At 58.6% G+C, this 88043-nt stretch carries 111 protein-coding genes and 3 tRNA genes; 29 read left to right on the forward strand and 85 right to left on the reverse strand.

Annotated features, from left to right (window positions below):
* Nucleotides 1-83 precede the first annotated feature (83 nt).
* Nucleotides 84-1001 carry a reverse transcriptase domain-containing protein gene (locus Pla100_RS24980; RefSeq protein WP_231603566.1) on the reverse strand — a complete coding sequence of 306 codons (918 nt, stop codon included), beginning with the start codon at nt 999-1001 and terminating at the stop codon, nt 84-86.
* A complete protein-coding gene (locus tag Pla100_RS31925) occupies nt 958-1467 on the reverse strand; it encodes a reverse transcriptase family protein (protein WP_231603568.1) in 510 nt (169 codons plus the stop codon). The genes Pla100_RS24980 and Pla100_RS31925 overlap by 44 nt, the downstream gene beginning before the upstream one ends.
* Nucleotides 1468-2401: 934 nt before the next feature.
* Between Pla100_RS31925 and Pla100_RS24985 the strand changes: the two genes are divergently transcribed.
* Complete coding sequence (locus Pla100_RS24985; RefSeq protein ID WP_197168215.1) at nt 2402-5329, forward strand: PAS domain-containing protein; 2928 nt, start codon at nt 2402-2404, stop codon at nt 5327-5329.
* Here the strand turns inward: Pla100_RS24985 and Pla100_RS24990 are convergent.
* Nucleotides 5323-10647, reverse strand: coding sequence for a DUF1549 domain-containing protein (locus tag Pla100_RS24990; RefSeq protein WP_231603571.1), 5325 nt, complete (start codon nt 10645-10647; stop codon nt 5323-5325). The genes Pla100_RS24985 and Pla100_RS24990 overlap by 7 nt on opposite strands.
* 203 nt (nt 10648-10850) lie before the next feature.
* On the opposite strand from Pla100_RS24990, the gene Pla100_RS24995 reads away from it, so the two are divergent.
* Complete coding sequence (locus Pla100_RS24995) at nt 10851-12281, forward strand: RecQ family ATP-dependent DNA helicase (protein ID WP_146581270.1); 1431 nt, start codon at nt 10851-10853, stop codon at nt 12279-12281.
* Between the two features lie 97 nt (nt 12282-12378).
* Here Pla100_RS24995 and Pla100_RS25000 read toward each other — a convergent pair.
* Nucleotides 12379-12462, reverse strand: a tRNA-Asp gene (locus tag Pla100_RS25000).
* Between the two features lie 15 nt (nt 12463-12477).
* Here Pla100_RS25000 and Pla100_RS25005 point away from each other — a divergent pair.
* Both Pla100_RS25005 and Pla100_RS25010 read left to right on the forward strand, forming a co-directional pair.
* Complete coding sequence (locus Pla100_RS25005) at nt 12478-12744, forward strand: hypothetical protein (RefSeq protein ID WP_146581272.1); 267 nt, start codon at nt 12478-12480, stop codon at nt 12742-12744.
* Entirely contained in the window at nt 12741-12989 is a 249-nt protein-coding gene (locus tag Pla100_RS25010) for a MoaD/ThiS family protein (RefSeq protein WP_146581273.1), read from the forward strand. The genes Pla100_RS25005 and Pla100_RS25010 overlap by 4 nt, the downstream gene beginning before the upstream one ends.
* A gap of 288 nt (nt 12990-13277) precedes the next feature.
* Here the strand turns inward: Pla100_RS25010 and Pla100_RS25015 are convergent, their stop codons facing one another.
* The 24 genes from Pla100_RS25015 to Pla100_RS25130 form a co-directional block, all read right to left on the reverse strand.
* Nucleotides 13278-13652 carry a hypothetical protein gene (locus tag Pla100_RS25015; RefSeq protein WP_146581275.1) on the reverse strand — a complete coding sequence of 125 codons (375 nt, stop codon included), beginning with the start codon at nt 13650-13652 and terminating at the stop codon, nt 13278-13280.
* Nucleotide 13653: 1 nt separating this feature from the next.
* Nucleotides 13654-14568, reverse strand: coding sequence for a hypothetical protein (locus Pla100_RS25020; protein ID WP_146581278.1), 915 nt, complete (start codon nt 14566-14568; stop codon nt 13654-13656).
* A 3-nt stretch (nt 14569-14571) separates the two neighbouring features.
* A complete protein-coding gene (locus tag Pla100_RS25025; RefSeq protein ID WP_146581280.1) occupies nt 14572-17448 on the reverse strand; it encodes a hypothetical protein in 2877 nt (958 codons plus the stop codon).
* 6 nt (nt 17449-17454) lie between these two features.
* Nucleotides 17455-17760 (reverse strand): phage tail assembly protein T, encoded by a 306-nt coding sequence (locus Pla100_RS25030; RefSeq protein ID WP_146581282.1) that lies wholly within the window; start codon nt 17758-17760, stop codon nt 17455-17457.
* A gap of 32 nt (nt 17761-17792) precedes the next feature.
* A complete protein-coding gene (locus Pla100_RS25035) occupies nt 17793-18179 on the reverse strand; it encodes a hypothetical protein (RefSeq protein WP_146581284.1) in 387 nt (128 codons plus the stop codon).
* A 59-nt stretch (nt 18180-18238) separates the two neighbouring features.
* Complete coding sequence (locus Pla100_RS25040; protein WP_146581286.1) at nt 18239-18658, reverse strand: hypothetical protein; 420 nt, start codon at nt 18656-18658, stop codon at nt 18239-18241.
* Nucleotides 18659-18709: 51 nt separating this feature from the next.
* Nucleotides 18710-19162, reverse strand: coding sequence for a hypothetical protein (locus tag Pla100_RS25045; protein WP_146581288.1), 453 nt, complete (start codon nt 19160-19162; stop codon nt 18710-18712).
* A 15-nt stretch (nt 19163-19177) separates the two neighbouring features.
* Complete coding sequence (gp17, locus tag Pla100_RS25050; RefSeq protein ID WP_146581290.1) at nt 19178-19630, reverse strand: tail completion protein gp17; 453 nt, start codon at nt 19628-19630, stop codon at nt 19178-19180.
* Nucleotides 19627-20058 carry an HK97 gp10 family phage protein gene (locus tag Pla100_RS25055; protein ID WP_146581292.1) on the reverse strand — a complete coding sequence of 144 codons (432 nt, stop codon included), beginning with the start codon at nt 20056-20058 and terminating at the stop codon, nt 19627-19629. Before Pla100_RS25055 ends, gp17 (Pla100_RS25050) begins: the two co-directional genes overlap by 4 nt.
* Nucleotides 20055-20435 carry a phage head closure protein gene (locus Pla100_RS25060; RefSeq protein ID WP_146581294.1) on the reverse strand — a complete coding sequence of 127 codons (381 nt, stop codon included), beginning with the start codon at nt 20433-20435 and terminating at the stop codon, nt 20055-20057. Before Pla100_RS25060 ends, Pla100_RS25055 begins: the two co-directional genes overlap by 4 nt.
* On the reverse strand, nt 20435-20617 hold the full coding sequence (locus tag Pla100_RS25065) for a hypothetical protein (RefSeq protein ID WP_146581295.1): 183 nt from the start codon (nt 20615-20617) through the stop codon (nt 20435-20437). The genes Pla100_RS25060 and Pla100_RS25065 overlap by 1 nt, the downstream gene beginning before the upstream one ends.
* Complete coding sequence (locus Pla100_RS25070; RefSeq protein WP_146581297.1) at nt 20614-20823, reverse strand: hypothetical protein; 210 nt, start codon at nt 20821-20823, stop codon at nt 20614-20616. The genes Pla100_RS25065 and Pla100_RS25070 overlap by 4 nt, the downstream gene beginning before the upstream one ends.
* Entirely contained in the window at nt 20823-21395 is a 573-nt protein-coding gene (locus tag Pla100_RS25075; RefSeq protein WP_146581299.1) for a head-tail connector protein, read from the reverse strand. The genes Pla100_RS25070 and Pla100_RS25075 overlap by 1 nt, the downstream gene beginning before the upstream one ends.
* Nucleotides 21396-21397: 2 nt before the next feature.
* Entirely contained in the window at nt 21398-21784 is a 387-nt protein-coding gene (locus tag Pla100_RS25080) for a hypothetical protein (protein ID WP_146581301.1), read from the reverse strand.
* Between the two features lie 48 nt (nt 21785-21832).
* Entirely contained in the window at nt 21833-22132 is a 300-nt protein-coding gene (locus Pla100_RS25085; RefSeq protein ID WP_146581303.1) for a hypothetical protein, read from the reverse strand.
* A 189-nt stretch (nt 22133-22321) separates the two neighbouring features.
* A complete protein-coding gene (locus Pla100_RS25090) occupies nt 22322-23827 on the reverse strand; it encodes a phage major capsid protein (RefSeq protein ID WP_197168216.1) in 1506 nt (501 codons plus the stop codon).
* A gap of 81 nt (nt 23828-23908) precedes the next feature.
* Nucleotides 23909-24709, reverse strand: coding sequence for a hypothetical protein (locus Pla100_RS25095; RefSeq protein WP_146581307.1), 801 nt, complete (start codon nt 24707-24709; stop codon nt 23909-23911).
* Complete coding sequence (locus tag Pla100_RS25100) at nt 24706-25806, reverse strand: SGNH/GDSL hydrolase family protein (RefSeq protein ID WP_146581309.1); 1101 nt, start codon at nt 25804-25806, stop codon at nt 24706-24708. The genes Pla100_RS25095 and Pla100_RS25100 overlap by 4 nt, the downstream gene beginning before the upstream one ends.
* Nucleotides 25807-26037: 231 nt before the next feature.
* Nucleotides 26038-26553, reverse strand: a complete 516-nt coding sequence (locus Pla100_RS25105) for a C40 family peptidase (protein ID WP_146581311.1) — start codon at nt 26551-26553, stop codon at nt 26038-26040.
* A 3-nt stretch (nt 26554-26556) separates the two neighbouring features.
* Nucleotides 26557-27252, reverse strand: coding sequence for an HK97 family phage prohead protease (locus Pla100_RS25110; RefSeq protein WP_146581313.1), 696 nt, complete (start codon nt 27250-27252; stop codon nt 26557-26559).
* On the reverse strand, nt 27245-28468 hold the full coding sequence (locus Pla100_RS25115) for a phage portal protein (RefSeq protein ID WP_146581315.1): 1224 nt from the start codon (nt 28466-28468) through the stop codon (nt 27245-27247). Before Pla100_RS25115 ends, Pla100_RS25110 begins: the two co-directional genes overlap by 8 nt.
* Nucleotides 28465-28746, reverse strand: coding sequence for a hypothetical protein (locus Pla100_RS25120; RefSeq protein ID WP_146581317.1), 282 nt, complete (start codon nt 28744-28746; stop codon nt 28465-28467). The genes Pla100_RS25115 and Pla100_RS25120 overlap by 4 nt, the downstream gene beginning before the upstream one ends.
* On the reverse strand, nt 28746-30407 hold the full coding sequence (locus Pla100_RS25125) for a terminase large subunit (RefSeq protein WP_146581319.1): 1662 nt from the start codon (nt 30405-30407) through the stop codon (nt 28746-28748). Before Pla100_RS25125 ends, Pla100_RS25120 begins: the two co-directional genes overlap by 1 nt.
* A 3-nt stretch (nt 30408-30410) precedes the next feature.
* Nucleotides 30411-31070 carry a phage terminase small subunit P27 family gene (locus tag Pla100_RS25130; RefSeq protein WP_146581321.1) on the reverse strand — a complete coding sequence of 220 codons (660 nt, stop codon included), beginning with the start codon at nt 31068-31070 and terminating at the stop codon, nt 30411-30413.
* Between the two features lie 198 nt (nt 31071-31268).
* On the opposite strand from Pla100_RS25130, the gene Pla100_RS25135 reads away from it, so the two are divergent.
* The 9 genes from Pla100_RS25135 to Pla100_RS25175 are packed head-to-tail and all read left to right on the forward strand — an operon-like array spanning nt 31269 to nt 36932.
* The gene (locus Pla100_RS25135; protein ID WP_146581323.1) at nt 31269-31679 is read left to right on the forward strand and encodes a helix-turn-helix domain-containing protein; all 411 of its coding nucleotides are present in this window, start codon (nt 31269-31271) and stop codon (nt 31677-31679) included.
* Complete coding sequence (locus Pla100_RS25140) at nt 31625-32653, forward strand: hypothetical protein (protein WP_146581325.1); 1029 nt, start codon at nt 31625-31627, stop codon at nt 32651-32653. Before Pla100_RS25135 ends, Pla100_RS25140 begins: the two co-directional genes overlap by 55 nt.
* Nucleotides 32650-32850 carry a hypothetical protein gene (locus Pla100_RS25145; RefSeq protein ID WP_146581326.1) on the forward strand — a complete coding sequence of 67 codons (201 nt, stop codon included), beginning with the start codon at nt 32650-32652 and terminating at the stop codon, nt 32848-32850. The genes Pla100_RS25140 and Pla100_RS25145 overlap by 4 nt, the downstream gene beginning before the upstream one ends.
* Complete coding sequence (locus Pla100_RS25150) at nt 32847-33620, forward strand: hypothetical protein (RefSeq protein WP_146581328.1); 774 nt, start codon at nt 32847-32849, stop codon at nt 33618-33620. The genes Pla100_RS25145 and Pla100_RS25150 overlap by 4 nt, the downstream gene beginning before the upstream one ends.
* A complete protein-coding gene (locus Pla100_RS25155; protein WP_146581330.1) occupies nt 33617-33940 on the forward strand; it encodes a hypothetical protein in 324 nt (107 codons plus the stop codon). Before Pla100_RS25150 ends, Pla100_RS25155 begins: the two co-directional genes overlap by 4 nt.
* 9 nt (nt 33941-33949) lie before the next feature.
* On the forward strand, nt 33950-34297 hold the full coding sequence (locus tag Pla100_RS32510; RefSeq protein WP_146581332.1) for an HNH endonuclease: 348 nt from the start codon (nt 33950-33952) through the stop codon (nt 34295-34297).
* A 3-nt stretch (nt 34298-34300) separates the two neighbouring features.
* Nucleotides 34301-35074, forward strand: a complete 774-nt coding sequence (locus Pla100_RS25165; RefSeq protein ID WP_146581334.1) for a hypothetical protein — start codon at nt 34301-34303, stop codon at nt 35072-35074.
* Entirely contained in the window at nt 35071-36708 is a 1638-nt protein-coding gene (locus Pla100_RS25170) for a hypothetical protein (RefSeq protein WP_146581336.1), read from the forward strand. Before Pla100_RS25165 ends, Pla100_RS25170 begins: the two co-directional genes overlap by 4 nt.
* The gene (locus Pla100_RS25175; RefSeq protein WP_146581338.1) at nt 36705-36932 is read left to right on the forward strand and encodes a hypothetical protein; all 228 of its coding nucleotides are present in this window, start codon (nt 36705-36707) and stop codon (nt 36930-36932) included. Before Pla100_RS25170 ends, Pla100_RS25175 begins: the two co-directional genes overlap by 4 nt.
* Here Pla100_RS25175 and Pla100_RS25180 read toward each other — a convergent pair.
* The 15 genes from Pla100_RS25180 to Pla100_RS25250 all read right to left on the reverse strand — a co-directional run bounded on the left by Pla100_RS25180 (nt 36929) and on the right by Pla100_RS25250 (nt 45056).
* A complete protein-coding gene (locus tag Pla100_RS25180) occupies nt 36929-37210 on the reverse strand; it encodes a hypothetical protein (protein WP_146581340.1) in 282 nt (93 codons plus the stop codon). The genes Pla100_RS25175 and Pla100_RS25180 overlap by 4 nt on opposite strands.
* Nucleotides 37207-37656: a hypothetical protein gene (locus Pla100_RS25185; RefSeq protein WP_146581342.1), complete on the reverse strand. Its 450-nt coding sequence runs from the start codon at nt 37654-37656 to the stop codon at nt 37207-37209. The genes Pla100_RS25180 and Pla100_RS25185 overlap by 4 nt, the downstream gene beginning before the upstream one ends.
* The gene (locus Pla100_RS25190; RefSeq protein WP_146581343.1) at nt 37653-37904 is read right to left on the reverse strand and encodes a hypothetical protein; all 252 of its coding nucleotides are present in this window, start codon (nt 37902-37904) and stop codon (nt 37653-37655) included. The genes Pla100_RS25185 and Pla100_RS25190 overlap by 4 nt, the downstream gene beginning before the upstream one ends.
* A gap of 81 nt (nt 37905-37985) precedes the next feature.
* The gene (locus tag Pla100_RS25195) at nt 37986-39086 is read right to left on the reverse strand and encodes a hypothetical protein (protein ID WP_146581345.1); all 1101 of its coding nucleotides are present in this window, start codon (nt 39084-39086) and stop codon (nt 37986-37988) included.
* On the reverse strand, nt 39083-39427 hold the full coding sequence (locus Pla100_RS25200) for a hypothetical protein (RefSeq protein WP_146581348.1): 345 nt from the start codon (nt 39425-39427) through the stop codon (nt 39083-39085). The genes Pla100_RS25195 and Pla100_RS25200 overlap by 4 nt, the downstream gene beginning before the upstream one ends.
* Nucleotides 39424-39885, reverse strand: coding sequence for a hypothetical protein (locus Pla100_RS25205; protein WP_146581350.1), 462 nt, complete (start codon nt 39883-39885; stop codon nt 39424-39426). Before Pla100_RS25205 ends, Pla100_RS25200 begins: the two co-directional genes overlap by 4 nt.
* On the reverse strand, nt 39882-40700 hold the full coding sequence (locus Pla100_RS25210; protein WP_146581352.1) for a 5'-3' exonuclease: 819 nt from the start codon (nt 40698-40700) through the stop codon (nt 39882-39884). Before Pla100_RS25210 ends, Pla100_RS25205 begins: the two co-directional genes overlap by 4 nt.
* Entirely contained in the window at nt 40693-40980 is a 288-nt protein-coding gene (locus Pla100_RS25215; protein WP_146581354.1) for a hypothetical protein, read from the reverse strand. Before Pla100_RS25215 ends, Pla100_RS25210 begins: the two co-directional genes overlap by 8 nt.
* A complete protein-coding gene (locus Pla100_RS31180) occupies nt 40977-41480 on the reverse strand; it encodes a carbon storage regulator (protein WP_197168218.1) in 504 nt (167 codons plus the stop codon). Before Pla100_RS31180 ends, Pla100_RS25215 begins: the two co-directional genes overlap by 4 nt.
* Nucleotides 41477-41740 carry a hypothetical protein gene (locus Pla100_RS25225; protein WP_231603573.1) on the reverse strand — a complete coding sequence of 88 codons (264 nt, stop codon included), beginning with the start codon at nt 41738-41740 and terminating at the stop codon, nt 41477-41479. Before Pla100_RS25225 ends, Pla100_RS31180 begins: the two co-directional genes overlap by 4 nt.
* Nucleotides 41727-42020: a hypothetical protein gene (locus Pla100_RS25230; RefSeq protein ID WP_146581358.1), complete on the reverse strand. Its 294-nt coding sequence runs from the start codon at nt 42018-42020 to the stop codon at nt 41727-41729. The genes Pla100_RS25225 and Pla100_RS25230 overlap by 14 nt, the downstream gene beginning before the upstream one ends.
* A 110-nt stretch (nt 42021-42130) precedes the next feature.
* Nucleotides 42131-43318 carry a hypothetical protein gene (locus Pla100_RS25235; protein ID WP_146581360.1) on the reverse strand — a complete coding sequence of 396 codons (1188 nt, stop codon included), beginning with the start codon at nt 43316-43318 and terminating at the stop codon, nt 42131-42133.
* Between the two features lie 391 nt (nt 43319-43709).
* Nucleotides 43710-44228: a hypothetical protein gene (locus Pla100_RS25240; RefSeq protein WP_146581362.1), complete on the reverse strand. Its 519-nt coding sequence runs from the start codon at nt 44226-44228 to the stop codon at nt 43710-43712.
* Between the two features lie 396 nt (nt 44229-44624).
* Entirely contained in the window at nt 44625-44885 is a 261-nt protein-coding gene (locus tag Pla100_RS25245) for a hypothetical protein (protein ID WP_146581364.1), read from the reverse strand.
* A gap of 87 nt (nt 44886-44972) precedes the next feature.
* Nucleotides 44973-45056 (reverse strand) — tRNA-Asp (locus Pla100_RS25250).
* 15 nt (nt 45057-45071) lie between these two features.
* On the opposite strand from Pla100_RS25250, the gene Pla100_RS25255 reads away from it, so the two are divergent.
* Together Pla100_RS25255 and Pla100_RS25260 are read left to right on the forward strand one after the other, a co-directional pair.
* Complete coding sequence (locus Pla100_RS25255; RefSeq protein WP_146581272.1) at nt 45072-45338, forward strand: hypothetical protein; 267 nt, start codon at nt 45072-45074, stop codon at nt 45336-45338.
* Complete coding sequence (locus Pla100_RS25260) at nt 45335-45583, forward strand: MoaD/ThiS family protein (protein ID WP_146581273.1); 249 nt, start codon at nt 45335-45337, stop codon at nt 45581-45583. The genes Pla100_RS25255 and Pla100_RS25260 overlap by 4 nt, the downstream gene beginning before the upstream one ends.
* 288 nt (nt 45584-45871) lie before the next feature.
* Here the strand turns inward: Pla100_RS25260 and Pla100_RS25265 are convergent, their stop codons facing one another.
* From Pla100_RS25265 to Pla100_RS25380, 24 genes are all read right to left on the reverse strand, one after another.
* Nucleotides 45872-46246 carry a hypothetical protein gene (locus Pla100_RS25265; protein WP_146581275.1) on the reverse strand — a complete coding sequence of 125 codons (375 nt, stop codon included), beginning with the start codon at nt 46244-46246 and terminating at the stop codon, nt 45872-45874.
* A gap of 1 nt (nt 46247) precedes the next feature.
* A complete protein-coding gene (locus Pla100_RS25270; protein WP_146581278.1) occupies nt 46248-47162 on the reverse strand; it encodes a hypothetical protein in 915 nt (304 codons plus the stop codon).
* A gap of 3 nt (nt 47163-47165) precedes the next feature.
* The gene (locus Pla100_RS25275) at nt 47166-50042 is read right to left on the reverse strand and encodes a hypothetical protein (protein WP_146581280.1); all 2877 of its coding nucleotides are present in this window, start codon (nt 50040-50042) and stop codon (nt 47166-47168) included.
* Nucleotides 50043-50048: 6 nt separating this feature from the next.
* Nucleotides 50049-50354 (reverse strand): phage tail assembly protein T, encoded by a 306-nt coding sequence (locus Pla100_RS25280; RefSeq protein ID WP_146581282.1) that lies wholly within the window; start codon nt 50352-50354, stop codon nt 50049-50051.
* Between the two features lie 32 nt (nt 50355-50386).
* The gene (locus tag Pla100_RS25285; RefSeq protein WP_146581284.1) at nt 50387-50773 is read right to left on the reverse strand and encodes a hypothetical protein; all 387 of its coding nucleotides are present in this window, start codon (nt 50771-50773) and stop codon (nt 50387-50389) included.
* 59 nt (nt 50774-50832) lie between these two features.
* On the reverse strand, nt 50833-51252 hold the full coding sequence (locus Pla100_RS25290; RefSeq protein ID WP_146581286.1) for a hypothetical protein: 420 nt from the start codon (nt 51250-51252) through the stop codon (nt 50833-50835).
* A 51-nt stretch (nt 51253-51303) separates the two neighbouring features.
* Entirely contained in the window at nt 51304-51756 is a 453-nt protein-coding gene (locus tag Pla100_RS25295) for a hypothetical protein (RefSeq protein ID WP_146581288.1), read from the reverse strand.
* Nucleotides 51757-51771: 15 nt separating this feature from the next.
* Entirely contained in the window at nt 51772-52224 is a 453-nt protein-coding gene (gp17, locus tag Pla100_RS25300; RefSeq protein WP_146581290.1) for a tail completion protein gp17, read from the reverse strand.
* The gene (locus Pla100_RS25305) at nt 52221-52652 is read right to left on the reverse strand and encodes an HK97 gp10 family phage protein (protein ID WP_146581292.1); all 432 of its coding nucleotides are present in this window, start codon (nt 52650-52652) and stop codon (nt 52221-52223) included. The genes gp17 (Pla100_RS25300) and Pla100_RS25305 overlap by 4 nt, the downstream gene beginning before the upstream one ends.
* Nucleotides 52649-53029 (reverse strand): phage head closure protein, encoded by a 381-nt coding sequence (locus Pla100_RS25310; RefSeq protein ID WP_146581294.1) that lies wholly within the window; start codon nt 53027-53029, stop codon nt 52649-52651. Before Pla100_RS25310 ends, Pla100_RS25305 begins: the two co-directional genes overlap by 4 nt.
* On the reverse strand, nt 53029-53211 hold the full coding sequence (locus Pla100_RS25315) for a hypothetical protein (RefSeq protein WP_146581295.1): 183 nt from the start codon (nt 53209-53211) through the stop codon (nt 53029-53031). Before Pla100_RS25315 ends, Pla100_RS25310 begins: the two co-directional genes overlap by 1 nt.
* Nucleotides 53208-53417 (reverse strand): hypothetical protein, encoded by a 210-nt coding sequence (locus tag Pla100_RS25320; protein WP_146581297.1) that lies wholly within the window; start codon nt 53415-53417, stop codon nt 53208-53210. The genes Pla100_RS25315 and Pla100_RS25320 overlap by 4 nt, the downstream gene beginning before the upstream one ends.
* Nucleotides 53417-53989, reverse strand: coding sequence for a head-tail connector protein (locus Pla100_RS25325; protein WP_146581299.1), 573 nt, complete (start codon nt 53987-53989; stop codon nt 53417-53419). The genes Pla100_RS25320 and Pla100_RS25325 overlap by 1 nt, the downstream gene beginning before the upstream one ends.
* 2 nt (nt 53990-53991) lie before the next feature.
* Complete coding sequence (locus Pla100_RS25330) at nt 53992-54378, reverse strand: hypothetical protein (RefSeq protein WP_146581301.1); 387 nt, start codon at nt 54376-54378, stop codon at nt 53992-53994.
* 48 nt (nt 54379-54426) lie between these two features.
* Nucleotides 54427-54726, reverse strand: a complete 300-nt coding sequence (locus Pla100_RS25335) for a hypothetical protein (RefSeq protein WP_146581303.1) — start codon at nt 54724-54726, stop codon at nt 54427-54429.
* Nucleotides 54727-54915: 189 nt separating this feature from the next.
* Nucleotides 54916-56421 carry a phage major capsid protein gene (locus Pla100_RS25340; RefSeq protein ID WP_197168216.1) on the reverse strand — a complete coding sequence of 502 codons (1506 nt, stop codon included), beginning with the start codon at nt 56419-56421 and terminating at the stop codon, nt 54916-54918.
* Nucleotides 56422-56502: 81 nt separating this feature from the next.
* The gene (locus Pla100_RS25345; protein WP_146581307.1) at nt 56503-57303 is read right to left on the reverse strand and encodes a hypothetical protein; all 801 of its coding nucleotides are present in this window, start codon (nt 57301-57303) and stop codon (nt 56503-56505) included.
* Nucleotides 57300-58400 (reverse strand): SGNH/GDSL hydrolase family protein, encoded by a 1101-nt coding sequence (locus Pla100_RS25350; protein ID WP_146581309.1) that lies wholly within the window; start codon nt 58398-58400, stop codon nt 57300-57302. Before Pla100_RS25350 ends, Pla100_RS25345 begins: the two co-directional genes overlap by 4 nt.
* A 231-nt stretch (nt 58401-58631) precedes the next feature.
* On the reverse strand, nt 58632-59147 hold the full coding sequence (locus tag Pla100_RS25355) for a C40 family peptidase (RefSeq protein ID WP_146581311.1): 516 nt from the start codon (nt 59145-59147) through the stop codon (nt 58632-58634).
* A 3-nt stretch (nt 59148-59150) separates the two neighbouring features.
* Nucleotides 59151-59846, reverse strand: coding sequence for an HK97 family phage prohead protease (locus Pla100_RS25360; protein ID WP_146581313.1), 696 nt, complete (start codon nt 59844-59846; stop codon nt 59151-59153).
* Nucleotides 59839-61062, reverse strand: a complete 1224-nt coding sequence (locus Pla100_RS25365; RefSeq protein WP_146581315.1) for a phage portal protein — start codon at nt 61060-61062, stop codon at nt 59839-59841. Before Pla100_RS25365 ends, Pla100_RS25360 begins: the two co-directional genes overlap by 8 nt.
* Nucleotides 61059-61340, reverse strand: a complete 282-nt coding sequence (locus Pla100_RS25370; RefSeq protein ID WP_146581317.1) for a hypothetical protein — start codon at nt 61338-61340, stop codon at nt 61059-61061. The genes Pla100_RS25365 and Pla100_RS25370 overlap by 4 nt, the downstream gene beginning before the upstream one ends.
* Entirely contained in the window at nt 61340-63001 is a 1662-nt protein-coding gene (locus Pla100_RS25375) for a terminase large subunit (protein ID WP_146581319.1), read from the reverse strand. Before Pla100_RS25375 ends, Pla100_RS25370 begins: the two co-directional genes overlap by 1 nt.
* Before the next feature lie 3 nt (nt 63002-63004).
* Complete coding sequence (locus Pla100_RS25380) at nt 63005-63664, reverse strand: phage terminase small subunit P27 family (RefSeq protein WP_146581321.1); 660 nt, start codon at nt 63662-63664, stop codon at nt 63005-63007.
* A gap of 198 nt (nt 63665-63862) precedes the next feature.
* Between Pla100_RS25380 and Pla100_RS25385 the strand changes: the two genes are divergently transcribed.
* Genes Pla100_RS25385 through Pla100_RS25425 form a run of 9 tightly spaced genes read left to right on the forward strand, consistent with a single transcriptional unit; the run spans nt 63863 to nt 69526 of the window.
* Nucleotides 63863-64273, forward strand: a complete 411-nt coding sequence (locus Pla100_RS25385; protein ID WP_146581323.1) for a helix-turn-helix domain-containing protein — start codon at nt 63863-63865, stop codon at nt 64271-64273.
* Nucleotides 64219-65247, forward strand: a complete 1029-nt coding sequence (locus tag Pla100_RS25390) for a hypothetical protein (protein WP_146581325.1) — start codon at nt 64219-64221, stop codon at nt 65245-65247. The genes Pla100_RS25385 and Pla100_RS25390 overlap by 55 nt, the downstream gene beginning before the upstream one ends.
* Nucleotides 65244-65444 carry a hypothetical protein gene (locus Pla100_RS25395; protein WP_146581326.1) on the forward strand — a complete coding sequence of 67 codons (201 nt, stop codon included), beginning with the start codon at nt 65244-65246 and terminating at the stop codon, nt 65442-65444. The genes Pla100_RS25390 and Pla100_RS25395 overlap by 4 nt, the downstream gene beginning before the upstream one ends.
* Nucleotides 65441-66214 (forward strand): hypothetical protein, encoded by a 774-nt coding sequence (locus tag Pla100_RS25400; protein ID WP_146581328.1) that lies wholly within the window; start codon nt 65441-65443, stop codon nt 66212-66214. Before Pla100_RS25395 ends, Pla100_RS25400 begins: the two co-directional genes overlap by 4 nt.
* Complete coding sequence (locus tag Pla100_RS25405; protein ID WP_146581330.1) at nt 66211-66534, forward strand: hypothetical protein; 324 nt, start codon at nt 66211-66213, stop codon at nt 66532-66534. Before Pla100_RS25400 ends, Pla100_RS25405 begins: the two co-directional genes overlap by 4 nt.
* Nucleotides 66535-66543: 9 nt before the next feature.
* Nucleotides 66544-66891 (forward strand): HNH endonuclease, encoded by a 348-nt coding sequence (locus tag Pla100_RS32515; RefSeq protein ID WP_146581332.1) that lies wholly within the window; start codon nt 66544-66546, stop codon nt 66889-66891.
* A 3-nt stretch (nt 66892-66894) separates the two neighbouring features.
* Entirely contained in the window at nt 66895-67668 is a 774-nt protein-coding gene (locus Pla100_RS25415; protein WP_146581334.1) for a hypothetical protein, read from the forward strand.
* Nucleotides 67665-69302 (forward strand): hypothetical protein, encoded by a 1638-nt coding sequence (locus Pla100_RS25420; RefSeq protein ID WP_146581336.1) that lies wholly within the window; start codon nt 67665-67667, stop codon nt 69300-69302. Before Pla100_RS25415 ends, Pla100_RS25420 begins: the two co-directional genes overlap by 4 nt.
* On the forward strand, nt 69299-69526 hold the full coding sequence (locus Pla100_RS25425; RefSeq protein WP_146581338.1) for a hypothetical protein: 228 nt from the start codon (nt 69299-69301) through the stop codon (nt 69524-69526). The genes Pla100_RS25420 and Pla100_RS25425 overlap by 4 nt, the downstream gene beginning before the upstream one ends.
* Here the strand turns inward: Pla100_RS25425 and Pla100_RS25430 are convergent.
* The 17 genes from Pla100_RS25430 to Pla100_RS32250 all read right to left on the reverse strand — a co-directional run bounded on the left by Pla100_RS25430 (nt 69523) and on the right by Pla100_RS32250 (nt 80111).
* Entirely contained in the window at nt 69523-69804 is a 282-nt protein-coding gene (locus Pla100_RS25430) for a hypothetical protein (RefSeq protein ID WP_146581340.1), read from the reverse strand. The two genes, Pla100_RS25425 and Pla100_RS25430, sit on opposite strands and share 4 nt — an antisense overlap.
* A complete protein-coding gene (locus Pla100_RS25435; protein WP_146581342.1) occupies nt 69801-70250 on the reverse strand; it encodes a hypothetical protein in 450 nt (149 codons plus the stop codon). The genes Pla100_RS25430 and Pla100_RS25435 overlap by 4 nt, the downstream gene beginning before the upstream one ends.
* Nucleotides 70247-70498: a hypothetical protein gene (locus tag Pla100_RS25440; protein ID WP_146581343.1), complete on the reverse strand. Its 252-nt coding sequence runs from the start codon at nt 70496-70498 to the stop codon at nt 70247-70249. The genes Pla100_RS25435 and Pla100_RS25440 overlap by 4 nt, the downstream gene beginning before the upstream one ends.
* 81 nt (nt 70499-70579) lie before the next feature.
* Nucleotides 70580-71680: a hypothetical protein gene (locus Pla100_RS25445; RefSeq protein ID WP_146581345.1), complete on the reverse strand. Its 1101-nt coding sequence runs from the start codon at nt 71678-71680 to the stop codon at nt 70580-70582.
* On the reverse strand, nt 71677-72021 hold the full coding sequence (locus Pla100_RS25450) for a hypothetical protein (protein WP_146581348.1): 345 nt from the start codon (nt 72019-72021) through the stop codon (nt 71677-71679). The genes Pla100_RS25445 and Pla100_RS25450 overlap by 4 nt, the downstream gene beginning before the upstream one ends.
* Nucleotides 72018-72479, reverse strand: a complete 462-nt coding sequence (locus Pla100_RS25455) for a hypothetical protein (RefSeq protein ID WP_146581350.1) — start codon at nt 72477-72479, stop codon at nt 72018-72020. Before Pla100_RS25455 ends, Pla100_RS25450 begins: the two co-directional genes overlap by 4 nt.
* Nucleotides 72476-73294, reverse strand: coding sequence for a 5'-3' exonuclease (locus tag Pla100_RS25460; protein ID WP_146581352.1), 819 nt, complete (start codon nt 73292-73294; stop codon nt 72476-72478). Before Pla100_RS25460 ends, Pla100_RS25455 begins: the two co-directional genes overlap by 4 nt.
* Nucleotides 73287-73574, reverse strand: coding sequence for a hypothetical protein (locus Pla100_RS25465; protein ID WP_146581354.1), 288 nt, complete (start codon nt 73572-73574; stop codon nt 73287-73289). The genes Pla100_RS25460 and Pla100_RS25465 overlap by 8 nt, the downstream gene beginning before the upstream one ends.
* Nucleotides 73571-74074 (reverse strand): carbon storage regulator, encoded by a 504-nt coding sequence (locus Pla100_RS31190; protein ID WP_197168218.1) that lies wholly within the window; start codon nt 74072-74074, stop codon nt 73571-73573. The genes Pla100_RS25465 and Pla100_RS31190 overlap by 4 nt, the downstream gene beginning before the upstream one ends.
* Nucleotides 74071-74334: a hypothetical protein gene (locus tag Pla100_RS25475; RefSeq protein WP_231603573.1), complete on the reverse strand. Its 264-nt coding sequence runs from the start codon at nt 74332-74334 to the stop codon at nt 74071-74073. Before Pla100_RS25475 ends, Pla100_RS31190 begins: the two co-directional genes overlap by 4 nt.
* Entirely contained in the window at nt 74321-74614 is a 294-nt protein-coding gene (locus Pla100_RS25480) for a hypothetical protein (RefSeq protein WP_146581358.1), read from the reverse strand. The genes Pla100_RS25475 and Pla100_RS25480 overlap by 14 nt, the downstream gene beginning before the upstream one ends.
* A gap of 110 nt (nt 74615-74724) precedes the next feature.
* Complete coding sequence (locus Pla100_RS25485) at nt 74725-75912, reverse strand: hypothetical protein (protein WP_146581360.1); 1188 nt, start codon at nt 75910-75912, stop codon at nt 74725-74727.
* A gap of 391 nt (nt 75913-76303) precedes the next feature.
* Complete coding sequence (locus Pla100_RS25490) at nt 76304-76822, reverse strand: hypothetical protein (RefSeq protein ID WP_146581362.1); 519 nt, start codon at nt 76820-76822, stop codon at nt 76304-76306.
* A gap of 396 nt (nt 76823-77218) precedes the next feature.
* Nucleotides 77219-77479, reverse strand: coding sequence for a hypothetical protein (locus Pla100_RS25495; protein ID WP_146581364.1), 261 nt, complete (start codon nt 77477-77479; stop codon nt 77219-77221).
* Between the two features lie 87 nt (nt 77480-77566).
* Nucleotides 77567-77640: transfer RNA gene (locus Pla100_RS25500), tRNA-Asp, on the reverse strand.
* Between the two features lie 539 nt (nt 77641-78179).
* Nucleotides 78180-78695 (reverse strand): DinB family protein, encoded by a 516-nt coding sequence (locus Pla100_RS25505; RefSeq protein ID WP_146581366.1) that lies wholly within the window; start codon nt 78693-78695, stop codon nt 78180-78182.
* A gap of 219 nt (nt 78696-78914) precedes the next feature.
* Nucleotides 78915-80111, reverse strand: coding sequence for an SHD1 domain-containing protein (locus Pla100_RS32250; RefSeq protein WP_261344827.1), 1197 nt, complete (start codon nt 80109-80111; stop codon nt 78915-78917).
* On the opposite strand from Pla100_RS32250, the gene Pla100_RS31205 reads away from it, so the two are divergent.
* From Pla100_RS31205 to Pla100_RS25520, 3 genes are all read left to right on the forward strand, one after another.
* Nucleotides 80110-80457 carry a hypothetical protein gene (locus tag Pla100_RS31205; protein ID WP_197168226.1) on the forward strand — a complete coding sequence of 116 codons (348 nt, stop codon included), beginning with the start codon at nt 80110-80112 and terminating at the stop codon, nt 80455-80457. The two genes, Pla100_RS32250 and Pla100_RS31205, sit on opposite strands and share 2 nt — an antisense overlap.
* A 275-nt stretch (nt 80458-80732) precedes the next feature.
* Nucleotides 80733-82571, forward strand: a complete 1839-nt coding sequence (locus Pla100_RS25515) for a sensor histidine kinase (protein ID WP_146581396.1) — start codon at nt 80733-80735, stop codon at nt 82569-82571.
* A 311-nt stretch (nt 82572-82882) separates the two neighbouring features.
* Nucleotides 82883-83626: a hypothetical protein gene (locus tag Pla100_RS25520; RefSeq protein ID WP_146581368.1), complete on the forward strand. Its 744-nt coding sequence runs from the start codon at nt 82883-82885 to the stop codon at nt 83624-83626.
* A 35-nt stretch (nt 83627-83661) separates the two neighbouring features.
* Here the strand turns inward: Pla100_RS25520 and Pla100_RS25525 are convergent, their stop codons facing one another.
* Nucleotides 83662-85254: an aldehyde dehydrogenase (NADP(+)) gene (locus tag Pla100_RS25525; protein ID WP_146581370.1), complete on the reverse strand. Its 1593-nt coding sequence runs from the start codon at nt 85252-85254 to the stop codon at nt 83662-83664.
* A gap of 334 nt (nt 85255-85588) precedes the next feature.
* Between Pla100_RS25525 and Pla100_RS25530 the strand changes: the two genes are divergently transcribed.
* Nucleotides 85589-86794, forward strand: a complete 1206-nt coding sequence (locus tag Pla100_RS25530) for a type III PLP-dependent enzyme domain-containing protein (RefSeq protein WP_146581372.1) — start codon at nt 85589-85591, stop codon at nt 86792-86794.
* The gene (locus Pla100_RS25535) at nt 86791-87828 is read left to right on the forward strand and encodes a hypothetical protein (protein WP_146581374.1); all 1038 of its coding nucleotides are present in this window, start codon (nt 86791-86793) and stop codon (nt 87826-87828) included. The genes Pla100_RS25530 and Pla100_RS25535 overlap by 4 nt, the downstream gene beginning before the upstream one ends.
* Nucleotides 87829-88043 lie beyond the last annotated feature (215 nt).

An 88043-nucleotide genomic window follows, 5' to 3' on the forward strand; every position in this document is an offset into this window, starting at 1 on the left:
CGATAGGGGTAGGGAAGTCCGGTTGAGCCGGACTCCCCTCCCTCCGAACCGTGCGTGCGGTTTTCCCGCACACGGCTCTCCAGTTAGTGGTCAATCACGGATTGAACGTAACGAGTGTGGGCCGCCCGCAGACTTCGGAAGCCACGCTCGCTGAAATAGGCATTGGGCCAACGATGCGTACGGCATAATCGCTCTGGATTCGTCCGATGACGTTTCAGAAGCTGCCGACGCAACCGTTTGCGGATCATTCCATCGTACTTGTCAAAAATGTTCCACGTACAGTGCCGAAAGTAAGCGAACCAGCCCACCGTCACCCGATTGATTTCGGCAATCGTCGATTCAAGCGGCTGGCCCGATTTTCGAGGTGTCAACTGTCGGATTCGGTCAGTCATCTTGCGATGACTTTTCGAGCGAGGAAAACGAAGCTTCCCTCGAAAGGAGTAACCCAAAAACTCGAAACTCTTTTCACGACTGTCAACGATGTGAGTCTTCTCAGGGTGCAACGTCAAACCTGCTTCGGCAACGAAGCGTTTGACTTCCTCAAGGGCTAACTCCGCTTGTTCCTGACTACGACACAGGATCACAAAGTCGTCAGCATACCGAACCATCTCGTAGCCAAGGCCGGCCATCCGATGATCCAGTTCATTGAGGTACAGATTCGAAAGTAGCGGGGAAAGTACAGCCCCTTGCGGAACGCCACTCTCAGGCGTCCACTCGCGAAGTTCTTCCAGGACCGATTGATCCAGGAAACGCTTCACCAACTCCAATACCCGACGATCCGAAATCTTCTCGCCGACCAGAGCCAACAAGCGGTCTTTCGGAATCGTGTCGAAGTAACCTTGCAGGTCAGCATCGACGACGAAGACATGATCGGACTCCAATAACTCCTCGACAACTCGCAGTGCATCATGGCAACCACGCCCATGACGAAAGCCGAAACTTCTATCATGAAATTCGTTATCGAAGATCGGCTCGATGACATTGACCAGTGCCGTTTGCACGACTCGGTCTCGAACCGTCGGGAGTCGGGATGCCCAAGGGCCGCGTTTGACTGCTACCTAGCTTGAGAATCTGCACGCGTCGGACCGCTTGTGGGCGATACGTCCCCGACTTCAGTTCATCGCTTAGCCGTCTAAGTTCGGCCCGTTCGTTTTCGCTGAAATCTTCGGTGCTTTGCCGATCCACTCCCGCTGCACCCTTTTTGCCAACGACCTTGCGGGCCGATGCAAACAGGTTCAGCTCACTGTACACCTTATCGATTAAGGCGTGCCATTTACCTCCTCGCACTCCTACGGTGAGTGCGTTCAACATGCGGTTGGTCCATACGCTCGCTTTCGCCCAATCAGAAATCTCAATTGTTGATTTCTCATCAAGTTCTCCAGCACGGCTAGCCTTCGCCGACGGGGATTCCGCCGAAAAGGGCACTGTCACCGGGATGTAGTCTTTCGATTTACGTTTCGATTGCATGGTCTTTCTCGCATCCACTTTCCTACCTCCCTTCGCTCGCATCGGGTTTGGTTCCCGATGGTCGTCACTACTATGGAGGCTCTGACTCCTCGGCTGAGCGTCCTGAAGGTCTGCTGCTCGCCGAGGTATCCCTGCTTATCTCGATTGAACTTCTGAACATTCCGTCTCCAACCACCGCATTACCATTTCGCTTGCCTCAGTTTGGCACGTTACCAGGTTCAGTCACCGTGCAAGCCGTCCCATCGACAGTCCAACAACATTGGACAGACCTTTTAGTCATCTTTGTGCCGATGCTTGGGATCAGAGGTTCACTATTTGCCAGACAGCTCCCCGACAGGTTCGGCCGAATCGAGTTCACGATCGTTACGGACTATTCATTCGCCTTTGGTTGCTCTCCACCCTTTCTGTTGAAAACGCAGTTACCATTGGCTACGGGGCGGTAACGGTTTCCCCGATCAGGACTTTCACCCGATAATTCAATCGCCTTCACAGGCGCACTGCATGGAAGTGGGAACAACTCAAGCCAGGAGTTCACACCGCCAGAAAAGAAGATCTCGGTATTAGCTCCGAGGAACTAAACTTGCGCAATCGCATTGCCGCCGCAACCCCAAACTTTTAGCAGGCCAGGCTAGCGCCCAAACGGCTAATGTTGCGAACCCTAAAGTTAAATCTAGACAAAGCGTTATTGCTTCGTCGAGTTTAAATTTTCGGATAGCGAAACTCGCCAATAGTTTCGGCCAGACGCTACCAATCGCCGAGAACATTGAAAACAAATTTCTGACCAATTGGCGTAAAATCGCCACCCACTTATTTCGAATCATAGCCGATGATTGGGGTAACCAAACACGACAGTTCCGATCGCGACGGTGCCTTCGGGGCAGAGAGTACCGCTCGCATCGGAACTGTCGATTTTTTTAACGGGACCTTCGGGACCATGGTAGATCCTTCGAAACATGTCCCACTTCGCGTGTCAGGGTTCTATCTGCTCTTTGGGGTCGTATGGATTCTGACGTCGGACGTCTTGATGGCTTGGAGCGAGATTGTTGACGTGCGGGCTTCGCTCGTTTCGTCGTGCAAGGGTCTGTTCTTTGTCGGCGTGTCGGCGGCCATCATCTACCTGCTGATGCGACAACAACTAGAGCGACTCAGCTGCGCGAACTCACTCGCCCACGCGGTCATCAATGGGACGACCGACGCGGTGTTTGTAAAAGATCGCAACGGTCGCTACTTGATGTTCAATCGGGCTGCCGCCGCGCAAGTCAATAAACGAGCTGAAGACGTGATCGGCCGGGACGACCACTTCGTTTTCGATGCCCAAAGCGCTGCGGAGCTGAAAGACCGCGATCGACGAATCATGGAATCCGGTGAAGCGGATACCGCCGAAGAGGTTCTGACGATCGAGAATTCGACGACTGTTTTTTTGGCGACAAAGGTTCCGTATCGGGATCAGTTCGGCAATGTGATCGGACTGATCGGGATCTCGAGAGACATCACACAACAAAAGGAAGCGGAAAAGCAACTAAGAATCCAGCGAGATCGACTCGCGTCGATCGTCGAAGCGGTCCCCGTCATCATCTGCTCGTTTCAATCATGGCCTGACGGCTCGTTCAGCATGCCATTCTGTTCGTCACTCATCGAATCCATCTACGATTTGTCGAAGGAAGAGTTGAGACACGATGCTTCATCGATTTTCAAAAGAATTCATCCGGACGATGTGCAGGATGTCCTTGACTCGATTGAAGCATCAACGCGGACAATGACACTCTGGGAACGTGAATATCGCGTTTGCCGCCCTGGGCGAGAGGAAATCTGGGTCGAAGGCCGCTCGGTACCGACACGGCAAGAAGACGGCTCGATTCTTTGGCAAGGCTATGTTGCCGACATCACCACCCGCAAGCGTGACCAAGAAAGATTGCGATCCATTCAGCAAAGACTCGATCACGCGCAGTTAATCGCCAAAATGGGAAGTTGGACCTGGGAACCGGTTTCGAATCGGGTTTGGTGGTCCGATGCGATTTACAATCTGTTTGGTTTCGATCCGAATACGACAGTCCCCTCGTTTCAAAACATCCTCGATCGCCTTGATCCCGCCGACCGCAAGATCGCTATCGATCGGGTCGATGCGTTGATGCAATGCGGAGATGGCTTCTCAAACGAGTTTCTAGCCAATCGGACCGACGGCAGTAAAATCTGGATCCTTAGTGCCGCTCGCGCGGCTCGAGATGAAAACGGCCGTTTGATTCAGGTGGACGGGTTTGACCAAGACATCACCATTCAAAAACAAATCGAAGATGAACTTCGCTTGAGCGAAGAACGCCTTCGACTGGCTCTTCGAAGTGCGGGCGGGGGCGTTTGGGATTGGGACTTGCGAACCGATCAAGCGTGGTGGTCGCCCGAAATGTACTCTCTCTGGGGTATCGACCCGAACGAACCGATGGCACTCGCCAACTCATTGGAATCGATCGTCGACCAAGATCGCGACTACGTGAGAAACACTTCCAAACTGGCCATAGATAACAAGAGTGATTATCACGCTGAATTTCGAATCGATCACCCCGAACGCGGTGAGTGCTGGATTTCTTCGAGCGGCAGAACGATTTCAGATCAAGACGGGGCGATCCGACTGATCGGTATTTCACAGGACATCACCGATCGTCGACGCTTGGAAGATCACCTCCGACAATCGCAAAAGATGGAAGCCGTCGGACGACTGGCGGGGGGCGTTGCCCATGACTTCAATAACCTACTGACTGTCATCAATGGCTATTGTCGCATTTTAGTCGACCAGATCACTGAGCCACCCGACGTTCGAGATTCGCTGTACGCTATCCGAGACGCCGCCGACCGCGCCACGCGTTTGACTCGTCAGTTGCTTTCGTTCAGTCGCAAAGCGATGGTTGAACTGCAGGTTCTTGATCTGAATCAAGTCGTCATGCAATCCGCAGCGCTCTTGAGGAAGCTTGTTGGGCAAGAGATTTCGGTGGAACTGGCACTCGCCCCGACGGCCTGTTTCATCGAAGCCGATCCGATCCAGATCGATCAAGTGATTCTCAACCTAACCGTCAACGCGCGAGACGCGTCCCAGAAAGGGGACATCGTCACCATCGCAACGCGGTCGGTCAACTTCGATTCGCCGCATTCCACAACGACGGGCACCTTAAGTCCAGGAAAGTACATTGAATTGACGGTAACGGATCAAGGGATCGGCATCCTGGAGTCGTTGCAGACCCAAATTTTTGAGCCGTTTTTCTCGACAAAGGAACGCGAGAAAGGAACCGGTCTGGGTCTGTCGGTCGCTCACGGAATCATTGCGCAATCGGGCGGACAAATTGATGTCCAGTCGGCCCCAGGAAAAGGCGCTTCCTTTCGCATCTATCTCAAAGAGGCGTCGCCGCAGACGGCAACCGCTGCGTCTTCTTCGCGTGCAATCGAAGGTGGAAAAGAATTCATCCTACTTGTCGAAGACGAACAAGCGATCCGCGCCCTTTGTGAGCGAACCCTTCGAGCACATGGCTATCAAGTATTCGCTGCGTCCGGCGGAAGTGAAGCCATCGAGTGGTTCTCGAAATCGCCAGAGAAAATCGATATGCTGGTGACCGACTTGATGATGCCCAACATGAGCGGACGAGAATTGGCGGATGCGTTGCGATCGAAGAAGCCGGAACTGTTGATTCTCTACATCAGCGGCTACAGCGATGATCTTTTCATTCAAGAAGTCATCCGCAGTGGCCGCGATACGTTGCTACAAAAACCTTTCCTACCCGGCGAGTTAGCGAGCAAGGTTCGTGAGGTGTTCGATGGAGCCGATCACGAACTCGCCCCGCAAGATGACATCTCAGAACAAGACGTCTCAGATCAATAATTGAACAAGAACGCGGGGGAATTCACCAACGCCCAGACGAGATCTTCAGCCGCCGTGAGCCTGTTGTTTTTCAGTTGCGTTTGACTTCGCCCAACGTTCTCACGCAAGAGCACGAGATCAGCATCAATCGGGGTGACGACTTCGAGTTGCTTTTGACGCGTTTGCAACTGTGTCAGAAGCTCATCCGGTGGAACCGGTTGTTTGCCCGTCGCCACTGTGGCCACGGCGGCCTGGATCGTGGCATCGGTCGACTCGATGTATTCGCTCAGCAACTTGGTTTGCGTTTCGCTTCGGTTTTTGGTCGGCGTCGACGCCGCGATCGATAACGACTCGGTGGCCGAAAGCGGAATGTCGCTTGGGTGCGTCGTCAGACTGATCCGGAAACGACCGAGCAGATGGTTGGCGGCGCTGTGGTTATGCGAAATAACGAACCGCAAGCGGGTCTTTGCGTTACTGTCGCTTTGAATGGGTTTCTCGAACTGGAACGTCGCCCAGTGGTCGCGTGTGATCGCCGGCGAAACCGCCCATGCGTTTTGGTTGCCGGCATTGCCATCGAACACCGGCTCGATCGCAAAACCACTTTGTAAAAAGTCCGCCTTCCCTTTGACGATCTTGGCCAGCGGTAAATCGTTCGGTTTGGCTTGCGGATCGTGTCCGGCATGAACCGCAATTTCGGTCACAACAAAATTGCCAGCCAACCCCGGTCCACCGCGTGGTAAAGCCGGATCAGCAATTGCTTCGACGCGGAATCCGGTGATCCCTTGAAGCGAGGTTTCGAAATCCAGGGTATAGGTCCCCTTCGCCGCCGTTCCCGACGCGAGAATGCTGCGGTCTGGCTGAACCGTCAGTGCCACATCTTTGCTTCCGGCAACAGCGTTTGGAGCGATCGGGAACCATTCGGGATTCGCTTCGCCGTGAAGTTTGGTGACCCAGTCATCGATCATTTTGGGGATGCCTTCGCGGGTCTTGGCTAACTTGGCTTCCGCATCCGCGATCGCGGTCAGACGAGTTTTCTCTAATTCGGCTCGCGCGTCGGCGATCTCGGCTTGGCGATCGGAAATCTGTTTCTTCACTTCAGCGAGCGATGAGTTGCGTTTCGATTCGAGTGCTTCGAATTCCTTCTTCCAATCCGCTTCGGCTTGGTTCAATCGGGTCACCAACTGATCGTGATCGGACTGAAGTTGTCCGCTCATGGTTACGAACGCATCGACTTCGATCGACGTCGGCATCCGCCCCAAGGCCCGCAGGAAGATTTCTTCGGCGACGGCTTGAGCGGTCGAGTTTTCGGCAATGATCTTTTCGAGTTCGTTCTTGGGATCGCTGATCGCTGATCCGATGGTCGGGCCGCTGATCAAGGCCATCACGGGACCGAGTTGCAAGTCCGTCGTCCGCTCGCATTCGCAAGCGGTTTCGCGAACCGGGCGGCCCAAGTTGGCCAAGAACCCGTCCGTCAGCGAAACGCCCGAATCGGTGGCAGCGGCGGCGCGCGTGCCAGCCGGCATCCCGGGGATGTTGCTGATCGCGCCGGTCAGCGCATGCACCGAGTCGTAAATCACTTCGGCGGGCAAACGACGCGGCGTTGCGTGAGAGTAATTCTGATGATCGTCTTCGTTGAGCGGGTTCGACTCGACCGACAATCCGTAGGTCCGCGAATGAGCGATCATACGAACGATGTGCCGCGAATTAAACCCAGAGGCGATGAACTCATCGGTCAGGTAATTCAACAACTCCGGATTGGTCGGCGGGTTGCCAGCTCGAATATCATCGATCGGCTCGATCAAACCGACCCCAGTCAGATAGCCCCAGATTCGGTTGACGTACGAACGAGCGAAGTAGGGGTTGCCTGGATCGGTCATCCAGTCCGCAAGTTGCTCACGCCGGGTGGTGGCTGGATCGGTCGCCGACGTGAGCGTTTCTTGGTTCGGTTGACGCTCGACGGAAGTCACTGATTCGGCTGCGGATTCAGCCGTCGAATGTCCAGTCACATCGCCGGCAGGTTGCACCGACTTGAGTTCGTAAGGGAACGCGGGCATCACGTCTTTGCCCGTGCGAGCATGCAATATCTCGCTCGTGGCCGTATCGTCGATAATCTCGTACAACGGTGTGGCCCCTTCGACGGCCGTGCCGCCGATCTTCTTGCCCTTCGATTCCGGATCCATCTTGCGATCAACTTTGGCAAAGAAAGCAGCCATTTCGTAGTACTGATCTTGGGTCCAGCGTTCAAACGGGTGATCGTGGCACTTGTTGCAATTGAACCGAATGCCCAGGAACAAATGCGTCGTGTTCTCCATCGTGTCTTCGGCCGTTCGCAAAACTTTGTAATACGAGGCTGGCGGGTTGGTGTTGTTCGAGCCCGACGCGGTCAGAATTTGCCTTGCAAATTCATCGTAAGGCACGTTCTCTTGCACGGCGGCACGAATCCAATCGCGGTACTTCTTGCTGCCTTCGACGCCGAGGAACTTGCGGTTGACCTGCAATAGATCCGACCATTTGTTCGTCCAGTACTCGACGTAGGCTTGATTACCGATCAACTGGTCAACGATCGCCGCTCGCTTAACACGCGTCGGCGTGGGATCGGCCAAAAACGCCCGGACGGTGTCACTCGACGGGGGCAATCCGGTCAGGTCCAAATATACTCGGCGAAGGAAAGTCGCTTCATCGGCCAATTCGCTGGGGACGATTTTCATCCGCTTCCATTTCTGGGCGACCAATTCATCGATCCGGTTCCAAGTTTCCGGTTCGGTCTCTTGGTAACCCGTACGATCTCCCATTACCGTCAATGTCGTCGCCGCATAAGCACCTTCGAAACGAGCTAGCACGGGGGCTTCGCCACGGCGAACCGCTTGCAACACGCCGCCGGGCATGGAAGTGGCGACTTCCGTGTTGCCACTCTCGATGAACGCCTCGCGGGTCACGTCTCGCGTGCTCGCATCGGTATACGTCGCCACGACGCGAACTTGTTGGCGATCGGTTACCGAATCGACGACCGGGTTCTCGGGCGAAATCTTGATTGAAGCAACTCGTGGCGTTTCCAGATTCAACTTCGATCCGTCGGCGATCCAACGACGCAGCACCGCATGATAGGGATCTCCCACGCTCATCAGCGTGCCGCCTTCGTGTGGAGTGATCCCCAACGGCTTGCGGAGCATCATCGAGTCCTGCGGTGCCGCCGGGTTGATCCGCCGGGCGGCCAGGTCGTCGGTCAACGCGCGGATGTCAAAGATCGGGTCGTAACCACGCAGCGATAAACGGAAACCGTTCTTACCTTTTTGAGCACCGTGACAAGTTCCTTGGTTGCATCCCAACCGCGACAAAACCGGATTGACGTCGCGGACGAAATCGACGGCAAAGTTAGATTGTCCGCTTATTTCAAACGGGATCGTATGTTTCTGTCCGGCGACCTGAACGGTCCATTGCCCCGATCCGTCGGCGACCGGTCGCACCAAACCGCCCGACTGAACGCGCAGGTTGGGGGACTCATCGAACTGAAGGTGTTGGGTGACATCGATCGTCGAGCCGTCGGCAAGCGTGCCCACGGCAACCAGTTGTACGTAATCGTAGGGCGAGCTCAACGTGATGCGCTCGGGAGTCAACGCGAACGAAACCGGCTTACGCGCGGCAGTGATCTCATCGGATACCGGAGCGGCATTCCCTGTTGAGTGATTCGCCTTATCGACTGAGTTGGCGTCGACCCATTTCGCAGCATCGAAATCTGATGCTGCGACCGAGACGTGTTTGGATTGAGACGATTCTGACGAAGTCTGCAGTGCGTCGAACAAGGAAAACTCGCCGACCAGTTCGCCGGCGGGGCTGAGACGTCGAATCTTTCCGTCGTTGGCGGCGAAAACAACCGCTCCATCGTCAAAAATGTCCAACGCGTAAACCGCAGCATTGGTGACTTCGAAACGCAAAGTTTGGTCGATAGGCGAATTGCCCGATTCGAGCACCAATTTCTTTTCCTCGGCCGAGCGGTCGGCCACCCGTTTTCCCAAGATGCCTTTCATTTTGTCGGAAAGTTCACCCGTGAAGTCGCACCTCCAAACACGAACCTCCGAATGCCCGTCAATGGTGGCTGCCGCGGCAACATGTGATCCGGCGGCGTTGATCGCAACTTGACGAATCCGCCCGTCCATCTTGGGGAAGTTGCGAACAAGGTTCGCGTCGTCCCCGATTTGACGTTTGGTTTGTCGAAAGACCCGATAGACCTTCATCACACCGTCGGCCCCCCCGACGATGATCTCGTCCCGTTGAGGATGAATCGCGACGCTCGACAGACCGCCCGACAAAGCCCCCGGTGTGATCGAAGTCACGTTGTCGATGAAACGTTCCGTGGCGACCTCGGTCAACTTGCACGACATATCACGGGCCACCGAAACGATGTGGCTGCCGTCGTTGGTAAAGACGGTGTCGCGGATCCAATCTTCGTGAGCACCCTGATAGAAGACCTGCTCACCGGACGTTGAATCGAGACCGCGAACCGTTTTGTCGTTCGCGCCGATCGCAACAAGTTTACCATCGGGTGACCAGGAGACGCCGGTTAAGGTGTCGTAGGTCAGGTACTTGGACAACAAAAGCTCCCCCGACTCGGCGTCCCAAATTTGCAGTTCGCCGAGTTCACCCGGAGTTCCGCCCGCAGCGGCCACGCGTTTGCCATCTGGCGAAAAGCGAACCGAATTGATCCGAGGGCTCGAGCCGACCAAGCGGCGGACGATCGATTTGCCGTCGATCGATTTGTCATTGATGTTCAACAACACCAATTCGTGATAGCCGGCCACGGCGACCAAGTTGGCATCGACCGGTGAAACGTCCAGTGAAGGCAGCGTCGGAGGTCCCGCATAATGTGGCGGATCGTCGGCCGAATACCGAGGGCCTTGTGGTTCGGGTGAATCGTTCTTGGCACCTTGATTGATCCAACGGCCGATCAATTCCACTTCGGTCCGATGCAACGGCTTGCGAGGGGGTTTGGGCATCTCGGCGACGCCATCGTGCGACACGATTTGTGTGTATAGATAACTCGCCTCGGCATCGCCGGGAACGATCGCCGCTTGGCCGGTCTCTCCGCCACGGACCAAATCGGCAAATTCCGTCATCCGGTATTCGCCGAGCTGTTTGGCGTTTTGGTGACAACCGAAACAGTGCGTCCGAAAGATCGGCACGATCTCCGTGTGATAGCTGACCGGACGGTCGACCGCGCCGGGGACGGCATTCGAATCGGTGGGCTTCGAATCGGCGGATTCGTCCGCGTTTAGGAACGCTACCGAAGCCAGCAAAAAGAACAACGACAGCAGGCGAACGGTAACGGAATTGCAAGAAATCACGACGAATTTCCTTCCAGGCAGAGTGCGTTGGCTTGAAAAATCATCGCCGATCCGCGATCAGCTCACAGTGCCGATCAACGGTAGCCAAAAGGTGGGAAGGCAGGCGGGAGCGGGGTTTAACGCCCCGCTGACTTCATGCTAGTGGCGGGGTCGATGGATGTCAAGGAATTGATGCCCCCATAACACGATGATACGATCGCCCGATGAACTCAAAATTCAGCCCTTTATCGGTACTCCGTGAGCATTTCCGGTTCGAATCTTTTCGCGGTTGCCAAGCCGACGTGATCGACCGCGTCATCCGGGGTGAGCACGCGATGGTCGTGATGCCGACGGGGGCCGGCAAGTCACTGTGCTATCAGATCCCCGCCTTGATGTTCCGGCCGGATCAAGGTGACTTGACGTTGGTTCTGTCGCCTTTGGTGGCGCTGATGCAAGATCAAGTCGACGCGCTCGTCGCACGCGGTGTCGACGCGACCCTGATTAACTCGTCACTCGATCGGACCACCCGCGAGGCACGGCAAGCGGAATTAAGCGGCGGCAAATATCGGTTGCTCTACGTCACCCCTGAACGGTTTCGCAAACCGGAATTTGTCGAGATGATCGGCCGACGGAACGTTCGACTGCTCGCCGTCGACGAAGCCCACTGCGTCAGCCAATGGGGACACGACTTTCGTCCGGACTATTCTCGCATCGCCGAGATTCGTCATATCCTCGGCAACCCCACCACGATCGCGTTGACCGCGACGGCGACGGCGGAATGTCGCCAAGACATCTACCGGCAATTGGGCATCGCACCCTCGGATATCCGACTGTTCCACGAAGGTATCGACCGACCTAACCTGCACATTGATATCGAACCGGTGATCGACGAGGACGAAAAGTGGCAACATCTACGCGACGCGATGGCCGACCAACCCGGCTCGACGATCGTCTATTTCTCGTTGATCAAAACGTTGATGCGGTTTAGCGACCTATTGACGAAGTCGAATGTCGAACACGCAACTTACCACGGCGATCTGTCACGTGGGCAACGTCGCTCAATGCAAAACGCATTCATGCGTGGCGACATCGCGACCGTTTTGGCAACGCCTGCGTTCGGCATGGGCATCGATAAGGAAGACATCCGATTGATCGTTCACGCCGAAACACCCGGATCGATCGAATCGTACTACCAAGAAATCGGCCGTGCCGGACGCGATGGAAAGCCGAGTCGATGCTTGTGGTTATACGACCAAGCCGACTTGATGACGCAAATGCAGTTCATTCAATGGGCCAACCCCGATGCAAACTTCTATCATTCGTTGATGTACGTGTTGACCGAGCACGCCGATCGATGTCAGGCATACGGACTCGATTGGATCAATCAACACTTGCAACGCGTCAGTCCGCACGACCATCGATTGGAAACCGCGATCGCGATGCTCGACCGCCACGGCGTCGTCGCCGGCCCGCGCCCGCCGGAATGCTTTGATGTGATCTCTGACCTGCCTGATACGCTGCGTGACAACGATAAGCTGAACGAGAAGACTCGCCGCGATCAGCAACGCTTGTACGGCATGGTCGAATTGGCCAAGACGCCCGCGGAAGAGCGCCAAAGCTTCTTGAACTATTACTTCATCGGAAACCAAGGGTAGGTGTTTTGAATCCAATGGATTCACTGCTGTCGCTTGATCTCCCAGCACAGGCACAAAAAAACCCGTCGTAACAAAATGTTACAACGGGCTTCAAAAGCGACGCGGACGGGACTCGAACCCGCAACCTCCGGATCGACAGTCCGGTGTAGACTTAGACGAATCCGGTCCTTCACCCCGCCCCCTTCGGAATCCACTCATGAGCGACGAATCGGAAGATTTCGTTGAGACCAGCAATCCCGATCGACTTCGCGAGATCGCCGAGCTGCTTCGCGGCGTTCCGATCATGTTCGGAACCGACGACGGCGACGTCGACGACCTCGAGGCGATCGCGACCAGAATCGAGAATCTTGAAAACTTTCTCGATTCCGTAGAGGAGATCGTTTCCGCCTGGGGTGCCGGCGACGCGGGTGATTCCGAGATCGTCCGACTTTTGAATCAGGCTCGGAAGCTTCGGAAAGAATGAGCCAAACGAGCGAGTCCGTCGCCGAGCCATCCGACGCCGACAAACTTCGTGAATTGGCCGCAGCTCTCCGCGATGTTCCGGTTATGTTCGGCAGCCTCAAAGAGACGGCGGATCGGCTCGAGCGATTCGAGAAATTCGCGGAAACGGTCGCGAACGTCCTCTACGAGCTTGGTGTTCGCGATGACGGGCATGGCGAGCTGGTTGCGATTCTTAGGAACGCGAGAGAGTTGCGGGATCGACGCTAAAGCGTTCGGAATACGTTAACCATCATCTGCACCGGTGAAGCGTGCAACGCGTTCACGGCGGCAACCACCGCCTGCACCGGAGAGACCCCCACCCGGCGGCGGCGACGCCCCCGTCTTTTCTGGCTGCCATTTTGGCGTAGACCGCACGTAGTAACTCGGAAAAAAAACCCGCAGGTTTTGGGGAGGGGGGGGGTGGTCGCTGAAATTCGGCCGTTTTTTCGACTTGTGCGGCCGCCGCGTGAGAAAACGCGGGTTTTCCGGAACTAATTTAGACCGAGACGGACCCGTTTAGCACGGCGCGTAGTCGATCAGCAAAGCGCCGCCGACGACTCGGCTCGCTCGGATGAACTTTCCGCCGGCGATCGCTTCGGGGGCCATGTTTGCGACGCGAATCATATAGTGCTCGCCGTCGGGATTCTTTACAGGCCGGCGATGAACCACGTCGCCGACTTCGACTAGAGCCCACGCTTCGCATTCGGCCGACGGGATCTCCGTTTCCTTCGTTTCGGTTTCGAGTGCTGGGATTCCGCTCGGCGGCGTGAAGAGAACCCATCCGATCACGTCGTCGAGTTCGTCGTCGTCGATGTCGACCGGTGAACCGACGGCCATCCGCTTTAGCGTTTCGGCCGTTTGTTGGTCGGCGAATCCGTAGACTGCAGGCATGTTAGGCGATCTCGTCGAAGTCTTTTTGCGGTCGTGTTCGAAACGCGTGAAAGAGCATTTCCTCGCTTGGGTGTCCGTCCATGTCGAGCCAAGTCATCGACACGGGCGAGCCGGCTTTCTCGCGACGGAACGGAACGCGATCGCCTTCGGTATCAAGGAACGTGTTCGATCGAGCGGCCCGGACGGCGAGCCATCCGGTTCGGTGTTTCTTTGGTGCGGCTCCTCCCATCGAGACCTTGAACTCGACGGGGTGCGATAGGATCTCGAAAGTTAGCTGCCCGATCGTGTAGGTTCCAAACTCGACCTCTTGGCCTTTTACGCTTCGGATCATCCAAGCGTCTTCAGGTTGGCCTCGCCAGTCGTCATCATTCGTAGCGTTTAGCCAATTGCCGAGCGTGTGCTCGTCATAGGAACTCACGTATCGGTTCACCGTTACGCCTTTCAGCGTGATGGGTGCGCGAACGGGTTCGGCGTACAGGTCGCCGAACACGTCGACGATCTCGTTTCCGTCGTAGTCGTACCACATGACGTGATCGGTCGTTTCAACGAACGGCTCGACCGTCGGGGCGAGCGAGAACGGGTCGGCCGATTGGGGTTGCTCTTTCTGCTCTTTGCTTCCGATCATTTCGAACGTGCAAGCGACTTGCCAATAACGGCGGCTTCCTTGGACTGGGTTCGGCGTTGCGGATCGGCAGATTGTGAACGGGACAACGAAACCCGGACGCGGCGAATAGACCGAATAGCCTGGGATCGGCACGCCGGGGATTCGCAGGACCTCGAATCCGGATATCGGATCAGGGTCGTTTGAATCGAGGTGGACGTCCCAAACGCCGGTGAACTTGCGAGTGCTCTTGCCATCCTTGTCGGACTCGCTCGAAGTGCGATCGCCGTAGCGAGCGTGTTTGACCTTTGCCATTTTTCAGACTCCTATGATTTGCCATTGAGACAAGGCCGAGCTTGCTTGCTCGCTCGCGATCGCGATCCGTTCGAACACGTCGCCGCCGGCGGCTTCGGCCGCCGTTTTGGTTGTCGTCGCTTCGGTCGACCGGTTGGCGATCGCGTCGCCGCCGGCGATGCGTTCGGCCAGGGCGGCTTGTTGTTGCATCTGAGCGGTGACTTCGATCGCTTGGTTAACTCGTTGCTGCTCGATGCCGGCGAGTCGCATCGCGGCGGCCTCGAGGCGATCGGCTTCGGCTTGCTCGATTTCGTTCTTTCGCAACACGTTTTGATCGTCGACCATTGCGGCGTAGACTTGCGAGCCGTCGGTGATGTCGCCGCCGGCGGTTGCCAGGTCGTCGGGGATGTCGACGAATTGCATCGCGGCGTTACGCTTGGCGGCTTCGAACTCGGCCTCGGTCAAGAGGTTCCGCATTCGCATTTCGTGCAAGTCGGTTAGTTCGGTCGCCAGTTGTGCGACCGGTCCGCGCTGCGTCTCGGTGATCTTGGCGGCTTCGGCCGCTAGGCTTTTGAGCCGATCACGTTCAGTGTCCCTTGCTTTATTGCGTTGTTCGATCAGCTCGAGCTCACGACGCATTTCGAACGTTCGTTGCAATTGCTCTGGGGTCGCGCCCTGTTGTTGTAATCCCGCAAGCTCTTCGGAATCGCGATCGGATAGACGCGGATTCATGTTTCTGAGCTGCTCGGCAATCTTCGCCTTTTCGACTTGATCACGCAGCGAGTTCTCTTGGTCTCGCAGTTTTTGAGCGTTCTCGAGCTCTTTGTTCCGCTCTCGGAGTGCCGCAATCTCTTGTTTGATCGGTTCGTCGATCTCGGCGTTTTTGAGTAGATAAGCGTCTGACGCTTCCGCGCCGAGCGTCAGCTCGCGATTGCGTTCCTTCAGTTGCCGAAGTTCTTCGGCGTAGTTGTCGACTTCAGGATTCACAACCTTGGCGGCGTTTTGCTTGGCGGCCACTTGCTCGGCGGCGATTTGTCTCGATGCCTCCGCTTCTTCCTTCCGTTTGGCTGCACCCTCTTCCGCTGCTTTCTTTGCCGCCAGGTAGTTGTTTCGAATGTCATCGCCGACGGTAACGGGCTCGAACGCTTTCGCGATGGCGACGCCCAATCCAATAATGTCTCTAGTGCCCGCCTCGTAAAGCAATCTCGTGAATCGAGTAACGTAGACCGACGTTTCCGCCATGTAGGCAGCGAGCTCGACGGCTGAGTCAGCCGCTTGCGTAATGCCGCCTCCCATCTCGCCCGCCATCGGTGCCATGCCGCTTATCGTCTGGGCGATCGCCGTCACCGCAGGTGCAAACTCAACCGTGACTTGCCTAGCCCATCCGTCCCAGATAGCTTGCAGCTCGCCAACGGAATCGACCGCGTTAGTGAGTCCAAGCGACTGAACGTCATTGACCGTTAGGCCATAGCGATCGGCTGCCCTCTTGGCGTCATCAAGGCCCTTTGCACCGCCAGCCAAAACATCGGCAAGCGCAAGGCCCTCCTCCTCGAACAGCTTCGCCGCGATCCTAGCACGGTCGATCGGATTGGCGACCTCGCTAGCCGCTTGGACAATTTGCCGAAAGGCGATCGCGGGATCTTCTAGGGCCAGTTTAGACGCGTCGAGGCCGAGAGCTTGGATTGAAGCTAACGCGTCGCCGCCGCCGGCAGCCGCCTCGCTGATCTTGGCTGAAAGTTTTGTGACAACCACCATCGTTTGGTCGGCCGACATTCCAGCGTTTTGCGACGCGGCGAATTGAATCGCCGCGTAGTCTTGCACCGAAGTGCCTAGCATTCGGGCTGATCGATCCATTTTCACAACGAGATCGGCTTGCTCGGCTACGCTTTGGCTAAACGCGCTCGCTGCGGACGAGGCTAAGCGATACGCACCGTAGGCAGCGCCGAGCCCAACCGCCAAGCCTGCAATGGCCGGCCCCATGCGAACCAGCGAAGCACCTCGCCCCGCCAGGCCGCCGATCATCGGCATGTTGTCGATCTCGTCGCGTAGCTTTGGCTTGGACGGCGAGTCCGGACGTTGTGGGGCACCGCGTCGGGCGATGTCGGCGACGCCGCGTCGGAATGTTGTTTCGTCGATCGCTCCGGCTTTGCGCAGTCGATCGAGTTCGCGACGTTCCTCTCGCAGCTCCCGCGTCAGGCGTTCCGACGCGGTTGCGTAGCGGTCCGTCAGCGCGGCGCCGCGCCGTTGCAGGTCCGCCCGTCGCTCCTCGGCCGCGACGACGGCCGGTAGCTGCGAACGATACTCGCGTAGGTGCCGAGTCGCTTCGCTTTGCGTCAGGCTTCCACGGTCGACCAGATTTCGGATCCTCCGCACCTCGTCGGCGTAGCGTTCCGAATCGGTCTGCAGGCGACGGCGAACGGCCGACGCTTCCTTTTCGACCGCGACGCGTTCCCGCTCGGCCGCGACCACGCTCGGCAGTTGCGACTTGTATTCCTTCAGGTGTCGCGTCGCCTCCGCTCGCGTCAGGTTGCCCCGGTTGATCATGTCGATCATCCGGAGCTGCTCGGCGCGGTACCGCTCGTCGTCGGTCATCAGCTTGCGACGGATAGCGGCCGCGTCGGTCTCGGCGGCCGTCTGGGCCTTGCGAGCTGCGATCGCCTCGGGTTGCCGAGCGGTGATCCGCTCCATTGCCGTCGCGTAGGTCTTTTGATCCATCGCGCCGACGCGGAAGGCGTCCGTCAAACGCTTCACCGTCGCCGCCGATTGCTCGGCCGGTTCCTGCAGGCGATAGAAGTCACGCCGGAGCTGCGATAGCTCGCGCTTCGTGATGATCCCGCCGGCCTGCAGTTTCGAGACGTCGAGCCCGATCCGGTAATTGAATGCTTCGACGGTTTTTGACATTGCCGGCTACCTCAGTTTGACCATGGACGCGGCCCACGCCGCCATTTGATCCGTGGTCATGCTCGCACGGCCGTCGGACGCGTCGGCGGTTTTCGGCATGAAGTCGGCCACACGCTTCGCGTCGAGCTTCTCGCCGTTGCTTGCGGCGATCCATGACGCGACGCGGTAGACTTCCGCCGCGATCGTCGCCGACTGCAGCCACGGCGACGGGATCGGTTCGAATCGATCGAACTCGAGCCACCGGTCAATTACGGCCGGCTCGACGGAATCAATCCACTCGATCGGGTCGGGGATACCCAGAGCGATCGCCAACCGGAACGCGAAGCGAATCCGGGGCGATCGGATTAGTTTTTTGCCGAGTCCGCCGCCTCGTCGTCGGCCGCCTTGTCGTCAAAACCGAGATGCTTGCGGACGGCCGCCCAAAGAGGCTCGAACACGTCCGGCGGCAAGTTGTCGACGCGTTCCCATTCGTCATCGCGATACAACCGGGCACCCTTGGAATCACACAAGCACGCCGCCAGGATGCGGGCAGGACGCTCACGAAGGCGTCCCTCGACCTGATTCCCTTCGGAATCAAACACGCCGGCGTCGATCGCGTAGAGCACGCTGCGACGCAGCGACATGAACACGATCCGCGCCCCGGTCGGCAACGTGAACGATCCATAACGAGGCTTTGCGAGTTGGTCGAGCTCGGCACGGCCGAGAGTTTGGGTTTCGGTTGCTTCGGACATTGTTTGAAATTGCTAAGGATGAATTGACGGAATTGAAAACAGGCTTCCAGCGTGATCGCTTATCGCTTGTTGGTCAGCTTGTCGATCTCGGCTTGCGACGGCGTGTCGTTCGAATAGAACTCTCGAGGCGACTCTTCGCCCGTGAACTTCCGCACCGCCTCGACGACTTGCGGGATTTCGTCCGGAAGAAACTCGGCCAGAGCGAAGATCGGCCCGCCGGCTGCCATCGTCCACGCGTGCATCTTTCCGTCAACGATCACGTTCAGGTGACCCGTCGGGACTCGCCTCGGTTTGCCCCGCACGTTGCGGAATCCGAAACGCTCGGTGATCTCGATCGAGATTGAATCGTCGACCAAGTCGGTTTCGACGATCACCGGCGGATCAACCGGCGTTTGCGATGCGGCGGCCGTCGGCGTCGCCGCGATCTGCTCGAGCTCGTCGGCCGTCGACACGTCGGCGATGGTTTCGTCTGAAGTCATTGGGAAAGTTCCTAGGATGGAAAGAGAATCGAGTCAGTGAAGGCGAGCTGATTAAGCGACGGTCGCCGGGGTGAACGTGAACTTCGTTCCGCCGTCGGCCGTGGCTTGGCCGTCGAGCTTGAATTTGGTCTTGCCCATCATGATCGTGTTGAGCTGCGCGGACGGAAGCAATCGCAGCGTGAAGAAACCAGACGCGACCCAGCTAGCGGCCGCCGATTGATCCGGAGCCGCCGGCAGAGTCACCGTCAACGTCGCACGAACGCGAGCGTCCGGCGGCAAGGCGGCACCGTTCCAAAAGAACTCCATCTCGATTTCGCCAGGCTCGACGAGATCGCCGGGGATATAACTCTTCTCGTCTTCAGTGGTCAGGTGCGACGTCTCGAGAGCGTCGATCGTGCGCTGCAGCTCGCCGATCTGTTTCATTCGAGCTTGAAACGTTCCGCCGCCGTCGTCGGCGTGAATAGCAAAAACGGCGGTCGCAAGTTGGCCGGTATCAGGAACCATCGACGGGGCTCATCTCTAAAGGGTCGGCGGATTGTTATCGCGATAGAACATCCGAAAGTCCGTTTGTTCGACGGCTAACAGAGTTTCGCCGCCGAGCGGGTCGGGTTCTTCGCGAGAGTTCGAGTCTCTTTCAGTTATCGACGCGACCCATACGTCGTCGGCGTTTCCACGGCCGAACGATTGCACGGCCGACAGGATCGCCGCCGCGATCGCCGCCGCTTCCGATTTGTTCGGCGAGTACGACTCGACTTGAACGATCGCCTCACGCAAAACCGTCGGACCGGTCAGGCCCTCGACAGGCCGGTCGTCGATCTTCCACAGCAGCACGTAGGGGGGTCTGTCATCGATGGCGGTCGAACCAGGCCGCACCGCGAAACCGCCGCCTAATGCCGCCGGCGTCGCGAGTTTCGCCGCCAATGCCGCATTGCCAAGAATGATCGCTCGGATTGCTCGGATCGGTCCGTTCATCGAATCCCCTCGGCCGCTTGTTTAAGTCGTGATTCGATCGCGGCGGCTTGCTGCGATCGCGTCGCCTCGACGGCCGGCCGTAGCCACGGATGCGGCGGGACTCGCATCGTTCCGCCGTTCTGCAGCTTTTGGATATGGCCGTTCTCGACGAGGTGGCCGTGTGCTCCTTCAGGCCAGGCACCGCCGACGAGAGCGATCACAACCGTGCGATACTCACGCACAACGACGTAGATCGAATCGCGAAGCGGTTTCAATCCGGCCTTGTCGCCGCGATAGCCCGGGGCGGTCACTCGAGGTTTCGCATCCGCCGCGACGATCTCGCCGGCGGACTCGGCCGCGTCATTGAGCACGCCGGCACGCAGCGACGCCTCGAGCTTGTCGACGTAAGCGAACGCCGCCTCGTCAATTTCGAATTGCACTTGGATCATGATCCGGAGCCCTCGTCGACGAGATCCATGCGAACGGCCGTGATGATCAAGAACCGACGACGACGATCCGGATCGATCGTTGCCGTGACTCGCCATTGCTGACCGTCGACGAAGAGCCGGCGTTCGAGATCGCCGGTCAAGTCTTGGCGATAGCGAATCGTCACTTCCAAACGCGTCACGCTGACGACTTGCCGACCGCGTTCCGCCTGCAGGGCGCGGACGTGTGCCGGCAGCTTCGACAGGATGACCGACCACGTCGTTTCGATCTCGCCGGTCGAATTGTTTTCGGTTCGCGTCGGCGATAGCACGTCGACGGCGTCACGCAATCGGCCTATCCGAAAGTCGCCGCCTTCGCGTCGCAGTTTGCTTTGGGACATTAGTACGGCGCTCCGGCAGCCGCCGCCGCGAACACGATCGCCATGAACCAATACACCGGCCAAAAGACCAAAACGCTCGCGAGCGTCGATCCGTCGGCTTCACCGAAAACGAGATGAAACGCGGCGGCGGTAAACATGCCGATTGATAGGTAGACCATCAAGACGTTTTCGAGGAACTTCATTTGAGGCGAATCTCTTGGAAACAGTCGTAGTCATAGAGAGCGTCCTCGAATTGCCGTTCGTATCGTTTCAGCAACCGGCGTTGACGCAGTTTCGTGAACGGTCGAAACCAGCTCGTCATTTTGTAGACGAGCTTTTGCTCCTCCCAGAGCTTGCCCTTGATGTCGATCAAAGCGTTTAGCACGCTTCCGATACTCGCGTAGTCCATCACTCGCCCCCCACGACTCGCACGCCATCGGCAAAGGGTTGCAACGACTTGACCAGGTGTTGATAGCCGAGCGGCACCTCGTTCGCGTCGCCGTCGGCCGTGACGGCTTCGGGATGCTCGAACCAGTGAGCGACCAGAGTCGCGATCAAGATCCGGACCGTCGGCGCGGGTGGCTGCGGTCCGAATGTCACAGCGACGCGTATAGCCTTGTGAGCGGATGCGATCGCCGGGATCTCGAGAACGCCCGGCCGTTTGCCGTCGTGAGTCGATCCGGCGATCACGGTTTCGTTGTCGTCGTCGTCGACCGCTTTCACCACGGCCGAAACGAACGGCGACGCCGGCAGCCGGACCGATCGCGTCCCGGCCGGCAGCTCGGCCGCCGCGGTGACGGGATTCACTCGCAAACCCGTATCGCGTTCCACCGTCTCGACGGCAGCCGGGACGAGGAACTCGGTTAAATACGAATCATCGTCGTCGGCGTAGATCCTAGCGTGACGCTTGATCCACGGCAGAGCGATCAGAGCGCTATCGAGAGCGATCGCGGCAAACGTCCATCGAATCGGAGTCGACAAGTTCAGGCCTCACGGACGATCTCGAGGGAAACCGACTTCGGTGCGGACGCGGCCAACTTGTCGGCCGCTTCGCTACCGCATTCGGCAATGAACGCCTTTTGCCAGGCGACGTAGGCTCGGCCGATCTTTTGACCGACGCGAATCCCGAACTTCTTAACGCTCTTCACGCCGCGCTCTTCCAGCCAGGCGAAAGCCACGTCGCGAAGTTGGTCCTCTTCGGTTCGCAGCTTGCGAGTTTCGGACTCGAGGGTACGCCGTTGCATGTTGAGCCATAGCAACCGCTCGAGCATCGCCTTGGATAGCTTCGGGTTCTCGGCGTCGACCTTCACTCGAGGCGGTGCGGCCTCGGGTGCGTCGACGTGTTGCGCGGCGGATTTCTTTTTAGCCATCGTTGGGGACTCGCTCGAGTTGGTTTCACCTTCGCGAATGTTCCGCGATCAGATGACCGGTTTCGCGTCGACGTCACCGCTGACGTTTCCGGCCTGCTTGTTTTCCGCTTTGCCGGTCGCCTTGTCGGTCGTTTCCGCCTTCGTCGCCGCTCTGGGCCCGCTTTTGGTTTTCGACGCGGATTTCTTGGCGGCCAGTTTTGGATTCCGGCGCGTTTTCGGTTCGGTTCCCTCGAGCCATCCCAGTTCGCCGTACTTCGCGGCGGTTGCTTCGTCGAGTTCGATCTCGTCGCCGCGTTTGAAGTTGACGCCATCGCGTCGGACGGAAGTTGTCAAAGTAAACTTAGCCATGATCGCTCCGGTGAATCGGTCGGTAAACAAAAACGGCCGGCCGGTTCCGAAAGGAGTAAAAGAACCGGCCGGCCTTTGCATTCGGGCCGGCGAGTCACAAGGCCGGCCCCTCACAGTTATTAGAACAAGGCGGCCGGCGTGTCCTGGGCAATCCAAGACACGCCGGCCTTCAGGGGTTGAATCGCTAGATCACTCTTCTTCAGGGAAGAGCATCGACTTGATCGGATCGCCGCCGGCGTTCAACACGCCGCCGTCGGCTCCTCGCTTGCCGTCGTAACCGGTTTGGTCGTACTCGGCAAACTTCTCGCGGTAGACTTGAGTCCGGACGTTGCCGACGAGACGGAGCTTGTACTTCATCAAGTCGCCGAAGATGATCCGAGCGCGGTTCGGTTCGCTCGTACCGTGGGCGGCCATATGGTTGTTGATCTCGACCGGGCGATTAAGCAACGTCGGCAAACGGCCGTCGTTCGCTTCCACGTAGAGCGGCCGTCCGTTGTCATCGGTCAGCAACATGATCTCGACGAGGATCTCATCGTTCATCATCCACGATGCGACCGATCGATAGGCACCGTCGACGGAATGCTTCAGCTTCAGCAATCCGGCATGGGCGAACGTCACCGCGTCGGGCATCTCGAAACCGACGACGGCACCGAGTTCGAGACCTCGGAGTGTGGTCGTGCCGGCCCCGCTCGTTGCCTTGCGGTTGATCGCACGGCCGAGACGCTCGCCGATCATCGCGGAAACGGCCGCGACGAACGCCGTCGGACTGTCACGCAAAGTTTGGTTGCCGAGACGAATGAAGTCGCTCGAGAACTCGAACGACGAAACCGAGAACGCCCCGATCGTCGGTTTGGTGCCGTCGGGCGACTGGGCGGTCACCTCGTCGATCTGCTTGCCTTCGTTCGAGGTATCATCGGCGGTCGGCCAGGTCATCTTGTTGCCGGTCGCCGTCACCATCACGTCGGCCGCGTTGACGATGCCGCCGATCGTGATCAACGCCCGTTCCATCGCTACGCTTGCGACCTCCGGAGCCAAGTTCGCCATATCGGCCGCACCGGCCACGGCCGCGACGGCTCGCGATTCGCGGACCAGGCTCGGCAGTAAACGAGACGCTTCGTCGATCCGACGTTCTTTCGCGTATCCACGGACTCGAGTCCGCAGCTCGCGAAGTTGATGCTCGGGAAGGCCGGCGATTTCGAAGTCGACGCCCATTTGCGTGCGGGTTTCGTGGACGGCTTGACGATGCTCGTCGGTGATGCGGTCCGCACAGTTTGCGGACAACGCCCACGCTTGCATGGCGAGCGTTTGCCGGAGCTCTCGGCGAGCGTGCTCACGCAACGTCGAGCGGTCGCTCGTGCCGAGTGCGTCGCCGTAGCTCGCACCATCGCCACCGGGCAACGGATCATCACCGAGAGGATCGAGACGGCCGCCAGGTCCTCGGCGTGAGCGCTGTTCGTGCTCGGCCGTTTGCGTCAGGAAGTCGTCGATATCGACCGCCCCCTCTTCCGCCTTCACCTCCTCGTTGACCGATAAATAATCGGCCTTCATTTTGTCGAACGCGGTGCGCTCTTCGTTGGTCAAGATCGGCCCGGCGTGCTCTTTGTTGTCGCGACGTTCGGCGACGGTTTGTCGGGTCTTCTCGATCTCGGTGCGGATCTTCTCGCGACGTTCGCGAAGTTCTTGGAGCTTGGGCACGGCTCGGCCTTGGGAAAGGTGGAAAGGGGTCAATCGATTGGCGAAAGATTGTGAACGATCGACCCGGCCGTGTCGGCGTTTTTATGCCGGCGGGTCGACGTCGACGGCGTTGGCCGGCGGGTCGACGTCGACGGCGTTGGCCGGCGTGTCAAACGGCGTCACGTTGAGGCGGCCTCGCTTGACCGTGTGATACTTGTTCGCCGCGATCTTGATCCGGTGTCGCAGCTCATAAGTTCCGATCGACCACGATTCGGTTTGCTCGGCCGTCGGCGCGAACAACGCGTATTGCCCGACCTCGTCCTCTTGGATCGTCATCTCGAGCGCGAGTCCCGCGTCGGCGTTGCTGGGCAGCCTTGCGGCCAGGACGTATTTGTACTCCGTCAGGTCCTCGGCCGAGACGATGTCGATTCGAGCCGGACGCGTCGCGTAGTCGTCGCCTTGCTCGACGTCGAGATCCGATCCGGTCGCACCGCTGAACGATGGCGAGTTGATCGTGATCGTGATTCCGGCCAGTCGTGGAATGATCTCGTCGGCCAGTGCGGTCGCTGTCAGTGTCGTGGTGACTCGCCCGTCCGCACTGGTCGCGAGCTTGTTTTCAGGCGTGACGAGGAGTCGCGTCGCGATTTCCTCCGTACTAGGCACATTGCCTAGTTCGACAATTGTGCCGTCGGAAACTAAGTCGCGAATGATGCCTGAGTACCCAAGTCCATCTGTGTACACCCAATCGCCCGCCAATCCGTCAACCGTAATCGTGGCTATGTTGCCAGCGACAAACGTCGGCGTGTACGGATTTGACGCTGATCCAGTTGTCCCGCTCAATGCCGCTAGCGTGATGCCAGTCGAAGACGTGCCAGCCAAAATTTGCACTACTGTCGCGGTCATGTTGCACTCCCGTTGTAGATTTGAGCAGCGATTAGCTCGGCTAGTTTCTGCACTCCATCTGTTGATAGATGGACGTTATCCCCGTTGTCGTAGTCGGGATTTAGGTCATCCGGCTGACCTGTCGAGACTCGATTAACCCCAAATGCCGCGTGGCTCAACACTCGCTCCGCATCATTTGATGCTGCCCATTCGGAGATCGCCGAATTCCACTCGCGAATTTCCGCAGCCGCCGAATCTGTTGAGCCGGTCCACGGCAAGATTTCGCTCAAAATCAACCGTGTTTCCGACGGCACCAAGATCCTGATTGCGTCGAGGTCTGAGATCACTTGCTCAATCGTTCGTCCATTGTCCTGATCGTTAACGCCGCAGTGTATCCATATTGCACTTGCACCACTGGCGACCGCTGCTGGCACCCCAGTTGACCGGCACCACGCAAAATCAGTGCTACCTAGTGCATGATTTTGCTGAGTCAATCCGGTTAAAATTGATCGAATGACACCACCCGGCTCCGCATCTTGGTTGCCGCCAACCGTGTTTCCGGCGTGCAGGTAACTGTGCCAAGGTGTGGCAGTGTTGTGGCCCTCAACGAGAGAATCCCCGGTCACAGACAAATATGGGGCAACCGCGTCCACTGCGATGTGCATGTTGTACGTGGTGTCGGAACCTTCGCTGCCGATGTCGCTTCCGCCGTTTGAAAAATCACCCTGTGAGTAGTAGGTGATTGCATTGGCATCTGCCGTTGCAACAATCGTTGACGACGAATCAGATGTCCTAGTTAAGAAGAGTCCAACATAATCACCAACATTACACGCAAGCGGGCTTGCGAGCACAAAATCATTTTCGGAGTCCGCTGAAAACCCAGATTGCAAATCTGTCGATGCAACTACCGACCATGTCGATCCAGTTAGTCGTAAGATCATTAGTCTTGTCAGCACATCACTAAAAAACGAAGCACTCCTGTAACTGCCCCCGGTGATAAAGCCGGATTGACGAATCTGGTATTTCGGGCCGCCAAGAACCAAAGTGCGACCAACCGCTCCTTGGCCCCCTGTCCACCAATCACCATCGCCGTAGTCGCCCCATTGGGATCGCGGCAATCCGCCGACCTGTATTTCTGACCGGCCAGGGTTTATCCACGGTCTTGATCGCTTGATGGTTCCCGATCCTGGGTCAATCCAAGACTGACCAATAATGTACGGATCAGTCAGAGGCAAAGATCCGAGACCGGATGACGCTGCAACGAGTGACGGTAGAGCTAGAGTTTGGCCTGACATAAAAGTCGGAGTAGGTTGGAATTTTGTCGGAATAGGTTAGTCAGATATCATGGATTAGCGACGCACGCGGCTGCTCAAGCGGTGGTCTCCGCCAACGCGTCGCAGTAGGTTTTGCGGTTCGTGTCGATCATGGTTTGATAGACTTGACCCGCCGGCGGCGAGTATTCGGCCGACGTAGGGGCTACACCAGGTGCCGGCGGACGTCACGCCAGGCCGGAAGTATCCTCGCAAGCGGTAAGGCGTGCCGAGCGTCGCGTTCGCTTGCGATCGCATCGCGGCGAGTCGATCCCGATCGATCGGCGTCGACGGGGCGTAGTAGTCGTTCGTGCTTCCCGGTTTTCCATACGATTGCACCGGAGTTCGCTTCGATCGCGGCCAGTCACTTTCATAGACGTAGCCATCAAACACGATGCCGACGTGTGTGTATCGATCGCCTCCGGTGATCCGTCGAGCGACTCGGCCGACGATCCCTTTCTTGTTGCTGAAAACGAGCGTCCCGTCGGGAACGGATTGAGCGTTGCAAGTCGAGGCGATCGCGAGCGACGCGACCAGTAAGATCATTCGGAACATCGCTTAGTCCAATAGCAGGCAATCGATCTCGATCAGCAACGCGTCATGGCCGGCCGTCTCGGCGGCTTCGAATGCGGCCTTGCGGTCGAGCAACAATTGCCAACCGTCGCACCCTGAACGTTGGTCGGTCCGGATCTCGGCCGTCGTTCCGGAATACGCTTCGCCGACGACCGGGCCGAGATGAAACACTTCCGCCTCGATCACTTCGCGGATCACGGCGTCGGTTTCGGGATCTCGCCGCCACTCTTCAGCGACGGCGGCAAAGTCGATCGACGACCCGGACACATCACCGCGCCTAATTTTCGCGGCGATCGCGGTATGGTCCGGGTCGTCGGGATCGTGCGGGACGCTGTACCGAAGGCCTCGCGTGTCACTCGTGAGATTCATCAACCGCGATCGACGGCCGAGAACGCGTCGCTCGTCGTGATACGGGGCGCAATAGCAATCCCGTTTCGACTCGAGGAACGTATCGAAACAACCGCGACGGAACCGCTCGACAAAATCCGGCATGATCCGGTATTCGGTCGTCGGGTCGGCCGGGTCGTAGTACACCGCGCCGTAGCCGGCGATCACCATCGGCGATTCGCCGTCGACGCGGCTCTCGATCGCGGCGAGCGATCGCGGAAGGATCGCCGTCCGGATCTCGTTTCGTGATGCGGCCGTGTGGGCCGGCCGCGTGTAAGTTTGGGTCTTAGGCATCGGGGTTGACCTCTTGTTGCTTGGGTTGGACGTTAGAACGTTGAGGCTTGTCGAGTCCTTCGACCTCCGGCAAGTTATGCCAGTGCCGGACCTCGTTTTCCGCCAGCCATCCGGCGTGGATGCCTTGGGTCGCGATCGCAGCTCGGGCTGCTGCGTCGGTCCATTGCAAGGCGTCGACGAGATACTCGACGAAGTGCGACGCGGCCTCGCTCGGCCGGATCAGCTTTCGATTGCATTGAGCCATCACCCGACGCATATGAGGGCCGCACGTCGATCGGATATAGCGTTTCTCTTCCTGCTCGAGCGAGTTGTAGGCGACGCTATCCTTCAGGCCGAGACGCGACGGCGGAATGTTGTAGATTTGGGCGACGTGCCGAGTCTCGTTTTCGTCGAGCTCGCCGACCTGGGCGTCTCGAGGCGAGACGCTCGTTTTGATCCATTCAAAGCCATCGCGGAGGATCAAGGTTTTGAACCAGTTCCTCGGATCGGTTTTCTTTCGGACGCCCTCCTCGACGTTGTCGATCGCGTCCGGGCTTGCGCCTTGCGGTGCCTTGAGAATGCCGCCGACGTGAGCGCCGTTCTCAAAGAATGTTGAAGCGAACTTTTGCAATGATGTTCCGACGTTGAACGTGTCTGCATAGCGTCGGATCGGGCTCGTCGGATTCAAGCCATCGAGCCGAACGCCGCTATGATGAATCACGTCGGCGTCGGGGATCACGATCGGCGGCGATCCGTGGTTGACCCAGTAAACGCGGCGGTTCTTTTTGACGGGATACCAGGCGTCCGGATCGAGCCTATGAAGGCCGACGGGTCGGATGCCGACGCGTTCGATCCATAGCAGACCGAGCCCGCGAAGCAACGCGTCGTGATAGAAGTCGAACCAGAGATCAAACGGCGTCGTGTACTCGTTTGGCGATCCGTCGAGATTGACGAGCTTGTGTCCTTCGTGGTCGCTCGCCTTGCTGCGATCGCGTTTCCCGGTCCGCTGGTAAACGCACAACGGCAGCGACGAGATATCACCGGCGATCATGCCGACGGCTTGCGCGACGGGCGGATAGCCGGCGAGTCGATCGACGGTTAAGCCATTGCCGCCGAAGTTGAACCAAGACGGACCGACGGAAGCGTCGGCCGGATAGTAGGACGCGTCGCCGGCGGGTTCGTGTCGGGTTTCGCGTCGGCCGAACCAGTACGCGTATTGACGGGCGAAGAAATTCATTCGGCGGGTCCGTCCGTGTCTTCACTCTCGACGAGCGAAGCGAAGCGAAGCAAACGCGATCGTTTCTCGATCGTGTAAACGATCGCGATCAATCCGAGATCGAACGCGGCGACGAGCGGCCAGTAGGTCACCGCCAAGACGACCAGGTTCACCAGAGCGCAAAGCAGCACGCATTGCGAACCACGTTTGAAGAATGCGACCTCGAAACCTCGCTCGGCCGTTTGACGTCCGACGAGCTCGAGCACTACGGCGGCAAGTTGTAAGATCGTTTTCAACATCAAATAAACTCGACTTTGTGGGTGTCGTAGTGCGTCGGCTTGTCTTCGATCGTGACTTGCATCCGCCGGTTAATCGCGATGATCGCGGCCGTGATCCCGTCAATTCGCCCTTTCGATCGGCCTTTCATCGGGCGAATCTGATCGTTGCTGTCGCGATAGACGATCACGTTTCCGACCATCCAAGAGACCGCAGGGTTGTGATCGTGTCGGACTTTGCCGGCGTCGATTAGCCGTTCGAACTCCGTCGACGGCGGGCTCATGTATCCCATTCGCGGCGGAACTTGCACCGTATTTAGACCGTCCTCACCGCGTAGCATTTGGTTGCAGAGCAGCTCGGCGAGTGCCGGGTCGTAACCGAGTTCCTTCAATGGCGTTTGCTTGTGAGCCTCGACGATCTCACGACGGATTAGCGAAAAGTCGATCGACGCCCCCGGTGTCGCGGTCACGAATCCACGCGACACCCAATCGGCAAGCGGGATCTGATCCGTGTGGCTTTTCTCGACAACCAGGTCGGCCGGAATCCACAACTTGAACAACAACGAAACCGACGCGTCGTCATGCTCGAACAAACGCACGAACGCGGCGAAGTCATGCACGCGAGCCAAGTCGACGCCGGCATAACATCGCATCCCGTCGAGCTCGCTCGGATCGGCCTCGGGTAACGCGTCCCACGTCGGGACGTCGAGCCAGGCGTCACGGGGCTGGGTCCATTGATTGAGTCGATAACGTTTAAGATCGCCGATCCGTTCCGGAGATCCTTTCGCTTGGTTGATCGCCGCCTCGATGTTCCGGACCGGTAGCGTGATCCCGTAACTCGGGTTTGCTCGCTCCCACGTCGCCAGCTTCTTCCAATCGTCATCGGGACCGGCTTCGAAGATCACCGGTAAGTGATCGATCGACATATCTTTGCCGTCTCGAATCCGACACGCTCTTTCGTACTCCTCAAAGCAAATTGACGTTCGCGAGTCGCCGGCCGTCGTGATCATGAATACGAGCGAGTTGATTCGGGCCGTCGTCGCGTAGAGCAGCGATCCGAAAAACGAGCGGTCTTTCCATTCGTGGAGCTCGTCCAGGATCAAACAGTTCGCGTTTTTGCCTTGCGAGCTTCCGCCGCTCGCCGTGATCGCGGCTATGCAAGCGTTGCGCGTCGGGATGATCGCCCGATACGTCGACCGCCGAACATCGAACACCTTTTCGAGCGACGGGGCTCGTTCGATCATCCCGGCCGCCTCGTCGAAACAATCGGCGGCTTGGGACCGAGCGACGGCCGTCATGTAGACGCGTGCCCCGATTTGTTCCATCGCTTCGCGAATCGCGATCCCGGCGGCGAGCTGCGTCTTGCCGTTCTTTTTCGGGATGAACGTGAACGATGATAGAAACCGCCGCGTCGCGTCGGGCATCTTCCACCCGTAGAGCGGCCCGATCAGTCCGTGCCATTGCCAGTCGAGCAGCTTGAACGGTTCGCCCGCGAAAGGGGCCTTGCCGTGCGTCAGGACGCGTTCAAACAGAAAACGCGTCGTCAGAGCCGACTTGATGTCGAAATAGCAACCACGGGCGACGGCGGCCTCGTCCTGGGGCGTTTGAATCCAATCCGCCCAACCTTCCTCGCGTGCTCGAGCGAGCTGTCGCCGCGTCGGCGTGTATTTAGTTATGGCGACCACGGATCACGCCTCGGGCTTTTTATTGGCCTTTTTGGCGGGCTTGGAAGTTTTTTTCGTTGTACTCTTGGTCGCTCGCTTCCCTTTCTTTTGAGGGGCGGCTTTTTTCGCTGACGTTTTCGCTGCCTGCTTTCGCTTCGGCGGCGGGTTGCTGTCCGCCATCGACACGCCGACGCCGGCGAGCAATGCCTCGATCGGATCGACCGGCTTTCCGCCGCCGTCGCGATCGCCGATCCGCAGGCCGACGCGGTACGCCGGACCGAGACCGAGAACTTTGGCGAACTTATTGACGTCTTGCGCGAACTTGCCGAGCAGCGTCGCCGACGGCGTCGCCTGGGCGTATTTGAGATTCCCGTCGTTATCGAAGAACTCTTGCGTGTATCCGTCCCGCAAAACGACGTCGAACATTTCTCGCCAGTTGTGATAACTCACGGAATACAGTTCCAGGATCTGCAGGTCGAGCATGACGAGCATTTCGGCGGCGCAGAGCTCGGCCGCGATCACACGCCAGGCCTGTTTGGCCCGTTCGGGTAGCCAGTCCGGCGGCGACGGGACGTAGTCCAGCGTCCGGGGCTCCGGTTCATCCGTTGGCAACGGCCGGTGGCCGGGGTTGCCCTCGAGTCGCTTTCGCGCTGTCGGTTTCGGTAGCGGTCCACGTTGGCCCATGCGGTCGTTTGCTCGCGTTGCTTGTCGGGTTGCTCAGTCCCGCATCGTCGCGGCGGAGCGGCCCGCGTCGGCGTTTGCGGAATCGCCGACGCCTGGGAATCGTCGCCGGACGATGGACCCGTTAAACTTTGCCGTATGCGTGAGACGCGACACGCGGCGGAGTCGCCAGCGTTTCAGGCTCTCTCATCAAGCGGGCACATGCACGATTACATCTTGAGTCGCGGCGAAGTCGTTGCGGCTGTCTTGGACGGGGCCGCCTACACCGACGCGGCGGCCGCCGCCGGCGTCAGCGTCAGCACGGCTTGGCGGTGGGTTCATCGCGACGCGGTCAATCCACCGCAACGCAAACCAAAGATTCCGGCCGCACGGGTGCGGAAAATCCGAAACATGATCGACGGCGGGGATCTTTCCTTGAGGCGGATCGCGATCGTCGTCGGTGTTCATCACTCGACGGTTTGCAAAATCCGCGACTCGATGACCGTCGGCGGTTATCGATCTCGGCCCGTTCGGTGTCGCGGCTGCGGTGCCATCATCACGACTCAGGATTGCTTGTTATGCTCGACGCGATCGTCCGCTCTCGGTTCCTCCGGCTTTATCTCGTCACACTAACGATCGTTTGCGTCGTCGGTTGCGAGATCGCACCCCCTCGGATCGCGATCACGCCTAAACCCGTCGACGAAATGCCGTCGTCGGTCAACTTGCCGGTTTCACTGCGTCAAACGAATTGGCTTTACGGCGGCGAAGGCTCTTGCGCCGTCGCTTCGCTCGTCTCGGTGCTTCGGTGGCAAAACAACCACGCCGCCGCCGAACGACTTCGAAAGCACTACGGCGGCGGCCAAACGGCGACCTCGATTCAAAACATCTGCAAGAGTGAACGATTGCCATACGTCGCGATCGATCGCCCCGGCGACGCTCGTTTCTTGCAATGGTGCAGCGACCACCGGCTCGGTGCGATCATTTGGTATTTGCCGGCTCACTGCTGCACGTTTTGCGGATTCGCGAAGTCCGGAAACGGCGACACCTACGCGATCGTGCTCGACAACAACCGCGTTCAAACGCCGATCCGCGTCCCGGCCAACGAGTTCATTCGCGCTTGGCAAGGGTACGGCGGCTTTGCCCTTACTGTCCTGGGTACTCCGTTGCCCGCCCCCTTCTACGACCGGTGGAATCCATGCACCCGCCCCGATTCATGTCCCGACTTTTCGCCGCTTCCGCCTTTGCGTTTTTGCTCGTCTGTTGCGGCTCCGGATGCTTGCTCATTGGCGACAAGCCACGCGATCGAGCCGACGACAATTTCGCCCACCCGACCGACGAAACCGATAGCAACGGCTTCGGCGAGTGCAACGGCGATAACTGCCCGATCGATTGCAACGGTTCCGACTGTTCCGACTGCCCCGGCGGGAATTGCCCTAATCGCGGATCTTTCGAAGACGATGACCCGGACGCCAAAGGCAGCACTCAATCGGCCAGCGACGAGCAACCTGATTCGACGGTTAACGCTTGCGAGTCGTGTCCTAGCTGCACGGTTGTTTCTCGAGTCGACCGACTCAACGAGAAGAAAACCGGTGCGTATCCATGCATGAGATGCCAACGGCCGACGGTCGGCGACGGTTGGCATAACCTCACCACTCCCGGCGGTGCGTCGGCGTTGATCTTGTGTCAAGATTGTTGGGACCGCACCACGCCGCGCGAGCGTCTCGGTTTCTTGAACGTCCACCTTCAACGCGTCGGCAAGTCAAACGATCCCGTCGCCGCCAAACTGCGAAACGCGATTCAATGAAGCAGCTCGCTATCAAGTCCGTTCTTGGCGTCGTTTGGGTCGCGTGTCTCGTCTTTATCGACTCCGGCCATGGAACGCCAGGCCCTTTTGATTTCGTCGCCTTCATAGTCGGCAGCGTTTCGGCTTTGTCGTTCTGTTGGGTAGCGAGAAACGATAGCCGTGCGATCGGGATCGACCTTGTCGTGATCACGGTCGTTTCGGTCATTCTCGCGTCGACGGCCGACGCCCAAACGATGCCACCACGGCCGGCGAAGTATCAACTCGTCTTGGTCGACGAGCCGCCCGGCGTTGCCGATTGGTTCCGCGATCACGACGGCTTGCTCGCTCTCGCCAAACGATGCGATTGCTCGAGACTTCAATCTCGCAGCGATCTTTTTCGTTATCGCTATGCGAAGTCGATGCCGTCCGGATCGAGCCCGCCGGCGATCGTTTTCGCTCGTCCGGATTCCGGCGTTCTTTACGTTGCGACTCGCGACACGTTGCCGACGTCGGCCGATGCTCTTTATGCCGAGCTGCAGGCGTCATATCGTTTAGCCGGCGAAGGCCCTCACGCGAGCGAGATCTCGGCTCAGCGCGGCGACCGATGGCGGCCCGGCGATCGCTTGCGCGACACTCGCGATAAACTCGACACAGCCGGCGTCGCGATCGACCAGCTCGGCGAGATCGTCGCGCAGCTTCGCGAATCGACTTGGTTACTTAACGCGATCGCGGCCGGTTTGGCCGTCTTGATCGCAAACGCTCTCACCTCTCCCCGTGCCTCTCGATCATGACTATTACGCTAATCGTTTTCGCCTCGGTCCTTCTCGGTGTTATCGCGATTCGTCGCGGCATTCCGCAACGCATTTTCGGTGCATTGTTTGGTACGCCAGGCGTTCCCGGCCAATCGGCCGCCGCCGTCGCTCCGTCGCTCGTCGACCCGTGGGAAACTCGCATCGTCGCCGACGCCCTCGAGGCCCGTCGACGCGAGAAGAAACTCGACGCCGTGTTCGACGAGCTCGCCGAAGTGATCAACAACCGGCCGAAGGCGAACGTCCCGGCCAGTGTCGCCGCCGAGCCGCCCGCGAAAGCGGATTCATCCTCCGTCGTTTGATCGTTCGCGATGGCGGTTCCTGAAGCTCGCAAGTCGTGCGTGATTTGTCGCCGCTCGCATATCGGCCGTGGTTCACGCTGCGACGCCTGCAGGGGAACCCGCCAAGCAATCACGCCGGCCGTCGAGGCCCGCCCCACCGCCGCCCGTCGCGGCTACGGCCGCAATTGGCGACGAGCCGCGAAAGAGTTCTTAGCCGAACCCGCTAACCACATTTGCAAAGAATGCGGCGAACGGATCGCGAGCCAAGTCGACCACATCGTCCCCCATCGCGGCGACCCAAAACTCTTTTGGTCCCGATCGAATTGGCAAGGCCTTTGCCATTCGTGCCACTCAAGAAAAACCGCTCGAGGAGCGTAGGCGATGGCTGTTAATTGCTTGGCTCCTGGGTCTTGCTGCGGTTGCGTCATCCAAACGCATGAGCTCGCGCGAAAGGTGTCCAAGAAACCGATTCGAATCTATTCGCTTTATCGTCACGAGTGGAGCGAGACCACGCGTTTTCGAATCGGCTACCTCGTTACGCAATACCTCACGCCGGCCGATGATCCGTTCGGATTGCTCGGGCTTTATTCGAGCAATTACCAGTGGGACCCGTGGCAAACGTCGGCGACGTCGAGTCATCTCGAGACCGGAACGCTCGACGACGTCGTCGCGGTTTACGATGGTTCGAATGTTGACACCGGTTTCATCACGATCGAGTTTGGATTCGACTACTCGCGGCCGGTCATCGAAACGCCGGGGCCGCATCCGACCGACCCGACGCTAGGTCTTCTCACTCGATCGCAACCTATGAAGCAATCCGATCGACACGTTAGCCTCGGTTCCTTTCGGTCGGTCGCGGTTCTCGACTTCGATTCCGTTTGGTATTCGTCTCCCGATCCGACAACGGTCTTCATTGAATCGGGCGGAACGGGACTCACGGCCGCCGAACTTATCGAGCCTCGGGACTGGGCCTCGGTGTTCTCCGCGTCGCCTACCATCATCGACCCCGATAAATTTCTCGTTCCAACGCCGGGACAAGACTTTTCAACCGTCGCGGACGCGATCAACGCGGCCGCCGCCGGCGTTGACGTCACGACCCGGCGTTCGATCGACCCAATTAACCTCAATGGACCCCGGAGCGTGATTCTACTTTGACCGCTTTTCGAAACTTCGCTTACGTCGCGGATTATCTTCATTCGCCGACGCTCGAATCGATCGACGTCGACGGCGTTCATAAGTTACAGACTCGATCGGCGTTGCCTTCGATCCCGATTAAGATTGATGCGTCGTCGATGCGTATGATCGAGTTCCTTGATCCAACGTCCGGCGATGTCTTATCGACGATCGAGATCCGGACCGCCGACGATCAAAGCGACCTATACGTCGACAACGTTCTCGTTAGAACGATCAACCTTCAATCCCAAACGTTCGGATCGATCATCTTGCGTTCGGGATCGCTGCAGATTCACGGCGTCAACTTCCGCAGGATCGGCGACGTTGTTTTCGACGACTTCGACGCGGCCGCCGATCCTCACGAGCTCGACGAGTTCGGAGATCCGATCGCGGATCATTACACGGGCTCGCTCGATCTCCCGGTCGACTGGGCGAACCGATCGATCCTCTTGCGAGTGACGCCGTACACGCCGGCCGATCCTTGGAGCGAACTCGAGACTTGGCCGACGATCACCGTTTCGCAGATTCGCGACCCTCGCGTCGATAATCGCCAGGACTGCCCCGACGCGGTGATCTGTCCGTTATTCGCTCCGTTCGGCGTCGCCGGTTGGCGGCTTGAATCGCAGACTATCGATCGGTCCGGATCTCGCGACGAGATCCTTCGCGAGATCTTCCAGAAATTCGATCACTGCGAAACGGCGATCGATCAGCTCGTTAGAACGTCGCCGACGGCGGCCGTCCAATTGCACGCAACCGGAGCGGGTTTCGACGACGGCTCCGGCGTCCAAACGGTCGAGTTCTTCGGGGCGAAGATCGCACCCGACGCGATCGCCAGCGTCGACCTATTCGACGCGTCGACGCAATTGCGATTCGAGGAAACGGCCGGAAAGTTATTCGCGATCGCTGACGTCGTGTTCAGGTATCCCGCCGGCGTCGCCGAGCGATCGCCGGTCGGTGCGTTAGAGACCGACGACTTGAGCGAGATTCGATCGATCACGCCACTTGGGATCGGCCTCGACTTAATGGGCGGCGTTGTTGCTCAAAGTCCCGACGTCGTGTTCTCGAGCCTATCGTCGATGCCGGCCGATGTCACGTATTTGCAAACGCCGGTCGGCTCGATTCAATTCGTCGAGGACAAGGCTTACGATCACAGCGTATCGCTTAACCTTAACTTTCGATCCGCTTCGGCAACCTTTCGTCGCGAGATCTTGGCGACCGATACGTCGATCGAGTTCACGGCCGACGACCTTGACGGCGATATCGTCGACACGGATTCGCTCGAGGTATTGAACCCGGCCGCGTTGCCGTACTTCCGGCCGACCGCTCTCGAGTTTCGCGGCCTTCGTGTCTACGCTCTCGTCGTTAGCGTTTTCGGGTTCGGCAGCTCGGCGCAAGTCGAAGAGCAGGCTTTTAACGCCTACGCGATTGACACGAACGCCTTCGAGTCGGTCACTCTTCCGAACAACGTCTATTTCGCCGAGTTTGGTCCCGGTCAAGAGATCGACGGTTTCGATCGTTATCGACTTGGCGGCGGTTGGCGCGAGTGGCGATTTTTGCCGACGTTCGCGGCCGAGACGCTCGATCTAACTTCGTTGCGAATGCGGTTCGCGAGATGATCGCACGCGGGCCGATCGATCGCGATCACTTCAAGCGATCGCATCCGATATGCCTTTCGAATCAATGCCAACACTTCGGACCTTATAACGACGACGGCGACTCCGGATGTCTTTTGCTTCGCGAGCTTTTCAACGTTTGCCCCTCGCGAATCGGTCAACACTTACTGCACGGCGGCGGATGCGTTAACGACCCGCCGCTCTTCCCGCCGGCGTCGGCCGATTAGCCTTGACCCATTCGGGCCTTCTTCTTTCGCCAATCTTCGACGATTTGGCGGGCTTCGGCGATGCTCATCGTTGCGCCTTCGCCGGAGTCGACCAGGACGTCGTTCTCGAGGATCAACCAATCGCCCGTGCTCCATATCTCGACGACCCAAAAACGACGACCAGGCGGCTTGTAAGCCGACGCGTCATAAGTCGACGGATCGGGCAACGGCAACAGCTCGCCGCTGAACCCGTAGCATTGCTTCCGCCACTCGAGGAACGGCTTTTCGTTCTTTCTCATCCTAGGCAACCTTCGTTCGATTGCGAGTCGAGCTCGATCGCCTTGGCAAGCCACAGCAACGCCTGACGCGTTCGGCGATTGCGACCGCCGCCGATCCCCGTTCGAATCCGAATCGATGGGAACGGGTCCAGGTTCTCGGCGGTCCTCTCCTCGTCATGGTACGCGTGCATTCCCACGTACACATCACCTTGGTTATCGACCATGACGTTCATTTGAGACCCGCAGCGATTCCCGTCGTCGTCGCATAGGATCTCATATCGTTTCATCGCCTCGAGGCCTTCCGGCCAATGAGGTTTGAAAACCTTCGGTTCCTTCATGGCCGCTCGTTTCTCGGCATATTCAAGGCGAATCCCCATTAACGTCACTCGATCGTGAATCATTCCAACGGGTACGTTGTAAGTGTCGAGCACTTTGTGAGCTGACTTCTCGCTAAGACTTCGCGTCATTGCCCCACCCCTAGTTCCTTCAGAGCGTTCGCGATTCCTTCGGTCGTTTGATCGAGATTGTTTTCGTTGTATTCAACGAATCGATCGACCACTCTCGCGAGCTTCTCCGGGATCTTCGTTCCCGGTCTCACTACCGCAATGATCGGCTTATCTAGCAAGACGGCGATTCCAGTCTCGACGGCAAACTTCACATCGAACTTGCTAGGATCGGACGCGATCGAGACGACCACGCGAGAGCGTTCGATCATTGGTATCAGCTCTTTTCGGATTCGAAAAAACCAACGTTGAAAATCCTGATTTGCTTTAGTCACCGGGTTGCTTCCCTTTGGTTAGCGGATCGATACCAGCTCGGCGAACAGTCGCCGCGCTGCGGTTTGGGTGGTTCGTTCGTTGGGTCGGGTCTGCACCGGGGCGGCTTTCACGCTTGCGGCGATCGCGGCGTCGTGATCGCTCTTGACACGCCGCACCGGTGGGACGGCCGGATAGCCGTTTTTCATCCGGACGCGTGAGAGCAGGCGAGCCAGGCCGTCAGAATCGAGCTCTAGGCGTTCGGCCAGCTTGCACCGAAACAGGCCGACGCGAGATCGCTTGCCGAAGTCACGAGCGACCCGGGCGGCCGTCATCGCATCGGCTTCGGCGATCAGGCCGGCGTCGAGGGCGGCGGCGACTCGCCAAACGGTTTGAACATCGCCGGCCGGCCATTCGTTCCGAGACCCGAGAGCGTCGAGGAGTCGGACGCACGTCGGCACGGTCGCGTCGGCCGTGGTCGAAAATTCCAACCTCGAAAATTCATGGTCCTCCGCGCCCTCGGTTTTGCCTTTCGGTTCGCCATCCTCAAGGAAGAGAGGACCGGAATCTTTAGGAAAGGAATATAAAGCAGTTTGATTTTTGATTTGTCCCGGTTCTGTCCGGGTCAGTGTCCCGGTTCTGTCCGGCCCATTGTCCGGGTCAGTGTCCGGGCCGTTGTCCGGGTCAGTGTCCGGCTTTTGCGCTCGCTCCAAGAGCGGCGAATCGCCGACGATCACGGCCCGGTTTAGCTCGATCGTCAGTCGCGATTTGTGGCCGCGCCCGCGTCGGCCGCTTGGGACGACACACTCGAACGTCACCATCCCGTCGGCCTGCAGCTCGGCGAGCGCACGGCGGACGATCCGGCGGCGGGATTCGATGTTGTCGCTCGATGTTGCCAACTCGCGATCGCTCGCGAGTCGATCGAGCTCCCACTCGATCGACTCCCAACCGGTCGCGACCTTGGCGATGATGATCCCGACGGACCAGTAGGACGTTCCCTCGGTGTAGCCGGCTCGCTCGAGGCAATCCTTCATCGCGGCGATTCGTTCGCGACAGAGTCGCTTACGCGTTTCCGCTTCGCGTTGGGCCTCCTCGGCCGCGTCGATCAACGGCCGTTCGCTTCCATTCGTTCCACGCGTCAAAATAAAGCCTCCTGACGCGAGTCGATCGATTCACGTTTCGGCCGCTTCGTTTCACGTTTCGGCCGCTTCGTTTCACGTTTCGGCCGCTTCGCGTCACGCTTGGGCCGTTTCGCGTCTCGGGGCGGCGATTGCATCGCATAGGCCAGCGTCGACCAGAACACGGTACTTCGGCCGTCGGCGAGCAACACGGACACGCCCCAACGCTCTTGATCGTCGCCGCGAAGTTCCGCGTCGGTTAGGAATCGGCCGACCGCTCGGACGATCACGCCCTTTCGATCGGCCCGAATACGCTGCGCGAGCGAGACCGCTTCATCGAAGTCCATTCGATCGGCGTCGTTCATTTGACCCTCGCTTTCCGTTCCGACGGCACGCGAGCGAACAAAGGCGAGATCGGCGGCAATGAATGACCCTTGTCGAAGAACGCTCTCACGTCGGCCAGGCGGCCGTCGATCACGAGCGCCAAGTCGCTATCGAGCTGCTTCATCTCATGGGCGATGTCGTCGTTATCTCGCTGATCGTCTGGGCCGAAACTCCCGCGTCGGTCGGCTCGAAACTCAGAGAATTGCAGCTCGACGATCCCCTGCAGGTCGGCGTACCGCTCGCGAACGGCCGTCGCCGACTTGATTAGCTCCTTGCCGATGTTTTTATCGGCGACCATCGCGGCCAGGATCTCCGCCATTCGTTCGAATCGAATCTTCGCTCTTGATCGCAATTGAATCAGCGAGCGACGTCGGCCGTCTGTCAGAACCGGGAACCCGATGTCGGCACTCGAGCCGACCGGTTTGGTGAATTGAATCACGCCGGTACCTCCATTTCCATCATGGCCGCGCTGATCGGTACGTCGCTACGCAGCGTGACGAGCTCTCGCATCAAGTCGAGTGTTCCGTCCTCTCGAGCGGCTAACACCTTCTTTTCTGGCATAGGGACCTTCGCCAGTTTGACGGCTTGTTGACATAGGTTATCGATCGTCCCGTATCGACTCAGCAGCTCCGCCGCGTGTTCCTCACCTATGCCACGGACGCCCGGCACTTTGTCGCCAGGATCGCCGCGCAATGTTTGGTACTCAATCCACTGTTCAGCGAGCGCACCTAATACCGGTCGGCCGTCATCGTTCAGTTTCGCCATATCACGCTCCGTCAGAAATTCGCCGTTCAGCCGATCGCCCGTTCTCGATAGCTGGGTGCATTGAGTCACGCGGCCGGCCAGCAACAATTGACGCAGGTCCTTATCGCTACTGAACAACACGACGCGACGGTCGACCATCAACGCACCGTTAACGACGGTCGCGAGCACGTCGTCGGCTTCGAACGTCGAGACCGTCACGCAGTCGACGCACTCGTCGTAACAAGCACGCTTCGCCGACTCGATCGCGTGCTCGAGGCCCTCGGGTTTTGGTCCTCGGTTGCTTTTATAGTTCGCGTACAGATCACGCCGGAATGATGTTCCGTCGTCGGGATCGAACGCGACAATGATTCGTTCAGGCATCCACTGACGATTGAGACACTCGAGCCGGCGGCGGAATCGTGAGCCGGTTATGTCGCCCGTGCAAACGTCTTTGAAAACGAGGTTCGTCCCGTCGACGGCGAACCAGCAATCGGCATAGCGGCTATCCATGACGCACCGCCTTTCGGTCGGCTTCGATCAACGCCAGGAGATCCTCGATCTGCGATAGCTTTTCCGAGTTACCCGAATCGGTCGCGGCGAACGTGAAAGCACCATCGACGACGAGCATCCAATCGGCATGATTCTCGATCTTGAGTCGATCGCGGAAGTCGCCGAGCTTACGGCCTTCGGCGATCAACCGGATCGGCGTGTAGGGATTCGTGATCATTCGATCGGGAAGGTTTGCGACCATGTTCTCGATTCGATTGACAGTTTGCTCTTTGGTTATCATTGCGTCACCTCGTTGCTTTGAGCGGGCACAACAGGCAACGCCGGCAACGCGACGCGTTCTCCGGATCTCGGAACGCGAACGACTCGCTTTTGACGCGGTGCGTCGATTCCGATCAGGACTTGATTCGATCGCGTGCGGATGACTTCGATCGTGATATCGTCGCCGATGTCGATTGCTTCGCCTTCGCGACGGTTGATAACGAGCATGTTTTTAACCCTTTCCCGTTTTGGTTCGTTGAGTTTGGTTCGGATGGTTTCCAAGAGCGATTTGACGTCCGATCGCCCGCGTTGCTGTTCGATCGCTTGATCGGCGACCTCGAGCAGATAGTTTTCAGTCCGGCAGCCGCGAACGTTGCACCGTGATCGGTGATCGCGTAGCGCCGCTTCGGCTTGCATGGCGACGATCGCGGCCGAGTCGACCAGGCTCTCGGCTTCGCCGATCGCTCGATCGATGTTCTTCACGTCGTCTTCGGAGATCGCGAGATAGATTTCGCGGTTCATGGCTTTGCTTTCCCCTTCTCGTCGAGGTAGTCGCAGCATTCGCGATAGGCTCCTTCGTAGCCTTCGCCGATTCGTTCGTAGAGTCGCTTCCGCGTCGACGGCGGAATCAGGAAGTAGCACGTTCGGCAAAACGTTTGCCCGCGTGCCTTGGTCGATCCGCATCGGCAGCGATCGCCCCGCAGCTCGGCGACGATCGTTTTTCGATCGACCATCGCGTCGAGTTCGCTCTTCGCTTTTTGGACGGCTTCACTTTGCATCACGAGCCGCCTTTTTGTTCGCGATCGCGATTTGGTTTTTCATGTCGACGAGGATCTTCAAATTCGCTTCCATCGCCTCGCAAGCGATCCGCTTGTTCTTCACTTCCGCTTCGTGCTGAAGCCTACACAGTTCGTCGCTGCACGCCTGGTTATGCTGTTCGACAGTCCGCACGTGCTGCTCGAACAACCGACGGTTGATCTCGCAAGCCCTCGTCGTCGTAGCCACGAGCAACGGAAGGAAACTCTCGGTCTCTTCCGACACCCAAACTTGAATCGACTTCATCCTTACGCCTTTCATCAAAAGAAAAGGCCGCCCGGCCGATGCGCAACACATCGACCGAGCGGCCTTGGGAATGGTCCAACAACGATGTTGGACCGTAACGGTAGTGATCGTTATCCGACGACCCGCAGCCTCATCGGCGACTGCGTATCGGTAGGCAAGATTCCGGTCGGCATCGGCAGCGTCGTGAGCGTGTCGAAAATCGGTCGCTCTTGGCCGTGATAGTGACGCTCGAAAACATCGTTCGAGACGTGCCCCGTGATCCAACGGCCGACGCCCGTGTACCCGATCGTCGATCCGTGCGATTCGGCTCGAGTCCCGGCCGTGCATCGCAGATGCTTTATCAAATACTCGCGTGACGACTCCTCGACGTTCCCGTCCGCATCGAACTCGAGTCTCGGCCGTGGCTTCGCTTCGGCTTCGGCAAGTATCCGCCGCCATTGGCCGTAGACGCCGTCCTTCGACAACGGACACGGAAACAACGCGGCCGATTGATCGTCCGGCGCGAACGACTCGCGCCAACGGCCGAGCCAATGCCCGACGGCCGGCGTGATCGGCAAGCACAACGGAAACGACTTTCGGCCGCGTGTCTTGTTCGGAACCCACGCGAGCCAACCGAGCGGCGACTCGATCGACCCGTTTTCGCTGGGATTGATCCCGGCCGGCCGGATCGACGACCATCGGATCGGCCGCAAGTGCGGTTCGTATCGAATGAGATCCTGGGTTCGCATCCCATACGTCGCGAACATCACCACGGCCGCCCGCCAAAACGAAGGCGGATCGATCGGCTTGCTCCCGGCCGAGTCCGGCCACGTCGCCACGTCGCACGCCTTGAAAATCGCCGCGATCGTCTCGTCGGGAATAACCAGCTTCCCGATCTGACGCGGTTGCGGCACCTTCCGCACGCGGACTAGCCCCCGCGACTCGTCGAGCGTCCCGTCCTCGACGGCGGCGGCGAGAATCTGCTCGATCGCCTGTAGCGTCTTGTTCAGCGATCGCGGCGAGACCTTCCGCGACTTTCCATCTCGCCCCGGAATTTCCTGCCCGATCACGCTCCGGCGGAACTCGGAAAGTGCTTGCGGCGTCACGTCGCCAAGCCCCGGACTCACTGTCCGGTCCTTTTCCCCGGTCAACGATTCGCGGCCCTTTTCGGTCCACCATTTCCAACGAAAGACGGCTTGTTTCAGCTCGCCGATCCGATCGTTCGAGAGCCCCCGGTCGATCGCTTCGGGAAGGAACTCGAGCCGAAAATAATCGTCGAGCGAGTGAAGGGTTTGGTGGGGTTGGATCGGTCGAATCATCAGGTTGCCTCGTCAATGGTTGATTGCAGGCGAGATCGATCCTAACCTCCGCACACGTCGCCAGCGTCCAAGAAAATCCTAAACAGATAGCGGCCCACGCCAACGAGCGAGCGTATTTCGAGGGTCCACAAGAGATGCGCAAACAATGCGCAAGTGATCGCGCGAAATTCATTATTCGCATGGTTCGGCACCATCACCCAACGATCAGCGCAGCGTCAAAAACGCATTGCTTTGGTTGGGTCAAAAGGGTTTCGTGTTACCCTTGGTCCGCGTCGAAGAAGTCCAGCCCTGTAAGGCTGAGAGGCTCTGTAAAGCCACTGCGACGCGTGCCGCAGGTGTTTAGTACACCCGCGAAAATAGCGAATCCCGTCCGCGTGTCAACAGAGGTTCGCTACTTTTGAGAAAGCTCGTCGTAGGCTTGCTGGTCTTGAACGCGAAGATTGTCGTCGATCTTAACAGCGATCTGCCGAAACTCTTTAGACCCTTTGTTGAACTTCACTTGCATCTCGTAAACGTGCGTGAACTCACCAAGAGGGTTCGTCGTTTTGAAAGTGCCGTTGACTATCCCGAACTCTTCAACAAGCAGCTCAGAACGGCTCTTTAGGTCCATTTGAATTGTGGGAAACTTTGGCTTCAGCATGTATTCGACCACAGAGTGAACCGAATATAGTTCCGCTACGCGATCCTCTTTCAACCGTTCTTCGGGTGTCATCGCAGCTCGCCGCGCCGCCTCTTCCTTGCGTTTCGCCGCTTGCTCGATACCAAACTGCTTGTTCGATTCGGCGATCGTGTCCGAAACCTTGTGCGTGATCAGTAAGCAACCACCGCACACGAACCAACTCAGGATCATGACGGCTGTGCAAGCGATGCAAAAAACCTGAAAGCAGGACAAGCCACGTTCGTTCGTCATGCGGGTGCCTTCGGACGATTTGAAAAAAAGCCGGCCTCCGTTGTACTAAACACCCAAAGAGATGTCGGAGGCCGGCTACGGCTTTCGCCGCCCACGAATCTTAGCGGCCGGGTGTTACAGCACCAGACCAGATTCGAATGGTTTGTTATGATTCAGTCGTTCAGTTCGTTCCCGTTTTTCAAAAGGTCATGACGATGGAAGTCTGTATCCCCGTTCGCGAATTGCGAGACGCATTCGAAGCGAGACGAGCCAATTTCGAAAGAAAGGTCATCTCCCGCGCTCGCGACGGAAGTTTGTTTTCGACGGGCACGCGGTACGCAGACCAAAGCGAGTCGCTATCACTGCGAGCAATCGAAGGATTTCTTGTCGAAGTTGGGGTCATCGAAAACAGCCCTGTTAATTCTGAGTCGCCACCTGAGCATTGAGCGTCCGAAGCTCACTAACAGCGTCGACCAGTTCCGAATGGATACCGTCTAAGTCTTGGACCGTGCCCTTCGAGCGAACTTCGCGATGAAGAGCGACAACCGAATCGTTTAGCGTCGCGATCGACTCGGCGACAACCTGCAAGGCCACGACGATCGCCCTATCGCCGGAGAACTCTCCATCGTCGAGATTGGCCTTAATACTTTTGAAGTCTTCGTGAATGCGAGACTGCATCGACTACACTCCGTCAGGTGACTCGTAGCATCCATGCTGTCGAAACCGGGTAAATCTTATTCCCGGCAAAAAACAAAATTTCAAAAGCGACGCGGACGGGACTCGAACCCGCAACCTCCGGATCGACAGTCCGGTGTAGACTTAGACGAATCCGGTCCTTCACCCCGCCCCCTTCGGAATCCACTCATGAGCGACGAATCGGAAGATTTCGTTGAGACCAGCAATCCCGATCGACTTCGCGAGATCGCCGAGCTGCTTCGCGGCGTTCCGATCATGTTCGGAACCGACGACGGCGACGTCGACGACCTCGAGGCGATCGCGACCAGAATCGAGAATCTTGAAAACTTTCTCGATTCCGTAGAGGAGATCGTTTCCGCCTGGGGTGCCGGCGACGCGGGTGATTCCGAGATCGTCCGACTTTTGAATCAGGCTCGGAAGCTTCGGAAAGAATGAGCCAAACGAGCGAGTCCGTCGCCGAGCCATCCGACGCCGACAAACTTCGTGAATTGGCCGCAGCTCTCCGCGATGTTCCGGTTATGTTCGGCAGCCTCAAAGAGACGGCGGATCGGCTCGAGCGATTCGAGAAATTCGCGGAAACGGTCGCGAACGTCCTCTACGAGCTTGGTGTTCGCGATGACGGGCATGGCGAGCTGGTTGCGATTCTTAGGAACGCGAGAGAGTTGCGGGATCGACGCTAAAGCGTTCGGAATACGTTAACCATCATCTGCACCGGTGAAGCGTGCAACGCGTTCACGGCGGCAACCACCGCCTGCACCGGAGAGACCCCCACCCGGCGGCGGCGACGCCCCCGTCTTTTCTGGCTGCCATTTTGGCGTAGACCGCACGTAGTAACTCGGAAAAAAAACCCGCAGGTTTTGGGGAGGGGGGGGGTGGTCGCTGAAATTCGGCCGTTTTTTCGACTTGTGCGGCCGCCGCGTGAGAAAACGCGGGTTTTCCGGAACTAATTTAGACCGAGACGGACCCGTTTAGCACGGCGCGTAGTCGATCAGCAAAGCGCCGCCGACGACTCGGCTCGCTCGGATGAACTTTCCGCCGGCGATCGCTTCGGGGGCCATGTTTGCGACGCGAATCATATAGTGCTCGCCGTCGGGATTCTTTACAGGCCGGCGATGAACCACGTCGCCGACTTCGACTAGAGCCCACGCTTCGCATTCGGCCGACGGGATCTCCGTTTCCTTCGTTTCGGTTTCGAGTGCTGGGATTCCGCTCGGCGGCGTGAAGAGAACCCATCCGATCACGTCGTCGAGTTCGTCGTCGTCGATGTCGACCGGTGAACCGACGGCCATCCGCTTTAGCGTTTCGGCCGTTTGTTGGTCGGCGAATCCGTAGACTGCAGGCATGTTAGGCGATCTCGTCGAAGTCTTTTTGCGGTCGTGTTCGAAACGCGTGAAAGAGCATTTCCTCGCTTGGGTGTCCGTCCATGTCGAGCCAAGTCATCGACACGGGCGAGCCGGCTTTCTCGCGACGGAACGGAACGCGATCGCCTTCGGTATCAAGGAACGTGTTCGATCGAGCGGCCCGGACGGCGAGCCATCCGGTTCGGTGTTTCTTTGGTGCGGCTCCTCCCATCGAGACCTTGAACTCGACGGGGTGCGATAGGATCTCGAAAGTTAGCTGCCCGATCGTGTAGGTTCCAAACTCGACCTCTTGGCCTTTTACGCTTCGGATCATCCAAGCGTCTTCAGGTTGGCCTCGCCAGTCGTCATCATTCGTAGCGTTTAGCCAATTGCCGAGCGTGTGCTCGTCATAGGAACTCACGTATCGGTTCACCGTTACGCCTTTCAGCGTGATGGGTGCGCGAACGGGTTCGGCGTACAGGTCGCCGAACACGTCGACGATCTCGTTTCCGTCGTAGTCGTACCACATGACGTGATCGGTCGTTTCAACGAACGGCTCGACCGTCGGGGCGAGCGAGAACGGGTCGGCCGATTGGGGTTGCTCTTTCTGCTCTTTGCTTCCGATCATTTCGAACGTGCAAGCGACTTGCCAATAACGGCGGCTTCCTTGGACTGGGTTCGGCGTTGCGGATCGGCAGATTGTGAACGGGACAACGAAACCCGGACGCGGCGAATAGACCGAATAGCCTGGGATCGGCACGCCGGGGATTCGCAGGACCTCGAATCCGGATATCGGATCAGGGTCGTTTGAATCGAGGTGGACGTCCCAAACGCCGGTGAACTTGCGAGTGCTCTTGCCATCCTTGTCGGACTCGCTCGAAGTGCGATCGCCGTAGCGAGCGTGTTTGACCTTTGCCATTTTTCAGACTCCTATGATTTGCCATTGAGACAAGGCCGAGCTTGCTTGCTCGCTCGCGATCGCGATCCGTTCGAACACGTCGCCGCCGGCGGCTTCGGCCGCCGTTTTGGTTGTCGTCGCTTCGGTCGACCGGTTGGCGATCGCGTCGCCGCCGGCGATGCGTTCGGCCAGGGCGGCTTGTTGTTGCATCTGAGCGGTGACTTCGATCGCTTGGTTAACTCGTTGCTGCTCGATGCCGGCGAGTCGCATCGCGGCGGCCTCGAGGCGATCGGCTTCGGCTTGCTCGATTTCGTTCTTTCGCAACACGTTTTGATCGTCGACCATTGCGGCGTAGACTTGCGAGCCGTCGGTGATGTCGCCGCCGGCGGTTGCCAGGTCGTCGGGGATGTCGACGAATTGCATCGCGGCGTTACGCTTGGCGGCTTCGAACTCGGCCTCGGTCAAGAGGTTCCGCATTCGCATTTCGTGCAAGTCGGTTAGTTCGGTCGCCAGTTGTGCGACCGGTCCGCGCTGCGTCTCGGTGATCTTGGCGGCTTCGGCCGCTAGGCTTTTGAGCCGATCACGTTCAGTGTCCCTTGCTTTATTGCGTTGTTCGATCAGCTCGAGCTCACGACGCATTTCGAACGTTCGTTGCAATTGCTCTGGGGTCGCGCCCTGTTGTTGTAATCCCGCAAGCTCTTCGGAATCGCGATCGGATAGACGCGGATTCATGTTTCTGAGCTGCTCGGCAATCTTCGCCTTTTCGACTTGATCACGCAGCGAGTTCTCTTGGTCTCGCAGTTTTTGAGCGTTCTCGAGCTCTTTGTTCCGCTCTCGGAGTGCCGCAATCTCTTGTTTGATCGGTTCGTCGATCTCGGCGTTTTTGAGTAGATAAGCGTCTGACGCTTCCGCGCCGAGCGTCAGCTCGCGATTGCGTTCCTTCAGTTGCCGAAGTTCTTCGGCGTAGTTGTCGACTTCAGGATTCACAACCTTGGCGGCGTTTTGCTTGGCGGCCACTTGCTCGGCGGCGATTTGTCTCGATGCCTCCGCTTCTTCCTTCCGTTTGGCTGCACCCTCTTCCGCTGCTTTCTTTGCCGCCAGGTAGTTGTTTCGAATGTCATCGCCGACGGTAACGGGCTCGAACGCTTTCGCGATGGCGACGCCCAATCCAATAATGTCTCTAGTGCCCGCCTCGTAAAGCAATCTCGTGAATCGAGTAACGTAGACCGACGTTTCCGCCATGTAGGCAGCGAGCTCGACGGCTGAGTCAGCCGCTTGCGTAATGCCGCCTCCCATCTCGCCCGCCATCGGTGCCATGCCGCTTATCGTCTGGGCGATCGCCGTCACCGCAGGTGCAAACTCAACCGTGACTTGCCTAGCCCATCCGTCCCAGATAGCTTGCAGCTCGCCAACGGAATCGACCGCGTTAGTGAGTCCAAGCGACTGAACGTCATTGACCGTTAGGCCATAGCGATCGGCTGCCCTCTTGGCGTCATCAAGGCCCTTTGCACCGCCAGCCAAAACATCGGCAAGCGCAAGGCCCTCCTCCTCGAACAGCTTCGCCGCGATCCTAGCACGGTCGATCGGATTGGCGACCTCGCTAGCCGCTTGGACAATTTGCCGAAAGGCGATCGCGGGATCTTCTAGGGCCAGTTTAGACGCGTCGAGGCCGAGAGCTTGGATTGAAGCTAACGCGTCGCCGCCGCCGGCAGCCGCCTCGCTGATCTTGGCTGAAAGTTTTGTGACAACCACCATCGTTTGGTCGGCCGACATTCCAGCGTTTTGCGACGCGGCGAATTGAATCGCCGCGTAGTCTTGCACCGAAGTGCCTAGCATTCGGGCTGATCGATCCATTTTCACAACGAGATCGGCTTGCTCGGCTACGCTTTGGCTAAACGCGCTCGCTGCGGACGAGGCTAAGCGATACGCACCGTAGGCAGCGCCGAGCCCAACCGCCAAGCCTGCAATGGCCGGCCCCATGCGAACCAGCGAAGCACCTCGCCCCGCCAGGCCGCCGATCATCGGCATGTTGTCGATCTCGTCGCGTAGCTTTGGCTTGGACGGCGAGTCCGGACGTTGTGGGGCACCGCGTCGGGCGATGTCGGCGACGCCGCGTCGGAATGTTGTTTCGTCGATCGCTCCGGCTTTGCGCAGTCGATCGAGTTCGCGACGTTCCTCTCGCAGCTCCCGCGTCAGGCGTTCCGACGCGGTTGCGTAGCGGTCCGTCAGCGCGGCGCCGCGCCGTTGCAGGTCCGCCCGTCGCTCCTCGGCCGCGACGACGGCCGGTAGCTGCGAACGATACTCGCGTAGGTGCCGAGTCGCTTCGCTTTGCGTCAGGCTTCCACGGTCGACCAGATTTCGGATCCTCCGCACCTCGTCGGCGTAGCGTTCCGAATCGGTCTGCAGGCGACGGCGAACGGCCGACGCTTCCTTTTCGACCGCGACGCGTTCCCGCTCGGCCGCGACCACGCTCGGCAGTTGCGACTTGTATTCCTTCAGGTGTCGCGTCGCCTCCGCTCGCGTCAGGTTGCCCCGGTTGATCATGTCGATCATCCGGAGCTGCTCGGCGCGGTACCGCTCGTCGTCGGTCATCAGCTTGCGACGGATAGCGGCCGCGTCGGTCTCGGCGGCCGTCTGGGCCTTGCGAGCTGCGATCGCCTCGGGTTGCCGAGCGGTGATCCGCTCCATTGCCGTCGCGTAGGTCTTTTGATCCATCGCGCCGACGCGGAAGGCGTCCGTCAAACGCTTCACCGTCGCCGCCGATTGCTCGGCCGGTTCCTGCAGGCGATAGAAGTCACGCCGGAGCTGCGATAGCTCGCGCTTCGTGATGATCCCGCCGGCCTGCAGTTTCGAGACGTCGAGCCCGATCCGGTAATTGAATGCTTCGACGGTTTTTGACATTGCCGGCTACCTCAGTTTGACCATGGACGCGGCCCACGCCGCCATTTGATCCGTGGTCATGCTCGCACGGCCGTCGGACGCGTCGGCGGTTTTCGGCATGAAGTCGGCCACACGCTTCGCGTCGAGCTTCTCGCCGTTGCTTGCGGCGATCCATGACGCGACGCGGTAGACTTCCGCCGCGATCGTCGCCGACTGCAGCCACGGCGACGGGATCGGTTCGAATCGATCGAACTCGAGCCACCGGTCAATTACGGCCGGCTCGACGGAATCAATCCACTCGATCGGGTCGGGGATACCCAGAGCGATCGCCAACCGGAACGCGAAGCGAATCCGGGGCGATCGGATTAGTTTTTTGCCGAGTCCGCCGCCTCGTCGTCGGCCGCCTTGTCGTCAAAACCGAGATGCTTGCGGACGGCCGCCCAAAGAGGCTCGAACACGTCCGGCGGCAAGTTGTCGACGCGTTCCCATTCGTCATCGCGATACAACCGGGCACCCTTGGAATCACACAAGCACGCCGCCAGGATGCGGGCAGGACGCTCACGAAGGCGTCCCTCGACCTGATTCCCTTCGGAATCAAACACGCCGGCGTCGATCGCGTAGAGCACGCTGCGACGCAGCGACATGAACACGATCCGCGCCCCGGTCGGCAACGTGAACGATCCATAACGAGGCTTTGCGAGTTGGTCGAGCTCGGCACGGCCGAGAGTTTGGGTTTCGGTTGCTTCGGACATTGTTTGAAATTGCTAAGGATGAATTGACGGAATTGAAAACAGGCTTCCAGCGTGATCGCTTATCGCTTGTTGGTCAGCTTGTCGATCTCGGCTTGCGACGGCGTGTCGTTCGAATAGAACTCTCGAGGCGACTCTTCGCCCGTGAACTTCCGCACCGCCTCGACGACTTGCGGGATTTCGTCCGGAAGAAACTCGGCCAGAGCGAAGATCGGCCCGCCGGCTGCCATCGTCCACGCGTGCATCTTTCCGTCAACGATCACGTTCAGGTGACCCGTCGGGACTCGCCTCGGTTTGCCCCGCACGTTGCGGAATCCGAAACGCTCGGTGATCTCGATCGAGATTGAATCGTCGACCAAGTCGGTTTCGACGATCACCGGCGGATCAACCGGCGTTTGCGATGCGGCGGCCGTCGGCGTCGCCGCGATCTGCTCGAGCTCGTCGGCCGTCGACACGTCGGCGATGGTTTCGTCTGAAGTCATTGGGAAAGTTCCTAGGATGGAAAGAGAATCGAGTCAGTGAAGGCGAGCTGATTAAGCGACGGTCGCCGGGGTGAACGTGAACTTCGTTCCGCCGTCGGCCGTGGCTTGGCCGTCGAGCTTGAATTTGGTCTTGCCCATCATGATCGTGTTGAGCTGCGCGGACGGAAGCAATCGCAGCGTGAAGAAACCAGACGCGACCCAGCTAGCGGCCGCCGATTGATCCGGAGCCGCCGGCAGAGTCACCGTCAACGTCGCACGAACGCGAGCGTCCGGCGGCAAGGCGGCACCGTTCCAAAAGAACTCCATCTCGATTTCGCCAGGCTCGACGAGATCGCCGGGGATATAACTCTTCTCGTCTTCAGTGGTCAGGTGCGACGTCTCGAGAGCGTCGATCGTGCGCTGCAGCTCGCCGATCTGTTTCATTCGAGCTTGAAACGTTCCGCCGCCGTCGTCGGCGTGAATAGCAAAAACGGCGGTCGCAAGTTGGCCGGTATCAGGAACCATCGACGGGGCTCATCTCTAAAGGGTCGGCGGATTGTTATCGCGATAGAACATCCGAAAGTCCGTTTGTTCGACGGCTAACAGAGTTTCGCCGCCGAGCGGGTCGGGTTCTTCGCGAGAGTTCGAGTCTCTTTCAGTTATCGACGCGACCCATACGTCGTCGGCGTTTCCACGGCCGAACGATTGCACGGCCGACAGGATCGCCGCCGCGATCGCCGCCGCTTCCGATTTGTTCGGCGAGTACGACTCGACTTGAACGATCGCCTCACGCAAAACCGTCGGACCGGTCAGGCCCTCGACAGGCCGGTCGTCGATCTTCCACAGCAGCACGTAGGGGGGTCTGTCATCGATGGCGGTCGAACCAGGCCGCACCGCGAAACCGCCGCCTAATGCCGCCGGCGTCGCGAGTTTCGCCGCCAATGCCGCATTGCCAAGAATGATCGCTCGGATTGCTCGGATCGGTCCGTTCATCGAATCCCCTCGGCCGCTTGTTTAAGTCGTGATTCGATCGCGGCGGCTTGCTGCGATCGCGTCGCCTCGACGGCCGGCCGTAGCCACGGATGCGGCGGGACTCGCATCGTTCCGCCGTTCTGCAGCTTTTGGATATGGCCGTTCTCGACGAGGTGGCCGTGTGCTCCTTCAGGCCAGGCACCGCCGACGAGAGCGATCACAACCGTGCGATACTCACGCACAACGACGTAGATCGAATCGCGAAGCGGTTTCAATCCGGCCTTGTCGCCGCGATAGCCCGGGGCGGTCACTCGAGGTTTCGCATCCGCCGCGACGATCTCGCCGGCGGACTCGGCCGCGTCATTGAGCACGCCGGCACGCAGCGACGCCTCGAGCTTGTCGACGTAAGCGAACGCCGCCTCGTCAATTTCGAATTGCACTTGGATCATGATCCGGAGCCCTCGTCGACGAGATCCATGCGAACGGCCGTGATGATCAAGAACCGACGACGACGATCCGGATCGATCGTTGCCGTGACTCGCCATTGCTGACCGTCGACGAAGAGCCGGCGTTCGAGATCGCCGGTCAAGTCTTGGCGATAGCGAATCGTCACTTCCAAACGCGTCACGCTGACGACTTGCCGACCGCGTTCCGCCTGCAGGGCGCGGACGTGTGCCGGCAGCTTCGACAGGATGACCGACCACGTCGTTTCGATCTCGCCGGTCGAATTGTTTTCGGTTCGCGTCGGCGATAGCACGTCGACGGCGTCACGCAATCGGCCTATCCGAAAGTCGCCGCCTTCGCGTCGCAGTTTGCTTTGGGACATTAGTACGGCGCTCCGGCAGCCGCCGCCGCGAACACGATCGCCATGAACCAATACACCGGCCAAAAGACCAAAACGCTCGCGAGCGTCGATCCGTCGGCTTCACCGAAAACGAGATGAAACGCGGCGGCGGTAAACATGCCGATTGATAGGTAGACCATCAAGACGTTTTCGAGGAACTTCATTTGAGGCGAATCTCTTGGAAACAGTCGTAGTCATAGAGAGCGTCCTCGAATTGCCGTTCGTATCGTTTCAGCAACCGGCGTTGACGCAGTTTCGTGAACGGTCGAAACCAGCTCGTCATTTTGTAGACGAGCTTTTGCTCCTCCCAGAGCTTGCCCTTGATGTCGATCAAAGCGTTTAGCACGCTTCCGATACTCGCGTAGTCCATCACTCGCCCCCCACGACTCGCACGCCATCGGCAAAGGGTTGCAACGACTTGACCAGGTGTTGATAGCCGAGCGGCACCTCGTTCGCGTCGCCGTCGGCCGTGACGGCTTCGGGATGCTCGAACCAGTGAGCGACCAGAGTCGCGATCAAGATCCGGACCGTCGGCGCGGGTGGCTGCGGTCCGAATGTCACAGCGACGCGTATAGCCTTGTGAGCGGATGCGATCGCCGGGATCTCGAGAACGCCCGGCCGTTTGCCGTCGTGAGTCGATCCGGCGATCACGGTTTCGTTGTCGTCGTCGTCGACCGCTTTCACCACGGCCGAAACGAACGGCGACGCCGGCAGCCGGACCGATCGCGTCCCGGCCGGCAGCTCGGCCGCCGCGGTGACGGGATTCACTCGCAAACCCGTATCGCGTTCCACCGTCTCGACGGCAGCCGGGACGAGGAACTCGGTTAAATACGAATCATCGTCGTCGGCGTAGATCCTAGCGTGACGCTTGATCCACGGCAGAGCGATCAGAGCGCTATCGAGAGCGATCGCGGCAAACGTCCATCGAATCGGAGTCGACAAGTTCAGGCCTCACGGACGATCTCGAGGGAAACCGACTTCGGTGCGGACGCGGCCAACTTGTCGGCCGCTTCGCTACCGCATTCGGCAATGAACGCCTTTTGCCAGGCGACGTAGGCTCGGCCGATCTTTTGACCGACGCGAATCCCGAACTTCTTAACGCTCTTCACGCCGCGCTCTTCCAGCCAGGCGAAAGCCACGTCGCGAAGTTGGTCCTCTTCGGTTCGCAGCTTGCGAGTTTCGGACTCGAGGGTACGCCGTTGCATGTTGAGCCATAGCAACCGCTCGAGCATCGCCTTGGATAGCTTCGGGTTCTCGGCGTCGACCTTCACTCGAGGCGGTGCGGCCTCGGGTGCGTCGACGTGTTGCGCGGCGGATTTCTTTTTAGCCATCGTTGGGGACTCGCTCGAGTTGGTTTCACCTTCGCGAATGTTCCGCGATCAGATGACCGGTTTCGCGTCGACGTCACCGCTGACGTTTCCGGCCTGCTTGTTTTCCGCTTTGCCGGTCGCCTTGTCGGTCGTTTCCGCCTTCGTCGCCGCTCTGGGCCCGCTTTTGGTTTTCGACGCGGATTTCTTGGCGGCCAGTTTTGGATTCCGGCGCGTTTTCGGTTCGGTTCCCTCGAGCCATCCCAGTTCGCCGTACTTCGCGGCGGTTGCTTCGTCGAGTTCGATCTCGTCGCCGCGTTTGAAGTTGACGCCATCGCGTCGGACGGAAGTTGTCAAAGTAAACTTAGCCATGATCGCTCCGGTGAATCGGTCGGTAAACAAAAACGGCCGGCCGGTTCCGAAAGGAGTAAAAGAACCGGCCGGCCTTTGCATTCGGGCCGGCGAGTCACAAGGCCGGCCCCTCACAGTTATTAGAACAAGGCGGCCGGCGTGTCCTGGGCAATCCAAGACACGCCGGCCTTCAGGGGTTGAATCGCTAGATCACTCTTCTTCAGGGAAGAGCATCGACTTGATCGGATCGCCGCCGGCGTTCAACACGCCGCCGTCGGCTCCTCGCTTGCCGTCGTAACCGGTTTGGTCGTACTCGGCAAACTTCTCGCGGTAGACTTGAGTCCGGACGTTGCCGACGAGACGGAGCTTGTACTTCATCAAGTCGCCGAAGATGATCCGAGCGCGGTTCGGTTCGCTCGTACCGTGGGCGGCCATATGGTTGTTGATCTCGACCGGGCGATTAAGCAACGTCGGCAAACGGCCGTCGTTCGCTTCCACGTAGAGCGGCCGTCCGTTGTCATCGGTCAGCAACATGATCTCGACGAGGATCTCATCGTTCATCATCCACGATGCGACCGATCGATAGGCACCGTCGACGGAATGCTTCAGCTTCAGCAATCCGGCATGGGCGAACGTCACCGCGTCGGGCATCTCGAAACCGACGACGGCACCGAGTTCGAGACCTCGGAGTGTGGTCGTGCCGGCCCCGCTCGTTGCCTTGCGGTTGATCGCACGGCCGAGACGCTCGCCGATCATCGCGGAAACGGCCGCGACGAACGCCGTCGGACTGTCACGCAAAGTTTGGTTGCCGAGACGAATGAAGTCGCTCGAGAACTCGAACGACGAAACCGAGAACGCCCCGATCGTCGGTTTGGTGCCGTCGGGCGACTGGGCGGTCACCTCGTCGATCTGCTTGCCTTCGTTCGAGGTATCATCGGCGGTCGGCCAGGTCATCTTGTTGCCGGTCGCCGTCACCATCACGTCGGCCGCGTTGACGATGCCGCCGATCGTGATCAACGCCCGTTCCATCGCTACGCTTGCGACCTCCGGAGCCAAGTTCGCCATATCGGCCGCACCGGCCACGGCCGCGACGGCTCGCGATTCGCGGACCAGGCTCGGCAGTAAACGAGACGCTTCGTCGATCCGACGTTCTTTCGCGTATCCACGGACTCGAGTCCGCAGCTCGCGAAGTTGATGCTCGGGAAGGCCGGCGATTTCGAAGTCGACGCCCATTTGCGTGCGGGTTTCGTGGACGGCTTGACGATGCTCGTCGGTGATGCGGTCCGCACAGTTTGCGGACAACGCCCACGCTTGCATGGCGAGCGTTTGCCGGAGCTCTCGGCGAGCGTGCTCACGCAACGTCGAGCGGTCGCTCGTGCCGAGTGCGTCGCCGTAGCTCGCACCATCGCCACCGGGCAACGGATCATCACCGAGAGGATCGAGACGGCCGCCAGGTCCTCGGCGTGAGCGCTGTTCGTGCTCGGCCGTTTGCGTCAGGAAGTCGTCGATATCGACCGCCCCCTCTTCCGCCTTCACCTCCTCGTTGACCGATAAATAATCGGCCTTCATTTTGTCGAACGCGGTGCGCTCTTCGTTGGTCAAGATCGGCCCGGCGTGCTCTTTGTTGTCGCGACGTTCGGCGACGGTTTGTCGGGTCTTCTCGATCTCGGTGCGGATCTTCTCGCGACGTTCGCGAAGTTCTTGGAGCTTGGGCACGGCTCGGCCTTGGGAAAGGTGGAAAGGGGTCAATCGATTGGCGAAAGATTGTGAACGATCGACCCGGCCGTGTCGGCGTTTTTATGCCGGCGGGTCGACGTCGACGGCGTTGGCCGGCGGGTCGACGTCGACGGCGTTGGCCGGCGTGTCAAACGGCGTCACGTTGAGGCGGCCTCGCTTGACCGTGTGATACTTGTTCGCCGCGATCTTGATCCGGTGTCGCAGCTCATAAGTTCCGATCGACCACGATTCGGTTTGCTCGGCCGTCGGCGCGAACAACGCGTATTGCCCGACCTCGTCCTCTTGGATCGTCATCTCGAGCGCGAGTCCCGCGTCGGCGTTGCTGGGCAGCCTTGCGGCCAGGACGTATTTGTACTCCGTCAGGTCCTCGGCCGAGACGATGTCGATTCGAGCCGGACGCGTCGCGTAGTCGTCGCCTTGCTCGACGTCGAGATCCGATCCGGTCGCACCGCTGAACGATGGCGAGTTGATCGTGATCGTGATTCCGGCCAGTCGTGGAATGATCTCGTCGGCCAGTGCGGTCGCTGTCAGTGTCGTGGTGACTCGCCCGTCCGCACTGGTCGCGAGCTTGTTTTCAGGCGTGACGAGGAGTCGCGTCGCGATTTCCTCCGTACTAGGCACATTGCCTAGTTCGACAATTGTGCCGTCGGAAACTAAGTCGCGAATGATGCCTGAGTACCCAAGTCCATCTGTGTACACCCAATCGCCCGCCAATCCGTCAACCGTAATCGTGGCTATGTTGCCAGCGACAAACGTCGGCGTGTACGGATTTGACGCTGATCCAGTTGTCCCGCTCAATGCCGCTAGCGTGATGCCAGTCGAAGACGTGCCAGCCAAAATTTGCACTACTGTCGCGGTCATGTTGCACTCCCGTTGTAGATTTGAGCAGCGATTAGCTCGGCTAGTTTCTGCACTCCATCTGTTGATAGATGGACGTTATCCCCGTTGTCGTAGTCGGGATTTAGGTCATCCGGCTGACCTGTCGAGACTCGATTAACCCCAAATGCCGCGTGGCTCAACACTCGCTCCGCATCATTTGATGCTGCCCATTCGGAGATCGCCGAATTCCACTCGCGAATTTCCGCAGCCGCCGAATCTGTTGAGCCGGTCCACGGCAAGATTTCGCTCAAAATCAACCGTGTTTCCGACGGCACCAAGATCCTGATTGCGTCGAGGTCTGAGATCACTTGCTCAATCGTTCGTCCATTGTCCTGATCGTTAACGCCGCAGTGTATCCATATTGCACTTGCACCACTGGCGACCGCTGCTGGCACCCCAGTTGACCGGCACCACGCAAAATCAGTGCTACCTAGTGCATGATTTTGCTGAGTCAATCCGGTTAAAATTGATCGAATGACACCACCCGGCTCCGCATCTTGGTTGCCGCCAACCGTGTTTCCGGCGTGCAGGTAACTGTGCCAAGGTGTGGCAGTGTTGTGGCCCTCAACGAGAGAATCCCCGGTCACAGACAAATATGGGGCAACCGCGTCCACTGCGATGTGCATGTTGTACGTGGTGTCGGAACCTTCGCTGCCGATGTCGCTTCCGCCGTTTGAAAAATCACCCTGTGAGTAGTAGGTGATTGCATTGGCATCTGCCGTTGCAACAATCGTTGACGACGAATCAGATGTCCTAGTTAAGAAGAGTCCAACATAATCACCAACATTACACGCAAGCGGGCTTGCGAGCACAAAATCATTTTCGGAGTCCGCTGAAAACCCAGATTGCAAATCTGTCGATGCAACTACCGACCATGTCGATCCAGTTAGTCGTAAGATCATTAGTCTTGTCAGCACATCACTAAAAAACGAAGCACTCCTGTAACTGCCCCCGGTGATAAAGCCGGATTGACGAATCTGGTATTTCGGGCCGCCAAGAACCAAAGTGCGACCAACCGCTCCTTGGCCCCCTGTCCACCAATCACCATCGCCGTAGTCGCCCCATTGGGATCGCGGCAATCCGCCGACCTGTATTTCTGACCGGCCAGGGTTTATCCACGGTCTTGATCGCTTGATGGTTCCCGATCCTGGGTCAATCCAAGACTGACCAATAATGTACGGATCAGTCAGAGGCAAAGATCCGAGACCGGATGACGCTGCAACGAGTGACGGTAGAGCTAGAGTTTGGCCTGACATAAAAGTCGGAGTAGGTTGGAATTTTGTCGGAATAGGTTAGTCAGATATCATGGATTAGCGACGCACGCGGCTGCTCAAGCGGTGGTCTCCGCCAACGCGTCGCAGTAGGTTTTGCGGTTCGTGTCGATCATGGTTTGATAGACTTGACCCGCCGGCGGCGAGTATTCGGCCGACGTAGGGGCTACACCAGGTGCCGGCGGACGTCACGCCAGGCCGGAAGTATCCTCGCAAGCGGTAAGGCGTGCCGAGCGTCGCGTTCGCTTGCGATCGCATCGCGGCGAGTCGATCCCGATCGATCGGCGTCGACGGGGCGTAGTAGTCGTTCGTGCTTCCCGGTTTTCCATACGATTGCACCGGAGTTCGCTTCGATCGCGGCCAGTCACTTTCATAGACGTAGCCATCAAACACGATGCCGACGTGTGTGTATCGATCGCCTCCGGTGATCCGTCGAGCGACTCGGCCGACGATCCCTTTCTTGTTGCTGAAAACGAGCGTCCCGTCGGGAACGGATTGAGCGTTGCAAGTCGAGGCGATCGCGAGCGACGCGACCAGTAAGATCATTCGGAACATCGCTTAGTCCAATAGCAGGCAATCGATCTCGATCAGCAACGCGTCATGGCCGGCCGTCTCGGCGGCTTCGAATGCGGCCTTGCGGTCGAGCAACAATTGCCAACCGTCGCACCCTGAACGTTGGTCGGTCCGGATCTCGGCCGTCGTTCCGGAATACGCTTCGCCGACGACCGGGCCGAGATGAAACACTTCCGCCTCGATCACTTCGCGGATCACGGCGTCGGTTTCGGGATCTCGCCGCCACTCTTCAGCGACGGCGGCAAAGTCGATCGACGACCCGGACACATCACCGCGCCTAATTTTCGCGGCGATCGCGGTATGGTCCGGGTCGTCGGGATCGTGCGGGACGCTGTACCGAAGGCCTCGCGTGTCACTCGTGAGATTCATCAACCGCGATCGACGGCCGAGAACGCGTCGCTCGTCGTGATACGGGGCGCAATAGCAATCCCGTTTCGACTCGAGGAACGTATCGAAACAACCGCGACGGAACCGCTCGACAAAATCCGGCATGATCCGGTATTCGGTCGTCGGGTCGGCCGGGTCGTAGTACACCGCGCCGTAGCCGGCGATCACCATCGGCGATTCGCCGTCGACGCGGCTCTCGATCGCGGCGAGCGATCGCGGAAGGATCGCCGTCCGGATCTCGTTTCGTGATGCGGCCGTGTGGGCCGGCCGCGTGTAAGTTTGGGTCTTAGGCATCGGGGTTGACCTCTTGTTGCTTGGGTTGGACGTTAGAACGTTGAGGCTTGTCGAGTCCTTCGACCTCCGGCAAGTTATGCCAGTGCCGGACCTCGTTTTCCGCCAGCCATCCGGCGTGGATGCCTTGGGTCGCGATCGCAGCTCGGGCTGCTGCGTCGGTCCATTGCAAGGCGTCGACGAGATACTCGACGAAGTGCGACGCGGCCTCGCTCGGCCGGATCAGCTTTCGATTGCATTGAGCCATCACCCGACGCATATGAGGGCCGCACGTCGATCGGATATAGCGTTTCTCTTCCTGCTCGAGCGAGTTGTAGGCGACGCTATCCTTCAGGCCGAGACGCGACGGCGGAATGTTGTAGATTTGGGCGACGTGCCGAGTCTCGTTTTCGTCGAGCTCGCCGACCTGGGCGTCTCGAGGCGAGACGCTCGTTTTGATCCATTCAAAGCCATCGCGGAGGATCAAGGTTTTGAACCAGTTCCTCGGATCGGTTTTCTTTCGGACGCCCTCCTCGACGTTGTCGATCGCGTCCGGGCTTGCGCCTTGCGGTGCCTTGAGAATGCCGCCGACGTGAGCGCCGTTCTCAAAGAATGTTGAAGCGAACTTTTGCAATGATGTTCCGACGTTGAACGTGTCTGCATAGCGTCGGATCGGGCTCGTCGGATTCAAGCCATCGAGCCGAACGCCGCTATGATGAATCACGTCGGCGTCGGGGATCACGATCGGCGGCGATCCGTGGTTGACCCAGTAAACGCGGCGGTTCTTTTTGACGGGATACCAGGCGTCCGGATCGAGCCTATGAAGGCCGACGGGTCGGATGCCGACGCGTTCGATCCATAGCAGACCGAGCCCGCGAAGCAACGCGTCGTGATAGAAGTCGAACCAGAGATCAAACGGCGTCGTGTACTCGTTTGGCGATCCGTCGAGATTGACGAGCTTGTGTCCTTCGTGGTCGCTCGCCTTGCTGCGATCGCGTTTCCCGGTCCGCTGGTAAACGCACAACGGCAGCGACGAGATATCACCGGCGATCATGCCGACGGCTTGCGCGACGGGCGGATAGCCGGCGAGTCGATCGACGGTTAAGCCATTGCCGCCGAAGTTGAACCAAGACGGACCGACGGAAGCGTCGGCCGGATAGTAGGACGCGTCGCCGGCGGGTTCGTGTCGGGTTTCGCGTCGGCCGAACCAGTACGCGTATTGACGGGCGAAGAAATTCATTCGGCGGGTCCGTCCGTGTCTTCACTCTCGACGAGCGAAGCGAAGCGAAGCAAACGCGATCGTTTCTCGATCGTGTAAACGATCGCGATCAATCCGAGATCGAACGCGGCGACGAGCGGCCAGTAGGTCACCGCCAAGACGACCAGGTTCACCAGAGCGCAAAGCAGCACGCATTGCGAACCACGTTTGAAGAATGCGACCTCGAAACCTCGCTCGGCCGTTTGACGTCCGACGAGCTCGAGCACTACGGCGGCAAGTTGTAAGATCGTTTTCAACATCAAATAAACTCGACTTTGTGGGTGTCGTAGTGCGTCGGCTTGTCTTCGATCGTGACTTGCATCCGCCGGTTAATCGCGATGATCGCGGCCGTGATCCCGTCAATTCGCCCTTTCGATCGGCCTTTCATCGGGCGAATCTGATCGTTGCTGTCGCGATAGACGATCACGTTTCCGACCATCCAAGAGACCGCAGGGTTGTGATCGTGTCGGACTTTGCCGGCGTCGATTAGCCGTTCGAACTCCGTCGACGGCGGGCTCATGTATCCCATTCGCGGCGGAACTTGCACCGTATTTAGACCGTCCTCACCGCGTAGCATTTGGTTGCAGAGCAGCTCGGCGAGTGCCGGGTCGTAACCGAGTTCCTTCAATGGCGTTTGCTTGTGAGCCTCGACGATCTCACGACGGATTAGCGAAAAGTCGATCGACGCCCCCGGTGTCGCGGTCACGAATCCACGCGACACCCAATCGGCAAGCGGGATCTGATCCGTGTGGCTTTTCTCGACAACCAGGTCGGCCGGAATCCACAACTTGAACAACAACGAAACCGACGCGTCGTCATGCTCGAACAAACGCACGAACGCGGCGAAGTCATGCACGCGAGCCAAGTCGACGCCGGCATAACATCGCATCCCGTCGAGCTCGCTCGGATCGGCCTCGGGTAACGCGTCCCACGTCGGGACGTCGAGCCAGGCGTCACGGGGCTGGGTCCATTGATTGAGTCGATAACGTTTAAGATCGCCGATCCGTTCCGGAGATCCTTTCGCTTGGTTGATCGCCGCCTCGATGTTCCGGACCGGTAGCGTGATCCCGTAACTCGGGTTTGCTCGCTCCCACGTCGCCAGCTTCTTCCAATCGTCATCGGGACCGGCTTCGAAGATCACCGGTAAGTGATCGATCGACATATCTTTGCCGTCTCGAATCCGACACGCTCTTTCGTACTCCTCAAAGCAAATTGACGTTCGCGAGTCGCCGGCCGTCGTGATCATGAATACGAGCGAGTTGATTCGGGCCGTCGTCGCGTAGAGCAGCGATCCGAAAAACGAGCGGTCTTTCCATTCGTGGAGCTCGTCCAGGATCAAACAGTTCGCGTTTTTGCCTTGCGAGCTTCCGCCGCTCGCCGTGATCGCGGCTATGCAAGCGTTGCGCGTCGGGATGATCGCCCGATACGTCGACCGCCGAACATCGAACACCTTTTCGAGCGACGGGGCTCGTTCGATCATCCCGGCCGCCTCGTCGAAACAATCGGCGGCTTGGGACCGAGCGACGGCCGTCATGTAGACGCGTGCCCCGATTTGTTCCATCGCTTCGCGAATCGCGATCCCGGCGGCGAGCTGCGTCTTGCCGTTCTTTTTCGGGATGAACGTGAACGATGATAGAAACCGCCGCGTCGCGTCGGGCATCTTCCACCCGTAGAGCGGCCCGATCAGTCCGTGCCATTGCCAGTCGAGCAGCTTGAACGGTTCGCCCGCGAAAGGGGCCTTGCCGTGCGTCAGGACGCGTTCAAACAGAAAACGCGTCGTCAGAGCCGACTTGATGTCGAAATAGCAACCACGGGCGACGGCGGCCTCGTCCTGGGGCGTTTGAATCCAATCCGCCCAACCTTCCTCGCGTGCTCGAGCGAGCTGTCGCCGCGTCGGCGTGTATTTAGTTATGGCGACCACGGATCACGCCTCGGGCTTTTTATTGGCCTTTTTGGCGGGCTTGGAAGTTTTTTTCGTTGTACTCTTGGTCGCTCGCTTCCCTTTCTTTTGAGGGGCGGCTTTTTTCGCTGACGTTTTCGCTGCCTGCTTTCGCTTCGGCGGCGGGTTGCTGTCCGCCATCGACACGCCGACGCCGGCGAGCAATGCCTCGATCGGATCGACCGGCTTTCCGCCGCCGTCGCGATCGCCGATCCGCAGGCCGACGCGGTACGCCGGACCGAGACCGAGAACTTTGGCGAACTTATTGACGTCTTGCGCGAACTTGCCGAGCAGCGTCGCCGACGGCGTCGCCTGGGCGTATTTGAGATTCCCGTCGTTATCGAAGAACTCTTGCGTGTATCCGTCCCGCAAAACGACGTCGAACATTTCTCGCCAGTTGTGATAACTCACGGAATACAGTTCCAGGATCTGCAGGTCGAGCATGACGAGCATTTCGGCGGCGCAGAGCTCGGCCGCGATCACACGCCAGGCCTGTTTGGCCCGTTCGGGTAGCCAGTCCGGCGGCGACGGGACGTAGTCCAGCGTCCGGGGCTCCGGTTCATCCGTTGGCAACGGCCGGTGGCCGGGGTTGCCCTCGAGTCGCTTTCGCGCTGTCGGTTTCGGTAGCGGTCCACGTTGGCCCATGCGGTCGTTTGCTCGCGTTGCTTGTCGGGTTGCTCAGTCCCGCATCGTCGCGGCGGAGCGGCCCGCGTCGGCGTTTGCGGAATCGCCGACGCCTGGGAATCGTCGCCGGACGATGGACCCGTTAAACTTTGCCGTATGCGTGAGACGCGACACGCGGCGGAGTCGCCAGCGTTTCAGGCTCTCTCATCAAGCGGGCACATGCACGATTACATCTTGAGTCGCGGCGAAGTCGTTGCGGCTGTCTTGGACGGGGCCGCCTACACCGACGCGGCGGCCGCCGCCGGCGTCAGCGTCAGCACGGCTTGGCGGTGGGTTCATCGCGACGCGGTCAATCCACCGCAACGCAAACCAAAGATTCCGGCCGCACGGGTGCGGAAAATCCGAAACATGATCGACGGCGGGGATCTTTCCTTGAGGCGGATCGCGATCGTCGTCGGTGTTCATCACTCGACGGTTTGCAAAATCCGCGACTCGATGACCGTCGGCGGTTATCGATCTCGGCCCGTTCGGTGTCGCGGCTGCGGTGCCATCATCACGACTCAGGATTGCTTGTTATGCTCGACGCGATCGTCCGCTCTCGGTTCCTCCGGCTTTATCTCGTCACACTAACGATCGTTTGCGTCGTCGGTTGCGAGATCGCACCCCCTCGGATCGCGATCACGCCTAAACCCGTCGACGAAATGCCGTCGTCGGTCAACTTGCCGGTTTCACTGCGTCAAACGAATTGGCTTTACGGCGGCGAAGGCTCTTGCGCCGTCGCTTCGCTCGTCTCGGTGCTTCGGTGGCAAAACAACCACGCCGCCGCCGAACGACTTCGAAAGCACTACGGCGGCGGCCAAACGGCGACCTCGATTCAAAACATCTGCAAGAGTGAACGATTGCCATACGTCGCGATCGATCGCCCCGGCGACGCTCGTTTCTTGCAATGGTGCAGCGACCACCGGCTCGGTGCGATCATTTGGTATTTGCCGGCTCACTGCTGCACGTTTTGCGGATTCGCGAAGTCCGGAAACGGCGACACCTACGCGATCGTGCTCGACAACAACCGCGTTCAAACGCCGATCCGCGTCCCGGCCAACGAGTTCATTCGCGCTTGGCAAGGGTACGGCGGCTTTGCCCTTACTGTCCTGGGTACTCCGTTGCCCGCCCCCTTCTACGACCGGTGGAATCCATGCACCCGCCCCGATTCATGTCCCGACTTTTCGCCGCTTCCGCCTTTGCGTTTTTGCTCGTCTGTTGCGGCTCCGGATGCTTGCTCATTGGCGACAAGCCACGCGATCGAGCCGACGACAATTTCGCCCACCCGACCGACGAAACCGATAGCAACGGCTTCGGCGAGTGCAACGGCGATAACTGCCCGATCGATTGCAACGGTTCCGACTGTTCCGACTGCCCCGGCGGGAATTGCCCTAATCGCGGATCTTTCGAAGACGATGACCCGGACGCCAAAGGCAGCACTCAATCGGCCAGCGACGAGCAACCTGATTCGACGGTTAACGCTTGCGAGTCGTGTCCTAGCTGCACGGTTGTTTCTCGAGTCGACCGACTCAACGAGAAGAAAACCGGTGCGTATCCATGCATGAGATGCCAACGGCCGACGGTCGGCGACGGTTGGCATAACCTCACCACTCCCGGCGGTGCGTCGGCGTTGATCTTGTGTCAAGATTGTTGGGACCGCACCACGCCGCGCGAGCGTCTCGGTTTCTTGAACGTCCACCTTCAACGCGTCGGCAAGTCAAACGATCCCGTCGCCGCCAAACTGCGAAACGCGATTCAATGAAGCAGCTCGCTATCAAGTCCGTTCTTGGCGTCGTTTGGGTCGCGTGTCTCGTCTTTATCGACTCCGGCCATGGAACGCCAGGCCCTTTTGATTTCGTCGCCTTCATAGTCGGCAGCGTTTCGGCTTTGTCGTTCTGTTGGGTAGCGAGAAACGATAGCCGTGCGATCGGGATCGACCTTGTCGTGATCACGGTCGTTTCGGTCATTCTCGCGTCGACGGCCGACGCCCAAACGATGCCACCACGGCCGGCGAAGTATCAACTCGTCTTGGTCGACGAGCCGCCCGGCGTTGCCGATTGGTTCCGCGATCACGACGGCTTGCTCGCTCTCGCCAAACGATGCGATTGCTCGAGACTTCAATCTCGCAGCGATCTTTTTCGTTATCGCTATGCGAAGTCGATGCCGTCCGGATCGAGCCCGCCGGCGATCGTTTTCGCTCGTCCGGATTCCGGCGTTCTTTACGTTGCGACTCGCGACACGTTGCCGACGTCGGCCGATGCTCTTTATGCCGAGCTGCAGGCGTCATATCGTTTAGCCGGCGAAGGCCCTCACGCGAGCGAGATCTCGGCTCAGCGCGGCGACCGATGGCGGCCCGGCGATCGCTTGCGCGACACTCGCGATAAACTCGACACAGCCGGCGTCGCGATCGACCAGCTCGGCGAGATCGTCGCGCAGCTTCGCGAATCGACTTGGTTACTTAACGCGATCGCGGCCGGTTTGGCCGTCTTGATCGCAAACGCTCTCACCTCTCCCCGTGCCTCTCGATCATGACTATTACGCTAATCGTTTTCGCCTCGGTCCTTCTCGGTGTTATCGCGATTCGTCGCGGCATTCCGCAACGCATTTTCGGTGCATTGTTTGGTACGCCAGGCGTTCCCGGCCAATCGGCCGCCGCCGTCGCTCCGTCGCTCGTCGACCCGTGGGAAACTCGCATCGTCGCCGACGCCCTCGAGGCCCGTCGACGCGAGAAGAAACTCGACGCCGTGTTCGACGAGCTCGCCGAAGTGATCAACAACCGGCCGAAGGCGAACGTCCCGGCCAGTGTCGCCGCCGAGCCGCCCGCGAAAGCGGATTCATCCTCCGTCGTTTGATCGTTCGCGATGGCGGTTCCTGAAGCTCGCAAGTCGTGCGTGATTTGTCGCCGCTCGCATATCGGCCGTGGTTCACGCTGCGACGCCTGCAGGGGAACCCGCCAAGCAATCACGCCGGCCGTCGAGGCCCGCCCCACCGCCGCCCGTCGCGGCTACGGCCGCAATTGGCGACGAGCCGCGAAAGAGTTCTTAGCCGAACCCGCTAACCACATTTGCAAAGAATGCGGCGAACGGATCGCGAGCCAAGTCGACCACATCGTCCCCCATCGCGGCGACCCAAAACTCTTTTGGTCCCGATCGAATTGGCAAGGCCTTTGCCATTCGTGCCACTCAAGAAAAACCGCTCGAGGAGCGTAGGCGATGGCTGTTAATTGCTTGGCTCCTGGGTCTTGCTGCGGTTGCGTCATCCAAACGCATGAGCTCGCGCGAAAGGTGTCCAAGAAACCGATTCGAATCTATTCGCTTTATCGTCACGAGTGGAGCGAGACCACGCGTTTTCGAATCGGCTACCTCGTTACGCAATACCTCACGCCGGCCGATGATCCGTTCGGATTGCTCGGGCTTTATTCGAGCAATTACCAGTGGGACCCGTGGCAAACGTCGGCGACGTCGAGTCATCTCGAGACCGGAACGCTCGACGACGTCGTCGCGGTTTACGATGGTTCGAATGTTGACACCGGTTTCATCACGATCGAGTTTGGATTCGACTACTCGCGGCCGGTCATCGAAACGCCGGGGCCGCATCCGACCGACCCGACGCTAGGTCTTCTCACTCGATCGCAACCTATGAAGCAATCCGATCGACACGTTAGCCTCGGTTCCTTTCGGTCGGTCGCGGTTCTCGACTTCGATTCCGTTTGGTATTCGTCTCCCGATCCGACAACGGTCTTCATTGAATCGGGCGGAACGGGACTCACGGCCGCCGAACTTATCGAGCCTCGGGACTGGGCCTCGGTGTTCTCCGCGTCGCCTACCATCATCGACCCCGATAAATTTCTCGTTCCAACGCCGGGACAAGACTTTTCAACCGTCGCGGACGCGATCAACGCGGCCGCCGCCGGCGTTGACGTCACGACCCGGCGTTCGATCGACCCAATTAACCTCAATGGACCCCGGAGCGTGATTCTACTTTGACCGCTTTTCGAAACTTCGCTTACGTCGCGGATTATCTTCATTCGCCGACGCTCGAATCGATCGACGTCGACGGCGTTCATAAGTTACAGACTCGATCGGCGTTGCCTTCGATCCCGATTAAGATTGATGCGTCGTCGATGCGTATGATCGAGTTCCTTGATCCAACGTCCGGCGATGTCTTATCGACGATCGAGATCCGGACCGCCGACGATCAAAGCGACCTATACGTCGACAACGTTCTCGTTAGAACGATCAACCTTCAATCCCAAACGTTCGGATCGATCATCTTGCGTTCGGGATCGCTGCAGATTCACGGCGTCAACTTCCGCAGGATCGGCGACGTTGTTTTCGACGACTTCGACGCGGCCGCCGATCCTCACGAGCTCGACGAGTTCGGAGATCCGATCGCGGATCATTACACGGGCTCGCTCGATCTCCCGGTCGACTGGGCGAACCGATCGATCCTCTTGCGAGTGACGCCGTACACGCCGGCCGATCCTTGGAGCGAACTCGAGACTTGGCCGACGATCACCGTTTCGCAGATTCGCGACCCTCGCGTCGATAATCGCCAGGACTGCCCCGACGCGGTGATCTGTCCGTTATTCGCTCCGTTCGGCGTCGCCGGTTGGCGGCTTGAATCGCAGACTATCGATCGGTCCGGATCTCGCGACGAGATCCTTCGCGAGATCTTCCAGAAATTCGATCACTGCGAAACGGCGATCGATCAGCTCGTTAGAACGTCGCCGACGGCGGCCGTCCAATTGCACGCAACCGGAGCGGGTTTCGACGACGGCTCCGGCGTCCAAACGGTCGAGTTCTTCGGGGCGAAGATCGCACCCGACGCGATCGCCAGCGTCGACCTATTCGACGCGTCGACGCAATTGCGATTCGAGGAAACGGCCGGAAAGTTATTCGCGATCGCTGACGTCGTGTTCAGGTATCCCGCCGGCGTCGCCGAGCGATCGCCGGTCGGTGCGTTAGAGACCGACGACTTGAGCGAGATTCGATCGATCACGCCACTTGGGATCGGCCTCGACTTAATGGGCGGCGTTGTTGCTCAAAGTCCCGACGTCGTGTTCTCGAGCCTATCGTCGATGCCGGCCGATGTCACGTATTTGCAAACGCCGGTCGGCTCGATTCAATTCGTCGAGGACAAGGCTTACGATCACAGCGTATCGCTTAACCTTAACTTTCGATCCGCTTCGGCAACCTTTCGTCGCGAGATCTTGGCGACCGATACGTCGATCGAGTTCACGGCCGACGACCTTGACGGCGATATCGTCGACACGGATTCGCTCGAGGTATTGAACCCGGCCGCGTTGCCGTACTTCCGGCCGACCGCTCTCGAGTTTCGCGGCCTTCGTGTCTACGCTCTCGTCGTTAGCGTTTTCGGGTTCGGCAGCTCGGCGCAAGTCGAAGAGCAGGCTTTTAACGCCTACGCGATTGACACGAACGCCTTCGAGTCGGTCACTCTTCCGAACAACGTCTATTTCGCCGAGTTTGGTCCCGGTCAAGAGATCGACGGTTTCGATCGTTATCGACTTGGCGGCGGTTGGCGCGAGTGGCGATTTTTGCCGACGTTCGCGGCCGAGACGCTCGATCTAACTTCGTTGCGAATGCGGTTCGCGAGATGATCGCACGCGGGCCGATCGATCGCGATCACTTCAAGCGATCGCATCCGATATGCCTTTCGAATCAATGCCAACACTTCGGACCTTATAACGACGACGGCGACTCCGGATGTCTTTTGCTTCGCGAGCTTTTCAACGTTTGCCCCTCGCGAATCGGTCAACACTTACTGCACGGCGGCGGATGCGTTAACGACCCGCCGCTCTTCCCGCCGGCGTCGGCCGATTAGCCTTGACCCATTCGGGCCTTCTTCTTTCGCCAATCTTCGACGATTTGGCGGGCTTCGGCGATGCTCATCGTTGCGCCTTCGCCGGAGTCGACCAGGACGTCGTTCTCGAGGATCAACCAATCGCCCGTGCTCCATATCTCGACGACCCAAAAACGACGACCAGGCGGCTTGTAAGCCGACGCGTCATAAGTCGACGGATCGGGCAACGGCAACAGCTCGCCGCTGAACCCGTAGCATTGCTTCCGCCACTCGAGGAACGGCTTTTCGTTCTTTCTCATCCTAGGCAACCTTCGTTCGATTGCGAGTCGAGCTCGATCGCCTTGGCAAGCCACAGCAACGCCTGACGCGTTCGGCGATTGCGACCGCCGCCGATCCCCGTTCGAATCCGAATCGATGGGAACGGGTCCAGGTTCTCGGCGGTCCTCTCCTCGTCATGGTACGCGTGCATTCCCACGTACACATCACCTTGGTTATCGACCATGACGTTCATTTGAGACCCGCAGCGATTCCCGTCGTCGTCGCATAGGATCTCATATCGTTTCATCGCCTCGAGGCCTTCCGGCCAATGAGGTTTGAAAACCTTCGGTTCCTTCATGGCCGCTCGTTTCTCGGCATATTCAAGGCGAATCCCCATTAACGTCACTCGATCGTGAATCATTCCAACGGGTACGTTGTAAGTGTCGAGCACTTTGTGAGCTGACTTCTCGCTAAGACTTCGCGTCATTGCCCCACCCCTAGTTCCTTCAGAGCGTTCGCGATTCCTTCGGTCGTTTGATCGAGATTGTTTTCGTTGTATTCAACGAATCGATCGACCACTCTCGCGAGCTTCTCCGGGATCTTCGTTCCCGGTCTCACTACCGCAATGATCGGCTTATCTAGCAAGACGGCGATTCCAGTCTCGACGGCAAACTTCACATCGAACTTGCTAGGATCGGACGCGATCGAGACGACCACGCGAGAGCGTTCGATCATTGGTATCAGCTCTTTTCGGATTCGAAAAAACCAACGTTGAAAATCCTGATTTGCTTTAGTCACCGGGTTGCTTCCCTTTGGTTAGCGGATCGATACCAGCTCGGCGAACAGTCGCCGCGCTGCGGTTTGGGTGGTTCGTTCGTTGGGTCGGGTCTGCACCGGGGCGGCTTTCACGCTTGCGGCGATCGCGGCGTCGTGATCGCTCTTGACACGCCGCACCGGTGGGACGGCCGGATAGCCGTTTTTCATCCGGACGCGTGAGAGCAGGCGAGCCAGGCCGTCAGAATCGAGCTCTAGGCGTTCGGCCAGCTTGCACCGAAACAGGCCGACGCGAGATCGCTTGCCGAAGTCACGAGCGACCCGGGCGGCCGTCATCGCATCGGCTTCGGCGATCAGGCCGGCGTCGAGGGCGGCGGCGACTCGCCAAACGGTTTGAACATCGCCGGCCGGCCATTCGTTCCGAGACCCGAGAGCGTCGAGGAGTCGGACGCACGTCGGCACGGTCGCGTCGGCCGTGGTCGAAAATTCCAACCTCGAAAATTCATGGTCCTCCGCGCCCTCGGTTTTGCCTTTCGGTTCGCCATCCTCAAGGAAGAGAGGACCGGAATCTTTAGGAAAGGAATATAAAGCAGTTTGATTTTTGATTTGTCCCGGTTCTGTCCGGGTCAGTGTCCCGGTTCTGTCCGGCCCATTGTCCGGGTCAGTGTCCGGGCCGTTGTCCGGGTCAGTGTCCGGCTTTTGCGCTCGCTCCAAGAGCGGCGAATCGCCGACGATCACGGCCCGGTTTAGCTCGATCGTCAGTCGCGATTTGTGGCCGCGCCCGCGTCGGCCGCTTGGGACGACACACTCGAACGTCACCATCCCGTCGGCCTGCAGCTCGGCGAGCGCACGGCGGACGATCCGGCGGCGGGATTCGATGTTGTCGCTCGATGTTGCCAACTCGCGATCGCTCGCGAGTCGATCGAGCTCCCACTCGATCGACTCCCAACCGGTCGCGACCTTGGCGATGATGATCCCGACGGACCAGTAGGACGTTCCCTCGGTGTAGCCGGCTCGCTCGAGGCAATCCTTCATCGCGGCGATTCGTTCGCGACAGAGTCGCTTACGCGTTTCCGCTTCGCGTTGGGCCTCCTCGGCCGCGTCGATCAACGGCCGTTCGCTTCCATTCGTTCCACGCGTCAAAATAAAGCCTCCTGACGCGAGTCGATCGATTCACGTTTCGGCCGCTTCGTTTCACGTTTCGGCCGCTTCGTTTCACGTTTCGGCCGCTTCGCGTCACGCTTGGGCCGTTTCGCGTCTCGGGGCGGCGATTGCATCGCATAGGCCAGCGTCGACCAGAACACGGTACTTCGGCCGTCGGCGAGCAACACGGACACGCCCCAACGCTCTTGATCGTCGCCGCGAAGTTCCGCGTCGGTTAGGAATCGGCCGACCGCTCGGACGATCACGCCCTTTCGATCGGCCCGAATACGCTGCGCGAGCGAGACCGCTTCATCGAAGTCCATTCGATCGGCGTCGTTCATTTGACCCTCGCTTTCCGTTCCGACGGCACGCGAGCGAACAAAGGCGAGATCGGCGGCAATGAATGACCCTTGTCGAAGAACGCTCTCACGTCGGCCAGGCGGCCGTCGATCACGAGCGCCAAGTCGCTATCGAGCTGCTTCATCTCATGGGCGATGTCGTCGTTATCTCGCTGATCGTCTGGGCCGAAACTCCCGCGTCGGTCGGCTCGAAACTCAGAGAATTGCAGCTCGACGATCCCCTGCAGGTCGGCGTACCGCTCGCGAACGGCCGTCGCCGACTTGATTAGCTCCTTGCCGATGTTTTTATCGGCGACCATCGCGGCCAGGATCTCCGCCATTCGTTCGAATCGAATCTTCGCTCTTGATCGCAATTGAATCAGCGAGCGACGTCGGCCGTCTGTCAGAACCGGGAACCCGATGTCGGCACTCGAGCCGACCGGTTTGGTGAATTGAATCACGCCGGTACCTCCATTTCCATCATGGCCGCGCTGATCGGTACGTCGCTACGCAGCGTGACGAGCTCTCGCATCAAGTCGAGTGTTCCGTCCTCTCGAGCGGCTAACACCTTCTTTTCTGGCATAGGGACCTTCGCCAGTTTGACGGCTTGTTGACATAGGTTATCGATCGTCCCGTATCGACTCAGCAGCTCCGCCGCGTGTTCCTCACCTATGCCACGGACGCCCGGCACTTTGTCGCCAGGATCGCCGCGCAATGTTTGGTACTCAATCCACTGTTCAGCGAGCGCACCTAATACCGGTCGGCCGTCATCGTTCAGTTTCGCCATATCACGCTCCGTCAGAAATTCGCCGTTCAGCCGATCGCCCGTTCTCGATAGCTGGGTGCATTGAGTCACGCGGCCGGCCAGCAACAATTGACGCAGGTCCTTATCGCTACTGAACAACACGACGCGACGGTCGACCATCAACGCACCGTTAACGACGGTCGCGAGCACGTCGTCGGCTTCGAACGTCGAGACCGTCACGCAGTCGACGCACTCGTCGTAACAAGCACGCTTCGCCGACTCGATCGCGTGCTCGAGGCCCTCGGGTTTTGGTCCTCGGTTGCTTTTATAGTTCGCGTACAGATCACGCCGGAATGATGTTCCGTCGTCGGGATCGAACGCGACAATGATTCGTTCAGGCATCCACTGACGATTGAGACACTCGAGCCGGCGGCGGAATCGTGAGCCGGTTATGTCGCCCGTGCAAACGTCTTTGAAAACGAGGTTCGTCCCGTCGACGGCGAACCAGCAATCGGCATAGCGGCTATCCATGACGCACCGCCTTTCGGTCGGCTTCGATCAACGCCAGGAGATCCTCGATCTGCGATAGCTTTTCCGAGTTACCCGAATCGGTCGCGGCGAACGTGAAAGCACCATCGACGACGAGCATCCAATCGGCATGATTCTCGATCTTGAGTCGATCGCGGAAGTCGCCGAGCTTACGGCCTTCGGCGATCAACCGGATCGGCGTGTAGGGATTCGTGATCATTCGATCGGGAAGGTTTGCGACCATGTTCTCGATTCGATTGACAGTTTGCTCTTTGGTTATCATTGCGTCACCTCGTTGCTTTGAGCGGGCACAACAGGCAACGCCGGCAACGCGACGCGTTCTCCGGATCTCGGAACGCGAACGACTCGCTTTTGACGCGGTGCGTCGATTCCGATCAGGACTTGATTCGATCGCGTGCGGATGACTTCGATCGTGATATCGTCGCCGATGTCGATTGCTTCGCCTTCGCGACGGTTGATAACGAGCATGTTTTTAACCCTTTCCCGTTTTGGTTCGTTGAGTTTGGTTCGGATGGTTTCCAAGAGCGATTTGACGTCCGATCGCCCGCGTTGCTGTTCGATCGCTTGATCGGCGACCTCGAGCAGATAGTTTTCAGTCCGGCAGCCGCGAACGTTGCACCGTGATCGGTGATCGCGTAGCGCCGCTTCGGCTTGCATGGCGACGATCGCGGCCGAGTCGACCAGGCTCTCGGCTTCGCCGATCGCTCGATCGATGTTCTTCACGTCGTCTTCGGAGATCGCGAGATAGATTTCGCGGTTCATGGCTTTGCTTTCCCCTTCTCGTCGAGGTAGTCGCAGCATTCGCGATAGGCTCCTTCGTAGCCTTCGCCGATTCGTTCGTAGAGTCGCTTCCGCGTCGACGGCGGAATCAGGAAGTAGCACGTTCGGCAAAACGTTTGCCCGCGTGCCTTGGTCGATCCGCATCGGCAGCGATCGCCCCGCAGCTCGGCGACGATCGTTTTTCGATCGACCATCGCGTCGAGTTCGCTCTTCGCTTTTTGGACGGCTTCACTTTGCATCACGAGCCGCCTTTTTGTTCGCGATCGCGATTTGGTTTTTCATGTCGACGAGGATCTTCAAATTCGCTTCCATCGCCTCGCAAGCGATCCGCTTGTTCTTCACTTCCGCTTCGTGCTGAAGCCTACACAGTTCGTCGCTGCACGCCTGGTTATGCTGTTCGACAGTCCGCACGTGCTGCTCGAACAACCGACGGTTGATCTCGCAAGCCCTCGTCGTCGTAGCCACGAGCAACGGAAGGAAACTCTCGGTCTCTTCCGACACCCAAACTTGAATCGACTTCATCCTTACGCCTTTCATCAAAAGAAAAGGCCGCCCGGCCGATGCGCAACACATCGACCGAGCGGCCTTGGGAATGGTCCAACAACGATGTTGGACCGTAACGGTAGTGATCGTTATCCGACGACCCGCAGCCTCATCGGCGACTGCGTATCGGTAGGCAAGATTCCGGTCGGCATCGGCAGCGTCGTGAGCGTGTCGAAAATCGGTCGCTCTTGGCCGTGATAGTGACGCTCGAAAACATCGTTCGAGACGTGCCCCGTGATCCAACGGCCGACGCCCGTGTACCCGATCGTCGATCCGTGCGATTCGGCTCGAGTCCCGGCCGTGCATCGCAGATGCTTTATCAAATACTCGCGTGACGACTCCTCGACGTTCCCGTCCGCATCGAACTCGAGTCTCGGCCGTGGCTTCGCTTCGGCTTCGGCAAGTATCCGCCGCCATTGGCCGTAGACGCCGTCCTTCGACAACGGACACGGAAACAACGCGGCCGATTGATCGTCCGGCGCGAACGACTCGCGCCAACGGCCGAGCCAATGCCCGACGGCCGGCGTGATCGGCAAGCACAACGGAAACGACTTTCGGCCGCGTGTCTTGTTCGGAACCCACGCGAGCCAACCGAGCGGCGACTCGATCGACCCGTTTTCGCTGGGATTGATCCCGGCCGGCCGGATCGACGACCATCGGATCGGCCGCAAGTGCGGTTCGTATCGAATGAGATCCTGGGTTCGCATCCCATACGTCGCGAACATCACCACGGCCGCCCGCCAAAACGAAGGCGGATCGATCGGCTTGCTCCCGGCCGAGTCCGGCCACGTCGCCACGTCGCACGCCTTGAAAATCGCCGCGATCGTCTCGTCGGGAATAACCAGCTTCCCGATCTGACGCGGTTGCGGCACCTTCCGCACGCGGACTAGCCCCCGCGACTCGTCGAGCGTCCCGTCCTCGACGGCGGCGGCGAGAATCTGCTCGATCGCCTGTAGCGTCTTGTTCAGCGATCGCGGCGAGACCTTCCGCGACTTTCCATCTCGCCCCGGAATTTCCTGCCCGATCACGCTCCGGCGGAACTCGGAAAGTGCTTGCGGCGTCACGTCGCCAAGCCCCGGACTCACTGTCCGGTCCTTTTCCCCGGTCAACGATTCGCGGCCCTTTTCGGTCCACCATTTCCAACGAAAGACGGCTTGTTTCAGCTCGCCGATCCGATCGTTCGAGAGCCCCCGGTCGATCGCTTCGGGAAGGAACTCGAGCCGAAAATAATCGTCGAGCGAGTGAAGGGTTTGGTGGGGTTGGATCGGTCGAATCATCAGGTTGCCTCGTCAATGGTTGATTGCAGGCGAGATCGATCCTAACCTCCGCACACGTCGCCAGCGTCCAAGAAAATCCTAAACAGATAGCGGCCCACGCCAACGAGCGAGCGTATTTCGAGGGTCCACAAGAGATGCGCAAACAATGCGCAAGTGATCGCGCGAAATTCATTATTCGCATGGTTCGGCACCATCACCCAACGATCAGCGCAGCGTCAAAAACGCATTGCTTTGGTTGGGTCAAAAGGGTTTCGTGTTACCCTTGGTCCGCGTCGAAGAAGTCCAGCCCTGTAAGGCTGAGAGGCTCTGTAAAGCCACTGCGACGCGTGCCGCAGGTGTTTAGTACACCCGCGAAAATAGCGAATCCCGTCCGCGTGTCAACAGAGGTTCGCTACTTTTGAGAAAGCTCGTCGTAGGCTTGCTGGTCTTGAACGCGAAGATTGTCGTCGATCTTAACAGCGATCTGCCGAAACTCTTTAGACCCTTTGTTGAACTTCACTTGCATCTCGTAAACGTGCGTGAACTCACCAAGAGGGTTCGTCGTTTTGAAAGTGCCGTTGACTATCCCGAACTCTTCAACAAGCAGCTCAGAACGGCTCTTTAGGTCCATTTGAATTGTGGGAAACTTTGGCTTCAGCATGTATTCGACCACAGAGTGAACCGAATATAGTTCCGCTACGCGATCCTCTTTCAACCGTTCTTCGGGTGTCATCGCAGCTCGCCGCGCCGCCTCTTCCTTGCGTTTCGCCGCTTGCTCGATACCAAACTGCTTGTTCGATTCGGCGATCGTGTCCGAAACCTTGTGCGTGATCAGTAAGCAACCACCGCACACGAACCAACTCAGGATCATGACGGCTGTGCAAGCGATGCAAAAAACCTGAAAGCAGGACAAGCCACGTTCGTTCGTCATGCGGGTGCCTTCGGCCGATTTGAAAAAAAGCCGGCCTCCGTTGTACTAAACACCCAAAGAGATGTCGGAGGCCGGCTACGGCTTTCGCCGCCCACGAATCTTAGCGGCCGGGTGTTACAGCACCAGACCAGATTCGAATGGTTTGTTATGATTCAGTCGTTCAGTTCGTTCCCGTTTTTCAAAAGGTCATGACGATGGAAGTCTGTATCCCCGTTCGCGAATTGCGAGACGCATTCGAAGCGAGACGAGCCAATTTCGAAAGAAAGGTCATCTCCCGCGCTCGCGACGGAAGTTTGTTTTCGACGGGCACGCGGTACGCAGACCAAAGCGAGTCGCTATCACTGCGAGCAATCGAAGGATTTCTTGTCGAAGTTGGGGTCATCGAAAACAGCCCTGTTAATTCTGAGTCGCCACCTGAGCATTGAGCGTCCGAAGCTCACTAACAGCGTCGACCAGTTCCGAATGGATACCGTCTAAGTCTTGGACCGTGCCCTTCGAGCGAACTTCGCGATGAAGAGCGACAACCGAATCGTTTAGCGTCGCGATCGACTCGGCGACAACCTGCAAGGCCACGACGATCGCCCTATCGCCGGAGAACTCTCCATCGTCGAGATTGGCCTTAATACTTTTGAAGTCTTCGTGAATGCGAGACTGCATCGACTACACTCCGTCAGGTGACTCGTAGCATCCATGCTGTCGAAACCGGGTAAATCTTATTCCCGGCAAAAAACAAAATTTCAAAAGCGACGCGGACGGGACTCGAACCCGCAACCTCCGGATCGACAGTCCGGGGCTCTAACCAATTGAGCTACCGCGCCTTTGAATTCTTCAGACAAGAACTCTGGGGCACACTTGTCGAGTCAGTGTTATCGTCTGATTTGCACTGATTCATGAAAAATATTTTTCAATCAGCAGCACGACCTCGACAAAAGGCTCTCGCTGGAATTCATCGCTGTTATTTGCTAGCGAGTCATCCGGCGATGATGAGACGAAGTATATCCATGAGGTTGGTTGTTGCAATAGGTGTCCGCAGAGTGTCGCCAAATTCTTCAGATTTGATGATAACAACGATTTTGACATCGTTTTCTTTGGCCCGTAAGTTTCCCTGTGTCTTTTTCGATCATGTACACCCGTTTCCCGAACTAGCTTTAACTAAACGAAAATCTTGCCCTCCCATTAGTCGATCACATGGACCTTTTCATCTCAGCGGTTTCGACCACCGAATACTTTTGGGATTCGTGGTACGAATTGAAGCAATACGCCACCGAACTGACTCCAAACCATTGGGCCGTTTTTGCCGCTAGCTCGGTGGTTTTTGGCTTCTTTTGCCTCCAAGGCAATCCATTGAAACGTTGAACTAGGCTTTACCGAGTCCCATAGCGCGTCTCCAGGCGCTGATTTGGCCCATGTGGATCATGATGTGTCCGCCCAAGTAGAAGGCGTGCATCGCGCCCTTCGTCGCGAATTTGCCCCGCATTTTTTCGTTGGGATTCTCGACCTTAAAAGCAGCATCGTCGGCTTGAAGCAGTGCTTCGATGGCGGCTTGATGAGCGGTGAAGAACTTCTGAGCAATCTCTTCCATTGGAGGATAGAGCTTGCCCTCGGGATCATCCAAACAGGTCGCCGCCGGGGAAAACAAGGCGTCGTACTTGGCCGATGGCTTGATCGCCGACGAGTCACCGCCGAGGTCTTCGACGATCCGGCACGGGTAGAGGCTTAAGTGACCAAGCACGAAGGCAGGGTGATTTGATTCGATCTTGGTCCCACCGACTTCGGCGAACCGAGCGAATTGGTCCGGTTGAACTCCTTCAATCAATCGCTCCGCGTATCCCACGCTGAGTTTGGCCGAGTCGGCAATCATGGATCCGATCATTATTTTCCTTGGTTTGGGGAAGTTTCGTTGTTCGATGTCGACAACATCTCGGCAGAAACTACCCGCTACGGTCGAGTATCGACAGTGGTGCTAGCGACCGAGGAGCACCAATCATTTCCTCGCGGAATCGACACAAAAAAACTGCCAGGTGCCGTAAGTCGGCAACTGGCAGTTTGCGGTTGATGGTGAACAGAACGCCGTTCGTTATGGAAGGAAAAACTACTTCGAAGTCATGGCGACGACAAAGGTCTCCATCGCATCGACGACACCTTGGACATACTCGATGTCCTGGGGGCTGAGTCGATTCATCGGAACTGTCGCGGTCTTGCCGTTGGTCTTGAGCAAGCGAATGTGATCGTCGTTGATTTGGATCAATCGACCTTCGGTGCGGAATGTTCCGGTGTTGTCGACCCAAGTTCGCACGACGGATTGCTCGAGAGCATTCTCCGGAGAATCAACAACCTCGGAAACCACCTGTTCGGCAGGTTCGGGGGTCGCGATTTCCTCAAGCGTAACGACTTCGGCCGCTTGCGGGGTTGCCTGTCCGAACAAGTCATCCAGGTCGGAGCTTTCTTTCGGATCTGCGGCCGGTGGTTCGCCGAACAGGTCGTCCAATCCGCCGTCGGCCGGGGCCGCAGGCTCTTCCATGGCGGGAGGATTGCCGAATAGATCGTCCAAGCCACCGTCCGCTGGAGCAGCCGAATCGGCGGGAGCTTCCATCGCCGGCGAATCGGCGGGTGAGTCGGCAGGGGTTCCGAACAGATCATCCAGACCCGCGTCGGCCGGTGCCGGGGCAGGTTCCGGCTCGCCAAACGGAGCCGGTGCGTCGGCAGGCATGCCGGGTTCGTCAGCCGGTGTACCGAAAAGATCATCTAAACCAGGATCGGCTGCGGGGGCCATCTCGGCAGGTGCATCTGCGGGAGGCGCGACTGGGGCGTCCGCTGGGGCACCAAACAGATCGTCGACCGAATCGCTCGGAGCGGCTTCGGGCATCGCCGCAGGGGCGGGCGAATCGCCAAACAGGTCGTCAACGGACTCGGTTTTGGGCTCTGGCGTTGGTTCCGGCGTCGGCTCGGGTGTTGGTTCCGGAGTAGGCTCAGGCTTGGGCTCTGGCTTAGGTTCTGGTTTGGGTTCTGGTTTTGGCTCGGGCTTGGGTTCTGGCTTAGGCTCAGGGGTCGGCTTCACCGGTACAGGAGGTGCTTCGAAGGGGCTCGGCTCCATCGCGGGTTCGACAACCGAATCGCCAGCATCTTCCTTGACGGCGTCATCGGCGGGTGGCTTAGCCGAGGAGGTTTTTCCAGCTTGGGAGTCCAATTTCGGCGAGTCCACCACGCGGGTATCTTCGATCGCCGGAGGTGCCGACGGGGCGGAATCGCCGTGAATCACCGAATCGCCCATCACTGATGAATCCATCATGGGAGCGGACTCGATCACCGAAGCCCCACAACAATCCGTTGAAGGTGCAGAATACATCGGAGCGATCGACTCGCCGCATGCGACCACCGGAGCACAAACGGGAGCTGGCTCGCAACAAACGGGTTCGCAGGCGGGAGGAGCGGGAACACAGCAGGTGCAGGGCTGGCAACAAGCCGCGTCGCCACCGTGCATTCGTTTGAGCAACCAACCGGCCGACGCGGGGCTGATACTTAAAAAAGTAGCCAAGGTGACCACAAGAGTCCACCGCATGGCCCGGCGAATAGAACGTTTCATCATTTTCTCAGGAGGGGTTCGCAAAGGGCAAAATAGGTCATTTGGTCCGTAATTCCGAATCATCGTAATTATCAGCACCCCGTCAAACAAGGATCAAATTGGGACAGACGGCGCGTCGACGCGGAAAACTCCGCCTCCGGAGGAAGCTAGGGGAATTGCAATGATTGTTCCGATTCGTCTCGCCTTGAGCCACCGTTTCGGTCAAACTGGACCTGATCGCTAGTTGTTCGTCAACAAAACTGGCCCCGAAAGCCCAGTCAAGACTTGGCTCGACGACCTTCAATCATACTTCGTAAATAGCACGTTTCCTCCCTAATCTTGTCTGCCATGCTGCGGTTCCTGCAAAGCCTCTTCTCGTCGATGAGCCTGGAACGGAAATGTCTGCTATTTTTCGGGTCGGCACTCGTCGTGCTGATGTGTGGCGCATTTTGCGTGGTTTTGTTGCTCGCCGACGGGTTCGTCAGCATGACGACACAGCAACAAGCCCGAGACGCGGCGGCGACGGAGATGATGCTGTTGCACGCCAACGCGATTTACCTAGAAAGCGTGCCCGACGATCGAACGGAAATTCAAAACCAAAAGATCGAAGCACTTCGCTCGCAACTTCTCAGCAAAGAGATTGAATTCGAAATACTAGGGCTCGACGATCCGCAGCCGTTCGATAATTTGGCCACGCCTCGTCAGCCGGAATCGTCGGCCGAACGAGCGATTCTCGAACAACTCGAACCGCTCTTCCGGGCTCGTTTGGCGGCCCGCCTCCGCGAAGATCAATCCGATAGCACCGCATCCGGTTTGGCCAAACCGTTCAACTTAGCCGACGACGCCGCGATGAGTCGAATCGGGCCTGGCAATCGCCCGCTGTTTCAAGTCATTGGTCCGGTCAATAAACGATATACATATTACGAACCCGTCTTCATTACCCAAGACTGCATCGCCTGTCATACACCGATGGGCAAGACGATCGCCTTATCGTCCGACGTCGACGCCGAAACCCGCGCCGCTGAATTGCCTTACCGTGTTAAACGCGTCAGCATGCCGGATGATAAAATCCTTAATGATACGACCCAAATTCGAGCAATCGTGGTGGCCATGGCGATGTTGATCGTCGCGGTGACGCTGTTTGTTTTGCATGCGATCGTGCGATACTTGGTCTTGCAACCACTGCTGCATTTGCGTGACGTCAGTGACGCGATCACGCACGGCGATACCAATCAACGAGCCGTGATCGACACCGAAGACGAGTTTCGAGAACTTGCCGACGCGTTCAATCGGATGCTGCGACACCTCACCGAAACGCAAACCCAACTCGAAAGCGTCAACCGAGAACTCGACGGTCGGGTCGACCAGTTCGCTCAACTGAACCTGCAACTCTACGAAGCGAACCGTTTAAAGACGGACTTCTTGGCCAACATGAGCCACGAGTTGCGCACTCCGCTGAACAGCATCATCGGATTCTCCGAAGTTCTCTCGGGCATCGATTCACTCAACGACAAACAACGCCGCTACGCGACCAACATCCAAAAGAGCGGCCGATTGTTGTTGGAAATGATTAACGACATCCTCGATCTGGCCAAAGTCGAAGCCGGCAAGATGGAAGTCCGCCGCAGCGAATTCAAGCTGGCTCGCTTGATCAACGCCCAGTGCGACATGATCCAGTCGTTGTCCGAAGACAAGAATATCTCGTTGTCGATTGATGTCGGCGACGACCTACCGCTCGCTTTCCAAGACCCCAACAAACTCGGCCAGATCATCAACAATCTGCTCAGTAACGCGATCAAGTTCACCCCCGAGGGTGGCATGATCACGGTGAAGGTCCAGGATCTCAATCGCGACCGGTTCCGCCTTTCCATCACGGACACCGGCGTAGGTATCGCTGAAGAAGACCAACCGATCATTTTTCAAAAATTTCGGCAGAGCAAAAAAGTTCTCGACGGCGACGGTTTGACCCGTGAATTTGCAGGCACGGGGCTGGGGCTCTCGATCGTCAAGGAACTGGCGATTTTGCTAGGCGGTGAAGTCGATTTCCAAAGCGAATTGGGCCGTGGCAGTACGTTTTGGGTGACGTTGCCGTACCGCTTATCGGACCATCATGAAGATGACATGCCGCCGGTCATCTCGCATTCCACGGCGGGATTCGCCAACTCCACAACGGCAGCAACGACCTAGCGGGCTGTTGATTTAGTCTGCATCGCAACCCGATGCGTTAGCGAGGGATCCCGTGCAGGCAGATAAGGGCGGGGGATCCCTCGCTTACGCGTTTTGATGTTGCGCTTTCTTCGTAACCCGCTGCGTAAGCGAGGGATAATTGATATTGCCTCATCCCTCGCTTACGCGTCGGGTTACGATTCGATCGACAGCCCGCTAGTTTCGATCCCAAGAGGGGTGGGTGAAGTGCGGGGCGATGAGGTCTACAATAATGAGCGGTCGACGATTCGTCTCGTCCGGCCACTTTTCTTACCAACTAAGGTTTATCACGCATGAGTGACTACAGCGTCTTCGGCGAAGAGTATTACGTGAACATGAACTTGTCCACGGAAATGGAACTGCCCCAGGGACGTGAATCGGTTCTGCACTACTTTGAACAGGTCCGGCGTCGCTATCCGACGATGTCAAATTTCTATTGTCGCGAAAAAGACGAGTTCGTTTTGGAAGAGGAGAAAGACAGCGGCAACTATCGCTGGGTCTCGACCGAACCGAAACGTCTCAACAGTGGCATGGTCAATCCGGAAAGTTACGACGAAGCGTGCGAGCAACATCGTGCGATTCTCGAAATGGTGCCCTACGAATTGTCGATCAGCCCGCTCGATTGCGAATCACTCAGTGTCATGTTGGGGTTTGATTTTTCTTGCAAAGGAAACCACAACGAGATTTTGCACGAAGCGGTCGGGATCGCTCCTGGCTTGGAAAAGTTCGCCGGACTTTCTGAGAGCAAGTTGCTGTCGGTCGAACCGGCGATTCAGTTTTCACTCGATGACGATTGCCGTACCCAGTGCCGAATCAGCTTTGAAACACGGACGACGGCGTTTCAAGTCCGATCCGGCGAATTCAGCGAAGAACCATTAAGCGTTTACTTGATGGTCCGCCGCTATGACTCGCTAGGTGTCGATGAGGATTACGCCTCGGAGTTCGACCGACTTTCAAAACTATGCAAGAAGCTCGTCGACGAATACTTGGTCGATTCGGTTCTGAGGCCGCTACAAACGGCCATCGCGATCCGCTGAACCGTTCAAACGTCGCCAGTTCAATCATCGCCCATTCAAACGTCACCCGTTCGCCACTTGCCGTCGATCAGTCGGTACGTACCTTCGGTGGGGGCGGCGTCACGCAACCAAACCGGCAGTCGCGAGGGGCGGACGTTGTCGAAACTCGTCAGTTTGCCGAACCGGACCAGTGATCCAGGAATGCCAACGGCGGTGAACCCAGGGTGCCCGGTTGCGGGATAGGGGCCGCCGTGGTTCATCGCGGCGCTGACGGCGACGCCGGTGGGCATCTTGTCGTTGAGTAACCGTCCGACCTTCGGCTCGAGTTCAAACGCGATCGCATCGACGTCGGATTCTTCGCTGCCGTCGTTGGCGGAGTAAATGCAGCCGGTCAGATTGCCTTCCAAATGTCCGATCGCTTCGCAAAGCTGCGTCAGATCATCGGCAACTACCATCAAGGAAGCGTTCCCGAATGCTTCGGTTTGAAATCCTTCCGGGTTGGTCAAGAAGGTTTTGCCGTCGACACTCATCAGCGTGTTGGCCATCGCACAACGATCCGTTTCAGCATCGCCGCCACCGGTGAGCAACGAGGCCCCGAAACCGACCAGCGTCTCGACGCTCTTTCCGAGTGAACTGGCCACGGCGGGTGATAGCAAAGTGCCTGCCGCCGAAGATGCAAAACGATCTTTCACCGCCGCGATGAACCGGTCCGTCTCTTCGCCGGCGACCAACATTACCATCCCTGGGTTGGTGCAGAATTGCCCGGCTCCCATCAAAACGCTGGTGACGAAATCGTTCACGATCGCCTCTCCACGTTCGGCCAACGAGCCCGGCGTGATCACGACGGGGTTGACGCTCGATAGCTCCAAGTAGATCGGTTTGCCGGCCTTGTCCGCAGCGGCTTTCAGCTTCAAGCCGGCCGAACGACTGCCGGTGTACCCGGTCGCGCCGACGCGTGGGTCGGAGACCAATCGTTCCCCGTCGGCATGACTGGTTCGATAGATCAATTGAACCGTTGCGGCGGGCAATCCGGTTTCGGCGATCGCTTCGGCAGCTAGCTCGGCGAATAAACGAGTCGTTTCGGGATGCGAACTGTTAGCCTTTCCGATGACGGGATTGCCGGCGGCGATCGCGGCAGCGAAATCACCACCCGAGACGCTGCCGAATGCGAACGGAAAATTGTTCGGACCGAACACGCAAACCGGCCCCAAAGGCACAAAGCATGAACGAATCCCGGCGGCTGTGTCGATCGTCGGCATCGACCAACTGCCGCTGCGACATGCCGCTGCGGCGGCCCGCAGTTGGTTGCTCGTCCGGGGCAACTCAACATCCGCCAAACGCGGCGACCGAGCCAACCCGGTTTCGGCAAACGCGGCTTCGACGAGCGAATCCTTGGCGGCGTCGATCTTGTCCGCGTACGTTTCCAAGAACGTAGCGATTCTTGCGGTTGGCAACCGACGCAGTTCTTTGGCGGCCTCGACGGCGGCGTCCAATGCCGCGTCGCAGTCAGACCAACCACTGACCGGGAAGACGGGGTCCAACTTGGCATTACGATTCGGATCGGTCGCTTGAAATGTGGATTCGACAGCGGCATCTTTCCACGAACCGGAAATCAAAACGGGACGGGCGGCGGGGGAAGCAACGGACATATCGGGGAAATCCACCAAGGGAGGAGACAAAATGAAAGTGAATCCCTATCGTCGACCATTCCAGCGAATCACTCAACCCGTAGTCGAACCAAGCCCCCCAACGTAGGCTGGGTCGCAGCGATAGCGGAGACCCGACAGTTGGCAGTTGGCAGTTGGCAGTTGGCGGTTGGCGGTTGGCGGTTGGCGGTTGGCTGCCGGGTCTTCGCCGAAGCGGCTACGACCCAGCCTACTCTTCACTCTTCACTCTTCACTCTTCACTCTTCACTCTTCACTCTTGCTTCCCACTACCTCCTGCATCGGCCTGCCCTCGCTTCCACCGGTTTTAGAGCCATGGATGATGGATTCGCTTGCCAATACGGATTGGCATCTTGTCGTGGACGAACACGGCTCGCCGCTGAATGTCTTGAATCCCAATCCGATGCGATCGAACATCGATGCGATCCTTGCGGTCGCCCATGCGCGTGGCCTTGACGTTCAGTTGCACTACGCCTTCAAAGCCAACAAGGATATCGTCTTTGTCGAAACAGCCGATCAGTGCTCAATCGGTATCGACGTCGCTAGCGAGACCGAACTGCGGCGAACGTTACAGGCCGGAGTGGCCGGTGAACGGATCGTGTGCACGGCCGCCATCAAGACTCAAGCACTGATCGACTTGTGTCTGAGCGTTCGAACCACGATCGTCATCGATAATCGAGATGAATGGTACTTGATCAACGAGCGTGCCGACGCTTTGGGACATCAGGCGGACGTGGCGATCCGCTTGGGCGGTTTCCGCCAAGAACGTCATCAGTATCCCCTCGCGACTCGGTTCGGGTTCGACGTCAACGATGAGTTGAGTTTCCTTCGATCGCACCGATCATCCAGCGTACGAGTCGCCGGACTGCATTTTCACCTCAGTGGAAGCCATGCATCTCAACGAATCATTGCCATCGATCACTGTTTGACACGCATCGCCGAGTTGCGAGAACAAGGTCATCCGATCCGCTTCCTGGACATCGGTGGCGGGTTTCCGGCTCGAACTTGGAATGATCCGGATTTCGTGTCCGCGCCGGATTGGTTCGCGTCGATCCTCGACGAAAGCCTCAATCAAGAAACGATCGCGAAGAAACTCGTCGACAGCCACCTGCAACTGCGCTGCGAACCCGGTCGAGCGTTGCTTGACGGATGCGGAATGACGATCGCTCGCGTTGAGTTTTGCAAACCACCGGTTGGCCAAGCGGCTGACCCATTGCTGGATCATCAGGGGTGGATCGGTTTGGCGATGAATCACACACAATGCCACCCGACGCAAGGAAATGAGCTAGCCGATCCGATCATCGTTCCTCGGCGGCATCGTCTGGGGAAGCCGTCTACCGGTCGATTCGTCGGCAACTTTTGCACGGAATTCGACTTCATCGCCGGACGAACGTTCGAGTTCCCAAACGGGATCGAGCGGGGAGACCTTGTTGTGTTTGCGAACACCGCCGCGTATCAAATGCACTTCCTCGAATCCGCATCGCACCAAAACCCACTGGCAAAGAACATTCAGGTAAGGCCATGATCGTTCCGGAATACTGGGCTGAAGCCAAAGACCGATTCACCAACGAACAGGTGGACGGAAAAAAGGGTTCCCGGATCATTCGGCGTTTCGGTTGGTCCAACGACAGCCAAGCGGCGGCCCAGACACACGCGGAAAGTCGCGTCGCCGAAGCGATCGACCGGCTCAGATCGGGCGAGTCGGTTTTGATCCGCGAGCCCAAAGTCGCTTACAACGGCGCCGACGGATTGCCGATTCGCGAGGAGGTCATCGAGCGTTTGGAGGTCGGTACGCCTCATGAAATCGTACTCACCCGCAACGCCTACGGCTCGATTTGCCTCAATACACCCAATGTCTTGTTCGCCGACGTCGACGCCCCCGAACCGAACAGCTGTTTGATTTACCTTGCAAGCTTTCTGATCTTGTTCATCGGTTTGTTCATCGCGGCGTTTCGGTGGCAGATCGAAAATGCGTTTTGGATGGTGCTGTTCGCCGCGATGGTCGGCTCGGCGATCGTCGGCAGTCTCGTTCATCACGCAATGTCGTGGTATCGCGGTTCACCCAAGCAACACGCCCGCAAGCGTATCGAGACGTTCGCGCGGTCGCATCCCGATTGGTCGATCCGGCTATACGAAACTCCCAACGGTTGGCGAGCGTTGGTGACGCATCAGACGTTCGACCCACGAAGTGATGACGTTCGCGGGTTCTTTGAAGACATCGGCACCGACCCGGTCTATGCGAGAATGTGTTTCAATCAAAACTGTTTCCGCGCTCGCGTGACCCCCAAGCCTTGGCGAACGAACATGTCCACGCCGTCGCGATTAGCCGGCGGAGTTTGGCCGGTTGCTCCCGAACGAATCAACGAACGTCGAGAGTGGGTTCGTCGTTACGACCGCGCCCGCGCCGGCTACTCGTCTTGCCGCTACGTCGCCACGCTCGGCCGGGGCGGGGGCACCGACACGCGAACCTTACCCATCGATCGGTCCAGTCCGATCGCGGCGGTCCAACGAATCCATGACGATTGGTCCGATGCGTTTGGTGGAAAACCAATTGCCTGACGAGTGCTTTGTTCCACCTTGATTTTAGGGTACCTATCATCGTGGCACGGTGGTCCCCACCGTGAAACACGGCGGGGACCGCCGTGCCAGTGCGCCTGTGAAGGCGATTGAATTATCGGGTGAAAGTCCTGATCGGGGAAACCGTTACCGCCCCGTAGCCAATGGTAACTGCGTTTTCAACAGAAAGGGTGGAGAGCAACCAAAGGCGAATGAAT

The organism is Neorhodopirellula pilleata, assembly GCF_007859915.1.
Lineage (GTDB): Bacteria > Planctomycetota > Planctomycetia > Pirellulales > Pirellulaceae > Rhodopirellula > Rhodopirellula pilleata.

Bases quoted from the DNA above. Each gene is read 5' to 3' on its own strand.
- Pla100_RS31925 (WP_231603568.1), bottom strand. From the start codon at position 1,467: ATGCAATCGAAACGTAAATCGAAAGACTACATCCCGGTGACAGTGCCC.
- Pla100_RS24985 (WP_197168215.1), top strand. From the start codon at position 2,402: ATGGTAGATCCTTCGAAACATGTCCCACTTCGCGTGTCAGGGTTCTAT.
- Pla100_RS24995 (WP_146581270.1), top strand. From the start codon at position 10,851: ATGAACTCAAAATTCAGCCCTTTATCGGTACTCCGTGAGCATTTCCGG.
- Pla100_RS25005 (WP_146581272.1), top strand. From the start codon at position 12,478: ATGAGCGACGAATCGGAAGATTTCGTTGAGACCAGCAATCCCGATCGA.
- Pla100_RS25010 (WP_146581273.1), top strand. From the start codon at position 12,741: ATGAGCCAAACGAGCGAGTCCGTCGCCGAGCCATCCGACGCCGACAAA.
- Pla100_RS25015 (WP_146581275.1), bottom strand. From the start codon at position 13,652: ATGCCTGCAGTCTACGGATTCGCCGACCAACAAACGGCCGAAACGCTA.
- Pla100_RS25020 (WP_146581278.1), bottom strand. From the start codon at position 14,568: ATGGCAAAGGTCAAACACGCTCGCTACGGCGATCGCACTTCGAGCGAG.
- Pla100_RS25025 (WP_146581280.1), bottom strand. From the start codon at position 17,448: ATGTCAAAAACCGTCGAAGCATTCAATTACCGGATCGGGCTCGACGTC.
- Pla100_RS25035 (WP_146581284.1), bottom strand. From the start codon at position 18,179: ATGTCCGAAGCAACCGAAACCCAAACTCTCGGCCGTGCCGAGCTCGAC.
- Pla100_RS25040 (WP_146581286.1), bottom strand. From the start codon at position 18,658: ATGACTTCAGACGAAACCATCGCCGACGTGTCGACGGCCGACGAGCTC.
- Pla100_RS25045 (WP_146581288.1), bottom strand. From the start codon at position 19,162: ATGGTTCCTGATACCGGCCAACTTGCGACCGCCGTTTTTGCTATTCAC.
- gp17 (WP_146581290.1), bottom strand. From the start codon at position 19,630: ATGAACGGACCGATCCGAGCAATCCGAGCGATCATTCTTGGCAATGCG.
- Pla100_RS25055 (WP_146581292.1), bottom strand. From the start codon at position 20,058: ATGATCCAAGTGCAATTCGAAATTGACGAGGCGGCGTTCGCTTACGTC.
- Pla100_RS25060 (WP_146581294.1), bottom strand. From the start codon at position 20,435: ATGTCCCAAAGCAAACTGCGACGCGAAGGCGGCGACTTTCGGATAGGC.
- Pla100_RS25065 (WP_146581295.1), bottom strand. From the start codon at position 20,617: ATGAAGTTCCTCGAAAACGTCTTGATGGTCTACCTATCAATCGGCATG.
- Pla100_RS25070 (WP_146581297.1), bottom strand. From the start codon at position 20,823: ATGGACTACGCGAGTATCGGAAGCGTGCTAAACGCTTTGATCGACATC.
- Pla100_RS25080 (WP_146581301.1), bottom strand. From the start codon at position 21,784: ATGGCTAAAAAGAAATCCGCCGCGCAACACGTCGACGCACCCGAGGCC.
- Pla100_RS25085 (WP_146581303.1), bottom strand. From the start codon at position 22,132: ATGGCTAAGTTTACTTTGACAACTTCCGTCCGACGCGATGGCGTCAAC.
- Pla100_RS25095 (WP_146581307.1), bottom strand. From the start codon at position 24,709: ATGACCGCGACAGTAGTGCAAATTTTGGCTGGCACGTCTTCGACTGGC.
- Pla100_RS25105 (WP_146581311.1), bottom strand. From the start codon at position 26,553: ATGTTCCGAATGATCTTACTGGTCGCGTCGCTCGCGATCGCCTCGACT.
- Pla100_RS25110 (WP_146581313.1), bottom strand. From the start codon at position 27,252: ATGCCTAAGACCCAAACTTACACGCGGCCGGCCCACACGGCCGCATCA.
- Pla100_RS25115 (WP_146581315.1), bottom strand. From the start codon at position 28,468: ATGAATTTCTTCGCCCGTCAATACGCGTACTGGTTCGGCCGACGCGAA.
- Pla100_RS25120 (WP_146581317.1), bottom strand. From the start codon at position 28,746: ATGTTGAAAACGATCTTACAACTTGCCGCCGTAGTGCTCGAGCTCGTC.
- Pla100_RS25130 (WP_146581321.1), bottom strand. From the start codon at position 31,070: ATGGGCCAACGTGGACCGCTACCGAAACCGACAGCGCGAAAGCGACTC.
- Pla100_RS25135 (WP_146581323.1), top strand. From the start codon at position 31,269: ATGCACGATTACATCTTGAGTCGCGGCGAAGTCGTTGCGGCTGTCTTG.
- Pla100_RS25140 (WP_146581325.1), top strand. From the start codon at position 31,625: ATGCTCGACGCGATCGTCCGCTCTCGGTTCCTCCGGCTTTATCTCGTC.
- Pla100_RS25145 (WP_146581326.1), top strand. From the start codon at position 32,650: ATGAGATGCCAACGGCCGACGGTCGGCGACGGTTGGCATAACCTCACC.
- Pla100_RS25150 (WP_146581328.1), top strand. From the start codon at position 32,847: ATGAAGCAGCTCGCTATCAAGTCCGTTCTTGGCGTCGTTTGGGTCGCG.
- Pla100_RS25155 (WP_146581330.1), top strand. From the start codon at position 33,617: ATGACTATTACGCTAATCGTTTTCGCCTCGGTCCTTCTCGGTGTTATC.
- Pla100_RS32510 (WP_146581332.1), top strand. From the start codon at position 33,950: ATGGCGGTTCCTGAAGCTCGCAAGTCGTGCGTGATTTGTCGCCGCTCG.
- Pla100_RS25165 (WP_146581334.1), top strand. From the start codon at position 34,301: ATGGCTGTTAATTGCTTGGCTCCTGGGTCTTGCTGCGGTTGCGTCATC.
- Pla100_RS25175 (WP_146581338.1), top strand. From the start codon at position 36,705: ATGATCGCACGCGGGCCGATCGATCGCGATCACTTCAAGCGATCGCAT.
- Pla100_RS25180 (WP_146581340.1), bottom strand. From the start codon at position 37,210: ATGAGAAAGAACGAAAAGCCGTTCCTCGAGTGGCGGAAGCAATGCTAC.
- Pla100_RS25185 (WP_146581342.1), bottom strand. From the start codon at position 37,656: ATGACGCGAAGTCTTAGCGAGAAGTCAGCTCACAAAGTGCTCGACACT.
- Pla100_RS25190 (WP_146581343.1), bottom strand. From the start codon at position 37,904: ATGATCGAACGCTCTCGCGTGGTCGTCTCGATCGCGTCCGATCCTAGC.
- Pla100_RS25200 (WP_146581348.1), bottom strand. From the start codon at position 39,427: ATGAACGACGCCGATCGAATGGACTTCGATGAAGCGGTCTCGCTCGCG.
- Pla100_RS25210 (WP_146581352.1), bottom strand. From the start codon at position 40,700: ATGGATAGCCGCTATGCCGATTGCTGGTTCGCCGTCGACGGGACGAAC.
- Pla100_RS25215 (WP_146581354.1), bottom strand. From the start codon at position 40,980: ATGATAACCAAAGAGCAAACTGTCAATCGAATCGAGAACATGGTCGCA.
- Pla100_RS31180 (WP_197168218.1), bottom strand. From the start codon at position 41,480: ATGAACCGCGAAATCTATCTCGCGATCTCCGAAGACGACGTGAAGAAC.
- Pla100_RS25230 (WP_146581358.1), bottom strand. From the start codon at position 42,020: ATGAAGTCGATTCAAGTTTGGGTGTCGGAAGAGACCGAGAGTTTCCTT.
- Pla100_RS25235 (WP_146581360.1), bottom strand. From the start codon at position 43,318: ATGATTCGACCGATCCAACCCCACCAAACCCTTCACTCGCTCGACGAT.
- Pla100_RS25240 (WP_146581362.1), bottom strand. From the start codon at position 44,228: ATGACGAACGAACGTGGCTTGTCCTGCTTTCAGGTTTTTTGCATCGCT.
- Pla100_RS25245 (WP_146581364.1), bottom strand. From the start codon at position 44,885: ATGCAGTCTCGCATTCACGAAGACTTCAAAAGTATTAAGGCCAATCTC.
- Pla100_RS25255 (WP_146581272.1), top strand. From the start codon at position 45,072: ATGAGCGACGAATCGGAAGATTTCGTTGAGACCAGCAATCCCGATCGA.
- Pla100_RS25260 (WP_146581273.1), top strand. From the start codon at position 45,335: ATGAGCCAAACGAGCGAGTCCGTCGCCGAGCCATCCGACGCCGACAAA.
- Pla100_RS25265 (WP_146581275.1), bottom strand. From the start codon at position 46,246: ATGCCTGCAGTCTACGGATTCGCCGACCAACAAACGGCCGAAACGCTA.
- Pla100_RS25270 (WP_146581278.1), bottom strand. From the start codon at position 47,162: ATGGCAAAGGTCAAACACGCTCGCTACGGCGATCGCACTTCGAGCGAG.
- Pla100_RS25275 (WP_146581280.1), bottom strand. From the start codon at position 50,042: ATGTCAAAAACCGTCGAAGCATTCAATTACCGGATCGGGCTCGACGTC.
- Pla100_RS25285 (WP_146581284.1), bottom strand. From the start codon at position 50,773: ATGTCCGAAGCAACCGAAACCCAAACTCTCGGCCGTGCCGAGCTCGAC.
- Pla100_RS25290 (WP_146581286.1), bottom strand. From the start codon at position 51,252: ATGACTTCAGACGAAACCATCGCCGACGTGTCGACGGCCGACGAGCTC.
- Pla100_RS25295 (WP_146581288.1), bottom strand. From the start codon at position 51,756: ATGGTTCCTGATACCGGCCAACTTGCGACCGCCGTTTTTGCTATTCAC.
- gp17 (WP_146581290.1), bottom strand. From the start codon at position 52,224: ATGAACGGACCGATCCGAGCAATCCGAGCGATCATTCTTGGCAATGCG.
- Pla100_RS25305 (WP_146581292.1), bottom strand. From the start codon at position 52,652: ATGATCCAAGTGCAATTCGAAATTGACGAGGCGGCGTTCGCTTACGTC.
- Pla100_RS25310 (WP_146581294.1), bottom strand. From the start codon at position 53,029: ATGTCCCAAAGCAAACTGCGACGCGAAGGCGGCGACTTTCGGATAGGC.
- Pla100_RS25315 (WP_146581295.1), bottom strand. From the start codon at position 53,211: ATGAAGTTCCTCGAAAACGTCTTGATGGTCTACCTATCAATCGGCATG.
- Pla100_RS25320 (WP_146581297.1), bottom strand. From the start codon at position 53,417: ATGGACTACGCGAGTATCGGAAGCGTGCTAAACGCTTTGATCGACATC.
- Pla100_RS25330 (WP_146581301.1), bottom strand. From the start codon at position 54,378: ATGGCTAAAAAGAAATCCGCCGCGCAACACGTCGACGCACCCGAGGCC.
- Pla100_RS25335 (WP_146581303.1), bottom strand. From the start codon at position 54,726: ATGGCTAAGTTTACTTTGACAACTTCCGTCCGACGCGATGGCGTCAAC.
- Pla100_RS25345 (WP_146581307.1), bottom strand. From the start codon at position 57,303: ATGACCGCGACAGTAGTGCAAATTTTGGCTGGCACGTCTTCGACTGGC.
- Pla100_RS25355 (WP_146581311.1), bottom strand. From the start codon at position 59,147: ATGTTCCGAATGATCTTACTGGTCGCGTCGCTCGCGATCGCCTCGACT.
- Pla100_RS25360 (WP_146581313.1), bottom strand. From the start codon at position 59,846: ATGCCTAAGACCCAAACTTACACGCGGCCGGCCCACACGGCCGCATCA.
- Pla100_RS25365 (WP_146581315.1), bottom strand. From the start codon at position 61,062: ATGAATTTCTTCGCCCGTCAATACGCGTACTGGTTCGGCCGACGCGAA.
- Pla100_RS25370 (WP_146581317.1), bottom strand. From the start codon at position 61,340: ATGTTGAAAACGATCTTACAACTTGCCGCCGTAGTGCTCGAGCTCGTC.
- Pla100_RS25380 (WP_146581321.1), bottom strand. From the start codon at position 63,664: ATGGGCCAACGTGGACCGCTACCGAAACCGACAGCGCGAAAGCGACTC.
- Pla100_RS25385 (WP_146581323.1), top strand. From the start codon at position 63,863: ATGCACGATTACATCTTGAGTCGCGGCGAAGTCGTTGCGGCTGTCTTG.
- Pla100_RS25390 (WP_146581325.1), top strand. From the start codon at position 64,219: ATGCTCGACGCGATCGTCCGCTCTCGGTTCCTCCGGCTTTATCTCGTC.
- Pla100_RS25395 (WP_146581326.1), top strand. From the start codon at position 65,244: ATGAGATGCCAACGGCCGACGGTCGGCGACGGTTGGCATAACCTCACC.
- Pla100_RS25400 (WP_146581328.1), top strand. From the start codon at position 65,441: ATGAAGCAGCTCGCTATCAAGTCCGTTCTTGGCGTCGTTTGGGTCGCG.
- Pla100_RS25405 (WP_146581330.1), top strand. From the start codon at position 66,211: ATGACTATTACGCTAATCGTTTTCGCCTCGGTCCTTCTCGGTGTTATC.
- Pla100_RS32515 (WP_146581332.1), top strand. From the start codon at position 66,544: ATGGCGGTTCCTGAAGCTCGCAAGTCGTGCGTGATTTGTCGCCGCTCG.
- Pla100_RS25415 (WP_146581334.1), top strand. From the start codon at position 66,895: ATGGCTGTTAATTGCTTGGCTCCTGGGTCTTGCTGCGGTTGCGTCATC.
- Pla100_RS25425 (WP_146581338.1), top strand. From the start codon at position 69,299: ATGATCGCACGCGGGCCGATCGATCGCGATCACTTCAAGCGATCGCAT.
- Pla100_RS25430 (WP_146581340.1), bottom strand. From the start codon at position 69,804: ATGAGAAAGAACGAAAAGCCGTTCCTCGAGTGGCGGAAGCAATGCTAC.
- Pla100_RS25435 (WP_146581342.1), bottom strand. From the start codon at position 70,250: ATGACGCGAAGTCTTAGCGAGAAGTCAGCTCACAAAGTGCTCGACACT.
- Pla100_RS25440 (WP_146581343.1), bottom strand. From the start codon at position 70,498: ATGATCGAACGCTCTCGCGTGGTCGTCTCGATCGCGTCCGATCCTAGC.
- Pla100_RS25450 (WP_146581348.1), bottom strand. From the start codon at position 72,021: ATGAACGACGCCGATCGAATGGACTTCGATGAAGCGGTCTCGCTCGCG.
- Pla100_RS25460 (WP_146581352.1), bottom strand. From the start codon at position 73,294: ATGGATAGCCGCTATGCCGATTGCTGGTTCGCCGTCGACGGGACGAAC.
- Pla100_RS25465 (WP_146581354.1), bottom strand. From the start codon at position 73,574: ATGATAACCAAAGAGCAAACTGTCAATCGAATCGAGAACATGGTCGCA.
- Pla100_RS31190 (WP_197168218.1), bottom strand. From the start codon at position 74,074: ATGAACCGCGAAATCTATCTCGCGATCTCCGAAGACGACGTGAAGAAC.
- Pla100_RS25480 (WP_146581358.1), bottom strand. From the start codon at position 74,614: ATGAAGTCGATTCAAGTTTGGGTGTCGGAAGAGACCGAGAGTTTCCTT.
- Pla100_RS25485 (WP_146581360.1), bottom strand. From the start codon at position 75,912: ATGATTCGACCGATCCAACCCCACCAAACCCTTCACTCGCTCGACGAT.
- Pla100_RS25490 (WP_146581362.1), bottom strand. From the start codon at position 76,822: ATGACGAACGAACGTGGCTTGTCCTGCTTTCAGGTTTTTTGCATCGCT.
- Pla100_RS25495 (WP_146581364.1), bottom strand. From the start codon at position 77,479: ATGCAGTCTCGCATTCACGAAGACTTCAAAAGTATTAAGGCCAATCTC.
- Pla100_RS25505 (WP_146581366.1), bottom strand. From the start codon at position 78,695: ATGATCGGATCCATGATTGCCGACTCGGCCAAACTCAGCGTGGGATAC.
- Pla100_RS31205 (WP_197168226.1), top strand. From the start codon at position 80,110: ATGGGAGCGGACTCGATCACCGAAGCCCCACAACAATCCGTTGAAGGT.
- Pla100_RS32250 (WP_261344827.1), bottom strand. From the start codon at position 80,111: ATGATGGATTCATCAGTGATGGGCGATTCGGTGATTCACGGCGATTCC.
- Pla100_RS25515 (WP_146581396.1), top strand. From the start codon at position 80,733: ATGCTGCGGTTCCTGCAAAGCCTCTTCTCGTCGATGAGCCTGGAACGG.
- Pla100_RS25520 (WP_146581368.1), top strand. From the start codon at position 82,883: ATGAGTGACTACAGCGTCTTCGGCGAAGAGTATTACGTGAACATGAAC.
- Pla100_RS25525 (WP_146581370.1), bottom strand. From the start codon at position 85,254: ATGTCCGTTGCTTCCCCCGCCGCCCGTCCCGTTTTGATTTCCGGTTCG.
- Pla100_RS25530 (WP_146581372.1), top strand. From the start codon at position 85,589: ATGATGGATTCGCTTGCCAATACGGATTGGCATCTTGTCGTGGACGAA.
- Pla100_RS25535 (WP_146581374.1), top strand. From the start codon at position 86,791: ATGATCGTTCCGGAATACTGGGCTGAAGCCAAAGACCGATTCACCAAC.